Genomic DNA, 115,343 nt, shown 5'->3' with positions numbered 1-115,343 from the left:
ACGTCCATGCCACCACTGGTGTAGCTGCCCTCGGGCATGCCGCCGCAGCCCAGGCAGTCGGTGATGAGCACCGTATGCTGCCAGCCCTTTGCCTGCAGCAGCGCCTTGATGGCGGCAGGGTTCACGTGCTTTCCATCACAGATGATCTCGGCGTAGGTCTCGGGCGTGGACATGGCAGCACCCACGACACCGGGCTCACGGTGATGCAGACCGCGCTGGCCGTTATAGGTATGCGTAAAGCAGCTAGCACCGGCGTTGATGGCGGCGATGCACTCATCGTAGGTGGCGTCGGAGTGACCGATGCTGGTCACCACACCCTTGGCGTTCAAAGCAGCCGCATAAGCAGGGGCACCGTCGCGCTCGGCCGCCATGGCGCTCTTAACGATGCGGCCGCCCGCAGCCTCCTGCCACTGATCGAAGACCTCCTCGGAGGGGTCGATCAGATAAGCGGGGTTCTGCGCGCCCACGTGCTTCATGGTAAAGAAGGGGCCCTCCAGGTAGATGCCCTGAATGCGAGCACCGCAGAAGTCGGGGCCGCGGCCTTCGTCAGCCTGGGCGATGGCGGCGCAGGCGTCCTTAATCTGCTCGACGCCATCGGTGAACGTCGTGGGCAGCCAGCTGGTGGTACCACGACGGGCGAGCTCGGTCGAGCTGATATCGATGCCCTCGGGATCGTTATCGGTAGTTGAGTGGTTGTAGAAGCCATGAATGTGGGTGTCGACCATACCCGGTGCGATCCACGATCCCGTGTAGTCCTTAATCTCGCAAGAGGGCTCGTCGGCCTGCCAGGCGCCAAAGACGCCATCCTCGACCATAAGATAGCCGCCCAGTTGCGGACCTGCCGGCAAGAAAAACTTGTCAGCCTTAATTGCGTACGTGCTCATATGCACTCCTTGCTTCTAAAGCAGTTGACCGTGGTGATACTTATACCCGGTTCAAGTAAAAACAAAAAGCGCCCGCCCGCCGTTATGAGCGGACGGGCGCCCTTACAGGGGGACGCGATTAAGCGGTGAAGGGGTGAATCGTCACGCCCTTAACCACGCGGTTGACCGTGCCGGTGGGGCTCGGCGTATCGGGCGTGTTGCCCACGCGCACGGAGTTGAGCAGGCTGATTGCCTGGGCAAACATCACGAACGGCAGAGCAAGGTAACCCTCGGGAAGCGCCTCGTAGCCCTTAAAGGTGAAGGACTCGCCCTCGTAGACAGTAGCGCCATCCTGCTGAACGGCAACGGTGTGCTGAGCAATATCGTCGCCACCGATCTCGTTGAGGATGTCGATGTCGTACTGACGGGTGTAGGCGTCGTTGTTGACGAACACGAAGACGAGCGTCTTATCGTCGACGAAGGACTTAGGTCCGTGACGATAGCCCATGGAGGTGTCGTAGGAAGTAGCAACCAGACCGTGAGCGAGCTCGAGGATCTTGAGCTGGCTCTCCTGGGCAAGGCCACCGAAGGAGCCAGAACCCAAGTAGGTCACGCGGTTGAAGTCGCCAGCCAGGAAATCGGCGATCTCAGGCTCACGGGAGATGACCTCCTCGCCCATCTTGGCGATGGTCTCGACCCACTCGGCCTTCTGCTCGTCAGAGGCAGTGTCGAAAATGAGGGTAGAGAGCAGGGTCATGCAGGTGTAGGAACCGGTCATGGCGAAGCCCTTGTCATTGGCGCGCGGAATGAGCAGCGTCAGCGCGTTGGGATCATCGGCAGACTCGACGGCGAGCTTGCCCTCGGGAGCGCAGGTGATGTTGAGGAACTTGACGTTGTGGACGAGCTCCTTGGCAACGGCGACGGCGGCAAGGCTCTCGGGGCTGTTGCCAGAGCGGGCAAAGGAAACCACGAGCGTGGGATCCTCGGCGCGCAGGAAGTCGCGCGGGGCGCTCACGATGTCGGTCGTGGCGATGGGCTTAAAGTCGTAGAGATCAGTGTTGCCAGCGTGACGCAGGTACGGGGCGCAGGTATCGCCAACGTAGTCGGACGTACCGGCACCGGTGAAGACAACGGACAGACGGCCCTCGCCCATAGCGCGAGCCTCGGCCAGGAAGGCCTCGATGGCCTCCTTGTTCTCGCGATAGATGTTGAGCGTATCACGCCAAAGCTCGGGCTGCTGAGCAATCTCGGCCGTGGTGATCTGGGCGCCGAGCTCGGTGAGCTCCTCGACACTCTTCTCGAACATTTCTAATACCTCTCTCTAGAAGTAATCCTCTGACGTGCAATTATACACTTCGGTTGGTTATCTGGTAGTAACCAGTTAAATGCAAAGAATCATCATATAGAAACAATGCGGACATTAGTCGCTACGCTGGTGGTAAACCTTGTATTTAAACTGATCGGCACGAGCAACCGAGAGCGTATACTCCACAACCTCGTTTGACTCGTTATACGTAGTCCTGACCAAATCGAGCACAGGCGAGCCCTCGACAATTCCCAAAAGGTGGGCATCGGTGGGACGGGCTATGCTCGCATAGAACTCCTCTTCGGCCACGCGTATCTTTTGCTGAAAGTCTTGCTCAATCACATCGTAAAGCGGCTTACGCTCCAGCAGCGGTCGCTTTAGGGACAGAAATTGACGAACCGGTAGATAGCTGCGTTCGACCATCATGGGCATGTTGTCGGCAGAACGAAGGCGCTTGAGCTTAAAAATGCGATCACCGATACGTAATCCCATATGCTCGGCCAGATTCTTATCGGCCTCCATCTCGCAAAACTCGAGAATCGTGGTCTCGGGGTCGCGACCCATCGCGCGCATCTGCTCGGTAAAGCTGTAGGACTGCATAAGATTGGTTGCCTTTGCCGAACGGTCAGTCACAAAGGTACCGCGACCGTGCTGCCGAACTACCAGTCCTAAACGCTCCAGTTCCTGCAGAGCCAGGCGTACCGTAGTGCGCGAGAGACCATAGCGCTCCGAAAGTTCGCGCTCGGAAGGAATCATGTCACCGGCGCGATATTCATGGTCAATCTTTTCGGTCAGAATATCGACCAGCTGATCGTACAGCGGTTGCTTACGCGCTCCGATCGCCATCCTATCCTCCCTTTTGTTCGAACTTGGCTAACTACTTTGGGTGTTTAGCATTATCTGTCCGCAACACCCGAATCATCATTAAAACAAAAGCCGCGCGCTCTTTCGAGCACGCGGCTTTTAACATACACATGGCTTAAGGGGTCGGGGTGTGAGCCGCGTAGGGACACACCCCTCAAGCTAGAGCCTTACCAGATGCTCGGCCAGAGACCAAGCGGGCCAGCGCCCAGGATGCCAAGGACGAAGAGCAGGAGAATGCCCTTGGTCGGGGTCCAGCTGTGCTTAGCGAACATGTAGTAAAGCAGCAGCGTAAGCATAAGCGGGACGAGCTTCGGGACGATGGTGTTGAGGGTGTCGGCAACAGAGAAGTTGACCGGATCCTCGGTAACGGTGCCGTAGGTCACGGACTCCATGCCGTTGCCCAGATCGGTGACGCCGCACTCGACAGCGTTGCCGTCGGCATCGGAAGCGGTAAGGGCGTTGCCGTCCTTATCGGTCATGGCGATGGTACCGGCCTCAGCGGTCTCGGTATCGATGCCCTCCATACCGGTGAAGTTCTTGGCCTCCTTCTCGGAGACGATCACGGTATTGGCGGAGAGACCACGGGTGGTGCCATTGGGGATCTGGAGGTTGATCTGGGTGCCACCCATGGTGACGACCAGGCAACCGACGACGAAGACGCCCATGATGGAAGCAGCACGCGTGAAGGCCTGCATGTTGGCGGTCAGAGCGTCAATAGCGCTGGTGCCAAGCTTGTAGGACCAGTTCATGAGCCAGAAGCGCAGAGCGAACTGGACGACGTTGAAGATCACCAGGAAGATGATCGGCGCAGCGGCGTTGCCGTTGATGGCCATGTTGGAGGTGATGCCGGCCGTGATAGGCACGAGCGTCAGCCAGAACAGGGCGTCACCGATACCACCGAGCGGGCCCATTGCGGCGACGCGGACGGCGCGGATCGTGGGGATGTCAACCTTGTTCTGCTCGAGCGAAAGCACGATGCCCATAACAAAGGTGACAAGGAACGGGTGGGTGTTGAAGAACTCCAGGTTGTGGCTCATGGAAGCCGCGAGGTCGTTCTTGTTGGTGTGGATCTTCTCCAGACCGGGGATGATGGAGTAGAGCCAACCAGCGGCCTGCATACGCTCGTAGTTGAACGAGGCCTGCAGGAAGCAGGAACGCCAAGCCATCTTGTTGAGGGTCTTCTGGTCGAGCTGCGGAGCAGGAGTGAGATCCTCGTAGTGCTCCGGGATCACATACTCATTAGATGCCATCTTCGAAGTCACCTCCGTCAGAAACAGCTGCACCCTTCAGCTCGGTCTGCTGCTGGAAGTCCCAGAAGGCGATGCCGAAGCCGATGAGAGCGAGGATGAGCAGAGCAGGGGTTGCCAGAGAATCGTTGGCAACAGTGATGAGCGCGAGGCCAAAGCCCATGAGGAAGAAGCCCCACATATCGCGGTTCATCATAACCTTGAGCAGGACGGCGAAACCGACGAAGCGCATCATGCCGCCTGCAGCGGAGAGACCGGTCTGCAGCCAAGTCGGGATGGCGGAAGCGATGGTCTGACCGATGGTAGCGCCAGCGATGAAGAACAGGGTGACGACGACAGCGAAGATCAGGCCGAGCAGAGCCATGGCGAAGTAGTTCAGACGCTCGATACCCTTGGTGTCAGCGTTGTGAGCCATGTTGTCCGCGGAGGACATGAGCGGCGACATAAGCGTGAAGACCAGGGTAACGCCGAGCTGACCAAGCAGAGCGAACGGAATGGCAAGGCCGACTGCCGCGTTGGGCTCGAGGCCCGTAGCGATAGCGAGAATGGCTGCCATGATGCCGCCGATGACGGCGTTAGGCGGCTGAGCGCCTCCGATCGGCATGTTGCCGATCGTCATGAGCTGATAAGTACCACCCACGAGAAGACCGGTGTTGAGGTCGCCAAGGATAAGACCGATGACGGCGCCGGTGACGATGGGCTGATAGAGAGACTCGAGGAAGTTGAACTGGTCGATTGCCGCGACGAACGTGACGATGAAGACCAGAGCGACCTGGATGATCGAGTATTCCATCTTGCTCCTCCTTTCAAAATGTATGTACGCACTTTGGATTTCACGTACAGAATGTCAGGGTTTCATTCCTGACAACGTGGATCATGAGGATTACGAGAAGAGCTTGCTCGTGTCCTCAACAGGCGTGCTCGGAACGCGCCTGATCTCCAACTCCACCCCCAATTCCTGCAGCTCTTTAAACGCAGCGACATCCTCGTCGTTAACTGCGACGGAGGTGGCGACTTGGCGCTTTCCTTCCGACATGTGCATGTTGCCGATGTTTACCTTCTTTATAGGCACACCGCCCTTGACGAGCGTAAGCACGTCTTCCGGTGTTTCGGCCACGATGAAGATCTTCTGGCGCGGGCTCGCCTTACCAATGACGTCGATGGTCTTCTGCAGGGAGAAGAAACGCGTAGCAACGCCGGTGGGAGCGGCCATCTTCATGAGGTTCTGGCGCATGGTGTTGTTCGCCACGTCGTCGTTGGCGACGAGGATGAGGTTGGAGCCCAGGGTGGAGTTCCACTGGGTGGCAACCTGACCATGAACCAGTCGGTTATCGATGCGGGTAAGAAGAATGTTGGGTTCTGCCATGTTGATCAGCTTCCTTTCGTTATTTGCTGACGACAGCTACTTGATCTCCTGAATCGCGTAACGCGAAACATCTACGACGGCACCGGATCGGACTTTGATCTGGACCTTTTCGCCTTCGATGCCTTTGACGGTTCCGTAGATACCGCCGGCGAAAAGAACCTCCTGACCCGGCTTGAGCTCGGTGTGCAGCTCCTTGAAGTACTTCTGCTTCTTCTTCATGTTGATTTGCGACCAGATGGTGTAAATCAAGCCCATGATGACAAGCAAGCCTAAAAGGGCGACCGAGGAGCTCAGGACGTTGGCTCCGAAATCGGCCATTAGATGCCGTCCTCGTCGCCGAAGATATCCTCATCCTCGGAGCCGGCAACGGATGCCACCGTCTGGGCGGTGATGCCCGTCTGGCCAACGGTCACGGCCTGCTCGCCAAGCTCAGCGAGCGTGGCATTGCCGCGGAGGAACAGAAGCTCAATAACCATGGGGAGGTTAGTGCCGGTCAGAACCTCGACGTTGTCGACATCCTGGGCGATCATCATCGACTGGTTGAACGGGGTACCGCCAAGCAGGTCGGTAAAGACGAGCACGCCATCGCACTCCTCGCGCATGGCGGTAATAGCGGCGCGGAGATCCTCACCGTAGGAAGCAGCCTGGTCGCCCTCAAAAGGAACGACGGTAAAAGCGGGCTGGTCACCAGCGACCATAGCGATAGCGCTTGCAAGGCCGGGTGCGAACTGTCCATGACCGGTAAGAATAAAGCCAACCATTCAAATTTCCCTTCCGAAGGTGTGTACGATCTAAGTCCGATGATGTTCGGAAGCCAACGGGCAATCGCCCTTAAAGCTTCTTGGAAAGCGTTCTTTGAGAACCAGTGGTCTCTCAACTGGTAGTAACCACGTGACGTGTTGTTGTCACTATATCACCACAGAAGAGGTTGCTTTCGTTGATTCATACAGTAAAACGTTTTTGCACCGTTCACGGTAAAAAATCGACCGTTTACCGCTCGTTAACACTTCTACCTGCGGTTTTGAAACCATTTCGAAATGCTTTGACAAAAGATCGGAACTCTTTTCGTGTCAATACAACGCAGGGCGGCTAAAAATAGCGTAAAGAAAAATTGCAGGTCATTGTGAAGATTTGTGAATTGGTCTTTTTGACTTAATACCAGTTAGAACCAGTTTTGAGATTATCGGTGAACGGTAGTTTTCGACCGTTCACCGGTTATTTGCAATCGTTTACGGCCGTTTTCCCGGATGAATTGAGGAACCCGATGAAGCACTTGTGCGGTTGCAGGATATTTCAATACTCGTCCATCCCCCCGCGCGCCAAACTCCCACTCCCTGAATGTGCCATAAGCTCTCGCTATTCGTCTTATAAACATTACTTACTCTAATCTGTAATTGTTTATCGTTTATCGTTAAGTATGTTATATAATTTAAGTATCATCCAAGACATTGGTTGGAGGAGCTATGATCCGCTGGAACGTATCCAAATCGAATGAAGCCATCGACCGTGAACAGGCAATAGCCAATCTGAGGAAGCTCACTCGCTACTGCAAATGGGCCACAATCTGCACCGCCGTGGCGCTCGCTCTGGGACTCCTCGCAGTCATTGCAATCTACCTTCTACTCATATTGCCTAGCCTCTCCCAAGGGTTCTGTCTCCAATCCGTAGAGCTTAATGCCGGCGAAGGACCGTCTCTCGCTCTCGTCGGCGCCAATGAACAGACCCCTCTTATGCTTGTCGCGCACGACGGTCATACTGTCATAGGGAGCGCCATGATGACATGCCTTGCGCTTGCCATTGTGCTAAGCGCATACAGGTTTTTCTCCGCCATTGAAAAGGCGGGCAGGCCCTTTGACCTCGAATGCATCCGCATACTACGTCAAGTAGGACATTTGTTCCTTATTGGCGGCGTTGCTGTGAAGCTTCTTGGTGCCATAGTCACGGGGCTGATACTCTCAGGATTTGGCGGCAACTTTACGGATGCGCTTGACGGCCAGCACCTCGACCTCTCTATGGTCTTTGCAGGCCTGATTATTAGCCTGATTGCCAGCGTCTTCCAGTACGGGTGTATCCTGCAAAAACAAGATGACGAGTTGCTCTAGGGGGAATCCATGATTATTCTGCGGCTCGACCGCATGCTTGCCGAACGCAAGATTTCATCCAAAGAGCTCGCGGAACGCGTGGGTATCTCCCAGGTCAATATGTCGCGTATCAAGACGGGCAAGGTTTCTGCCGTGCGCTTTTCAACTCTTGACGCGATATGCCGGGCACTCGACTGCCAACCGGGCGATGTTCTGGAATACATACCTGACGATGAAGCCGATAGCCTCTTTGGGCTTAAAGATGAATAGCCATAATTAAGCCGCCAATCACGCCCTCAACGCAAAAAGCCCGCCAGAACGATGCGTTCTAGCGGGCTCAATCAGATATTTCGACTTCTCGCTCGAAAGCTCGGGCAACCTTTAAGCGAACAGGCCGTAGATGCTGATGTTGGCCTTGGCGTAGAGACCGTTAGCGTACTCGGTCCACTTGGAGCTGGCGCTCGAGGCCTGCGAGGAGTACTGCTGGTAGGCGGTGTAATAGGCGGTCATGGCCTGCTTATAGGTCGCGCTATCGGCCGTAAAGGCATCGTCGGCGAACGCCTTAGCGTAGGTGCCATCGGCGTCCTTCCAGGTGCCCTTCTCGCTATCCCACTCGTCGCCGGCAAGGTTGATGATGTAGTCGGCGTAATCCTTGCTCGCGGTCTCCTCGTTGCCGTCAGAAGGCTCGGTTGGGGCGGTCGGCATGCTTGCGGAGCTATCGCCCACCTTCTTCTTGTAGAGCTTCTGCAGCGTCGCGGACTGGCGGACGATCTGCTTGGCCTGGTCCTTGGACACGCCGTACTGCGTGGCCATGGTCTTGTAGTCCGAAGTGCCGATAGAGTCCTCGGCGTACTTCTTCATCTCCTTGGAAGAGACGGTGATGCCCTCGTCCTCGGCAGCGTCGAGCAGGATCTTGTTGCGCACGTAGGACAGGATGACGTCGGCAGAAGGAGCGGTGTAGTTGCCATCGCTATCCTTGACGGTGTCGAGGCTGTACTGACTCTCGATGGCCTCGCGCGCGGTGATGTCGCTCTTCTTACCGTTGTAGCTATAGCTTGCTACGGTCGAATCGAGCTGGTCCTCGGTGAGGGTAGCCGAGCCGACACCCTTGCCGCCAAAGCCGCCATTGCCAATAAAGAAGCCGACCACCGCAGCGATCACGACTGCAACCACGAAGGCGGCGATCATCGTCTTCTTGTGCTTGGACGCATGGTCGTCTTCGTCGGAGTCGTCGTCCTCGTCCTGCTCCTCGGGCATGAGGTTCTCGTCGGCGGCGTCGGCGGCGATCTTTACCTCCAGGCGAGCGTCTTCCTCCTCGGCGGTCGTGCCAGCGGCGATATGTTCGGCAGACGTGCCGGCGACCAGGTCGATCTTCTCGTCCTCATCACCGTCGGGGCCTTCGCCGCGCTCGATGATCTGGATGCCGTCGATCTCGTCCTTCTCGTCCTTCTTTTGAATCAGACCCATATCAGTTACTCCTTGTTAGGAAACATAGTCCTCAATAGAATACGCCCGACGAGGCGCCGGGCGTATTGATTCTTAGGTTATACGCAAACACTTAAGTACTATTTAGGCGTTTGCAGCGTGCATACCTTAGGCCAGGTGCGCGATAACGGCATCGGCAAAGGCCTGCGTGCCCACAGCGCCCTCAACGGAGCCGGTCTGAGCACGACGCACGTCACCGGTAACTTGCTCGCCCTCGTCGAGCGTAGCAGAGACGGCGGCACGAATGCGATTGGCAGCGTCGTTCTCGCCAAGGTGGTCGAGCATCATCGCAGCAGAGAGGATCTCGGCCGTGGGGTTGGCGATATCCTGGCCAGCGATATCGGGCGCGGAGCCGTGCGTTGCCTCGAAGATGGCGCAATCGGCACCGATGTTGGAGCCGGGGGCCATGCCTAAGCCGCCCACCAGGCCGGCGCACAGGTCGCTCACGATGTCGCCGTACAGGTTGGGCAGCACCAGGACATCGAAGTCGTTGGGGTTCTGGACCAGGCCCATGCAGGTGGCGTCGACAATCTTGTCGTTGAACTCGATATCGGGATAGTTGGCGGCCACCTCGCGCGCAACGCGCAGGAACAGGCCGTCGGTCGCTTTCATGATGTTGGCCTTGTGCACGGCCGTCACCTTTTTGCGCCCGCAGCGGCGGGCGTACTCAAAGGCATACTCCACAATGCGACGGCTCTTGGCGATGGAGATCGGCTTGATCGAGATCGCGGAATCGGCGGCGAAGGTCTTTTGGCCCGAACGCTCGACGAGCTGCGAGAGCTCCTCGACCTCGGCTGCGCCCTCGTCGAACTCGATGCCGGCATAAAGGTCCTCGGTGTTCTCGCGCACGATGACCAGGTCGACGTCGCGGAAACGCGAGCCGTCGCCCGGCTGCGACAGACAGGGACGCACGCAGGCATACAGGTCAAAGTGCTTGCGCAGGGCCACGTTAACGCTGCGGAAGCCCGTGCCGACCGGCGTGGTGATGGGGCCCTTGATGGCAACCTTGGTCTCGGCGACCGCGTCGAGCACGTGCTGGGGCAGCGGCGTGCCAAACTCGTCCATGACGCCGGCGCCGGCCTCCTGGACGTTCCAGTTGATCTGGACGCCGGTGGCCTCGACCACGCGGCGCATTGCCTGCGTAATCTCGGGACCGATACCGTCACCGGGAATCAGGACTACATCGTGCGCCATAATCTGTTACTCCTCGTCTTCGGCGTCGTCAGATTTTTTAACGCTAGCACGCTTCTTCTTTTTGGAGAGATCCAGGCCAAAACGTTTAACAAGCATTTCGCAAATCTCGCGCGAACGGGCCTTGAGATAGCTGCCCTTGCCGTTCTCGGCGTCGAACTTAAGGCGCAGCGCAAGCTTCTCGGCAACCTCGGCGTCGATCTCGCCCTGGCAAAACTCGTACAGGCAACCGAGCATATCGCGATACTCAAGGTCGCCGTGGTAGCACTGGATGGCCTCGTCCAGGATGGGCCAAGCCTTGCGCGAACGCTCGACACTCGTGGCGCCCCACATGCACAGCAGGCGGAAGGCGGCATAGCGCAGCGTGGAGGAGATCTCGTCGAACAGCGCGGTCTCGGCACCCTCAAAGGCGTCCTCCATCTGCTCGGGGCAGGTGGTGGCGAGCGCCGCCAGGGCATCGAGCGCCTCCCAGCGGGTCTGAGCCTCGGGGCGGTCGAGTGCCTCGATCAGCACGGGCACGCAGGGCACGACACGCTGCGGATCGCGCTCGGCAAGCAGGTGCAGCACGCGGGCGGCAAACTGGCGGATGCGGCGCGTGGGGCAGCCGAGCTCCTGGACCAGACGGTCGACGGCGTTCTCGTTCTCCTCCGCCAGCTGGAGCTGTGCCAGCTCCTCGTCGGTGAGCTGTTCGTCTTTGTTTTCTGCCATAGTTACCTCTTCTTTTTATTTCTTGGCGTGCTTGCCAGCACCCTTGCTGTCATCGGTGACCGAGATGAGCTGTCGGTCGGCAGCGCCATTGCGGCGTGCGCGACGGCGGTCCTCGGCGTCGCCCGCATCGGCGGCAGCGCGATGGGCCTTGTTGACATTAAAGACCTCGTCGTGCTTGCGCCACGGGCCGACGGACTCGCCAAAGCTCATCTTAAGGCCGGCGATAAAGCCGCCGAGCCAACCGATCGGCGCAAACTGCACCAGCGGGAACAGCGAAAACACCCAGGTCAGTAGGACAACTGCCGCCGCGCCTGCAAAATTGGCGATCCAGTAGTCGCGCTTGGTGATGACGCGCTTTTCGCACGCCCACTGGCCGCACAAAAAGCCGATGTAGATCGCAAAGAGAAAGAGTACCAACGCGAGCACCACGAACGTCCAGCTCATGGGCACTACTCCCCGTGATGGTGGCCGCAGCAGCACTCGTGGCCGTCGCCATGGCCGTGGCCGCCGCAGCACTCGTGGTCCTCACCGTGATGGTGGCCGCAACCGCACTCATGGTCGTCGCCGTGCTCGCCGCAACCGCAGCCGTCCTCGTGAGCACCGTGCTCTTCGGGACGATACTGCGACCAGTCCAGACCGGCGGCGATGGCGTCGGCCTCCTCCTTGTAGAGGACCGTGATGGCCTGGGTACCCAGCTTGGCGCCACCGATGGCGTCGAGCATGTCGTAGAGCGTAAAGGCGACGTCGGCGCCGGGCAGCGCGAGCTCGCGGTCATCGGCGTAGGCGAGCGCCAAGCGCAGGTCCTTAATGAAGTGCTCGACCATAAAGCCGGGCTTGTAGTCGCCGTCGAGCGCCTTGGGAGCCAGGCTCTCCATGGCGCCGGACTTGCCGGTACCGCCCAGGATCATCTGGCGGGTCTTCTCCAGGTCAAGGCCGCTCAGCTCGGCAAATGCCATGGCGTCTGCCATGCCGACCATGCAGGCGCCCAGCGACACCTGGTTGGCGAGCTTGGCAGCCTGGCCCTTGCCGGCACCGTCGAAGCAGCAGATGTTGGCCGCAAAGGTGGCAAGGATGTCGCGGACCGGCGCGATGTCGTTCTCGGTAGCGCCCACGATAGCCGTGAGCGTACCGGCGATAGCGCCCGACTCGCCGCCGGTGACGGGGCAGTCAAACGCCATGCGACCAGAAACCTGGGCGGCCTCGGCAATGTCACGGGCGAGCTCGGGCGAGCTCGTGGTGAGGTCGATCAAAACCGCGCCCGGCTTGGTGCACGCGAGCAGGCCGTCGCCCGCCAGGTAGAGCTCCTCGACCTCGGAGGGATAGCCCACCATGGTAAAGACGACATCGGCGTTAGCCACGGCATCGGCCGGCGTATCGGCCCAGACGGCGCCGCGCTCGATGAGCGCCGCAGCCTTGGACTTGGTGCGGTTGTTGACCGTGACGGGATAGCCGGCATCCAGGATGTGGCCGGCGATGGGGGCACCCATGATTCCGGTGCCGATAAATGCGACGGAGAGCTTGTTTGCCATGAAACCTTTCCTTTTGGGTTGGGTGTTGTTACCAGGTTGAATACTCAGCGCAAGCGCTTGAGCTGCGGGGCGTCTGCGGTCGTAGCGTCTGTCTACTCACCGCGCACACGGCGCGCGATGCGGTCGGAAAGCGAGGCTTTCTCGGCGCGGTTCTTGCCCCAAAACGCAAGTGCCACCATGCCGGGGCCCACGTGCGAGCCGATGGTAGGACCGACGGAGCTGCGAATGATCGTGACGTCGGCGCAACCCTCCTCCTTGCGGATGGCGGCTTCGAGCCAGTCGCCGTCCTTTTCGGCGTCGGCCGTCATAATGGCGATGGGCATGGTGCGATCGGGCACATAGTTCTCGCGGAACGACTTGAGAATGGACTTGAGCGCCTTCTTGCGACCGCGATTGACGCCGATCAGCGACAGCGAGCCGGCCAGGTCGTAGGACAGCTCGGGTTTGACGTCGAGCTTTGCCGTGAGCTGTGCCGCCGCGGGCGGAATGCGGCCGCCGGCAGCCAGCGCGTCAAAGCTCTCGAGCGTAAAGTAGCCGTGCACGTAGGTCTTGGCCTCGTTTGCCCAGTCGACCAGCTGCTTGGCGGTGAGTCCCGCCGAGCGTTGGCGGACGGCCTCGAGCGCCAAGAGCTCGCCGGTCGCACAGGGCAGAGCGTTGTCGACCACGTACAGCTCAAAATCGGGATACTCGGCGCGCACGGCGTCCGCCGCCTGGCACGCGGAGTTGTAGCTCGACGACAGCGCCGAGGTAAAGCACAGGTAGACCGTGGGCGTGCCCTCTTTGGCGCACTCGGTAAAGAACTCGATATAGCGACCGAGCGACACAGCCGAGGTGGACACGCGGGCACCGGCGCGCATGCGGTCGTAGAACTCCTTAGGGCTCATGCTCGACCAGATATCGTCCGTGCGCTCCTCGCCATCGATGATAAAGGGAAAGCCCAAGATATCGACATCGAGGTTCGCGGCGACCTCGGGGCTAAAGTCGCAGCAGGTATCGACGACGATGCGGCAGCGGTCAGAATGGCCGGTGGATGCAGCCTTGTCCATCAAAGCGACTCCTTACGTAAAAAAGGCGACCATCCGCATGGGATGGCCGCCAGCCGTTAACTCATGCAAGTTAACGTATTTTACTCGTCAAGTGTTTCGATACGGGGCTTGATGATGCCATATCCACCATTCTTACGGTGATACACCACATTGATGAGGCCAGTCGTCGCGTTCTCGAACACGTAGAAGTCGTGACCGAGCAGATCGGTCTGCACCAGCGCCTGCTCCTCAGTCATCGGGGTGACATCGATGACCTTCTCGCGGACGAGCAGGTCGTCCTCCTCCTCGGGCAGCAGCAGGTCGGCCAGATCCTCGACGCGCTCGACCGGTGCGACATCCGCGGCGCTGGCACCGCCCTGGCGGTTGTCCACGACCTTGGTCTTGAACTTGCGCAGCTGGCGGGTGACCTTATCGGCGGAGAGGTCGATGGCGGCATACATATCTGCGCCGTGCTCGGCAACGCGAATCACAGAGCCGCGGGCACGAACCGTAACCTCGACGATTGCCGGGTTGGGGTTCGAGGGGTTCTTCTCATAGCGAAGTACAACGTCGACCGTCATGGGCTCGATATCGAAAACCTTGAGCGCCTCGCCGATCTTCTCATCCACATGCGCACGCAGAGCATCGGTTACCGTCGTCTTGCGTCCAGAAACCTTGATATCCATACGTGGCTCCAATCTGCCTCGGGGACTTACTGTACTGGCTATGTACCCATTGCCGTGCATTTAATCACGCGGATTCCTAAAGACCCGAATAACGATTGCTTGATACCGCATACCGAAGTCTCGCACTTTTCTGTGGCAAAGTGCGCTATAGGAGGGCGACGGCGACTTTGGTTTTGCACCTAAAAATGTCTTTGACCTGCTGGTTTTATGAAAACGAAAAAGCCGGGCTCCCCTGTTGGGAAAGCCCGGCAATGCGTGTTGAAACCGTGAAGAGGCGTCTCTCCTAGCGCATGGGTGACGCCACCCCTAGCAATAACTAGCTATTGAGCTTGTTAATGTCGTCGTCGGTGATAGCGCCCTCCTGGCTGGACGGTTTGCTCTCGGAGGACAAGTCATCGCTGCTGGAATCATCACTGCTGGAATCGGAGGATTCATCGCCGGAGGACATGGCCTCACTAGACTCAGAGTCGCCCGACTGCACGTTGGCGCCCGAAACCGTCTTAGTGGTGAGGTCGTAGGGCATTGTGCCATACCAGACAGAGTGGACCGCCTCGAGCGTGCCATCGGCCGTAATACCGTCGAGGGCATTGCTCACGGCACGGCACAGCTCCTCGTTGGCGGCAAGGCCCGCAACGCCGAGTGTCGAGGGCGTCTCGAGAGCGCCAACGTAGGAAATCTGGCTCATCAGACGTGCAAGATAACCGCCGGCAGTGGAATCGCAGATCACATAGTCAACCTCGCCGGACTCGAGCGCTTCAAAGCACTCATTAATGTTGGAGAAGGTCTTTTGGTTGGCCGTGACGCTCTGCTTGGCGAGTGCCTCCTGCGATGCCGAGGAAGCCTGAACGCCCAGGTTGGCGGTGTTAAGCGTTTCGGTAGTGACGTTCAACGACTTGCCGTCGCTGGTCTTTCCGAACACGGCGGCAGCATCATAGAGGCAGGTACCAAGCGTGCTGACGTCGCCATTCGTGGAATTGATGTCGCCAATGAAGATGTCGGCCTTTTTATCGCCAAGCGCGGAATCGGCCGAGGACGCATCGACAAAAGCGACCTTGAGGCCCATGCGGCTTGCAAGAGCGCGAGCGGCGTCAACTGCGTAGCCCGTGAGGTTGCCATCGGCACCCTGCATGGCCTGCGGGGCATCGGAAGTGTCGAGGGCGACCGTAAGGGTACCGGGAGTGACCAGGGCATCGTCCGAGACCGTAGGGGTGACGGTCTCGCGCTCGATCTGGTCGATCGTAGGCGTCGTGAACGTGGACAGCGGGTTGAATGCGCATCCGCTCAGACCCAATACGGCGATGACCGCCGCGGTCCCAGCGCCCAACCGAGCCGCGTGCATCAAGCTGCCCCTCACCATGTCCACTACCCTGCCTTCTGTGTCGTATACAATCCGTGCATTGCGCGGAATATCGGGTTGTTCCTACCAGCTGACCTGGTATTTGACCCCACACTTGCGCACCGGGGTGTTTGCTCGGGAGGCCGTAGCCACCTTCACGACTGGCCCGCTCGCCCGCGAGGCGGTATTGCCCCAAAGAAAGTAGAACGGACGGTGCGGCTTACATCTAGGACGCGCCATGATCGCGCCGCGCGCACGCGGTCGCTTACGTGGATCCCTTTGACCGCGTCTGTCTTGGACTAGGGTGGGCATTTCACCCATCCGCAACCACAGCCTGGCAGGAACGTAGCGCATTATAGCTAAGTTCAAGCTAAAGTTTAAGGTTAGGGACGTTATTCGCATCGCGAGTACAGATTTCGCAGGTCGGAACGGGCCGCACGCACTCTGATTGAGCCCGTCGCTCCCCCATGGAGAGCCCCAACACACCCGTCTGGGGGCGCCGTGGCCAAAAAATAGCAAATATGAGTACTGTCACCAATTTAGTAACAGACAATTTTGGCCTCTCGGACAGATTTTGCGCTCAGTGTCGCCAATCTGATGCTTATTTATTCTACATATGTTTATTATCTTCTTAATTTATGCCGCCTCCGAGTCCTAAATTCCTTGATTTTGCTGTTACTGATTTAGTGACAGTACTCATATTTGCCATATTTTGGCCAGGACATATGATTACCCCCCCCCCCCCAATTTCGACGTGAATTAGACCGGCTTAAGCCCAAAACACGCCCGCAGCGTGTTCAGCAACGCCTCTTGCTTCTTCCTGCGGGCATCGACACGATTCCGATGCCGCTTTCGCATGCGCTGGTGGATGCGCCATGCGAGGGCTTCCATCGCCTCCATGTCGCAGAGCATCTCGTTGTTGACTGTCGCGACCTCGATTCCCATGGCAATAAAGCCTGTATTGCGCTTTTCGTCGTGGATACGCCCGCCCCGGGAGGAATGGCCCAGCTCGCCGTTGTATTCCAGGTCAAACCGGGCTGCTTCTTGATACGCATCACAAACTGCATGGGGCATCCCCGAGATTGCCTGCGCGCGGTCATCGAACTCGATCTTGTAGTCAGTCTTAAAGGGACCGCAGGCAAACCCGCCATAGGAAAACGGAAGCGAAAACAGGGCGAGCATGATGCACTCCATGGGTGAGCGCAGGTTTTCCGAAAGATAGGGACACAGACGCTGCAGTTGTTTGGCCGTGTTCCCCTTGCATACCGCGAGATAATCTGCCAGACGATCGGGCATCAGCACCGGCTCAACTTCAAAGTAGCCCACGTCTGCCGGTTGGTCCTTGTCCTTTGCAAGTTTATTCGTAACAGGCGAGGTATAGGGAGGCAGAAACTTTCCGCGATCGCTCAGGGAAATCTTAGAGCACAGCTCCTGGGCCAGGGCAAATGCCTGGATACAGCCGACCTCGCGGGCGATGGCAACACAAAGGGCCTCGGGAGATAGGCTGTATACCCCCGGTTCCACCTCTAGAATCGAGCCGGCAGGCAACCCGGAACACACGGACCAGCCCACGCCAGACATGCGGCGGCGCTGCGCCGCAGATCCCACCAGCAAGCACAGATCTTCTTGCACCTCGCCGCTTTTGGCTCCGATTCGCACCAGGTCGGGCAGATAGATGTCCTCGGCCGAAGGCGACGACATGTGCAGCACGCGGTGCTCTTCCTCGGGCTCAAGATCCTTCCAGCCAATAAAGCCCATTTGTCGGCGCTCGGCTCGCATCATGCGTAGCGCCGAGGCGCCTGTTAGAATCACGGAAGCCTTGAGTTGCTCTTGCGTCGGAGCCTTTGCTCCGTTGACAAAACGCGCCATGCCAAATCACCCCTACCAGACACGCGCGATCGCAAGGCCGTCGACGGCTGCAGCGCCGGCGCGCTTGAGCTCGGCAGAGGCGGCCGCCATGGTTGCACCCGTGGTTATAACGTCGTCGATAAGCAGCAGGCGTTTGCCCCGCACGTCCTCGACCGCTTCGTACATGCCCCGCGCATGCTCGCGGCGCTCGTCGCGACCGAGCTGGCGCTGATCACCATGACCGTATTTAACGAGGGCATCGAGCAGCGGCAACCCCGACAGCTCGCAAAACGGACGGGCGATGGCCTCCATGTGATCAAAACCGCGCCGCCGAAACGCTGCCGCCGTCGCAGGCACAAACACCACCGCATCCGCATCGGGCAGCACGTCTCCGTAGCGATCAGGCGCTACGACCTGGGCATGCAGGGCGGCGTCATAGAGCAGCTCCGCCAGATACGAAGCCAGGCGTCGCTCGCCCGCGTCCTTGTACGCCTTAATGATGCGCGGCAGCGGATGCGCGTAGACGGCGCACGCCAAGCAGCGATCGAGCGCCTCGGCCATCGCCGAGGACTCCCCCTCGACCGAGCACTCGGTGCACAGCAGGTCCCCATACGGAGCACCGCACCGAGTGCAGCTATGGCACGGGTCGATGAGCGCGAGCGAGGCCAGACAATCCTGGCAAATAAGCGCACCGGAGCGCTCGCAGCCGGCACAGCGCGTGGGTGACAACGCCTCGAGCGCTTCGTGTGCCGCCCGCTCGGCAAACGGTCGCAATTTGTCCGCAAACGGCAGGTCGGCACCGTCTTGTAAGCGGTTCAAAACATCCAAATGGTTCTTCATGACACAACCCTCCCTACGCACTGGGCGCGGGGAGGGCTGCCGATTCATGCATATGCTACCCCGGAGTACTCCGGACAAGGCAAACAAAACCGCGTGCGGGCGCTACTCGCCGGCAGGCGGCTGCGGTGCCGACGAAGACTGGGCCGAACCCTCGCCACCATCATGGCGCGGCTTACGGGAACGACGACGGCGACGGCGCTTTTGGCCCTGGTCGGCCGAGCCCTCGCCGCCACGGTCCTCACGCGAATCGCGCTCGTCACGAGCGGCGCCGCGCGAAGCCTTGGCAGCAGCTCCCCCGCCGTCTCCAGGACGACGGCGCGTGACCTTGACCTCGCCATCCGAAACCTGATCGGCCACGGAGGGCACCGAGGGCTTCTGCTGCGCACCCGACGAGTGGCGACGGCGCGGACGCGGGGTGCGCTCATCCTCGCCATGCGACTTGCCGCCCTTATCGGCAGGCGCATCTGAACCCGAGGCGCCCTTGGGAGCGACGCCGGCCTCGCGAGCGGCTGCGGCACGGAAGGCGTCCTCGCGCTCCTCGCTCGACAGATGACGGCGACGACGGCGCGTGGGATTCATGCCACCACCGCGGTTTTGCTGCTGGGGCTGCTGAGCCTCGCGCTCGCGAGCACCGTTCTTGCCGGCGGCTGCGGCCTCGCCGGCATCGGCAGAGCCCGCACGCTTGCGGCGGCGACGGCCGCCGGCGGCCTCCTCGACCTCGGGCGTCTCGGACTTGCCACGGCCCTTACCGCGACCGCGGCTCTCGCCCTGGCCCTGACCGGCACGGGCATCGGAATCAGCATCGCGGCGACGGCGCTTGGGCATCGATATACCCGCCAGGCGATCAGCGTTCGACAGGCCATCGCCCACGTCGACGCCGTTCTCGCGGTCGAGCTCCATGAGCGCCAGGCGCATCTCGGGCGACTCGATGCGCTCGAGCACGTCGCGCGTCACGCAGTCGGGACGGCAGTTGCAACCCTGCTCGGCTGCCTTCTTTTTGCAGCCCTCCGAGCAAGTCATATCGGCCAGGTTGACCTTAAAGACCTTGCCGTTCTCCAGGCGCAGCACCAGCTGCTCGCGCGGCGTGTCATATTCTTGGATACGCGCCTTGCCAAGCGGCGTATCGATAAGCGTCTTCTTTTTGGGCGCGCGGCTCTTAAAGTCCTTATACGCCTCGAACTCGTAGCGCAGGCAGCACATCAGGCGGCCGCATACACCGCTGATCTTGGACGAGTTAAGCGGTAGATCCTGCTCTTTTGCCATGCGAATCGAGACGGGCTCAAACTGTCCGCCAAAGCGCGTGCAGCAGAGTTCCTGTCCACATTGGGCATAGCCGCCCACCAGGCGAGTCTCGTCGCGCACGCCAATCTGACGCATATCGACGCGAATGTGCAGCGTCGAGGAAAGGTCCTTGACGAGCTGACGAAAATCGACGCGCTCCTCGGCCGCAAAGTAGAACACGGCCTTCTCGCCGCCAAACAGGTACTCGACGCCGACCGGCTTCATCTCGAGGTCGAGCTCCTTGACCAGGCGACGGAAATCGACCATGGCCTCGTCGCCTTGGATGGCCAGATCATCGGCAAGCTGCAGGTCGATGTCGCTCGCCACGCGCAGCACGGGCTTGAGCGGCTGGCCGATCTCGTCCTGCGGCACCTCGAAGGGGTCCGCCGTGACCAGGCCGATCTCGGTTCCGCGCTCGGTGGAGCAGATAGCATAATCGGCCTCGAGGATATCCAGATCCTGCGGGTCGAACCACAGGTCGCGCGAGGCGTAAGTAAACTTAACGGGTACGACTAACGGCATTTCAGTGCCTTCCTGATATCGAACAGCATGACCTCGATGGCCAGCTGGGGAGTAACGTTTCTGGCGATGTTGCGCTCGGCGGTTGCGACCGCTTCGAGCGCCTGGGTGGCACCCGCAACATTGGTCGCGGCGGCAAGCCGACCGATCGTGTCGCGCACATCCTCGTTCACGACGTCGGCCGCCTCATCCTGAAGCGTCAGCAGCACGTCGCGCATGAGCGTCCGCGCGCTCGCCAGCGCTTCCATGATACCCGAACGCTCGCGCGCGTTGAGTTCGCGCTTGTTGCGGTCCTCAAGCTGCTTCAATGCTCCACGCGACAGGTAGTCGGCATTTTGCTCGAGCACCTTTTCCTGCGTGGACTTGACCTCGGCCAACGGCGCCTTGACGGCGACGATGAGCGACTTGGCGCGACTGAGCACATCGGCCTCGTCGGCGGCGATGAGCGAGTCGATGGCACGGACCATCTGACGGCGGGCGTCCTGGCGCTCGGCACTCTTAAGGAACTCGATGCCGCGCGTGGGACTCCCCGCCACGGCGACCGCCATGCGACAACGTGTGAGATCCTGACCCGTCGCGCGGCTCACAGCCTGCGCGGCCACGGCGGGCGACACCAGCCGAAACGGCACACACTGGCAGCGGCTCACGATGGTGGGCAGCATCACGTCTGCCGAGGTGCCCAGCAGGATGAACATGACGCCCTCGGGCGGCTCCTCGAGCGTTTTGAGCAATGCGTTGGCGGTGTTGGCGCGCAGCTGCTCGGCACGGTCAATGATGTAGACCTTGGCCTTGGCGCGGATGGGCGCCAGGGGCACGTCGTCGAGCAGCTCGCGGGTCTGCGCGATGAGATAGCCCGTAGCGCTTTCGGGGGTGTAATAGTGCACGTCGGGGTGCGTATGGCGCGCGACGCGCACGCAGCTGTCGCACGATCCGCAGCCGTCTTGCTCGCACAGGAATGCCTGGGCAAGCGCCCATGCGGCATCGAGCTTGCCGGCGCCGGGAGCGCCCAAAAACAGGTAGGCGTGCGATGCGCGGCCGCTGGCGACGGCGTTGGTCAAAAAGTCGCGCACGCGCTCTTGGGTGTCGAGCTTGGCCAGCAGGCTTGCCTGAGCGGGGGCCATGTTACTCGGCCTCCTTGGCAAGCGCGGCGGCGACAGCATCCTGGGGGATATCGAGACCGTACGCGCGAACCTGCTCGACCGTCTTCTCGAAAACTTCCTCGACGGTCGTAGTGGCGTCGATGAGCTTTACGCGGTTTGGCTCCTCGGCAGCAATGGCGCAAAACCCCTTGTAGACACGCTCCTGGAATGCCATGCCCTTAGCCTCCATGCGATCTGCCGCGCCACGGGCGGCCATACGCAGCGCCGCCTGCTCGGGCGTGATGTGGTAGACGAGCGTGAGCGCCGGGTGCGTTCCCGCGACGGCCAGATTGTTGGCATCGCGCACCATCTGGCGATCGAGACCGTCGGCAAACGCCTGGTAGCAGGTCGTGGAATCGTAGAAGCGATCGCACAGGACCACCTTGCCGGCCGCGAGGGCGGGCGCTATGACCTCGTGCACCAACTGGGCACGAGCGGCCTCATACAGCAGCAGCTCGCAGGTGTCGCCCATCGCCGTATTGGCGGGGTCGAGCAGCAGGGCGCGAATCTTTTCGCTGATGGCGGTGCCGCCCGGCTCGCGCAGGCTCACAACCTGGTAGCCGGCAAGGTCGAGCGCGCGGGCAAGCAGACGCGCCTGCGTGGACTTGCCGGCACCGTCGACGCCCTCGAGCGTGATAAAGCTATGTTGAGCAGGCTCAAAAGCCATGGGCGCAGCCCCTTCCTACAAGGCGCGTAAATGCAGATATATCAACCAAGTCATGATACCCCAGTGCTCGGCACGTCCCAAATCCCACCTAGTCATTGGGGACGTTCTTGAATGACCAGTCGTTTAAGAACGTCCCCAATGACTAAAGGCGCCTTTCCAAAGTTGCGGTGAAATAGGGACTGATTGAAGCTCTGAGACCTCCAAACAGTCCCTATTTCACCGCAACGTATGATGGGGAATTTTGGATGCTGGGTATAATCGTCGTATTGCATTGAAATGTGGCGAAAGGAGTGGCAATGTCTCGGTATTGTGCCTCGTGCGGCAAGCTTCTTGCAGATGATGCCAAGTTCTGCACCTCGTGCGGTGCACCCGTTGAGCAAACAGCCGCGAGCGATAGCCAGCCCGCTTTTGAGCAGACCGGCTCCCTTGATACGCCGCAAGCCAAGGCGGACGACCCCCTCGCCTATAGCCCCGACCCCGCCGCAAGGACCGAGGCCGTCGAGACCACGCAGCGCATACCCGTCGCGAGCGGCTCGCCCCAACAGCAGCCGGCTCCCGCATGCGCGCCCGCTTCGCCACAGACCCCCGCTCCCAAAAAGAGCGGCACCGGGCCGCTTATCGCCGTTATCGTTGTGCTGGTGGCGATCATCATCGCCCTGGTCATCTTCTTTGCAATCAGACCGTTCGACAACGCCGCCACGCAGACGACTGCCGAGGTAGCCAAGCTGCACCATGACGTCGACGACGATGACCTAAAGCCTCTCGGCGATCCCAACAGCCTGTACGACGATGATGACGATGACGAGGATGGCGGCGAAGCAACGCTCTCCGAGCAGAACCTCTACCGTCGCTTGAGCGAATACTACGACCTGCTCGAAGATCTCGACAGCCAGGTCCGTGGCTGCGCGCAGAACTTCAACGGCAACTATCTGGAAGAGGATCGAACCACCCGTCAAAATCTCGCCGACGTCGCCGAGCGCACGGAGGACACCATCGAGCAGTATTACGACATCGTCGAGGACCTGGACGTCCCGACGAGCTCCAAGAACTACAGCTCCTGGAAGGACATCATCGCCCTGTACGACGACCTGGATCACCGCATTGACGCAATCTGTGATGCCTGGGAGATCAGCCTGAAATACGCCAAGCCTGCGGACCACAAGAATGAGATCGTGGCGCCGCTGGCACGCGACAACGTGGCGGGCACCAACGACAATAAGTACCGCCTGGACTTTGAAGACCGCTACCCCGGCGCCGCGCCCGTCGAGGTGAAGTAGCGCTTTGTCGTTCCCGAGCCGGCAGTTAGGAACGTTCCTAAACTGCCGGCAGAAAAGGAACGTCCCTAACTGCCGGATAAAAAACGAGCGAGGATCACGGGACCCTCGCTCGTTTTTGTTTTGGGCAATGTTTCGGCTGCGCCGCTACTTGTCGGCGGCCTTCTTAGCGGTCGTCTTTTTCGCGGCAGCCTTCTTGGCGGTCGACTTCTTAGCGGTCGAAGTCTTCTTTGCCGCCGTGGTCTTCTTCGCCGCGCTCGCCTTGGTCGTGGTCTTGCGCCCACGGGCGGGCTTCTTCTCCTTGGTCGGGCAGTCCATGTTGACGCAGATACGCCACGGACCGCGTGCCGTGTTGACCACCACGATGGGAGCGCCACACTCGGGGCAGGTCTCGCCCGTCGCCTCGAGCTTGCCACGTGCCGGCAGCGGATAGCTCACGCCGCAGTCATCGTAGTTGGTGCAGCGGATAAAGCGCTTGCCGCTCTTCTCGCTCTTGTGCGCGATCAGGTCGCCATGGCGTCCGGCCTCGGCGCACACCTTGCACTCGCCCACTTTAAGGTCGGGCTCGTAGTTGGTGGGGCACGTCGGGTTCACGCAGATCTCGAAAGCCTTCTGGCGGAACGGCTGACACTTAATGCGCGGCGCACCGCACTCGGGGCACACGGCGGCCTCGCCCTCGAGCGGGCTTACCTTGACGCCACTCGGCACCGGATAGGTCACGTCGCAGTCGGGCCATCCCATGCAGCCGATAAAGCTGCCGCGAGTCTTGGCGCTCGTCTTCATAACCAAATCCTTGCCGCACTTGGGGCAGGCGCCCACGCGCGCATCGGCCGTAACGGCGTCGCTGATGGCGTCGCCCAGCTCCTGCGTATGTTTGAGTAGCTCGTCGAGCACGCCGGCCAGCAGCGCGCGCGAGTGCGTCACGACATGCTCTTCGGTGTCCTCGCCGCGCTCCACGCGGGTCATGTCGCCGTCGAGCTCGCTGGTCATGTCGGGGCTCGTGATGCGCGGAGCGAACTGCGACAGCGCGTCGATGATGGCGATGCCCAGTTGGCTCGGCTCCACGGGATCATTTTTGAGGTAGCGCACGGCGTACAGGCGCTCGATGATGCTCGCGCGCGTAGACTTGGTGCCCAGGCCGCGCTTTTCCATCTCCTGCACGAGCTTGCCCTGGCTGTAGCGCGCGGGCGGCTCGGTCTGCTTGGCCTCGAGCTTGATGTCGAACACGTCGACCGTGTCACCCTGCTCCAGCGGCGGCATCTGCTCGTCACGCTTAAGGCCGTACGGATAGGCCTCGCGGAAACCCGGCGTCACCAGTACGTCGCCCGAGACCACGAACGGCTCGCCGTTGACGTCGAGCTCGAGCTTGGTGTTCTCGATGGTCGCGGGACCCATAAGCGTTGCCAGGAAGCGGCGGGCAATGAGGTCGTAGAGTTTGCGCTGGCCGCCGTCGAGCGTGGACGGGTCGCCTTCGCCCGTAGGATAGATCGGCGGGTGGTCGGTGGTCTCGACCTTGCCGCGCGTGGGCTTCATGGGACCGGCGAGCACCTTTTTGCACACAGGCGCCAGCGCCGGGTTGATCTTTGCCAGGTCGCTCACCACGGCACCCAAATCGAGCGTCGCGGGGTACACGGTGTTGTCGACACGCGGGTAGCTGATGAGGCCCGCCATGTAGAGGGACTCGGCGATGCGCATGGTGCGCGCGGGCGAGATGCCCTCAGCCGCAGCGGCAGCCTGTAGCGAGGTCGTAGCGAACGGCGTGGGCGGCTGCTGCTTGCGCGAGCGCTTGGTTACCGCGGCGACGGTCGCCGTCTTGGCGCCGTCGACGTGACCATACGCCGTCTCGGCAGCATCCTTGTCGGTAAAGCGCGCTGTCTTGTGCGCGATCTTAAAGCGATCGTCCTCGGCAGCGCCCTGCGCGGCACCCATGCCGCGAATCTGCCAATAGTCCTCGGGCACAAACGCCATGCGCTCGCGCTCGCGCTCGACCACCAGGGCAAGCGTCGGTGTCTGCACGCGGCCAGCGGAGCGTACGTTGCCAAAGCCGCCGAACTTGGCGAGCGTCAGATAGCGCGTGAGCACCGCACCCCAGATAAGGTCGATGTGCTGGCGGCTCTCGCCAGCGTCGGCCAGGTTCTGGTCGAGCGTGACGAGATTATCGAAGGCGTGCGTGATCTCGGCCTTGGTAAACGAAGAGTACTGGGCGCGGGCGACCGGCAAGTCGGGCGCAACCTCGCGCACCTTGTTGAGGGCGTCCGAACCAATCAGCTCGCCCTCGCGATCGAAGTCCGTGGCGATGATGACACTGTCGGACTTCTTAGCCAGGTTCTTGAGCGAGCGAATGAGTTCCTTCTCGGCCGGTAGTTTAATGACGGGCGCCCAGGTGAGGTAGGGCAGACTCTCGAGCTTCCAGCCCTTAATGGAGATACCGTCGGCAAGGAACGGCTTGCGCTTGGTGTCGTATGGCGGACGGGCCAGGCCGTCGGGCATGTCGGCCGGCAGCATCTCGCCGTCCTCGGTCACCGAATACCAACCCAGCTTTTTATCGAACAGCACGCTGTCGCAAAAATCGGGCGCCAGGATGTGACCGGCAAGGCCGATGGTCACGCACTCCTCGCCCTTCCACTCAAAACGGTAGATGGCGGTGTTGTACACCTTGTCCTTTTTGGGTTTGCCTGTGGACAGACGCTCGGCGATCTGACGCGCGGCGTCGTTTTTCTCGGCGATGATGAGCTTCAAAAGAGGCTCCTATCTCGTGTCTCTGCGGCTACGCCCACCTGTATGGCGGCCGATTTACGCCCTTGCTTGCTCAATCTGCCCGATGAGCCAATCGCACCAGGCATCCATGCCCTCGCCCTTGCGCGCGCTCACGGCAAACCGCGGCGCCTGCGGATTGAGGTCATCGAGTGTCTTAGTATACCTATCCATGTCAAAATCGAAAGCCGGGGCCACGTCGACCTTGTTGAGCAACTGTGCTCCGGAGTGCTGGAAGATACCCGGGTACTTAACGGGCTTGTCGTCACCCTCGGGCACCGAGAGGATCATGATGGACAGGTTCTCGCCCAGGTCAAAGTCGACCGGGCACACCAGGTTACCCACGTTTTCGATAAAGATGACGTCGATGTTTTCCAGACCGACGGCCTGATCGAACGCGTCGACAGCCTCCATGATCATGTTGCCCTCGAGATGGCACAGGCCACCCGTGTTGATCTGGATGGCGGGCATGCCGGCTTCCTTCATGGTGATAGCGTCGACATCCGAGGCGATATCGCCCTCGATAACGGCGCAGCGCAAGCCTGCCTTATCTCGCAGACGCTCGTTGGTGCCCAGGATCGTGGTGGTCTTGCCCGAGCCGGGGCTCGACAGCACGTTAATTACGTAGGTGTTCGTCTGTTCAAAACGCTTGCGCAGCTGATCTGCCAGGCGCTCGTTGCGCGACAGAATCGGCGACGCGATATCAATCGTTTTCTCGGCCATACTCAGCACTCCTTACTTCTGCCCCTTTATACCCCGTCCCCAGATGGCTGATGGGCTAATCGTCGGGGGTTTCGATTTCGATACTTGCAATGTCGAGCTCGCGGCCGTGCAGTAGGCGCACATTGGCGCCGCCGCACCGGGGGCAGCGGCAGTGGAAGCGATCATGATCGAAAACCTCACCGCAGTCCAGACACTCACTTTGCGGATGGACCTCCTCTACCGCAAGCTCGCAACCTTGCGTGAGCGGGTCCTCGTCACGAAACGTCTCCCACGCAAAGTCAAGCGCCTCGCGCACGACCTCGGTCATATCCCCGATACGCAGCGTTACCAAAACGGCGCGCGAGGCCCCCGCCCCACGCGCCGCGCGAATCACTGTATCGAGTATGCCGTTGACAATGCCAACCTCGTGCATACCGATTTACTCCTCATTGTCCTCGTCGTCATCGCTAAAAAAGCCAACGCGACTCGTCGTGAGGGCCTTTTTGCCGCCGCGAGCCACCACGACGATGCGTGTGACTGCGAGCGAGATCTCGTAGAGGGAAAGCATTGCCGCATACATGAGCATCAGCGTGACCGGCGAGGCATCCGGAGTAATGGACGCCGCGACCACAAGCATGCCGACATAGATGTAGCGCCAGGCGGCACGGAATTTGGCATAGGGAACAATCTGGAACACAGCAAGGTAGAACACCGCGATCGGCAGCTCAAAAGAAATGCCAAAGCCAATCATAAGAAGAATCTCGATATTGATGTAGTCCTCGAGATCAGGCAGTGCCGTGGCAATACCGGAGGTCTCGCCAATGAGCCACTCAAAGCCGGCGGGGATAATGATGAGATAGCAGAAAATGGCGCCGATAAAGAACAGAATGGTCGCGACAAGCACCGTGGGTACGACCCACTTGCGCTCGTTGGGACGCAGCGCTGGCAGGAAAAACGCCAAAATCTGCCAGATAATCATGGGCGTGCACATGACTACGGCAACTTTTATGGCAATGCCGAACTTAATGGCGAAACCACCAAGCGAACTCGTGATAAAGAACTTGCCGTCGGGCACGAACGGTGCAATCGGGGCCTTGAGGATATTGACGACCACGGGAGTGGCGAAATACATAACAATCGTCGCGGCCAACACGGATACGACGATGATCGTCAAACGACGACGGAGTTCTCCCAGGTGATCGAGAAGCGGCATTCGAGCAGGTCCGATAGGCATTACTCGTCGCCTCCCTTCGGAGCATCGGTGGTAGCAGTGGTGTCGTCCTCGGCCTCGAGCTCGCGGGCGAGCTGGTCGACGACGGCCTTGCGCTTGCGGGGACGACGGGCGTAGAGGTCAGCCGTCGTGGGCTCCGCCGGCTCGGGGTCGGGCTCTGCGGCGGAAGCGGGCTCGACGGCAGCAGGCTCGCCCTCGGGGGTCTCGGCACCCTCGGCCTCAGTCTCCTCGGCGGTGCCCTCACCCTCGGCGGCACCCTCGCTTGCGGCCTTCTCGGCAGCAAGGCGGGCACGGCGCTCAGCGAAGGTCTCCTTCTTGGCGGGCGACGCCGTCTCGACGGCATCCTCATCCGCATCGGAATCGTCGTCAGCAGCGGCGGCCTTCTTGGGCTTGACCGGGGCCGACGCGGCCTCGCTCACCGGATCGATAATCTCGGACTGAACAACGGCCGTCATTTTTTCCTGCGTCTCGCGGAACTGACGGATGGCACGGCCGATCGTACGGCCCATCTGTGGGAGCTTATCCGGGCCAAACAGCAAAAAGCCGAAGACCACGATGATCGCGAGCTCACCCTCTCCAATACCAAACACACATACCTCCAAGGCTCGATGTGAGTCGAGCCCGCACCGCGCCATTCGGCCGGAACTCGTCTATTCATTCGGTCAAGTATAGCGCCCGGACGCCAAAACGTCCGAGCGCATCACAAACATATGCCAAACGGCATGGCCCTTTTGGGGCAGGGCTTATGCCGCCGTGATCGAAATCTCCTGGTCGACGCCCAGCAGCTGTACCACGCGCATCACCGGAGGCTGCACGTTGACGCAGCTAAAGCGCTTGCCGTGGTCGTCCGCATGGTGCGCGGCACCCACGAGCACGCCAATACCCGTGGAGTCGATGTAGCTCACCTGGGCAAAGTCGAGCTCGACGGCCTCGGTGGGCTGCTCAAGCGCCAGATCGATGGCATTGCGCAGGCTGTCGGCATTAGAAATATCAATCTCGCCGGTCACCTTAATGGTGTAGAGCTCCGGCGTGGGGTTGGTGGAAATACCCAAATCCATGTAAACGCTCCTTTGCGTATCGAGGGTGCGGATAGTACTGGGCGCGGACTTGCGGGGCCCTACGCGTTAGGCGCGCTCGGCGCGCGCGAGCTCGGCAGCGACCAGCTTCACAGCCAGCACCAGGACATCGAGCGCGGCCTCCAGGTCCTCGACCGTGGGGTAGCTCGGCGCAATACGGATGTTGGTATCGCGCGGGTCTTTGCCGTAGGGCCAGGTAGCGCCGGCTGGCGTGAGCTTAACACCCAGCTCGGCGCAGAGCGCCGCAACCTTCTGGGCCGAGCCCTCGGGCCCATCGAAACTCACAAAGTAGCCGCCGCGAGGATGCGTCCAGGTAGCGCAGCCCGTCTCGCCCAGGCCCTCGGTGAGCTTGCGCTCAACCGCCTCAAAGCGCGGGCGCAAGAACTCGGCATGCTTTTTCATGTGCTCCTTGACCGCCTCGATGGTGGGAAGGAAGCGAACGTGGCGCAGCTGGTTGAGCTTGTCGGCGCTGATCAGACCGGCCTTCAGGCGCTTGGAGAACTCGGCAATTACCGCGGGGCTCGCGCCGATAAAGCCGATACCGGCGCCCGGGAAGGTGATCTTGGACGTCGAGGCAAAGGCCACCACGCGGTCCTCGGTGCCCGCCGCGCGGGCAAGGTCAAAGATGTTGGCGAGCTCGTCGGTCTCGTCGTACAGGTCGTGCACGCAGTAGGCGTTGTCCCAGAAGATGCGGAAATCGGGCGCGGCCGTGGGCATCTCGACCAGGCGGCGCACGGTGTCCTCGCTAAAGGTGATGCCCGTGGGGTTGGAATACTTGGGCACGCACCAGATACCCTTGATGGAATCATCGGCGGCAACGAGGCGCTCGATCTCGTCCATATCGGGGCCGTTGTCGGTCATCGCGACGGGAACGTTCTCGATGCCCAGGTCGGCGGTGATGCCAAAGTGACGGTCGTAGCCGGGGACGGGGCACAGGAACTTGACCTTCTTGCCGTCGTGCGCGGCCTCGTAGGCGTCCCAGGGCTCGCTGCCGCACGAACCGCAACGCCAGAACATGCCGGCGATGTCGTGCTCGATCAGGAGGCTCGACGAACCCAGCACGAGCGTCTGCTCGGCGGGGCAGCCCAGGAACTCCCCTGCCAGTTTGCGTGCCGAGGGAATGCCCTCAAAGCAGCCATAGTTGGAGCAGTCGACGTTGCCGTCGTGCAAATCGGCATCGGCATTGAGGATATCGAGCATAGGGCGAGAGATGTCCACCTGGGCGGGTGACGGCTTGCCGCGAGCCATGTCGAGCGCCAGGCCCTTGGCCTTGACCTCGGCAACCTCGGCTTTGAGCGCCTCGATGGCGGCATCGAGCTCGGTGGTTTCCATCTTCTGGTAGATCGTCTGCATGGGTGCGACCTTTCACGAAGCGGTACGTTGCAGTTCGTCTAAGTATAGACCGCCACCGCCGCAACGATATGAAGCCGTGATAGATTAAGTCCATCGCAATGAATTACGAATCGCCGCGCATGCCGGCGTGGGGCGCCCAAGGAGGCACTATGGAGTACGGATCGTTTAGGGCCGAGGAATTCGGCGACCTGCAGCGCCTGGTCGACGGACTGTTTTACGATCGCCGCGCCATCGACCGCCTGGATCTGATCGTACAGGCCGAAATCTTGGACCTGGCGCCCGACCTCATGGAGATCGTCAACCTGCTGCCGCCCGGCTATTACGACCGTCAGTCCCTTTGCGACCAGCTCAACTCGGCCCTAGCCGCCCACGGCTGGGGCGCCGTCTACGGCACCGTGGAATAAACCTCGAGGCCGACGATTTGGCCCGTTTCCCAACCCTGGCGAGGCTTGTTTTAGGGCTTGTGGCCAAAAAAGGGCAAATATGAGTACTGTTACCTTTTTAGTAGCAGCGATTAGGCCCCAAATCGGCGTTTTTGCGCCTGGATTTTCTTTCCGAGCAGTAGCTATCGCCAAATTGGAGTCAAGCGATTACTTGTTAACATACAGATAACATGATTGTGTTCATTATTTTCCACACCTAAAATGAAACGCCGTTTGTGACAGTACTCACAAACGGCGTTTTTTGACCACTGGCGTGTCTGGCAGGCGGCAATTACCGCCCGAATCCGCATTTTGAACGCGCCCGAATCGGTTCTGGAGCCGGCTTTCGCGCTCTTACTCGTCCTTGTGCGCGGGGTGTTTGCAGACCACGCTCATGTAGATCATGCCGAGCACGGCAGCGGTGACCGAACCGGCAAGAATAGCGGCCTTGGCAGCCAGGACCTCGAACTGGGCCGTCGGGAAGGCGAGGCCGCTGATGAGGATCGACATGGTAAAGCCGATGCCGCCCAGAATGCCCACGCCGGCGATCATGTGCCAGTTGACGTTGCGCGGCAACTGGCAAGCTTTGAGCTTAACCAGAGCAAACGTCATGCCAAAGATGCCGATCGGCTTGCCCAGCAGCATGCCAAAGTACACGCCGAGCGTCACCGGGTCGGTGAGCAGCGTGCTCATGTCCACGCCCACCAGGCGAACCTGTGCGTTGACAAACGCAAAGATCGGCAGGATCACAAAGTTGACCGGCGTGGAGATCAGGCGCTCCATACGGATGAGCGGCGGGGTGACGCGGTGCATGACGCGCTCGACCTTGGTGGTCGAGACGGTAAAGTCGTGCTGGCCCAGGATGTGTGCCTCGTCGTCGTAGCGGTCGTCGAGCAACGGCAGGCATTCGCCCAGCCAATCAGTGAGGCTATCGAGCTTGACGCCACACTTAGCCGGGATGGTAAAGGCCAAGATGACGCCGGCGAGCGTGGCATGCACGCCGCTCTTGAACATGCAGAACCACAGCAGCAGACCCAGTACCGAATACGGGGCAAGGCGGTAATGCTGCGTCTTGTTGAGCCACACGAGCGCGCAGGTCACAAGCGCGGCGGCACCCAACCAAAACGGGTTGGGGCTCTGACCGTAGAAGATGGCGATGGCGGCGATAGAGATCAGGTCGTCGGCGATGGCGAGCGTCGAGAAGAACACGCGCACGCCGTTGGGCACGCGGTTACCCAAAAGCGACAGCACACCCAGCGCAAAGGCAATATCGGTGGCCATGGGGATAGCCCAACCGTTGCGGGCGCCGGCATGGTTAAAGATGAGGTAGATGCACGCGGGAACGACGACGCCGCCCACGGCCGCCAGCATGGGAAGCATGGCCTGACGCGGATTCTTGAGCTCGCCGACCGTCATCTCGTACTTAAGCTCAATGCCCACCAACAAAAAGAAAATCGCCATGAGGAAGTCATTGACGAAAAGCTCAACGGTGAGACCGGCCGTAAGGTTGCCCAGACCCACATACAACGGGGTCTCCAAAAAGTGATGGATGGCCTCGTAGGCATCGGTATTGGCGCAGATGACGGCGGCGATGGCGGCGAAGACCATGACGGCGGCGGAAATCGTGCCGTTCTCGGCAATGCGCTCCCAAATGTCGTGACGCTCAAAACGTTTGCGTTCACGAACGTTAAACAGCTGCTCGGGTGCTGCCATGGGCGGCTCCTTTCACGGGAAGGCTCCCGTCTTAAAAAAGCACGGCCCGCCCAGATGGCGGCGCCGCGCTCTAACGTATTACGCTTGCATCTAGCCTACCCTGCGCGACAAGCACGCAGGCGTGGCCGAAAAGCGGAACCACAGGTTGAACATTATTTGCTCAACGGCACGAGCACGCCTGTCCAAGAGACGACGCGGCGCTGTGCACAAAAAACGACCGGAGCGCGGGGCTTCCGCGATCCGGTCGTCGGTGTTAGGTCAAAAACCTAGCAGGCAGCCATGATGGGGGCAGCGACCTGCTTCTTACGGGAAAGAACGCCCGGCATCCAGACGCCATCATGCTCGTCGGCGATGCCCAGGCCCTTCTGAGCGGCCTCGGTCTCGCCCTCGAGCAGGACCTGCGAGCCCTCCTCCATGATGTCGGTGATGCACAGGACGATGCCGTCGGCATCCTTCTCGGCGGCATAGGCGCGCATGGCCTCGCGAATCTCGTCGATCATGCCGAGCGCACGGCTCTTGTCGACGGTCTCGTACTGGCCGATGAGCAGCTTCTTGCCGGCGGGCTCGAACATCTTGATGTCGTTGCCGACCATCTCGGCTGCGGTGAAGGAGCCGGACGGACGGGTAAGGAAGACCTCCATGCCAAACTTGACCGGATCGACGCCCACCTGCTCGCCGAGCTTGGCGGCGACGGCGCGGTCGACATCGGTGGTGGTGGGGCTCTTGAGCATGAGCGTGTCGGTCATCATGGCCGAGAGCAGCAGCTTGGCCTGGACGTCGGAAAGCTCAACGCCGAGCACGCCGGCGAGCTTGGTGACGATGGTGCAGCTGGAGCCCCAGGGCAGGCAGATGTAGTGCAGCGGGCCGGCGGTCTCAAAGTCGCCGATGCGGTGATGGTCGACGACACCAAAGACCGTGGCGTCCTTAAGACCGGCGACGGACTGGGCGGACTCGTTGTGGTCGGTAAGGACGACGAGCTGACCGGCCTCGACGGACTCGATCACGCGGGGCTCGGCGATGCCGGCGTCGGCGAGCAGCTTGGCGGACTCGGCCGGAAGCTGGCCCAGGGCACAGGCCTCGTAGGTGTTGCCGGCATACTCAACCTGGTTGAGCAGCTGGGACAGGACGACGGCGCTCATGATGGCGTCGTTATCGGGGTTCTGGTGACCAAAGACAAGAACGTTTGCCATGGATATCCTCCACTTGATATGTGTACTTGGACGTAGCTATGGTATCACGCTGGCGCCGAGCCTTCTGAGACGGAAGGGCCGCGGCACAATTTGGGGCAAGTGTTGGGGCGAAGTCTGCCCCCTTTGCACCATGTTGGTGCAAACTAACCTGTCCCCCTTGCACCAGCTATTTGCCGGCAGCGCGCAGGGCTACGTAGGCGGCACCGATGATGCCGGCGTCGTTGCCGAGCGAGGCGACCTTAATGGGCGTCTCGCGCGAGGCAGAAAGCGCGTAGCGCTGGAAGTACTCGCGAGCCTTGTCGAGGTAGACATCGGCCGAAGCGGAGGCGCCGCCGCCGATGAGGAACATCTCGGGATCGACCACGTTGGCAATAAGCGCCAGTGCGCGACCGAGATAGTCGGCCATGGTATCGGCCGCGGCCAGCGCAAGCTTGTCGCCCTCGCGGCAGGCCTGGAACACGTCCTTGGAATCTGAGGGGCCGGTGAGCTCGATGGGCTCGACGCCCGCTTTCTTGCACTCGGCAAGGTAATTGCTCACCACGCCGGTGGCGCTGGAATACTGCTCCAGGTGGCCATGGCCGCCGCAGCCGCAGGTGCGCTCCTCTTCGGGGTTCAGGCACATGTGGCCAATCTCGCCGCCGGCGCCCACAACGCCCGACACCACGTCGCCGTTAACGATAACGCCGCCGCCCACGCCGGTACCGATGGTGACCATCACCACGTTCTGCACGCCCTTGGCAGAGCCGAGCCAGGCCTCGCCCATGGCAGCGGCGTTGGCATCGTTCTCGTACTTAACGACCGCGTCGGGGCAGTGCTCCTGAATGGCGATCCTAAGCTCGGGCAGGTTAATGGCAATGTTGGCCTTGACCTTGGCATCGCCCGAAGCCGGGATGGGACACGGAACAGCCAGGCCAATGCCCGCCACAAAGGCGCGCGGAATCTGTGCCTTGGCGACCACCTGGTCGATCGCCTCGGTCACCGCGGCAAAGCCCGCAGCATCAACGATGGGAGGCGTGGGCACGCTGGCCTTGGCAAGCAGGTTACCGTCCTCATCGAACAGGCCCTCCTTAACCGAAGTGCCGCCGACGTCAATGCCGATGTAGTACTGCTTAGGTTCCATGGGAGCCCACCTTTCTCGTTTAAACATTGCCTGTATGGTACCGCTCCCCAGGCAAAAACCTGCCAAAAAGGGACAGGTTTGTTTTGGCAGGTTTTATCTGGGGAAACGCAAGGCATGAGATTCGGTTCGCTGGGCGGCAAAACGGCCCAGCCCCGTCCTCGAGCCGATCAATTTGCTCAATACCACATTATTCGAGTGCATATTCATTTGGAGCGCTCTAGTTTTTAAAGAGAAGCGGCTTTAAATAATATCTTTCTCGAACTTTTCAAAAACGCAATAGGGATGCTTAGGTGTTGACTATACTTTCTTTTGTACTCAATCAAGCTGGAAAGGGGGTTCCATGATTCCCAAATACGAGGCGATAGCTGCGGATATTCGTCGAAGCATCGAGGACGGCGCTCTTAAGCCGGGCGATAAGCTGCCCACCGTCGTTGAGTTCTGCGAGCTCTATAGCGTTTCTAAAATTACCGTCAAACGAGCTATCGAGCGAATCACCGAGGAAGGCCTTATTACCAGCCGGCGCGGATCGGGCACCTACGTTAAGGACACGGCGGGGCTTCCCGGCAAGGCGTTTTTCCAGGGCAAGAGCGACCGTACCCAGGGCTTTTCGCATGAGTACCGCGGGGAGAAGGTGAGCTCGGTGGTCTATGATTTCTCGATTGTTAATCCACCAGCGGACGTTGCTGCCCAGCTGGGAATTGCCGAGGATGACTTTGCCTACCACATCGTGCGCGTACGCCAGGTTGACGAAAAGCCCATCGTTATCGAGTACACCTACATGCCCCTCGAGCTGATTCCGGGCCTTAAAAAGAAGGACCTGTACGGATCGGTCTACAGCTTCATCCGCGAGCAATGCGGGCTGAAGATTTCGAGCTTCCACCGCACCATCCGTGCCGTAGCGGCAACCGAGGAAGAGGCCGAGCGCCTGGACACCAAGCCCGGCTCTCCCCTGCTCGAGCTCAACCAGATTGGCTTTTTGGATAGCGGCACCGCCTTTGAGCATTCGATCTCGCGCAATGTTGGTGACCGCTTTGAGCTGCACAACGTAACGTTGGCATAGTTTATGTAGTCATGCGGGCGCTCGTTTTGGCTCATTTAGAGCGGGCGGCCGCGCAACACCATGGGGGTATGAACATGTCCGATTTGATTAAACTGACGCCGATCTTCCACGAGAAGATTTGGGGCGGCCGCCAACTCGAAACCGTATTTGGTTACGACATTCCCGAGGGTCCCATCGGTGAGTGCTGGGCCATCTCGGCCCATCCCAACGGCGACTGCCAGATTGCGGAGGGCCCGTATGCCGGCCACACGCTGTCGTGGCTGTGGGCCGAGCACCGCGAGCTCTTTGACAACTGCGAGGGCAAGGAGTTCCCGCTGCTCATTAAGATTCTGGACGCCAAGGACGACCTTTCGATCCAGATTCACCCCAACGACGAGTACGCTGCCGAGCACGAGAACGGCAGCCTGGGCAAGACCGAGTGCTGGTATGTGCTGGACTGCGAGCCCGGTGCCACGATCATCGTCGGCCAGCGCGCCAAGGACCGCGCCGAGGCAGCGCAGATGATCGAAGATGGCCGCTGGGACGACATGCTCAACGTGCTGCCGATTCACAAGGGCGACTTTTTCCAGATTGACTCCGGTACCGTGCACGCTATTAAGACCGGTACGCTCATTTTGGAGACGCAGCAGTCGAGCGATGTGACCTATCGCCTGTACGACTACGACCGCCCCGGCACCGACGGCAAGCTGCGCCCGCTGCATATTGAGCAGAGCCTCGACTGCATCGATTTTGATGTTCAGGCGCCGACCGACGGCACCGTGACCGCGCCCGAGGTCGACGGCGTGACCGAGCTCGAGTCCAACCCCTGCTACACCGTCGATCGCGTGCGCGTCGACGGCAGCAAGACCCTCGAGCAGCGCTGGCCCTTCATGTGCCTGTCGGTCATCGACGGCGAAGGCACCGTCTGCGGCGACCCCGTCCACAAGGGAAGCCACCTCCTGGCCCCCAGCACCGTGAAGTCCATTGACCTCGAGGGCAAAATGGAGCTGATCATCAGCCACCTGTAAGCCACCGGTCCCCAAGTGCTCGCCGGGACGGGCGCGGGGATTGGTCGCCTGCTCGGGCAGTCCTGCTCGCACGGAGAGCACATTAAGTGCTCTCCGGCTCGTGCGGAACTCGCGATCGACCAAACCCCGCGCCCGTCCCGGCGAGCCTCTGGCTAGCAACAACAACCCAAACGCAAGAAGGGGCTCCCCCGCCCATCAACGAGGGAGCCCCTACTCGTATCTATATATCAGCCCACCCGGCTCTCCAGACCAAAAAGCGAACGAGCAGAGCGACGTTCGTCCAGCAACGTTACCCAAGGACCTGGGCGGGCGTATGGGGCAACATCGATCGCGAGTTCCGCACGCAAAGGAGGCCACTTAATGTGGCCTCCGTCTTGCGCAGGACTGCCCGAGCAGGCGATGTTGCCCCATACGCCCGCCCAGGTCCGCTGGGATTACGACAGCTTGACGATCGGTGCGAAGCCCTTCATAAGCTTTTTGGTCTGGCCGGTCTTTTCGAACTGGACCTCGATCATGTCTCCAGCAACCGAGATCACGGTGCCCGTGCCAAAGGTCTTATGACTCACGGTATCGCCCGCGGCAAAGTCCTGCGACGCGCTGGCGCGATCGACCTTGCGCTCCACCGTCGGGGACACCTTAGATGATGGCTTTTTGGCTCGCGGCGCGCCCGAACCAAAGGTCGAGGCAACACGGCCGGCGTCGGGCGAAACCCCACGATGGCGCTCGGTGCCATAAGTGCTGCCGCCAAAGAAATCGTCGAAGCTCGATCCGCCGCGCGAAGCGGAACCGCCGGTCGAGCGCGTATGCGAACCGAACACCTTGCCGCCATACATATCCGAGCCCATGCCCGAGCCAAAGGTGCCGTGACGGTCGCCGCGCTTCTCCCAGCCCGTGCCCTCAAAACCGGCAGAACCGATACCGCTAAACTCGATATCCTCAAACGGAATCTCGTTGAGGAAGCGCGAGCGCGGGTTGGCAGAAGTCGAGCCGTAGGTGCGGCGCGTGGCCGCATAGGTCAAGAACAGACGCTTGCGAGCACGCGTAATGGCGACGTAGGCCAAGCGACGCTCCTCCTCGAGCTTGCCCGGATCGTCACTACCGCCAAAGTCGTGCACATGCGGGAAGATGCCTTCCTCCATGCCGGCCACGAACACCGCGGGGAACTCCAGGCCCTTGGCGGAGTGAATGGTCATCATGGTGATGGCATGCGTCTCGCCGGCCAGGGAATCCAAGTCGGAGCGCAGGGCCAGCCACTCCATGAGAGCGGGCAGCGCCTTGCAGGTGAGCGGGCCGTAGGTGCGCTCAATCTCGTCAGCATGCACGGCACCGGCGGGCAGCTCTGTCGGCGCGGCATACGCGTTACCCGCGATGGCGGCGGCCAAGGCATCCTGCGGAGACAACGCCGGAGCGGCCAAGCTATCGAGCGGATTGGAGCCCGCGGCATCGCGCGCGCCAACGAGCGCCTCAAACGAAGACACGGGCGCAGACGGGCCGGGCTCGGGCGCAGGTGCGCCCACCACAACGGGCTCGGGCTCAGCGTCGGCAGGCACATCGGCAACACCGGCCGCGCGCAGCTCTTCCAAGCTCTCGAGCGTACCTTCGATATCCTCGTGCGTCTCCTCAAATTCGGCAGCGACGCCCAGGAATTCCTGGATGTTCTCGGCGCGACTCTCGGACTCCATGGTGCCCTCGGCACGGAACGCCTGCAGCAGGCCCGTCTTGTCGACAATCATCTCGACGACGTCCTTGAGCTCGCCGTCCATGCGCCGGCCCTCGCGCACCAGCGCCACAAAGCTCGACAGGCCGTTGCGCACCTTGGCGCTAAACATGCCCGTCTCGGCCGTCGCAATCTCACAGGCTTGGAAGAACGAGCAGCGGTTGTCGCGTGCCAGCTGCTCAATCTTTTGAATCGAAGTGGAGCCGATGCCGCGGCGCGGCGTGTTGATGACACGCTTGACGCTCATCTCGTCGGCCGGGTTCACGATCATCTTGAGGTAGGCCATGACGTCGCGGATCTCGGCGCGGTCGAAGAATCGCGTGCCGCCGACGATCTTGTAGGGCACGCCCGCGCGCAGGAACATATCTTCGAGGATACGCGACTGGGCGTTGGTGCGATAGAACACAGCGATGTCGTCGTAGCTCGTGCCCTTGGAGTGCAACTTTTCGATCTCACCGGCAATCCAGCGGCCCTCGTCGCGCTCGTCGCTTGCCTGGAAGGCCTGGATCTTCTCGCCATCGCCCTCAGCCGTAAACAGACGCTTGTCCTTGCGTTGCGAGTTGTGGCGCACCACGGCATTGGCAGCGCTCAGGATGTGACCCGTGGAGCGATAGTTCTGCTCCAGCTTGACGGTCTTACAGTTTTTAAAGTCCTTCTCAAAGTCCAGGATGTTGGTGATGTCGGCGCCGCGCCAGCTATAAATGGACTGGTCATCGTCGCCTACGACCATGAGATTTTGGTATTTGGCGGCCAGCAGGTTGGCGATCTCGTACTGGACGTGGTTGGTGTCCTGATACTCGTCGACGCTAATGTAGCGGAAGCGCTCCTGGTACTTGTCGAGCACCTCAGGGCGGGTGCGCAACAGCTCAAGCGCGCGCACGAGCAGGTCGTCAAAGTCCATCGCGTTGGCGGCGCGCAGGCGGCGCTCCAGCTCCATATAGACCTGTGCGGCCTTTTTGTCGTTGGGGCTATCGGCACTCTTGAGCATGTCCTCGGGGCCGATCATGGCGTTTTTGGCCGAGCTGATCTTGCTGCGGATCATGTTGATGGGGAATTGCTTTTGCTCGATGCCGAGCGCCTGCATAATGTCACGCACCATGCGCTTGGAATCGTCGTCATCGTAGATGGTGAACTGACCGGTGTAGCCCAGCAAGTCGGCGTCCTCGCGCAGCATGCGCACGCACATGGCATGGAAGGTGCACACCCACATGCCGCGGGTACCGCTGGGGATAAGTACCGCCAGACGCTCGCGCATCTCGGCCGCGGCCTTGTTGGTAAACGTGATGGCAAGGATCTGCCAGGGCTTAACGCCCAGGTCGCCGAGCATATGGGCGATGCGGAAGGTCAGGACGCGGGTCTTGCCCGAGCCAGCACCGGCAAGGACCAGCAACGGACCCTCGGTCGTCAGGACGGCCTCGCGCTGGGCGGGGTTAAGACTGTCGATGTCGACAAGCGGCTTAGCGGACTTGGGTGCCGGCGCGGGAGTGTCGTAGATGTCGAGCGGGACGAGCTCGGGCTCCGGCACGGCGGGGGCGGTGTACGCATCGAGCGGCACGGGTTCCGGCGCGGGCGGCACGGGTACCGCGGCATTCTTTTCCCAGGGCAAAGGCTGGGTCATGGGCGACTCCTCATCTGACGGACGGCGCGCCTGCGGGCAGCGCCATAGCTTGAGCCGTACCAGTATACCGAGCCGCGCGGACACCGACGCAAATCACACCGCGACTCCGTGCGCCACCGTACGACCCGCCCCAACGGATTTGGCGCATTGGGGTCAGGTTAGTCTGCACCATGTTGCTGCGAAGTAACCTGACCCCAATGCACCAAAAAAGGCGGCATAGACCTTTTGGTCATGCCACCCTCTTTGAATAACAAGTTGCCGCTCTGGCCGCCGCGCAGCGTCAACCAAGTTACAGGCCGAGCATAGGCTCCAGAACGAAGAAGTACGCGAGCACCACGATACCCAAGACAATGCGGTAGACGCCGAAGCACTTGAAGTCGTGACGACGGACAAAGCCCATGAGCCACTTGATGGCGATGAGCGAAACCACAAAGGCGACGATGCAGCCCACGCCCAGGATGGCGACCTCGTTGGCACCAAACGTACCGCCCTTAACGAAGTACTTGACCAGCTTAAGCGCACTCGCACCAAACATGACAGGGATAGCCAGGAAGAACGTGAACTTGGACGCCACCGAGCGCGTGCAGCCCAGCAGCAGGCCTCCGATAATGGTGGAGCCGGAGCGCGATGTGCCCGGCACCAGCGACAGAACCTGGAAGCAGCCAATGCCCAGCGCGGTCTTCCAGCTTAGGTCCTCGAGTGTCGCAATGGAGCCAAAGTCGAGGTCTTCGCCATCGTTGCCCGAATCCTCGGCGGCAGCCGCAGCAGGCGCTGCAAAGTGCGCACCGGCGGGACGCCCGCCCGCCACCACGGCACGCGAACCAAACGAACCGGCAAGAGCGGCCTGGTCGCGCTTGTTCGCGCGCCAGTTCTCGATCACGATGAACAGCACACCGTAGACGATGAGTGCCAACGCCACGACGGGAGCGTTGTAGAAATGCTCCTCCATCCAGTCGTTGAGCGGCAGGCCAATCGCCGCAGCGGGAATACAGCCGAGCACAATCTTGCCCCACAGCACCCATGTGTCGCGACGACTCTCCTTGCCCTTGCTGGGCGAGAACGGGTTGAGGTCGTAGAAGAACAGCACACAGACGGCCAATATGGCACCAAGCTGAATCACGACCAGGAACATGTTCCAGAACGTCTCGCTCACGTTCATCTTGACGAACTCGTCTACCAAGATCATGTGGCCCGTCGACGAAACGGGCAGCCATTCGGTAATGCCCTCGACCAGGCCCATGAAGGCAGATTTTAGAAGCTCGATAATATCCAAAGGGACCCCCTCGTTTAACACCCGCCGGTAGATGTTCTGCGGACGATGCGGGCGATGTCCCATTATCAACCGTTGGCGGTGCGACCGCGCCTACCCTTACCAAAAATCTTGTCCGTTCACAGAATTGCAGGCGGTCAAACCGAAATCCTTGGGTATAACTGCAACAAGATAAAGTGTCCGGCGGTCCGCGCATCCGCGGCCGCCCGACGCACGAGCCCTGCGCCCGTGCGATAGACCAAGGAGGAAACCATGAACGAGGGCTACACCAAGGTATTTGTTTCACTCGACGGTACTGAGCAGCAGGATTTTGTGCTCGCACGCGCCATCAAGGTGGCCGCAAACAACGGCGCAAAGCTGATTATCGGTCATGTGATCGACTCCACGGCGCTCGAAAGCGCGGGGGCTTACCCAGTCGACTTAGTCAACGGCTTGGAGGAGGCCTTTAACAACTCCATCGCGAAGCAACTCGAGGAGGCCAAGGCTAATCCCGATATCCCCGAGGTCGAAGTCATGATTCGCGCCGGTCGTATTCGTGAGACGTTGAAGGACGAGATGCTCGACGTGGTCAAACCCGATCTGGTGCTCTGCGGCGCCCGTGGTCTGTCCTCGATTAAGTACGCGCTCCTGGGTTCGATTTCGACGTTCCTGCTGCGCAATACGGACTGCGACATTCTGGTCGTGAAGTAGCGTTGCTCCCACCGGCCGCGGGGCCTGCGGGGTTTCCGCGGGCACGTCCTCGCCGCGTTGCGGCTGCGGGATGTGCCCTTAGGAAACCCCTCCCGGCCCCGCGGCCTTCGCAGCCTTACTTCAGCGAGTTGGCTGATAGAAAAATGGCGTGCCGCCCCGGTTGGGGCGGCACGTTTTTCATGGGCGGCACGTTTTTGTTTGGGCGGACGTCTGCCGTGTGCGCTACTCGAAATATTGGAACTTGTTCGTCGAGAAGGCGAATGTTACGACGAAGCCTTCGCCCAGCTCCGATGCTGCGGTGACGTCGATGCCCATCTTGGAGCACAGGCGCGCCACCAGGTAGAGGCCGATGCCCGTTGCGCGCTTGGCGGCACGGCCGTTGTCACCGGTAAAACCCTTCTCGAACACGCGCGGCAGGTCGGCCGCGCTCACGCCGCAGCCGTTGTCCGCGACGGTAAGCTCGATGCGCTCGCTCGCCAGGCCCTCGTCCAACAACGCGCCCGAAAACACGATCTTCGCGCCATCCTCGCGCGCATATTTAATGCTGTTCTGAATGAGCTGGCCCAGAATAAACTCGAGCCACTTCTCGTCGGTAAAGACCTCAAAGTCGAGGTTCTCGCACACCGGAGCCACGTGCGCCGCGATGAGCTCGCGCGCGTTGGCTTTAATCGCACCCGTCACCAAGGTTTTGAGATCCCAGCGGCGAATCAGGTAGTCGCGCTCCACGACTTCCGAGCGCGCGTAGTACAGCGCCTGGTCGATATAGCGCTCCACGCGAGCCAGCTCGCGGCCCAAATCATCCACGCGCGACAGGTCGTCTTCACTGCCGTCCAGGTTTTCCAAAATCAGATGGGCCGCCGCCAGGGGCAACTTGGCCTCGTGGACCCAGCTCTCGATATAGTCGCGGTAGTCATCGGTCTGGCGTCGGCCTTCCGCCACCTCATCGCAGGCGGCTTTGCCCACGCGACGCAAGACCTCGTATTCGAGCTCGCCCTCGGCATAGGTCGGGCACTGGACCATCTCCTGTACCCATGCGGGGCTTTCCAGCTCCTCGGCCGCGCGCTCCAGCTGATGCAGAAAACGACGACGGCGCACATATTCGATCACGATACCCAGCATGCCAAAGATAAAGGACACACCGACCGCCACGACCACGATAGATGCCGGGGCCCCGGCAACCGTCAGCACAAAGCAGCTCAGCAGCACGCCGCACGTCCACACGGCAACGGGCAGCAGCGCATCTTTAAAGAACTTGCCAAACGACATAGCTGGCACCTAGACCGAATAGCCCTGGCCGCGATGCGTGGTCAGATACCCCTTGACGCCGATCTTGTCGAGCGTGGTGCGCAGGCGGTTGATGTTGACGGTGAGCGTGTTGTCGTCCACGAAGGCATCGGAATCCCACAGGTCCTGCATGATGGCCGAGCGCGAGACGATCTTGCCCGCGCGGCTCAGAAGCAGCGAGAGGATACGCAGCTCGTTTTTGGTGAGCTCAGTGCTAGTGCCGGTTTGCGTGTTGGTGGCCATGGAGCGGGCGAGGTCGAGCTCCAATCCCTTGTGGACGAGCGTGCTGCGCTCGCCTGCCGCCGCGGTGCGACGCAGCAGTGCGTTGATGCGCGCCACGAGCACGCGCGCGCTATAGGGCTTGGGAACAAAGTCGTCCGCGCCGAGCGTCATGGACATGACCTCGTCGATCTCGGTCGTGCGCGACGTGAGGACGATGATGGGGACCTCGGATTCGCGACGGACTTCGTGGCAGATGTGCTGGCCGTCTTTGACGGGAAGCGTCAGGTCGAGCAGCACCAGGTCGGGCGCGGCGGCGAGAATATCGCGCGAGACATGCTCGAACGACTCACAAGCCTCGACCTCAAAACCGGCACGGGCAAGGATGTCGGCAAGCTCGCGACGAATGGGCTCGTCGTCCTCAACGATATAGATCAGCGCCATGGATTCCGCTCCCCTCCTGGTTGTCTTATCCCATTATGACCGCGAAGCCGCAGGTACGCGCCCCACGCGGCACCAAGGTGACAGAACTGTTCGCGAACGAAAGCGTTCGAATCGCCCCCCCCCCCGCTCGCAGCGGGCGCGGGGATCAAATGATTAAATAATCCCCGTCCCAGAAACATCATTTAGCGGCGGGCTCGGAGCTTTTCGTAGCCGTCGGCAAAGAAGGCAACCGTCTCGGCATCGGACTCGGCGGCGACAGCGTCGGCGGCAGGCACCACGCCGTGCTCATCGCTTACCAGGAACAAGGCGCCCTTGAGCTGTGCGGGAATGTCTACGCGCGTGACCGGGATGTCCTTGGTCTGAGCCAGCTGCTCTATGAGCGTCGCCGTGCCACACAGGCACTCGTCCGCCGGCGCCACAAAGGCCAGCTCGCCGTTGTTGACGGCAGCGAGCAGCTCGGGCGCCACGCCGGTTTCGTCGGCCTCGGATCGGGCCTCGGCGGAGCGGGCACGCAGCGCCTTGGCCGAAGTATCGGCCAGCGGCTCGTACTCACCCACCGTCATGGCGGCATTGCCGTTAACGTCGATCACCAGCATGAGCACGCCGTCGTGCGCGGTGTAATCGCCCTCGGCAAGCGACCACTCAACGTGCTGCTTGGCCCAGCTGAGCATGTTATGGGTAAGCGGCTCGCCTTGCACCAAGCGCTCGGACAGCGCGCGAATGTGACGGTTGAGCATGGGCACCTTTTTGTTGGACATGCGCCAACGGCAGATAAGCGCGGGCTTGTCGAGCGTAAACTTCTCGACCGCCTCCTGATTGGCGCAAAAGTCCTCGTACGCACGCTGGTCCTCGGCATTGCCAAACAGCTCTGCATCATCAATCTGGGGCATGGTCATACCTTTCGTGTTAGTCATTCCGTCCTCTTATACCAAAAAGACGGCCCTCCAAACGGAGCGGCCGTCTTTTGCAGAGATTATTTTGTTCCGGGGCGAAACTTAGTGACGGAAGTGGCGGGCGCCCGTGAAGACCATAGCAATATTGTGCTCGTTGCAGGCCTGGATGCTCTCGTCGTCGCGCTTGGAGCCACCAGGCTGGATGATGCAGGTCACGCCGTGTGCGGCAAGCACGTCGACGTTGTCGCGGAACGGGAAGAACGCGTCGCTTGCACAGGCAAAGCCGCCCTTCTCCACGCCCTCGCGCTCGCAGAAGTCCTCAGCACGCTCGCAGGCCAGCAACGCGGAATCCACACGGTTGGGCTGGCCGGGGCCCATGCCAATGCCGGCCTTGCCCTTGGAGACCAGGATGGCATTGGACTTGACGCCTTTGCAGACCTTCCAGGCAAACTCGAGCTCGGCCATCTCGGCGTCGGTGGGCTTGCGGTCGGTGGGGAACGTAAAGGTCGCGGGATCCTCGGTCACGTGGTCGACTTCCTGCACCAGCATGCCGCCGTCGATGGAGCGCAGCTCCACTTGGGCGCCGTGGTCCACGCCGCCGGTAGCCAGCACGCGCAGGTTGGGGCGCTTGGCCATGCGCTCGAGCGCCTCATCGGTGTAGCCCGGGGCGATGATGACCTCGACAAACTGCTTGTTCTGGTCGGCGAAATGCTCAACCAGCTCAAAGGGAACCTCACGGTTGCAGGCGATGATGCCGCCGAAGGCGCTCTTGGGATCGCAGGCGAAAGCGCGGTCGTAGGCGGCCGTGATGTCCTCGGCAACGGCGGAACCGCAGGGGTTCTGGTGCTTGAGGATCACGCAAGCCGGCTCGTCGAACTCGCGGACCAGGTTCCAAGCGGCATCGGCGTCCAGATAGTTGTTGTAGCTGAGCGGCTTGCCCTGGATCTGCTCGGAGCCCACGAGCGGGAACTGAGAGCTCGCGGTGTTCTCGCAGCCCTCGGCAAAGCGATAGACCGTGGCCTTCTGCTGCGGGTTCTCGCCATAGCGCAGGTCGTCGACCTTTTCCAGCGAGATCTCGAGCTTGGCAGAGGTGTCCGCCACGTCGCTTGCCTGGGCGGCAAGCCAACGGGAGATAGCCGTGTCGTAGGCGGCGGTAGTCTGGTAGACCTTCACCTGCAGACGGCGACGGGTGGAAAGCGTGGTGCAGCCACCGGTCTCGCGCATCTCGACCAGGACGGCATCGTAGTCGGCCGGGTCGGAGATGACGGTAACGCTCGCGGCGTTCTTAGCAGCGGAGCGCAGCATGGAGGGGCCACCGATGTCGATGTGCTCGATGGCATCCGCAAAGGTGACCTCGGGGTTGGCAACGGTCTTCTCGAACTCGTACAGGTTGACGACGACCAGGTCAATCAGCTTAATGCCGTGCTGAGCGGCTTCCTGCATGTGCTGCTCGGAATCGCGACGGGCCAGCAGCGCGCCGTGAACCTTGGGATGCAGCGTCTTGACGCGGCCGTCCATCATCTCGGGATAGCCCGTAAACTCCTCGATGGGGGTTACGGGAACGCCCGCGTCCTCGATGGCACGAGCCGTGCCGCCCGTAGAGATGATCTCGACGCCAAAGTCGTCAACCAGCGTCCGTGCGAAATCGACGACGCCCGTCTTATCGGTAACCGAGATCAACGCGCGTGCGATCTTCACATCAGATCCCATGCAGTCCTCCTGTCTGGTACGCCGCCGTGCTCTGTGAGTCGGTGATACGTCGATCTGCAGCGCTCGCGCAGCGGCATTGAAAATACTGATTCAATGTAGCGCATCGAGCGCGACGTTGCACCCCGCAACGGGCGCATGTGCAGAAAAAGTTTGCGAGCAGAGGGGATGGGCACGACACCGGGCACGGTGAGTTGATGGAACACAGGGGCACCATAATTAGATGCCAATAGCGTGGTAGAACTGTGCTCGATATGCATCCGCAAAAGAAAGAGGCACCATGGTCTCGCGGGTTCTCTACCGACCGTTTGATACCGAAGACTTCGACGCCATCGCGCTGATTCTGCAGCAGCTTTGGCATAACAATTCGGATAACGATGAGTACAACCGCCTCGAGGCCGCGTGCGACCTCGCCCATTGCCTTTCGTCATCGACGTTTTCGCAGGTTGCCGTAATCGACGGTCAGGCGCGTGGCATTGCGCTCGCGCGCGCGGGACAGAGTTCCGGCGCCACCGTTAAGGAACACTGGATGGATACCGAACGCGCGCTGCTTTCGCAGATGCGCGAGCTGGAGCCCGATGTCTGCGCCGAGTATCTCTCGTTTGTGCGCGCAACCATCCGAACCAACAACCGCCTGCTCGAGAGCAGCCCGTTGCCGCACGACAACGAAGTCACGCTGCTCGCCGTCGATCCCGATGTCCACGGCCTGGGTGTAGGCTCAGTGTTGCTCGATGCCGCGGTCTCGTACCTGTCCTCGCGCGGGGCGACAAGGGCGCACCTGTACACCGACTCCAACTGCTCGTGGAAGTTCTACGAGCTGCACGGCTTTAAGCGCACGGCCACGCACCGCGCCAACCGCGAAGAGCGCCGTCACGACATGCCGCGCGAAAGCTTCCTCTACGAACTCGACCTAACAGCCTAGCCCCGGCAGCCGCACCTAGTCATCTAAGAACGTCCCCAACGACTGATCCCCAACGACTGGTCATTTAAGTCCGTCCCCAATGAGTAGCCTTGGTGATCTGCAAATAGCTGTGGTCAAAAAACATCAAATATGAGTACTGTTACCTTTTTAGTAGCAGCGATTTGGAGCATTTTTGATGCTTATAGGCATGACGACCAGCTGCACGAGCTGACATGACTCCCCAAATGTTCAATAAAATGGACTCCTAACGAGAAGTACTCTCATTAGGAGTCCATTATTATGTGCAAACATATGTGACCAACGCAGCAACAGTACTCATATTTGGTATTTTTTGTCCACTGCCCCTAGCGCGAAGGTCCTCAGCGGAAAGTTTGGCCCGTTTCGATGCACAAAAATGGGATGAATCTTCCCTGGCAACCGCCCAGAAAGATCCACCCCAAAGCAAGCGCTCGCTAGAACGTTCCGCCGCCGCCTCCGCCGACGCCGCCGCCTCCGCCGCCCGAGAAGCCACCGCCTCCGCCGCCACTCGAGCTATCGGAGCTCGAAGCCAACTCGCGGATGGTCTCGTGATACACATCGTTGAACGAATCGAGCGGAGACTCGTTGCCGTAGTGATGGTAATACCACCAGTAGCAGGGGTAGTTGTCGTAGAAATCGTCGCTGTTGCGCAGATCCGCAGGCACGGCCTCGGCCAGCTGTCGCAGCACTTCTTTCGAAACGCCCAGGGCAACGCCCATCACCAGCAGCCTGTTCCACAGCACCAGATCGCCCGGGACGGCTTCCTTTAGGCGTGTGAAATCCTCGAGCCAATGCTTGAGCGCCTTGCAGCGAGCCGCTACCTCGGCGCCCTCCGGCGTGTAGCGACGGAAGGTGCAGCTCAGGACAAAGCCCACGATCGTGACGGGGATCGAGATCATAGCGGCACCGACGTTGGCGTCCGCAAAGTCGGTATAGAACAGAGAGCCCAGAATGCCAAAGACAATGATGATGCCGAGAACCAGGCCGGCCACCATCGCGATAGCGCCATCCGATGCAATAAGCTCGCGCGCCTCCAGCTTGCCCTTAACTGTGCTCTGATAGTCCTCGAGCTTGTCGCCAACAGATGTGGTGCGCTCGCTAGCGTACTCCTCCAGCTCGCTAAACGTGCGCGAACGGACTCCGTCCTTATCGGGCTTAACGCCGGCGAAGAAGACCTTGAGCACATCGCGATCGATGCCGTCCTTCTTGGCAGCCTTCCAGGCCTCGTCGGTCACTGTGATGCGATACGTCTGCTCCTCTTTTTCGCGACGGAGCAGACCCTTCTTCTTGCTCTCGGTCGCTTCTTCCAGCTTGATCACGCGGTCGTCGGTGAGCTTCATAAGCGTGGCGATATATGCCTGATCGGGCACGTCGTTCCAGCTCATAAGAGCTGCAAGCACCGCGGGATGGTCGGCCGAGGGCACATCGCGGAAGTACTCGTCCTGAAAGAGCGGCTTGGGCTTGGGCCTGCGCAGCTTAAGCATCACGATCACACCGGTATAGGCAACCGCCACGACAACACACACCACGGCAATCGCGCCGGCAACCGCACGCGCATGCTCACGGCGAGCGTTGGCCTCGTCAGCCCATTCCTTCTCTTCGCTCAGAATCGTCGACATGCGCTCTTCGCTCGAGGCGGCGAGCTGCGGCACCCAGTCGTTGGGGAAGGCGATGCGTGCCTCGGCGAATTCGCCCTCATGCACGCAGGGAATGGTATAGGTGACCATGGGCTCGTCCGCATCGAGTGACACGTCGCCCGTCAGCGGGCCGTGGCCCCATGCGCGGAAGTTATCACCCTTGACGGCAGCCGTCCCGGCAGCGGCATTTGCGAAATACACTTCCATCTCGACGTCATCGGAGTCCGCAGACCAGCCGTCACCCACAAATTTCCAGTAGAGCTCGGCGGTATCGGCCCAATTCATAACCGCACCGGTCATGGAATACCTCACGTAGTAGATTGCGCTGTCGCCGCTCTCGTGGGGGCTGAACACCTTAATCTTTACGCCGTCGTCGGACTGTTCCACCGTGTAAACGCCGTCGTCGCCTTTGTTTGCGCTGTCGACCTTGTTAAACGCAGTGTCGTCTTCCTCGACGCCTAGCACATTGACGACCACCGAGCCGCCTTGCTGGTTAGAGCCTGTATTGATATCCCAATACACGCCGTTGATGTCGTCGTCGAAATCGAACTGGCGTCCCTCGACAACGGTCAGCGAGCCATCGGCCTCAACCGTGGCGCCGATGCAGGTTTGGCTCATGGAGTAGCCGTCGGCGTGCGCGGCGGCAGGCAGCAGCAACAACGCAAGCGCGACGAGTGCGCAGACGGAAGCGAATCGCGCAAACAGGCGGCGCTGCCGACAGGGCTGGGCAACGGGGGCGTTCATAGGCACATCCTTTGTCTGTGGTACCAGTAGCGTCATTGTCCCACGTTTGCGGGCTCATGTGACGAACATCTAGGCCAGCGGAGTATCAAACGGGACAAAAGTCACGCCCGCCGCCGGCACCTGGGGACGTTCCTTATCTGCCGGCAATCTGAGACACTCCTTGGCATAGCCCGCCCTGGCAATAGATACCACTTCACAGCTCCGTCACAGGTGTAGCGGCTTTGTGTGGGCACGGCGTGAGCCGATTAAGCCGGCGAGCGAGGGGCATAAAGCAGTTGAGCGAGAACGGTTTGCCCCTTTGCCGTTCGCTTGAGGATCATGTCCCCCTTTTCCGCGGAAACCCCGGCAGTTGCGAAGAGCTGCCGGGGTTTCTGTCGTTTGTGAGGCTAAGTCGGTGCGCAGTGATCGAGACCTTGAGCCGCAAACCCACCGTGCGCAATGCGCACCGCCGCCAACTTGTGAGCGCGGCAACGCCTTCCCCACCGCGCCCCGCGCTATACTCGTCCGCATGGATATCAAAACACGCAACATAGCAACGCCTGCCGCGGACGCGCCAGCGACGCCACCCGCCTCCGCCCCCGCGCCCGTCGTGGGCCGTTTCGCCCCGTCGCCCTCGGGCCGCATGCACCTGGGAAACGTGTTCAGCTGCCTGTGCGCGTGGCTTTCGGCCCGCAGCCAGGGCGGCAGCATCGTGTTGCGCATCGAAGACCTGGACGATCGCTGCAAGCGCCCGGAGCTCGCCGCCCAGCTGATCGACGACCTGGCCTGGCTGGGACTCGAGTGGGACGAAGGCCCCTACTACCAGCACGATCGCCTGGATCTGTACGAGGACGCCCTGCACCAGCTGCAAGACGCCGGCCTCACCTATCCTTGCTTTTGCACGCGTGCCGAGCTCCACGCCGCGAGCGCGCCTCATGCCAGTGACGGCACGCCCATCTACCGCGGCGCCTGCCGAGGCCTTTCGGCCGAAGAGGTCGCCCGCCGCAGTGCCCTGCGCGCCCCGGCCACGCGTCTGCGCGTGCCCGCCGTCGACGACCTCGCAGACGATGTGGTCGAATTCGTAGACCGCACGTACGGAGCCCAATGCGAAGCACTCGCCACCGAGTGCGGTGACTTTTTGGTGCGCCGCAGCGACGGCGTTTTTGCCTACCAGCTAGCCGTGGTGGTCGACGACGCCGCCATGGGCGTCACCGAGGTCGTGCGCGGATGCGACCTGCTGGGGTCCACGCCGCGCCAGATCTACCTGCAGCATCTACTGGGACTGGCCACGCCGCGCTACGCGCACATTCCACTGCTCATGTCGCCGGACGGTCGCCGCCTTTCCAAACGAGACCGCGATCTGGACCTAGGCGAGCTCCGCGCACGCTTTGGCACGCCCGAGGCACTGCTGGGCTGGCTCGCCGGGCAAACAGGCATCGCGCCGGACACCACACCACGTACCGCCGAGCAGCTGGCCGAGCATTTTAGCTGGGATGTTATCCGCAAGCACAGGGAGAATATCACCGTAACGGCTGAGTAATCATGCGCCTCGCCCCTACGCAACGTCCCAGGGCTGGAGTTCGTCGCCCAGGCGAACGATGCAGTCGTAGAGCACGGTGTGGCGCTCGGCCGGGTTGGCATCCCGATGAAAATGCCCGTAGTACCAGCGCTTGTAGTCCAGGCGGCCTTCTAGCTCGTCGAAAAATGCCGTAAGCCGATCGACATCGGGGTAATTCCAGCCAGGTGCCGGATAGAGCGTGGGCGAGAGCATGCGCGTGGAACAGGTGTGGGTGATTACGTAGTCGACCTTCCAGCCCACGCTATCGAGCTTTGTCCGCGCTTCCTCAAAGTTGCGCTCACCCGGCAGCTCCTGCGGCCACCAGCTGGAATACGGCACGCGGTATTCCTTGTCCACGCTCGTGGCGCCGCCCATGGTAAAGATCGTTGAGCTGCCGAGCTCAAAAACCTCGCCGCGCGTCAGGCGCCGTATGGGCGAGGTGTCCGACAGGCGCTGCGTCAGCCCGCCGTGCCACAACTCCATGGGACGCTCCGCTCAATGGTCGAAACGCTCGTGGTTGCCGTCGACGAACAGCACGGTATAGGGGCGCGACTCCAGCCAAGCGATGTCGGCACATTCCTCGGCAGAGAAATCCCACGGAAAGCCAAAGTCGCCGGCGACGATGAGATAGTCGTCGCTCGTCAGGCTATCCCCAAGCTCCCAGTCGCGCAGCTTTTGCATGTCAACCCCACCGTGAATGTCGCCCGTCACATAGACCGTCATCGGATCACCACTTCCCTGTAAATCGCTAGCCCGCATTCTGCACGATCGCCAAGCAAACCGTTCCAGCCCTTCCGTCCCTTAGGGCTTACCCTTCGTTCTTCCATCCAAACGGGTCAAGTACCCAAAAACCAGATCGAGCACGCCGCCGGTCATCATAGCGGCGGCAAGGGCGATGATGACGTGCAGAGAGCTAGCACTTCGGAGCACATCAATCGGCCCCAGAACAGCCAGCAGCGCGACCGCTGCGCCGGCAAGGCACAGCGCGAGGCACGGCCCCGCGCCCTTGACGCACTTCTTTGCAAGGTGCTTGGTGTCGTCACTCATCGATATCGAACTCCTTAGAGGGTCGCTGTTCAGGTACATGCCGCCGCGACGGAGCATGGAGGCAGGGTAAGTGTCAGATGTCGTGCGGGCACGTTTGAGTTACCCTACAAATTATTGAATTTGATAGAATGTAGGGTAACTACTCAGGGGAGGTGCCATGTCCGTCTTAGAAGATGTCCTAGAAGAGGAATATGTACGCTCGAGCCGCCTCTTGGGCCTCATGGAGCAGGAAATCAGTCTCCTTCCAAAGGGCAGCGTCCGTATGCGAAACATAAAGGGCCACGAATACTTCTATCTCAACTATCGAGTCGGCGACAAGGTCAAAAGTGACTATGTACCCGCTACAGAGGTTGATGAGCTGCAAGCCAAAATCGAACGTCGAAGGACTCTTGCGGCCGCCATCAGAGAACAAAAGCAGTCTCAAAAGCTAATCATACGTGCGTTGGGAAGGGTGCCGAATGCTGACTGAACAGCAGAGATTTTCCTCTAAAACAATTTGAAAACCTTGCCGCATACATGCCGTTCGCATCCGCTGGGTCCGAGCCGCTGCCCAAGTCACCATGTGCCCGCACACAAATAGTTACACGCGGAACTATTCCAAAACCGAAAGAACCACTGCAGTTAGTACCCGATAACCATAATACCTTTTAACGGAACAGGCATGCGCCCGCTTGCATACAATGTTTTGAAAAAAGTTACGACCTTTTCGTAGTCTCTGCTTGAGTTGTCACCACTCTTGTACACATTACGAACGGCTACACAAAGATATGCTGCATCCTGTATCATGCACGCTTCAAAAAAATCCTTCAGAAACTGGTTGTTCGCGACAGCGCGCCCGGCCTCAATCTCCACTATCGTGTTAGTGTCCCTATGGACGGCATCGACCTCAAAAGCTTTATCAATTAAGCCTTTCTCCCCATACAACACTGGCATCGATAGTTTCTCGTTTTTCTTTTTCCCCACCTCAACATTGAAACCAAATTGCTCCAAATCGAACGCCAAAATTCGGAGCACGCTATCGCTGTGCTCACTGTTTTTATCAGAACGAATCTGCTCAATATTTTTATTTACAGCTTTTACAACGTCCATTAACGGCTGCGGCGGACGACCGTTTAATGGGAAGTAAATCCAGTTGCACTCCATTGATAGTCCTTTCTCTATATTCATTCAGCCACTGCAGCTATTTTAAATTAATGTTATAAAACACCGACGACTAACGATGCCATAAACAGTCAATCGGTCAACCTTTTAGCAGTTAGCGAACCATGCAAGCAAACAGAAACCTTAATCAACATGACGGATTGGTGCTTTCGGTCATTAGCAAACAGAATCACTTGCCCATGGAGCCATTTACCCTTGGCCTTTCAATTAGGACTGGCGTCAAATGCCGCATGCCTAAGTAATATTAAGGTCCTTCCATGGCTGCCGTGCGGTGGCCCACGCACCCAATAACATCCATATGTGAAACTCATACTTTTGCAACGCGATTTTGATCCATATGATCCGTTCGCCTTGCTTATCCCATTTCTGCCGCCGGCTTGTCATCGGCTCACCATCCCCCGTTATCGAGGTCTAATACTTTTCCCACCGCCGCGCAAAAACTCATCCAACATTAATCTTGGCTCAAGAATCGCTTAATCTATAACCTGCACTATAGAGTTCGACCAAGGGCGGGGCGGCGCCGCGCGACGCAGGCCGCCGAACGCAACGCTCGCGCCCGGGCAAATCGCCCGGCGTCGCGCCCATCGAACGAAAGGAAAGGTCATGGACGACCTCGAAAAAGTTGAAACCATCCGCACCAAGTGCAACGTGAGCTACACCGATGCCAAAGCTGCGCTCGACGCCGCCGACGGCAACGTCCTGGATGCCATCATTTGGCTCGAGTCGCAGGGCAAGACCCAGACCACGTCGGCGCATGCCGCCACCGAGTCCGCGCCAGTCGATGAGCCCTCTGCCGAGATGGTCGCCGCGCAGGCCGCCTACGAAAAGTCGAGCGAAAAGACCGACTTTTCCAAGAAGATGGACAGCGTGTGGGAGTACCTCAAAAAACTCTTCCGCCTGAGCCTGGACACCAAGTTTATCGCCACGCGCCGCGATGCGATCATCCTCAACATCCCCATCCTGATTCCCATCATCGCTCTGTTTGCCTGGGGCGCCACGATCTGGCTGATGCTTATTGGCCTGTTCTTTGGCATGCGTTACCGCATCGATAGCGACGGCGACGTGCCCGGCAGCATCAACAACCTGATGGACCACGCCGCCGACGCCGCGGACGGCATCAAGCAAAATCTGAACGACGACAAGTAATCGCAGACGGGGGGCACGCATGGCACGAATCCTGATCGTAGAGGACGAGGAGAAAATCGCCCGCTTTGTGACACTCGAGCTAGAGCACGAGGGCTACCAGGTGGAGCACGCCGCCGACGGACGCACCGCCGTTGACCTGGCGTTGGAGCGCGACTACGATCTGATTCTGCTCGATGTACTGTTACCGCAGCTCAACGGCATGGAGGTGCTGCGGCGCATACGCAAGCACAAGGATGTGCCAGTGATCATGGTCACCGCGCGCGATGCCGTGATGGACAAGGTTGCCGGGCTCGACGCCGGCGCCGACGATTACCTGACCAAGCCGTTTGCGATCGAGGAGCTGTTCGCACGGATCCGCGTGGCGCTGAAGCGCTCGGAGGCCGTGCGGGCGGCTTCGGGCGTTGGGGCCGGGGAGGGCGTAGCGAGCGGCACGGCCGCCGGTATCGCCACAATGTCCCCGGCAACCGACACGGCCCAGACCGCTGCCTCGCCCTCCCCCGCCACGCTCACCGTGGGCTCGGTCGCGCTCGATCCCAACCGCCGCGAAGTCACCGTCGGCAGCGTGCCCATCATGCTCACGGCCCGCGAGTTCGATGTGCTCGCCTTGCTTATGGCGCACGCCGGCACCGTGCTCACACGCGAGCGCATCGCGCACGAGGCGCTGGGCTACGAATACGTGGGCGACACCAACAACGTCGACGTGCACATCGCGCACCTGCGCGCCAAGATCGAGGACGCCGGCGGCGCCCGCATCATCCAGACCGTGCGCGGGGTGGGCTATGTCTGCCGCGCGTAACGACGAGACCAAGCGCGTCACCTCCATCGCCCGCGCCATCAACTGGAGCTATATGTGGCGCCGCTTGATGAGCCACATCTGGCTCGATCTGTTACTGTTGGTTATTGCGGCGGCGATCCTCGTCTATGGATACAACCAGACGCTGCCCGATGGCGCGTTTACCGCGGGATGGATCCCCGGCGCCGCCGTTCGCAGCATGTCGCTGACGCCCGCGCGCGGCTGGGACCTGACAACGCTCACCTATACCGTCGAGCTTGCGCGTACCACCAAGACTTTCCCCCTCGCGCAGGACCTCGTCGCGCTATGGCCTCTCTACCTTGTCGTTGTGAGTTGGCAGGTCATCAGCGTGCTCAACATGCTCGGCGGCGCCCGCCGCGTGCGCCGCACCATGGCGCCGCTCAACGATCTGGCCCTGCGCGTGGACGAACTCGGCCGCATGCAGCTCTCCGGCGGCAAGATGGAAACACTGGAGCAGGCCATCGAGCGCGCAAGCGTCGACTCGCCGAGCGTTACTACCGGCGACGCCGACCTGGCAAGCATCGAGGTTGCACTCAACCGCCTACTGCGCCAGATGCAAGAGGCCAAGCTGCAGCAGATGCGCTTTGTCAACGATGCGAGCCACGAGCTGCGCACGCCCATCGCGGTGATTCAGGGCTACGTGAACATGCTCGACCGCTGGGGCAAAGACGACCCGGACGTGCTGGCAGAGTCCATTGCCTCGCTCAAGGCCGAAAGCGAGCACATGCAGGAGCTCGTGGAGCAGCTGCTGTTTTTGGCGCGCGGCGATGCCGGCCGTACCGTACTGAGGCGCGCGAATACCAACCTGGCCGCTCTGGTCGGCGAAGTGTGCGAGGAATCGCAGATGATCGATGCCGAGCACACGTATCGGCTGGCGTACGACGCCGCGCTTGCCAGCGACCCGTGCTGTGACGCGCCTGTCGACGTGGCGCTCGTGAAGCAGGCTCTGCGCGTGATCGTGCAAAACGCCGCCAAGTACTCGGATGCGGGCACGAGCATCACATTTAGCGTAGCGCCGGATACGGGCGCGGGCGCGATCGACATAAGTGTTGAGGACGAGGGCATCGGCATGAATCAGGAATCCGCAGCTCATGCGTTTGAACGGTTCTACCGCGCTGACAACGCACGCGATGCCGGCGCGCAGGGCTCGGGCCTGGGGCTTGCCATTGCCAAGTGGATCGTCGACAGCCATGGCGGCGTCATCGGCGTGACCTCGGTCGAGGGCGTCGGCAGCCGCTTTACGATTCGCCTGCCGCGGTAGGGATGCCCCTCGGCATAAATAAAGGGATAAGGCCATGCGGCCCTATCCCTTTTTGCTAGCTATGGCAGCTTGTGCGCTACTCGCGGCACAGGTGCACGGCGAAACCGGCGAACTCGCGCTTAAAGTACACGAGCTTGGTGCCGCCGTCGGGCAGCAGCACGCGCGACTCCTCGTTGACCTCGAGCCCGCGCTCGGCAAACCACTTCTCAGCCGCATCGATGTCGTTGACGGCAAAGCCGATGTGGCCCTTGGCGCCACGACCGTTCTGCTTCATGATCTCGACCAGCGAATCGTTAAAGTACGAAACGGGGGTCTCGATGACGGGCAGGCCCATCATCGTCGAGAACAGCTCCGCGATCTCCAGGGCGTCTGCCGGATCGGCAGCGTTAATGCCCACATGGGCAACGCGAATGCCAAAGAGCTCAACCGGATTGGCGTTCTGCTCACTCATACAGTCAGCGCCTACTGAGCCATAACGTCGAGGACGGCCTTCTCGGCAGCGACGCGGTTCATGCCGGTCATGAAGGGCACGCCACTCACGTACGGGCAGGTGAGGCCCTCGGGGGCAACGGTGGTGGCGATCAGCAGGTCGGCGCCCTCGTCGCAGTAGTCCTTGGCCTCGGAGATGGCGCACTGCACGATCTCGTACTTGTCGGCGTAACCGTTGGCGTCGAGCAAGGTGGCGACCTTCTGGGCAACGAGCGTGGAAGTAGCAGCGCCAGCACCGCAAGCCAAAACGATTTTCTTCATAGGTAATGTCTCCCTTCATGGTTTACTTTAGGTAAGTGTACCGCAGCGAGCGATAGCACTCGGCCTCGATGAGCTTTTATGCCAGTTTGCTTGCGCGCTGCGTATAATACATCCAGTACGTGTTGTCATACCGCTCGCTTTATGAGTGACTAAGGACCCTAATATGCCCGATTCCCGCACACTCTGGACCGCCGTCGTTATCATCTGCATCGCCGTGTCGGTGTTCTTTAGCGTCAAAAAACGCACCACGTTTAAGCGCCTGCAGCAGTTGATGGCCGCCAAACAGTGGGACGAGTTCGATCGTTTGCTCGACGGCAAGCTCACCAGCATGCTGTACCCGCGCTACAACCGCGACTACCTGCGCCTGAACTCTTATCTGCTGCGCGAGGACCACGAGCGCGCCGATGAGATGTTCGATTTGCTGCTGGGGCTCAATCTGCCCAAGATGCAGCGCGTCGACCTGGTGATCAAAGCCTTTAACTACTACGTTGGCCAGGAGGACCGCAAAAAGTCCAAGGAGCTTCTGCACGAGATCAAGGGCTTTGAGGGGGGTCAGGCCGAGGCGGTCGCACACGAGTGTCAGCTGATGTACGACACGATGATCCTCAAACGCCACAACGACATCCCCGAGCTGGAGCGCATGCTCAAGGATGCCGGTGACGACCCGGTCAAGCGCTGCCGCCTGGAGTACCTGTTGGCCCTGCAGTACCAGAACAAGGGCGACGAGGCCAAGTTCCAGGAGTTCCTGGAGAAGTCGGGCCAACACTCGATGGCCGTCAACGCGTAACGGACGGCTTGTGCTAGACTTCTAGTCTTACGGGGGCGTGGCGGAATTGGCATACGCAGGAGACTTAAAATCTCTCGCCGCAAGGATTGTGGGTTCGAGTCCCACCGCCCCTACCATATGGATTTTTCGAGCCCGTGTCCCCCAGGGATGCGGGCTCGTTTCTTTCGGACGCCGGTGGGGCTCGAACCCGCGAGGGGGCAAGCGTCAAGCGGACGCGCAGCGTCCGCAGCGAGCCGGCGAGGGCGCCGGCAGGCGGCCGAAGCCGGTGCGGATTTGCGCAGCAAATACGCAGACGTCCCACCGCCCCTACCATTTGGCTTTTACGAGCCCGTGTCTCTTTGGGATGCGGGCTCGTTTCTTTTGGATGCCGATACAGATGGTGAGTTGCGGTGGAATAGTTCTTGTTTATGCTGTTTACCAGCCTATTTAAGAACTATTTCACCGCAGCTTAGGTTGATACTCCCACATTTTTCGATGGAAGAACGTGGTTGTCTCGCACATTTTTCGATGGAAAAACGTGGTTGTCTCGCACATTTTCCAAGGGAAACGCGCATACGGCCTTATACTAGCCGAGAGGGTTGGGAGGCAATATGCAACGACAGCTTATGAGTGAACTTATCGCTTGGAAATCAAGGGCGAATCGCAAACCTCTCTTGCTTAAGGGAGCCCGCCAGACAGGAAAGACGTGGCTTCTTAACAAATTCGCAAGCCAGCAGTATCGAAACGCCATTCGTTTTGACTTTATGCTCGAGCCGAGCGCACGTTCGCTGTTCGATGGGGACCTCGACCCCAAGCGCATCATCTCCCAGATAGAACTCCTAAGTGGCCAAAACATAACGCCGGCAGACACGCTCATCATTTTCGACGAGATCCAAGAGGCGCCGCGCGGCATCACCTCGCTCAAGTACTTCAACGAGCTTGCACCCGAATACCACATCATGGCAGCCGGTTCCTATATGGGCCTCGCACTCCGGCGCGAAAACGAGTCATTTCCCGTCGGCAAAATTGACCAGCTCACCATGCGTCCCATGGGGTTTGCCGAGTTCGTTCGTGCCGTCGACGGCAACCCGCTCGCCGACGCCATCCTTGCCGCAGACATGAACCTTCTAGCAAACGTTACCGAAAAGCTCGAGCACTTGCTCAAGGAATACCTTGTTGTCGGCGGTATGCCCGAAGTTGTCTCCGCTTTCGCCGAGACACGCGACTTCATCGAAGCCCGAAGGCTTCAGCAGCAAATCATCGAGGCTTACGAATCCGATTTTGGCAAACATGCACCCGCCCGCATCGTCGAGCGCATGAGGTTGGTCTGGAAATCCCTTCCCGGCCAGCTTGCAAAGGAAAACAAGAAGTTCGTCTACGGAGCCCTTCGCCCCGGGGCGCGCGCACGCGATTTTGAGGAAAGCCTCCAGTGGCTCGCGGACTACGGAATCGTTCATAAGGTTCCGCGCGTTTCTGCCCTCAGAGCACCGCTCTCGAGCTATGAGGATCTCTCGGGCTTCAAGCTGTTTTGCATTGACACCGGCATCCTTGGAGCGCTCTCCAGCCTCCCCCCGACCATCGTCCTAAACGGATCCGCTGTTTTCACTGAGTTTAAGGGCTCGCTCACCGAGCAATATGTCGCACAGGAACTCTTGCTGCAAGGCAAAAGTCCTGCGTACTGGTCCTCTACCTCCGGCAATGCCGAAACCGACTTTGCCATCGACCATGCGGGAACCGTGTTTCCGCTTGAGGTCAAGGCGGCGGAGAATCTCAAAGCAAAGAGCCTGAAAATAGCCTGCGAAAAATTCAAGCTCATGCGTTGTGTGAGGACCTCCCTGGCGGCATATAGAGATGAGGGCATGCTCGTCAATATTCCGCTTTGGGAGATTGGGCAAATCGACAAGCTGGCATAGGCGCTGTGGGGACGCCCCGCAAGGACTGTCCCCAGAGGTGCCGGCAGAAAAGGAACGTCCCTAAGTGCCGGCTGTTGAGTTGCGGTGGGATAGGGACTGTTTGGGGCCCGAAAGGGCGATTATAGTCCGTATTTCACCGCAACTTATTGGAGGGTGCTCAGGCTCGGAGTCCAGGTGATGGTGGGTAGCTCGCCGTCGAGAACCTCGTTAATGGTGGCGGCCATACCGGCGAGCAGGCTGTTCTCGCTTACGGTGAGCGTGTCGTAGCCGCCGGCTCGCATAAGCTCGCGAATCACCACGGCACCAGCCAAGATCACGCCCGCGCGCTTGGGCTGTACGCCCGGCAACGCGGCAATGCCCGCAACATCCAGCGCGGACATACGCTCGATGGCAGCCGAAACCTGCTCCATCGAAAGCTCGCGCAGGTGCACAAAGCTCGAATCATACGGCTCCAGCTCGTGAACGAGTGCCACGAGCGTGGTGACGGTGCCGCCCACCGCAACGAGGCGTTCGGCGCGCTCAAAGTCGCTGGGCAGGCCTTCAAAATAGGCGGCAAACTGCTCGCCTGCCCACGCGGCAGCGGCAGCAAGCTCGCCATCCGCGGGCGGCAACGCGGAGAAAAAGCGCTCCGTCACGCGGCGACAGCCGATGTCCAGCGAGCGCGTTCCCTCCAGCGCAAAGACGCCGCGCTCCGGCGCGTACACGCCAGTCGCGAGCTCCGTGGATCCGCCGCCCGAATCGGCAACAATGATGCGCTCGCCGGCAAAGTCGTGCGCCACGCCGAAAAACGTCAGGCGCGCCTCGACCTCGCCCGGAATCACCTGTGGCTCAAGCCCCAGATCGCGCAGGCCGTCCAGCAGCAGCGCGGCATTGGACGCATCGCGCGCGGCACTCGTGCAGGTGGTGCAGACGCACACGGCCCCAAAGGCACGGGCCTCGTCCACAAACATGTGACACGCAGCGAGCACACGCTCGACAGCCGCCTCGCAAAAGCGGCCCGTCGCGTCGACGCCCTCGCCCAGATCGGTAATCTCGGTATGCTTGGACGATTCCACAATCGCTCCGCCCTCGACCTGGGCCAACACCAGTCGCGACGACACCGTTCCCAGGTCGATCGCGGCCACCTTATAGCGTTTGCAATTTGTCATTGCGGGCTCCCCTCCGGGCGCTATTTGCCGTTGGACACGACCGTTTGACCCTCGACGCCGTTAAACCCAAACAGCATGTCGAGCGCCTGGATGTACCACGGCGCGTCCTTGCCGACTTCTTCGATTTCCTTGGCCACTTCGCTGGCCTTCTTGGCGTTTGAGGACTTTTTGCTCGACGACGAGTCCGAATCGTCGTCCAAGCCTAGCACGTCAATCTTCTTCTCGCCGGGCATCACCAGGCCCAGGTCCTCGGACGCCGCGTCCTTGATACCCTCCTCCGAGAGCAGCTTGTCGACGCTTTTTTGCAGCTCATCATTGTATTGCTGGCGAATCTCGACCTGCTTGGCCAAGATATCGCTCGAACGCTTTGCCACGTACAGATCGCGCACGGGGAAATACAGGCTCACGAGCACCAGCGCCACCACGATACCGATAAACAGCGGACGCAGAGGGCCATGCGTAAAGTCATAGATCGCCTTGACCACCGCGTTGTCGTTGGCGTAATGCATAAAGTCCGAGCCCGAAAGACGGTTCGAGGGCCTACTCGATTTGTCGTGTGCTTGAGTCGAGGGACGCGACGCATGCGACGAACGTGCCGGGCGCACCGGTCCATCTGCCAAGGTATTTGATTGAGCATTGGGGCGCGAGGTACTTGTCGGGCGCTGCGTGGAGCGGTCGGCGCCGGCATAGGCGGACCCACCGAGCTGCACCGTGCGCGCACGGCGAGGCGACGGCTCGCGCGAACCGGCGGAATAGTACCTGTTGTCGTAAATCTGATCCATGTGCGCCTTGTGCGGTTGAGGTTTGTTTGCGCTAAGTCCTTTAGTTATAGCACGAGCGCCCGCACCGCCTTCGCCAGCCTTTGCTCGACATAAAAAAGGCGCTGAGCCATATGGCCCAGCGCCCGACAGAACTCTGTAGCGTCTAGCTGGAGCGGGGCGAAGCCGAGTCCATCCCCTCCCCACCAGGCTCGTCTATCTAGCGAATGTTGTAGAACGCGGCCTTGCCGGCGTAGCGCGCGCTGCCCTCGAGCTCGTCCTCGATGCGGATGAGCTGGTTGTACTTGGCGATACGGTCGCTGCGGCACGGAGCGCCCGACTTGATCTGGCCGGCGTTGATGCCCACGACCAGATCGGCGATCGTGGAATCCTCGGTCTCGCCGGAGCGGTGGCTCACGATGCAAGCGTAACCGGCCTCCTTGGCGGTCTCGATGGCCTCGAGCGACTCGGTGAGCGTACCGATCTGGTTAACCTTGACCAGGATCGCGTTGGCGGCACCCAGCTCGATGCCCTTCTTGAGGCGTTCGGTGTTGGTGACGAACAGGTCGTCGCCCACCAGCTGCACCTTGTTGCCAATGCGACGGGTCAGCTCGACCCAACCGTCCCAGTCCTCCTCGGCCATACCGTCCTCGATGGAGATGATGGGATAGGTGTCGACGAGCTTCTCCCAGTAATCGACCATCTGGGCACTCGTGTACTCCACGCCCTCGCCCTTGAGCTCGTACATGCCGGTCTCGGCGTTGTAGAACTCGGTCGATGCCGGATCCATGGCGTACATGAAGTCGACGCCGGGCTTAAAGCCAGCCTTCTCGACGGCCTTGGTAATGTACTCGAACGGCTCGGCGTTGGTCTTGAGGTTGGGCGCAAAGCCGCCCTCGTCGCCCACGCCGCCGCCCAGGCCGGCCTCGTGCAGCACGCCCTTGAGGGTGTGGTAAACCTCGGCGCACCAACGCAGGCCCTCGGCAAAGCTCGGGGCGCCCACCGGCATGATCATGAACTCCTGGAAGTCGACGTTATTGTCGGCATGCACGCCGCCGTTGAGGATGTTCATCATGGGCGTGGGCAGCAGGTGGGCGTTGACGCCGCCCAGGTACTGATACAGCGACAGGCCCGCCGACTCGGCAGCGGCGCGGGCAACTGCCAGCGACACACCCAGAATGGCGTTGGCGCCGAGATTGGTCTTGTTGGGGGTACCGTCCGCGGCAATCAGCGCGGCATCGACGGCGCGCTGGTCGAAGGCGTCGAGGCCCACGACGGCGTTAGCGCACTCGTTATTGACGTGCTCGACGGCCTGCGAAACGCCCTTGCCCAGGTAGCGGCCCTTGTCGCCGTCGCGCAGCTCGCATGCCTCAAAGGCGCCGGTCGAAGCGCCCGAAGGCACCATTGCGCGGCCGAAGCTGCCGTCCTCGAGCACGACCTCGACCTCGACAGTGGGATTGCCGCGGCTGTCGAGCACCTCGCGACCGTAGACGTCCAAAATATCACTCATGCTGTCTCCCTCTCACTTGGAAACGTAGTGGATGCAAGCGACCGGCTGACCGTGCACCGTCGGTGTGCCTCCGTAAGTTAGCCATGTCGCACTTTTTGCATTATGCCCTAAGTTAGCCGAGGGATACACTTGTTTTTCGAAATAAATAGCGGGAACGATGAGGCGTGTCAGCCCGTCGTTCCCGCAGTCTTACTCCTCCGCCTTTGCGGCATCCCACAGGTCGTTAAGGCCGTGGGTCGAAAGCTCGGCAAGATCCACGTGGGCGTTGGCCGCCATCTGCTCCATCGCAGCCCAGCGGCGGCGGAACTTGGCCGTGCTCGCGCGCAGGGCACTCTCGGCGTCAATCCCCTCTTTGCGCGCAACGTTGACTAGGGCAAAGAGCAGGTCGCCAAACTCCATCTCGCGCTCGGACGAGCCGGGCTCCTCGGCCTCAAACTCGGCACGCTCCTCGGCAACCTCGTCCCACACGTCTTGGACCGTCTCCCACTCAAAGCCCACGGCAGCCGCCTTGCGCGACACCTTCTGAGCCTGCATCAGCGCCGGCAGATGCGTGGGCACGCCGTCGAGCAGACCCTCGGGCGCAGCCTCGCCTGCCGCCACGGCCTTGTCCTTGGCAGCCTTCTCGGCAAGCTTAACCTCGTCCCAGATCTTGAGCACCTCGTCGGAGCTCTCGGCATCCGCATCGCCAAACACGTGCGGATGACGACGGATGAGCTTGGCGTCGATATCGCGTGCCACATCGGCAAGTGTAAACTCGCCGGCGTCCGCCGCAATTTGCGCATGCAGTACCACCCGCATGAGCACGTCGCCCAGCTCCTCGCGCAGATGCGCCACGTCGTCCGCCTCGATGCAATCGAGCGCCTCGTAGGCCTCCTCGATCATGTTCTTGCCAATGCTGCAGTGCGTCTGCTCGCGGTCCCACGGGCAGCCATCGGGCTGACGCAGACGCCAGATGGTCTGCACCAGATGCTGCAGCTCGGCCGACGCGTCGACCAGCGTGGACAGGTCGCGCGAACCCTCGGCATTTTGCTGAGCCATATGCTCGGCCATGGTTAGTCCTCCTCCATGATCACGTGACGGAACGCACCGTCCTCGTAGATACCGTAGCCGTGCGTGCCGTCTTTGGGAATGCTCACGCTGCCGGGATTGAAGAGCCACAGGCCCGGGTGCGTCTCGCTCGCTTCGTTGACCTTGATGTGCGTATGGCCGTAGACGAGCGCGGAGCCCTCGGGCAGCGCGGGCGCGTGGTCGACGCTGTTGTGCATGCCGGCGCCAAAGACGTGGCCGTGCGTCAAGAACAGCTCGCGGCCGGTCTCGTCAAACAGGGTGGCGTAGTCGGCCATGACAGGGAAGTCGAGCACCATCTGGTCGACCTCGGCGTCGCAGTTGCCGCGCACCGCGATGATGCGGTCGGCCAGGGCGTTGAGCAGAGGAATCACGCGCTTGGGGGCGTAATCGCGCGGCAGGTCGTTGCGCGGGCCGTGGTAGAGCAGGTCGCCCAGCAGCACGATGCGGTCGGGCTGCTCGGACTCGATGGCGGCGACCAGGCGCTCGGTCCAGTATGCCGAGCCGTGAATGTCGGAAGCGATGAGGTATTTCATGGGAAGTCCTTTCGGGATGGGGCAAATAGGGTTGGCGCGCCACTCGGCCGTGTTACTCAAATCGCAGTACCGCGCTCTGGGCAGCCTGCATCACGCGCTGGAGCGGCACGTTGTGCACGCGGGCGAGACGGGCGCAGTCCTCGTACTCGGGCGCCGCACGCTCACTGCCGTCGGGCAGGGTGGCCACCTTGACGGCTACCTCGCCCCAAGGCGTCGCCACCTGCTCAAAGCGGCGCGGCAGGCAGACGCGCTCCATAATCTGGCGCCGGATACCGTTGGTCGTGGTTTCCAAAAAGATAATCGTCTGCAGGCGTTCGATATCCTCATGCGAGCAGATCACCTGCAGCTGCCAGCCGGGGCGGCCTTTTTTGCAGTAGAGGGGCAGCCAGTGCACCTCGCGGGCGCCCGCCTCGCGCAGGCGGTCGGCGGTATAGGCGAGTACCTCGGGCGACGCATCGTCGATGTCGCACTCCAGCTTGACGATGGTCTCGGGCGCATCGGTCTCGCGGGACAGCGGAGATGTACTTCCACGTTGCATACGGTCCGGATCCTTTCCGCACGGGCTCGTTTTATTCACCCAAACGCTAGCACATCGGACGTGGCACAGGCGTGACTTTCGTCCGTCGCCGCCCTTGCCCCTATCCAAACATGTACGTCAGCCTCCAAACATGTCATTTTTTGTCGGTTTTGAAGGCTGACGTACACGTTTTGGAGCGGGGTCGCACACGATCAGAATTGCGCCCGCACTCCGTTCACCACAAAGTTCGCCGCACTCAACAATTTTGAACTTTCTACGCAGTTCATCGGCTAAAAATTACCATCGGCATACTTACTCGCTGCACGATGTTACTCTAGTTGCATTTGGCTAACTAAGCGGCTGCCGAGGGCCCCGCCCGGCACCGTTACGGCATAGGAGGTTTCATGTTCGAGAAGCGGCTCTTCTCCCTGGTTCCGCAGGCAACGCCCTACATTATGGCAAGCGTCCTGTTTAAGTGGATCGCGCTCATGGCAAACATCACGGTGATGTGGGTGCTTGCGCGCATCTTGGGCGGCATCGTCACGGACGGCCTTTCCGCCGCGCTCGCCGTCGATGCCCTCGCACAGGCGGCCTTACCGCTCGCCGCCGCCATCATCGTGCGCGCCGCCTCCATCTACCTGGCCCAACGCGCCGGCGACAAGGCCGCATTCGAGGCCGTCCGCCGCGTGCGCTCGCTCGTCTACGATAAGCTCACCGCACTCGGCCCCTCCTACACCGAGACCGTCCCCACCGCCGAGGCCGTCCAGACCAGCGTCGAGGGCGCCACGCAACTCCAGGTGTACTTTGGCGGTTACCTGCCGCAGCTCTTCTTTGCCGGCTTGGCACCCATCACGCTGTTTGTAATGCTCACGGGCCAGGCGGGTCTTCCCGCCGCGCTGCTGCTCGCCTGCGTTCCGGTCATTCCCGTCTCCATCATGATGGTCATGCGCAACGCCAAAAAGATTGGTTCCGAGTACTGGGGCAGCTACGTCGACCTGGGCGGCATGTTCCTGGAGGCCGTGCAGGGTCTCACCACCCTTAAGGTCTACCAGGCCGATCGCAGCTGGCACGAGCGCATCAACGCCGAGTCCGAGCGTTTCCGCACAGCGACCATGCGCCTGCTGGTGATGCAACTGCGCTCCATTTGCGTTATGGACCTGGTCGTCTATATGGGCGCCGCGCTCGGCATTATCGTAGCCGCGCTGCAGCTCGCCACGGGCAAGATCGGCTTTGAGGCTGCCTTCCTCATCGTCTTTCTGTCGCAGGAGTTCTTTTTGCCCATGCGCCGCCTGGGATCGCTGTTCCACACGGCCATGAACGGCATGGCCGCCTCGCGCCGCATGTTTGGCATTTTGGATACGCCCGAGCCCGAGCGCGGCGATGTTGAGCTTGACGGTCGCGGCGATATCGAGCTCGCGGGCGTGAGCTATGCATACGGCGACCGCACGGTGCTGGACAGCGCCAGCGCGACCATTGCGCACGGCTCGCTCGTGGCACTCGTGGGCGAAAGCGGCGGCGGCAAGTCCACGCTCGCGGGGATTATCGCGGGCCGCAAGGGTGCCTACCGTGGCAGCGTTCGCATCGACGGCGTCGAGCTGCGCGATGCCACGGCCGCCTCACTCATGCGCACCGTCACCCTGGTGCCCACCAACGGCTACCTGTTTGCCGGCACCCTGCGCGACAACCTGCTGCTCGCCCAGCCCAACGCCACCGATACCGAGCTCATGGATGCGCTCGACCGCACGCGCGTGGCGGCCTTTGTGCAGGCCAACGGCGGGCTCGACATGATGATTAACGAGGGCGGCACCAACCTTTCGGGCGGCCAGCGCCAGCGCGTGTGCATGGCCCGCGCCCTGCTGCACGACTCGCCGATCTATGTGTTTGACGAGGCTACGAGTAACGTCGATGCCGCAAGCGAGGCCGCGATCGGCGAGGTCATTGCGTCGCTTGCCGGCGAGCACACCGTAATCGTGGTGGCGCATCGCCTGTCGACGATCGTGGACGCCGACCAGATTCTGGTGCTGGAGCGTGGCCGTATTGCCGAGCACGGGACTCACGGCGAGCTCTTGGCCACCGCGGGCGCCTATGCGCGCATGTGGAATAGCCAGGAGCAGCTCTCGGCATATGCGTATGCGGAGGATGATGCCGAGGATGCCGACGCGGCTGAGGCTGTTGACGACAGCGCCGCCTGCACCGATAGCTTCAACGGTGCCGGCTCGTCTTCCGCTGCCGCGGCGCCTGACTCCGGCCGCGCTCGTCGCTCGGCGCCGTCCATCATGTGGCGCATGATGGGGCTCGTCCGACCGCTTGCCGGCTGGCTTATGCTAGCTGTCGTGCTGGGCAGCATTGGTATGTTCACCGCCGCGTTTGTTCCGGCCTTTGGCGCCTTTGGCCTTATGGCCGCGCTGGGCCGTAACGCCTTGGGGCTTGGTCTTATCGCAGCATGCGCGGCCTGCGCCGCCTGCGGCATCGCACGCGGGCCGCTCCACTACGGCGAGCAGCTCTGCAACCATTACATCGCATTCCGTCTGCTCGCACACATTCGCGACCTGGTGTTTGGCGCCCTGCGCCAGCTCGCCCCCGCCAAGCTCGAGGGCCGCGGCAAGGGCGAGCTCGTGAGCCTGGTCACCTCGGATATCGAGCTGCTCGAAGTCTTCTACGCGCACACCATCTCGCCCATTGCCATCGCTCTGGTCTGCACCGTTGTGTTTGAGGGCTTTTTGCTGGCTGTAAGCCCCGAGCTCGCGGGCATCGCGCTCGTGGCCTACGCGGTCCTGGGCGTGCTGCTGCCCCTGACCTCGGCCAAGGCATGCGGCACCACCGGCCGCCAGAGCCGCGAGGGCGCCGGTAAGCTGGGTGCCTTTGTGCTCGACAGTCTGCGCGGCGCATCCGAGACTATCCAGTTTGCCGGTGGCGCCGATCGCAGCCGTGCCCTGGGCAAGCTGACCGAGCAAGTCGGCGCCGTGGACGCGCGCCTCAAGCGCCGCCAAGCGGCCAGTGAGGCCGTAGCCGATGCGCTTATTCTTGCGGCCAATCTGGTGATGCTCGGACGTGCGCTGCAGCTGGTGGCTGCGGGAACGATTGACTTTGCCGCAGCGTTTGTCGCCGTCTTTACCTTTGTGTCGTCGTTTGGCTCGGTGATGGCCGTGAGCCGCCTGGGCGCCTCACTGCAGGAGACGCTCGCCTCGGGCGCACGCGTGCTCGATTTGCTCGACGAGCAGCCCCAGTGCGCCGAGGTCGCCGACGGACAGGACGTTGAGTTTGCCGGCGCCGCAGCCGAGCATGTGAGCTTTAGCTATGCGGGCGGCGTGGACGCGGTCGGTGCCGACGCCACAGAGCAGGCCGCGAACGACCCCGCTTCGAGTCTCATCCTCGACGACGTGACCTGCGCCTTTGCGCCCGGTACCATGACCTGTATCATGGGGCGCTCGGGCTCGGGCAAGTCGACGCTGCTTAAGCTGCTCATGCGCTTTTGGGACCCCGCAGCCGGCACCATCACGGTGAGCGGCGTCGATGCCCGCCACATCAACACGGCGAGCCTGCGCAGTCACGAGGCCTATATGACCCAGGACACACATCTGTTCTGCGGCACCGTACGCGAGAACCTGCTGGTCGCGCGTTCCGATGCATCCGATGCCGAGCTGCTCGATGCCTGCCGTTCCGCTTCGCTTACCGCCCTCATCGACCGCCTGCCGCAGGGTCTCGACACCCCGGTTGCCGAGCTGGGCGACTCGCTCTCGGGCGGCGAGCGCCAGCGCATCGGCCTTGCGCGCATTTTCCTCAACGACGCGCCTTTCATCTTGCTCGACGAGCCCACCAGCGCACTCGACGCTCTCAACGAGGCAGCCGTAATGCAGGCCGTTGACGAGCTCAAGCGCCGCGGCAAGACCATCGTGCTCGTAAGCCACCGTGCCAGCACCTGCGCCTTTGCCGATTGCTCGCTTTCGGTCGAGCACGGGAGGCTGAGCTAATGGCACGCCCGATCGACACACCGGAGCTGGCACGCAAACGTGGGCGCGAGGTCCAAATGGTGTCGCAGATGATTGCGCTGTGGTGTCGTGGGCATCATGGCGGCGGGCATGCGATCGAGCAGGCTGGCGACGATGAGCCCGTGCGCGTGAAGCTCGGCCTTCGGACCATTACGCTCTGCCCCGAATGCGCCGAGCTGCAGAAATACGCCATCACGCGCATTGAGCACTGCCCGCACATGGGCACCAAGACATTTTGCTCGGCCTGTCCTTCGCATTGTTACCGGCCTGCCATGCGCGAGAAGATCCGCGAGGTCATGCGCTGGTCGGGACCGCGTATGATCCGCTATCGCCCCATCACCGCCGTGAGACACGCGATGGTAACAGTGCAGGCCAAACGCGCGGCGGCACGAAACAAGTAGTCGCCGGCGCCGGCACGCGCCGCGCAGCCTTTCCAATCGATTTCGAGCTCCGGCGTGCACGGCGTGTTGAGAGCTGCACCATTACAATGGAGCGAATTCGCCAAATGCAAAGGAGTCGCCATGCCCGCATGCCCGCTGGTCGATTGCCACACCCATACCTCGTTTTCGGACGGCCATGCCTCGTTTGAGGACAACGTCCGCGCTGCTGCCGCCGCCGGCTGCCGCGTCATGGTCTCGACCGATCACCTCACCCTGCCCGCCAGCATGGACGCCAACTGCGAGGTGCAGGTTGTCGAGAGCGACCTGCCGACGCATCGTCTGGCCTTTGAGGACGCCCGCAGGCTTGCCGCGCAAATCGCGCCGGAGCTCGAGCTTATCTATGGCTTTGAATGCGATTGGTACGAGGGCTGCGAACCCTTGGTAGAGCGCTGGTCCCAGAGCGCCGTGGTGCGCTTGGGCAGCGTGCACTGGATTGGCAACCCGGGAGATATTGCGGCAGGCGCCGCGGGCATGGCGGGAACGGAAAACGTCGCTCGCCCCGATACACCCGATTCGCCCTGCGGCTGGATCGACGACGACACCAACCTGCACGTCTGGGAAAACTTAGGCGTGCGCGGCGTGTGGGAGCGCTACGTCGACGACTGGTGCCGTGCTTGCGAAAGCTCACTCAACTTTGACGTGATGGCCCATCCCGACCTGGTCATGCGCTTTTCGAAGGACGGCTTTGCACCCGACTTTGATCCCGCGCCGTTTTGGGAGCAGATGGCCGAATGCGCCCACGATACGGGTCGCCGCGTTGAGGTCTCGACGGCTGCACCGCGCAAGGGCCTTGACGACTACTATCCCGCAACCGGCCTTTTGCGCTGTTTTGCCCATGCCGAGGTGCCCATTACCTTTGGCTCAGACGCGCACCGCGCCTGCGATATTTGTTGGAACATCCGCGAGGCCCAGGCCCACGCCTACGACTGCGGCTACCGGGCCTTCGATATCCCCCACCCCACCGGCGAATGGGAATCCACGCCCCTCGCCTAACTGGTCGTTTTAGAACGTCCCCAATGACTAGTGGCGGCGGGCGTTGAGTTCGCCGGCCAGTTCGTCGAGGGTGATGCCATAACGCTCAAGGGTTACGAGCAGGTGGTAGACCAGGTCGCCGGCCTCGTAGCGGATGTGGTCGTGATCGTTATCCTTGCAGGCCATGATGACCTCGCTCGCCTCCTCGGCAAGCTTCTTGAGCAGCTCGTCCTCGACGTCGGTCAGCAGACGGGCGGTATAGCTCTCCTCCGGCGACGCATCGCGACGACCGTGAATCACCTCGGCCAGTCCCGTCAGCGTCTCACCGATGTTTCCCGGCTGCACGTTAGCTGTTCTGACTCCCATGGTTATTTCCTCTCGTTACTGCAGCGTAAAGTAAGTACCGGTCTCATCGAACCGAGGCTTTGCGCCCTTTTTCTCAAAGAACTCAACGATGACGGCATGAGCCTCATCGAGCCTTTCCTTCTCGGCCTCGAGCCAAAGCGACTGCGCCCCGCAGGCATCAGTCAGGTGCACGCGGCATGGCACGCCCGCGCGGAGCAGCTCGGTGTTGCAGTCGGCGACCTCGAACGGCGTCACGACTTTCATCGCACTCCCCCTTCCACGCGCTTAAAGAAGCAGGTACGGTTGCCGGTATGGCAGGCCGGACCCGGAGAATCGACCTTGACCAGTAGCGTATCGCTATCGCAGTCGGCCCAGAGCTCCTTGACCTCCTGCATGTTGCCACTCGTCGCGCCCTTGTTCCAGAGCTCCTGACGGCTGCGACTCCAAAACCACGTGGTCCCGGTCTTGAGCGTCAGCCCCACCGATTCCTCGTTCATCCAAGCAACCATAAGCACCTCACCGGTGTCATGCTGCTGAACCACGCAAGGAATCAGCCCGCGGGCGTCGTATTTAAGCTCGGTAGCATTTATTACCTCAGTCATCATTTCTCCCAAGTAACAAACGAAATCCCACAGGTCGGCGAGGGTTGTCCAGGTGCCGCAGGTTGCCGCGAAAGAGGAGCGACGCGTACTTTGGTACGCGAGCGACGGTTTGAGCGGCAAGATGCGGTGCCTGGGCAAGCCGCAGCACTAGAAGTCCAGCCTCACAGGGATGCCTTGGCTGGCCATATACTCCTTCACCTGGCGAATGCTGAAAGTTCCAAAGTGAAAGACGCTGGCCGCCAGCACGGCATCGGCCTCGCCCTCGATCACGCCCTCGGCAAAATGCTCGAGCGTGCCCACGCCGCCGCTTGCGATCACCGGGATCGGCACCGCGCGCGCCACGGCGCGGGTGAGTGCCAGGTCGAAGCCAGCCTTGGTGCCGTCGCGATCCATGCTGGTGAGCAAGATCTCACCGGCGCCGCGACGAGCCGCTTCCTCGGCCCACGCCACCGCATCGATACCCGTGGCGTTGCGACCGCCCGCCGTGAAGACCTCCCACTTGTCGGCATCCGGCTGACCGGGCAGGCCCACGCGCTTGGCATCAATCGCCACGACCACGGCCTGGCTGCCAAACGCCGCGGCGGCCTGGCTGATCAACGACGGATCGCGCACGGCGGCAGAGTTAAGCGACACCTTGTCGGCACCGGCGGCAACCATGGTTCGCATGCCCGCCAAGTCGCGGAAACCGCCGCCCACGGTATAGGGAATAGCGAGCTCCTCGGCCGCGTGCGCCGCCATCTCGATGGTCGTCGCGCGGTTGTCGCTCGTCGCGGTAATGTCCAGGAAGACGACCTCGTCTGCACCCTCGCGGTCGTAGGCGCGCGCCAGCTCCACCGGGTCGCCAGCATCGCGCAGGCTCACAAAGTTGACGCCCTTGACCACGCGGCCGTCCTTAACATCCAGACAGGGAATCACGCGTTTGGCAAGCATGGGCTACTCCTTCCCTCGGGCGGCGGCCAACGCCTGGGCCAGCGTAAAGTTGCCCTCGTAGAGCGCACGACCGGTAATGGCACCCTCGATGGCATCCTCGCCCACCGCGGCCAGTGCGCGGATATCGTCGAGCGTCGAGATGCCGCCCGAAGCCACGACGGGAAAGCCCGCGACCTCGGCCACATGGCGATACGCCGCCACGTCGATGCCCGTCTGCATGCCATCGCGCGCGATGTCGGTATACACCAGATGCTTAAAGCCCAGCTCGGTGAGCTGCGCCACGGCGTCGTCGAGCGCCACACCCGCGCCGTCGCGCCAACCATTCACCTTGACCTGGCCGTCACGGGCGGCAATGTCTGCCACCAGTAACTCGCCAAAGCCTTGCGCCGCCACCTCGGCAAATCCCGGCTCGGTCACGAGCACCGTGCCTAGCGCGATGCGACGCGCGCCGTAGCCGGCCAGCTCGTCGATGCGCGCGAGCGAACGAACGCCGCCGCCCACGTCCGCGGACAGACCGTCGACGCCGCAGATGGCCTTAATCGCTGCCAAGTTGGCAGCGCACGCGTCCTCGTCCTCGCCAAAGGCAGCGGACAGGTCGACGACGTGCACCCAGCTCGCGCCCTGCTCGGCAAAGGAGCGGGCAACGGCCACGGGGTCGTCAGAATACACCTTACAGCGGCTCCGGTCGCCGCGCTCCAGGCGCACGACCTTGCCGCCGATCAAATCGATTGCGGGAAACAGAATCATCGGCCGGCCCCCTCGACGATGCTCACGAAGTTCTTAAGGATGCGCTGACCCAGCGCAGAGGATTTCTCGGGATGGAACTGGCAGCCCCACACGTTGCCGTGGCGCACGATGCACGGGAAGCTCCGTGTATAGTGCGTGCGCGCCAACACATCGGCGGCATCGACGTCGTCGGCCACCGCGTAGCTGTGAGTGAAATACATGTTGGCGCCCTCGGCAAAACCGGCAAGCAACGGATCGGCCGCACCGGCGGGCGTCATGCGCACCTGGTCCCAGCCCACGTGCGGGACCTTCAGACGGCTCGACTCCAGGTGCGTGCACGAGCCACGCATGATGCCCAGGCCATCGACCCAGGGACCACCGGCCTGCTCGGAGGCATCGTCGTCCGCGTCCGCGTCCTCGTTCGCAGGCACGCCCTCGTTGCCGCGCTCAAAAAACAGCTGAAGGCCCAGGCAGATGCCGAGCAGCGGAGTTCCGGCGGCAACGGCATCGAGCACGGCCACCTCCTCGCCGCTCTGACGCATAAAGGCGATCGCGTCATAGAACGCACCCACGCCCGGGATGACCAGGCCGTCGGCGTTGCGGATCTGCTCCGGATCGTCCGACGTGCAGGCGGCAGCACCGGCGCGCGCAAGCCCGCGCACGACGCTCGACAAGTTGCCCTTGTGGTAGTCGACCACCACGATCTTCGGTTCGCCCACGCGACCCCTCCACTTCTCATCATCCAAAACCACCACAAAGAGGACAGGCATCTTCGTGGTGGTTTTACCCTTGTGACGGTTACAGCGAGCCCTTGGTGCTGGGGATACCCTGCACGCGGGGATCGAGTTCGCAGGCGCGGCGCATCGTGCGGCCCACGGCCTTAAAGGCGGCCTCGATAATGTGGTGCGAATTGCCGCCCGCCAGCTCGCGCACGTGCAGCGTGAGCTTGGCATCGCGCGCAAAGGCATAGAAGAACTCGACGGCCAGCTCGGTATCAAAGCTGCCCACGCGCTCAGTCGGCACGGGCAGCTCGCAATAGGCCTGCCCGCGACCCGAGATATCCACGGCGGCCATCACGAGTGTCTCGTCCATGGCGATCGCCGCGTCGGCAAAGCGCGTAATACCCGCCTTGTCGCCCAGCGCCTGGCAAAACGCCTCGCCCAGCACAATGCCCGTGTCCTCAACGGTGTGGTGCGCGTCGACCTCGACGTCGCCCACCGCATGCACCGTCAGATCGAACAGGCCATGGCGGCCAAAAGCGTTGAGCATGTGGTCGAAAAACGGCACGCCGGTCGAGATATCGCACACGCCAGATCCGTCCAGGTCGAGCTTTACGACAATGTCGGTCTCGCCCGTCTTGCGGGTTACCTCGGCATAGCGGTCCATCTACATCTCCTCCTTCACCAGCGCGGCAAACGCGGCCAGCACCTCGTCGTTTTCCTGCGGCGTACCCACAGTGATGCGCAGACAGTCCGCAAGCCCCGGCGCGTAGCTAAAGTCGCGCACCAAAATCGAATACTCGTCGCGCAGACGCTCGCGCACGCGCGTGGCATGCGGCGTGCGCACGAGCACAAAGTTCGCCGCGCTCGGCCATGCCTCCACGGGCATGCCATCGGCAGCCATTGCGCGCAGGGCGCACAGCTCGCGCTCGCGCTCGGATGCGATCTGTGCCACCACGGGCGTGTAGGCATCACGGGCACGCACGCAGGCAAGTGCTGCCGCCTGGCTCAGCACGTTAACTGAATAGATCTGGCGAATCGCCGCGAACACGTCGACGACCTCGGGTGCCGCAATCACATAGCCCAGACGCGTGCCGGCGGCGCCAAACGCCTTGGACAGCGTATGTAGAATCACCAGGTTGGGATGCTCGGCGATAAGGCCTTGCGCCGTGGTGGCCGCGCCAAACGAATCGTCGGCAAACTCCACGTAGGCCTCGTCAACCATTACCATGCCGGGGCACGCATCGCACAGCGCCGCGACAAAGTCGAGCGGTGCCACGTCACCCGTGGGGTTGTTGGGCGAGGTCACGATTGCCAGGTTACACTCGGGTGCCGCCGCAAGCACGGCGGCCTGGTCGAGCTCAAAGGTCGCGGGGTCGCGCCACACGTCGCGCACCTCGGTCTGGCAGAGCGACGCAAAGAACGCATACTCGCTAAAGCACGGCGGGCAGTTGAGCAGGGTCCGTCCCGCGCCGCCAAACGCCAACAGGTAGTTATAGAGCAGCTCGTCGCCGCCGTTGCCCACGCAGACATTCTCGCGCGCCACACCATGCCAAGCGGCAAGCTCGTCGCGCAGATCGTTGGACATGGGATCGGGATAGCGGTTGAGCGGCGTGGCAGCCAGGGCGGCGTCGACCGCCTCGCGCACGCCAGCCGGCACGGGATAGGTGTTCTCGTTGGCCGAAAGGTTGATGCGCGTGGGCGTAAAGCTGGGATCGTAGGGCTCAATACCGGCCAGGTAAGGCTGGACGAGCTCCTTCATGCGAGGCGTGAGTTCGGCCATATTAGGCCTCCCCGCCGGTTACGCCAGCGCCATCTGCGCCTGCAGCCGCCAGGTCCACGCCCTCGGCAACCGTCGCCACGGCGTCGCCCGGCCAGGCAACCTTGGTCAGGTCGGCCGCGGCGAGCGACTCGGCGCTCACGGCGGCCTCGCCCTGCTCCAACACGCGGCGACGCAGTGCGGCCGAAAGCGCGTGCGCCCACAGGCCCTCGGCCTCGGCCAGACGCTGCGTAGCGGGAGCGTCGGAGAGCAGGCCCTCGGGCGTATAGCATATAACGCTCGAGCGCTTAACGAACTCTTCGACCGAAAGCGGGTTGGAGAACATGGCCGTGCCGCCGGTCGGCAACGTGTGGTTGGGACCGGCAACGTAATCGCCGAGCGGCTCGGAGCTCCAAGCGCCCACAAAGATGGCGCCGGCGTTGCGAATGCCGCCGAGCAGGCCCATCGCATCCTTGCAGTGCAGCTCAAGGTGCTCGGGCGCCACGGTGTTCACGGCCTCGACGGCGGCCGCCATGTCGGCGGCCACCACGATGGCGCCTTCGTTATCGAGCGAAGCGCACGTAATCTCGGCACGCGGGGACTGCGCTACCAGAATGTCGATACCCGCCTCGACCTCACGCGCAAACTGCTCGTCGCAGGTCACCAGATAGCAGGCCGCCAGCGGATCGTGCTCGGCCTGAGCCATCAGGTCGGCCGCGACCACCATAGGCTTGGCCGTGGCATCGGCCAGCACGCAGACCTCGGAGGGACCGGCGACCATGTCGATACCCACGTCACCCGAGACAATCTGCTTGGCAGCAGCAACAAAGGCGTTGCCCGGGCCGGTGATTTTGTCGACGCGCGGAATGGTCTCGGTACCGTACGCCAGCGCGGCCACGGCCTGGGCGCCGCCCACCATATAGATTTCGTCCACGCCGCCGAGCTTGGCCGCCGCGAGCGTATACGGGCTAATCAGTCCATCCTTTTGCGGCGGGGTCACCATGACCACGCGCTCAACGCCGGCAACCTTGGCGGGAATGGCGTTCATAAGCACGGTGGAAGGGTACTGCGCGCGACCGCCCGGCACGTAGATGCCGGCCGCAGCAAGCGGGGTCACCTTAACGCCGAGCATCGTGCCGTCCGGGCGCGTGGTAAACCAGCTCTGCTCGACCTCGCGCTGGTGGAACTCGCGAATCTGGCGCGCAGCCTTTTCGAGCGCGGCGACAAAGGCCGGATCGAGGCCTTCGAGCGCGGCATCGATCTGCTCCTGCGGAAGACGGAAGCTCTGCAGCTCAACACCGTCAAAACGCTGGCAGTAATCGCGCACCGCAGCATCGCCGTTGGCACGCACGTTGGCCACGATATCGCGAGCGGCGTCGACGATGTTTTGCGGCAGCACGCCCTTACGGTTGAGCTGGTTGGTAACGAGGCGCTCACCGGGAGCAAGCTTGATGGTCTTCATTTCGGTATCCCCTATCGGTCGAGGTTGTGTTCGAAAAACGAGAGACCGGGCGGCGGCGCCAGTCGGCCCGCCGCCCGGACGTTGGGGCGCCCGTGCGTGCTCGCGCTATTGTGCCGAGCCCGCAACGGGCTCAAAATGCTTGTCCTTCACGGCTGCCGCCAAGCGATCTGCCAGATTGCGTACGCGCGGATCCAGACGTGCGGCACCCGGATTGACAAAGAAGCGGGCCGTGCAGTCCATAATGCGACCAGTAATAACGAGGTCGTTATCGCGCAGCGTGGCGCCCGTGGCGGTAATATCCACGATGCGATCGGTCATGCCGACGATGGGACCCAGCTCAATGTTACCGTGCAGCGAGACGATATCGGCGTTCACACCGCGCTCGGCATACCAGGCGCTCGCGATGCGCGGATACTTGGTGGCCACGCGAAGCGACCCGCGGCGGGCATAGTTGCGCTCGGCCTGGCCGGCGCGCCACGCGGGCTCCGCCTCAATGAAAGTGCACAGGCCGTAGCCCAGATCGACCAGCTGCAGCAGGTTGAGGTCGGCCTCGATAAGCGAGTCCCAACCGCAGATGCCGCAATCGGCACCGCCGCAGCCCACAAAGGCGGGCGCATCGCTGGGGCGCACGATGACAAACTCGATATCTCCGACCGCGCCCTCACCGGCACGCGTGTCGCGGCCGCGCACGATTAGGTGACGGCCCGGATCGCGCAACTCAGAGACGTCCAGGCCCGCGGCTTCGAGCACGTCGAGCGTATCGGCCTTGAGCGAGCCCTTGGGCACGGCGATGCGCAGCGGGCCCTCGGCGCCACGGCCCGCGGCGTGATCGCCATCGGAAGCAGCGTCCTCGGCCGAGGTGTGCGCAGCCTCCAGACGCTCGAGCGAAAAGGCGAAACCCGCCGCCGGTACCTCGATGCCGTCGCCAAATGCGCCGGTAAAGATGGAGTCGTAGCGTCCACCCGAACCGACCGGATCGGGCAAGCCACCGGCATAGGCCTTAAAGACCAGACCCGTGTAGTAATCGAACGAGTTCATGATGGAGAAGTCGAACGACAGCACCTGGGCGTCCTCGGGAGCCAGGCCCTCGACCAGGGCGCGCAGCTCGCGCGTGAGCGGCGCGACAATGCCCGCCGCCGCCAGAAGCACATCGACGCGGTCGAGTACCTCGGCGCCGCCGTGCAAGCGCGGCAGCTCGCTAATGGCAACCTTGACGGCATCGGACTCGGCGCTTGCCGCCACGCGGGCATCGAGGCCCACAAAGTCGTTGGCGTGCACGCAGCGCAGGGCCTCGGCAGCCAGCTCGCGATCCTCGCACGCCGCGAGCAGCTCCTTAAACGGACGCACGCTACCTGCGATAATGCGCGCAGCGGGCAGCGCCAGCTTGCGCACCGCCTCGGCCACGAGCGAGACAATCTCGACATCGCCCGCGGTGTCGCCCGCACCGATAAGCTCAAAGCCCAGCTGCGTAAACTGGCGCGAGCCACCGGCATTGCGCTGGCACTCGCGAACCACCGGCGCCTCGTAACGCAGGCGCAAGGGCAGGTCGGCCGCGCGCATGCGGGTCGAGACCAGACGCACGATCGGCAATGTGTTGTCGGGACGGACCACCAGCAGACGGCCATCATCGTCAAAAAGCTTAAACGGCGTGTCCGCGATGCGGCCGCCTTCCTCGAGTGAACCCTTGTCCTCGAGCAGCGGCGTTTCGACCGGAAGGTAATGATGCTCCCTGAAGCAGCCCTTCACCGTATATGCGATCTCCTCGCGCGCCTGAGCCTCCTCGGGCAATATGTCCCGGAACCCCCACGGTGTGGCCGTCATCTGGTGAGCCTCCTCATGCTGTGTTTCATATAGAGCAGAAGACCGGCATAGCTCCGCCGGTCTTCTGGGTACTTTAGCATACTAGAGTGCTTGCGGGGAAAATCGTCTCTCTCGGCTCACGGCGTATTCATTTGGAAACATTGGAGCAGATTGCCCGCAGCCCGCTTCTACAGCGAAGGGCATCGACAGTCCATCCGAAAAAACGTCCGAGCTCCCGCTCGCTCAGCGGAAGAGTTTACAGACGAGGGCCGGGGAGGCGTGCTTTGTTTTGAGAAGTGGGCTCCGCGAACTTCTCAAAACAAAGCACGCCTCCCCGGCCCCGGCAATGTAATTTTGGCTGACCAAAGGAAAATGCGCAGCCCCAAGGCCGCAACGGCAAAGTCCCCATTACATTAAAAAAATATCAGCCCCCGCATATCGAAACGGTCGAGAGGGCCTTGCCCGGCGGGGTGGCTTTGTCTGGGGAAGTTCGCGAAGCCCACTTCCCCGGACAAAGTCTCCCCGCCCGGAGGCGGCCCCAGCGCGAGATCGTCCCGGATGCCTACCTACTCGTTGTCGCCTGCGGTCATTTGCGTTGCGGAGAGCGCGCCGTCGGCAGCGGTTGCGGCTGCGGCGTCGGGCCAGACCCAGTCGGTGAAGGCCGGGTGATCGTAGCCCTCATCGCACGCGAACTCGAAGGCCTCGGTGCGGAATGCCTCCCACTTATCAATCTGCTCGGCAAACTTATCGGCGTCGACCATGCGCAGCACGTCGGCGGCCAGTGCCCAGCGGTCCATGTTGTTCAGGCGCAGCATGTCGAACGGCGTTGTCGTGGAGCCTTTCTCCTCGTAGCCGTGGACGCGGAAGGCATCGTGGCCGGGGCGGTTCCAGATCAGGCGGCGAATCGTGCCGGCATAGGCGTGGAACGCGAAGAAGACGGGCTTCTCGCCGCAGCCGAACAGCTCAGCCCAGCGCTCGTCGCTGAGAGCCTGGTCGTTCTCGCAGACGTTCTGGATCTTGAGCAGGTCGACCACGTTGACGAACCATACCTTGATGCCCAGCTCGCGCAGCATGTCGGTTGCAGCCAGAGCCTCAAGCGTCGGCACGTCACCGCAGGTGGCGACCACGACGTCGGCCTCGGCGAGCGAATCGGCGGTCGATGCCCACTCCCAGGTCGCAACGCCCTCGGCGAGCTCCGCCTTGGCCTCGTCGACCGTCTGGAAGGTCGGAGCAGGCTGCTTGCCGCAGAAGATGGCGTTGACGCAGTCAGTGGACTGGTAGACGCGCTCGGCCACGGCGAGAGCCATGTTGGCGTCGGCCGGATAGTAGGCGTTTACGATGTGCGTGTCGTTGGCCTTGTTGAGCAGCAGGTCGATAAAGCCGGGGTCCTGATGCGAGAAGCCGTTGTGGTCCTGACGCCAGACGTGGCTCGACAGCAAAATGTTAAGGCCGCTGATGGGGGCACGCCACGGAATCTCGCGCTTGGTAGCCTCGAGCCACTTGCAGTGCTGGTTGACCATGGAGTCGACCACATGGACAAAGCTCTCGTAGGAGCTCCACACGCCGGAACGGCCAGTGAGCACGTAGGCCTCGAGGAAGCCCTCGCATTGGTGCTCGGACAGCTGCTCGACGACCTTACCGGAGCCTGCCAGCAGCTCGTCGTTGGCCTCGTCCTCGTAGAAGCCGGCGTCCCACTGCTTCTTGGTCACCTTGTAGGCAGCCTGCAGGCGGTTGGACGCGGTCTCGTCGGGACCGAAGATGCGGAAGTCATCCATGTTCTTGGCCAGAACGTCGGCAGTGTACTCACCAAAGACGCGGGCGGCCTCGGTGGAGCCCCAGCCATGACCCTTAGTTGCGACGGGGACCTCGTGGGCATGAATATCGGGCAGCTCGAGCTCGCGACGCACCTTACCGCCGTTCGCGTTGGGGTTGGCGCCGATGCGCAGCTCGCCGGTCGGCATAAAGGCCGTCACCTCGGGGCGCACCTGGCCCTCGGGCGTAAAGAGCTCCTCGGGCTTGTAGGAACGCAGCCACTCGCGCAGCACGCGGAAGTGCTCGTGGGTGTCCTTGGCACTCGCCAGCGGCACCTGATGCGCGCGCCAGGAGTCCTCGGTCTTCTTGCCGTCGATCTGCTTGGGGCAGGTCCAGCCCTTGGGCGTGCGGAACACAATCATGGGGTAGGCCGGGCGGACCACGGTCTCGCCTGCGGCGGCCTGGGCCTGCGCGGTTGCCTTGATGTCACAGATCTCATCGAAGACCTGCTCAAACAGGGCAGCGAAACGCGCATGAATGCTTGCGTGGCTCTCGTCGTCAAAGCCGGCGACAAAGAAGTGCGGCTTATAGCCCATGCCCTCAAAGAACTTGGTAAGCTCTTCGTCGGACACGCGGGCGAGGATGGTGGGGTTGGCGATCTTGTAGCCGTTGAGGTGCAGGATCGGCAAAACGATACCGTCGGTTGCCGGGTTCACGAGCTTGTTGGATTGCCAAGAGGTCGCGAGCGGGCCGGTCTCGGACTCGCCGTCGCCCACCACGGCCACGGCCAACAGGCTCGGGTTGTCCATGACGGCACCGTAAGCGTGGCTGAGCGTGTAGCCGAGCTCGCCGCCCTCGTGGATGGAACCGGGCGTCTCGGGCGCAAAGTGGCTCGGGATGCCGCCGGGATAAGAGAACTGGCGGAAGAACTTCTGCAGGCCTGCCTCGTCATTGGTGATGTCGGGGCGAATCTCGCGGTAGGTGCCGTCGAGCAGCGACTGAGCAGTACCGGCGGGGCCACCGTGACCAGGGCCCATCAAGAAGATAGCATTCTGGTTGTGGTCGGCGATCAGTCGATTGACGTGACCGAACAGGAAGTTGATGCCGGGCGTGGTGCCCCAGTGGCCAACCAGGCGGTGCTTAACGTCCGGACGACCGAAGTCGCGCACCTCACCGGTTTTCTCGTCGACAAAGTCGGAGCGCATTAGCGGGTTAGAGCGAAGGTAGATCTGACCGACGGACAGATAGTTCGATGCGCGCCAATACAGGTCGACGCCCTCGAGCTCGGAAGCCGGCACCTCGTGGCCCAGCTTTTGCCACGGCGTCCCCAGTGTTTTAGCCATTGTTTATGTCCCTTCGCTGTGCGGTCACCCTCCAATACGGCAACCTTTCGTTGGGACCAGTATATTTGCTAAAACGTTTTATCATGGTGAAAAAACGTTTTATCACCCTTATCAATCCCATCGATTAGCAAAACGCGACATTCACCTGCGGCGTTGATTGTCACAGGTGCTCCACATTCGGTCTCTGCAAATTGGTAAACGTGTTTAGTTGTGTTTAGTAAGCTCGAGCACGCTGTCCTTAACGATAAGCTCCGGCTCCAGAACGACCTCTTCGGCACGCCTGCCGCCCCTACCGGCAAGACGCTTGGACATGCAGCCAAAAGCATGCTCCGCAAGGACACCAGGGTCCTGCTCAATCGCGGTCAGCGCCGGCTCAAAGAGAACGTCGGCCGCCGAGTTGTCATAGCTCACCACCGAGATATCGCCCGGGATGCTCTTCCCCATCTCGTGTAAGCGCTTGAGCAAACCGAGGGCAATGTTATCTGAGCTTGCGAACACGGCAGTGGCGTCAGTTGCGAGCACTGCCTCCGAGGCCTCGTATGCGCTCGGAATGTAGTACTCGCTCTCAAACTCCAAACGCGCGTCGATCGGCAGGCCAACCTCGCGCAGCGCGCGCTCATAGCCGGCAAGTCGCTTGCGACCCGTATTGGAACGGCGGGCATTAACCAGGCAGGCAATACGGCGGTGGCCTTGCTCGATCAGATAGCGGGTGGCCATATAGCCGCCCATCTCGTGGTCGAACATCACCTTGTCGCACTCGAGCCCCTCAATGGCACGGTCGACCATTACGGCCGGGATGGGCAGGTGGCTGACTTCTTCGCGCAGGGCGCGATCATCGGAGAACTCGTCACCCACCACCAGGAAGACGCCATCAACGCCGCGCGTCACCAGCTGGCGCAGCAGCTCCAGATCGTCATCGGCGCTTCCGCCCGAGCTGGTAATGAAGAGCGCATAGCCGTCCTCGCGGCAGCGCTTTTCCAGGCTACCGGCGAGCGAGGCAAAAAAGCGGCTCTCGATGTTAGGGACGATAAGGCCCAGCGTGCGCGACTCGCGCATGACCAGGCTGCGCGCAATCTGGTTGGGAACATAGTGGTTGCGCGCCGCGACCTCTTTGATGAGCTTGCGGTTTTCTTCCGAGATGCGACAGGGCCGATTATTGAGAACAAGCGAGACCGACGAGGGGGAAAGCCCCACCTCCTGGGCGATCTGCTTGAGGGTGACTTTGTTGGCCATCTCGCTCCTTCCGGGTTTACGCGCAATCTCTTGAAAGTATAGCGACTACCCCTCTACCTCGGTGATAAACACTTTACCAATCCGGTGGACGGCTGTTTTATCGCCGCCAGCGCACCAAATCCGTCCGGGTGGGGTATATTGCAATCGATTGATGACAACGACCACCAAAAGGCGGATATTCGTATGCACGAGAACGATTTTTTTAACGAGGACCTGCTGTGCGCGCTCGCTGGCGTTGCCGGCGAGGACAACGTGCTGATGAGCGAGCCCATGCGCGAGCACACCACGTTTAAGATCGGCGGTCCGGCCGACGTCTTTGTCACGCCCGATACTGAGCAAGGCCTCGTCGCCACGCTCGATACCTGCTATCGCTGCAATCTACCACTCACCATCGTGGGCAACGGCTCCGACTTGCTCGTCGGCGACAAGGGCATCCGCGGCGTCGTCGTAGCGCTGGGCGAGGGCCTCTCCGACATTACGGTCGACGGCACGCACGTCACGGCGGCAGCCGGCGCCTTGCTTTCCGATGTCGCAGCCGCGGCAGCCGAGGCCGGCCTTACCGGCATGGAGCCCATCTCGGGCATTCCCGGATCGGTCGGCGGTGCCTGCTACATGAACGCCGGAGCATACGGCGCCTGCATGGCCGATGTGCTGGAGTCCGTGCGCGTCTACAAGCCCGCCCGCATGCTCGACGACGGCACCCGCGGTAGCGGCAGCATTATCGAGTTCGATGTCGATGAGCTCAACCTGGGCTATCGCAAGAGCCGCATTGCCGACGACGGTTTCATCGTGCTTTCGGCCACTTTCAATCTCGCCCCGGGCAACGCCGCGATGATCAAGGCCGACATGGACGACTACCGCCAGCGCCGCGAGGACAAGCAGCCACTCGACATGCCGAGTGCCGGCTCCACCTTCAAGCGCCCCGAGGGCCACTTTGCCGGCAAGCTCATCATGGACGCCGGCCTGCGAGGACACGCCATTGGCGGCGCGCAGGTGAGCGAAAAGCACTGTGGCTTCATCGTCAACGCCGACCACGCCACCGCCGCCGATGTCGACGAACTCATCCGCCACATCCAAACAACCGTCAAAGACCAATTCAACGTAGACCTAGAACCCGAAGTCCACCGAGTAGGCGAATTTTTATAAAAAGAAGGCCCCGAAAGGGGCCTTCACTTTCTTTAATTCAGATAAACCAGTCCGGTGTGTGACGTATTGGACCCGAGAGGTCCGTGGCTGCCCGAAAGGCATTAGGTTGATCGCGAGTTCCGCACGAGCCGGAGAGCACTTAATGTGCTCTCCGTGCGAGCAGGACTGTCCGAGCAGGCAACCTAATGCCTTTCGGGCAGCCACGGACCAACTTACTTCAAACCGCAGCTACGACAGCGCAATACCGCCAAGCCAGCCCCAACGCACGCCAGAGCCAGTACCATAGAAGCTAATAAACGAATCAAGCGACTTAGACGTAATGGCACCCTCGTTGCTCATAACGATGCCGCCGCCAACGTAGATACCCACATGACCGTAGATAAGGCCCGGAGCACCCGTGCCGCTGTGCGAGGAATCGGCCACGATCATGCCCACCTGCAGCGCCGAGCGGTCGGAGCTATAGCACCAGGCGTTGAACATGTCACACGCGTTGCCGCCAAAATAGCCCACGCCGGCATTGCGGAAGACGTTGGTAACCCAGGCAGCACACCAGCCCTGGCCGGGAGAAGGCGTCGAGTAGCACGCATTGACGACGGCCTGCTGCTTGCCCGAACCGCCCGTCTGTTGCGGGGTGCCGCCGGCATACGAGCCGCCACCCGAGCTCGAGCCACCCGAAGAAGAGCCCGTGTTCGCAGAGGCCGCGGCTGCCGCAGCCGCCTTCCTAGCGGCCTCCTCAGCCTGGGCGGCAGCGAGGATCTCGGAATCGCGCTGAGCCATGAGTTCCTTGACGTCGTCGGAAAGACCGTTCAGCACGGTCTGGACTTCTTGCTGCTTGGCCTGCATATCCTGCATCTGAGCCGTCTGCTGGTCCTTGAGTTTCTCCAGGTCGGCCTTTTGTGATTCGAGCTCGGTCTTCTGTGCGTCGAGCTCAGCCTGAATCGTCTGGATATCCTCGATGGCATCGCGGTCGCTCTTGTTGATCTTCTCAACGTAATGCGCGTTGGCGACGAGTTCCTCAAACGAGCCAGAGGCCAGCAGCAGCGACAGGATGTTCGTGCCGCCGGACTTGTAGCTGGCGGCCACGCGATCGGAAAGGTCGTTGCGCTTCTTCTTGAGCTCGGCCTTCTTTTCATCGATCTGGGCCTGCGTGTCGTCAATCTTGCCCTGGACATTCTCGATGTCATTGAGGGTCTGGGCATTCTTGTTGGCCAGCGCCGCATACTCATTTGCGATGCTGTCGAGCTGGGCCTGAACCTCGTCGAGCTGGGCCTGGGCGGCATTCAATTTATCGGTGGTTTCTTTGGAAGCCTCCGCCGCATGGGCGCGAGTGGGCAGGCCAAAAAGAACTGCCGCAGAAGCGGCGCCGAACAGGGCCTTAAGGGCAGTGCGGCGCGAGAGCTCCTGGGAAAGGATGGAATCGCTGTTTGGTGACATATGTACTCCGTTACATGCTTATTTATATGTCGCTCAACTCATACATATTAGCGTACATATGGCGCGTCCCAACGATTTCCACGAACGGCAGGAAACTACAAGGTCGGCGGCTCGTAAGCAATTGTCAAATTTGAGGTAACAATTGAGCAAGCTCTTATATGAGTACGTTAACATAATCCTCTGCTTTTCCTACAGTGCACCATTTGGGCGTCCCCGCCTGCGCTATACTCCCCTCTAGAAGTGTTCCTGATTCGATAGGAGACTACATGTCCAAAGCACTCGACCCCAAAGACACCTGCGTCCTCGTTACCGGTGGCGCCGGCTTTATCGGCTCGCACACCGTCGTTCAGCTGCTCGAGGGTGGCTACCAGGTCGTCATCGTCGATGATCTCTCCAACTCCAGCGCCGTCGCCGTCGACCGCGTCAAGACCATCGTGGGCGACGAGGCCGCCAAGAACCTCACCTTCTACGAGGCCAACGTGCTCGACCGCGATGCGATGAACAAGATCTTCGATACCCATCAGATCGACCGTGTCATCCACTTTGCCGGCTTTAAGGCCGTCGGCGAGTCGGTGAGCAAGCCCGTCGAGTACTACCACAACAACATCGAGAACACCCTGGTGCTCATCGACGTCATGCGCAACCATGGCTGCAAGTCCATCATCTTCTCGAGCTCCTCGACCGTCTACGGCGACCCGGACAACCCGCCCGTCACCGAGGAAGATCCCAAGAAGCCCGCAACCAACCCCTATGGCTGGACCAAGTGGATGATCGAGCAGATCCTTATGGACGTCCACACCGCCGACCCCGAGTGGGACGTCGTGCTGCTCCGTTACTTCAACCCCATCGGCGCTCATCCGTCGGGCCTGATCGGCGAGGACCCCAAGGGCATCCCCAACAACCTGGTGCCCTATGTCGCCCAGGTCGCCGTGGGCAAGCTCGAGGCCGTTCAGGTCTTTGGCAACGACTACCCCACCCCCGACGGCACCGGCGTGCGCGACTACATCCACGTGTGCGATCTGGCCTCTGGTCACGTTGCCGCCCTTAACTGGATGAACGGCAAGACCGGCGTCGAGATCTTTAACCTGGGCACCGGCACCGGCACCTCGGTACTCGAGGTCGTCGCCGCCTTCTCCAAGGCTTGTGGCAAGGAGCTGCCCTACGTGATCCGCGAGCGCCGCGCCGGCGACATCGCTGCCAACTGGTGCGATGCCTCCAAGGCCGAGCGCATGATGGGCTGGAAGGCCCAGTACGACATCGCGGACATGTGCCGCGATAGCTGGAACTGGCAGAGCCACAACCCCAACGGCTTCGCCGACGCCGAGTAGCAAAAACCTACATACCGTTCTTGCCCCGATCTCACGTTGTGAGGTCGGGGCTTTTTCATGGCATGTAGCCATTCGCCGAAAATCGACCAACTTTTTTATCTTGCCTGTACATGTTTAAACAACATGTTTTACAATAGGCGTATCGAATCAGAACATCGGAGGCGGACTGCACACCCATCGGCAGGCCGACCCCACAACAAGAAGGTTGGTGAGCGCATTCATGGAGCGTGCAAGCGGCGTCCTCATGCCCGTCTCATCTCTGCCCGGACCATACGGAATCGGCGGCTTTGGCTGGAATGCCTACGACTTCGTCGATTTTCTCGCCTCGTGCAAACAACATTACTGGCAGATTCTGCCCCTTACGACGACCAGCTATGGCGATTCGCCTTATCAGTCGTTCTCGGCCCGCGCAGGCAACCCCAACTTTATCGACTTTGCCGAGCTTATCGAGGCAGGGTATCTGGAGCAGCGCGATATCGATGGCGTGTATCTGGGATCCGACCCCAGCAATGTCGACTACGGTGCTATCTTTGGCGGCCGCCGTCAGATTCTCGACCGCGCCGCCGAGCGCTTTGCTGCCGACAAGCCGGCCGATTTCGATGACTTTATCCAGGCCAACGAGGACTGGCTCATCCCCTACTGTGAGTTCATGACCGTCAAAGAGGAGTGCGGTCTCAAGGCGTTTTGGGAGTGGCCCGCGGAGCTCCGCACCCGCGGCGAGGCTTCCGCCAAGGTCTGCGCCGACCATCCGGCGCGTATGCTCTACCACCAGATGACGCAGTACTTCTTCGATCGCCAGTGGAGCCGCCTCAAGGCCTATGCCAACGAGCGCGACATTCTCATCATCGGCGACCTGCCCATCTATGTCTCGCGTGACTCCGTCGAGATGTGGGCGACACCTGAGCTCTTTAAGATCGACGCCGCCGGCAATCCCGTGAGCGTCGCCGGCACGCCGCCCGACCAGTTCTCGGCCACCGGCCAGTACTGGGGCAACCCCATCTACGACTGGGACGCCATGGAGGCCGACGGCTTCTCCTGGTGGGAGGGCCGCATTCGCGCCGCCCTCGACATGTACGACGTCATCCGCCTGGATCACTTCCGCGGCTTCGAGGCCTATTGGGAGGTGCCGTTCTCCTCGCCTGATTCGTCCTACGGTTCGTGGACGCAGGGTCCCGGCCTCAAGCTCTTCAAGACACTCGAGGAAAAGCTCGGCACGCTGCCCATCATCGCCGAGGACCTGGGCTTCCTCACCCCCGGCGTCATCGATATGCGCGACAACTCGGGCTTCCCCGGCATGAAGATCCTGCAGTTTGCCTTTGAGGGCACCAACTCGTACTACCTGCCGCATAACTACATCGCCAACACCGTCGCCTATGTGGGCACCCACGACAACGAGACGGCGCGCGGCTGGTTTGAGGGAACGGCCACCCCGCGTCAGCGCGAGCAGGCAGCCCTGTACACCCATCAGCAGGCCGGCGAACCCATGGCAGATGCACTCAATCGCACCATCGCCGCCAGCGTGAGCGACACGTGCATCTACACCATGCAGGACCTGCTTAACCTGGGCAATGAGGCGCGCATCAACACCCCTGCCACCCTGGGAGGCAACTGGACCTGGCGCATGCTCGACGGCGCCATCACCCGCGAGCTCGAGCACAAACTCACCGACTGGACCGAGACCTACTTCCGCATCCCGTCGGAAGCCGAAATCGAGCTTCCCCAATAGGAGCTACCGCGCCCGACCCCTCCCCACCGTGCGGACGCGCTTGCTTACCCGCGCGAGGCCACCCCAATCCCCTCGCGCGGGATTCTTATGAATTGCAGACATGTAATCAACCCATTACTGGAGGAAACATGCCCCAAATTAACCTCATGGAACTCGCCGAGCAGTCTTTTGGCACCTCTCTCGAGCAGCTCGACAACCGTCGCATTTACAAGCTGCTGGTCAAACTCGTGCAGGAGCGCTCCGCCGCCTGCCCGCTCAACAACGGCAAGAAAAAGCTCTATTACATTTCTGCCGAATTTTTGATCGGCAAGCTGCTCATCAACAACATGATCGACCTCGGCATCTACGACGAGGTTAAGGACCAGCTCACCGCCGCAGGCCACGACCTCAACAAGATCGAGGAGTTCGAGGTCGAGCCGTCGCTCGGCAACGGCGGCCTGGGCCGCCTGGCCGCGTGCTTCCTGGATTCCATTGCCACGCTGGGCTTGACCGGCGATGGCGTGGGCCTCAACTATCACTACGGCCTGTTCCGTCAGCGCTTTGTCGACAACCAGCAGAAGGCCGTCCCCGACGAGTGGCTTGGTGAGCAGGACATCCTAGTCGACGATAACCGCTCCTACACCGTCGAGTTCGGCGATTTTGCCGTTACCTCCAAGCTCGTCAACATCGACGTGCCCGGTTACGGCCAGCCCACCAAGAACCGTCTGCGCCTGTTCGACCTGGCGAGCGTCGACGACGGCCTGGTCCCCGGCAGCTCCATCGACTTCGACAAGACCGAGATCGCCAAGAACCTCACCTTGTTCCTCTACCCCGACGATTCCGACGAGCAGGGCCGCCTGCTTCGCATCTACCAGGAATACTTCATGGTGAGCAACGCCGCCCAGCTCCTGATCGACGAGGCCATCGAGCGCGGCAGCAACCTGCACGATCTGGCCGACTACGCCGTGGTCCAAATTAACGACACACACCCCACCATGGTCATCCCCGAGCTCATTCGCTTGCTCACCACCGAGCATGGCATCGAGTTTGGTGAGGCCGTGACCATCGTACGCTCCATGGTCGCCTACACTAACCACACGATTCTTGCCGAGGCGCTCGAGAAGTGGCCGCTCGCCAGCCTGCAGAAGGTCTCCCCTGCCATCGCCGACATTATCGTCAAGCTCGATGAGATCGCGAAGGCCGAGCACGATGACCCGCGCGTCGCCATCATCGACGAATACGACACCGTCCACATGGCCCACATGGACATCCACTTTGGCTTCTCCATCAACGGTGTAGCCGCCCTCCACACCAAGATCCTGGAGGACACCGAGCTTCATCCGTTCTACGAGATCTATCCCGAGAAGTTCTCCAACAAGACCAACGGCATCACCTTCCGCCGCTGGATCCATGGGGCCAACCCCGCGCTCGCCAGCCTGCTCGACGATGTGATCGGCACCGACTGGCGCAGCACCGGCGACCTGAGCAAGCTTGCCGAATTCGCCGACGACAAGGATGTTCTTGAGCGCCTGGCCGCCACCAAGTCCGAGGCCAAGGCCATCATGCGCCAGTTCATGGCGCTCGAGCAAGGCGTGACTATCCCGTCCAACGCCATCATCGATGTTCAGGTCAAGCGTATCCACGAGTACAAGCGCCAGCAGATGCTCGCGCTCTACATCATCTGGAAGTACTTCGATATCAAGAACGGCAACAGGCCTAAGCACCCTGTCACCATCATCTTTGGCGGCAAGGCGGCGCCTGCCTACACTATCGCGCAGGACATCATTCATCTGATCCTGACGCTGTCGCAGTGGATTGCAAACGACCCCGACGTGGCTCCCTACCTGCAGGTTGTCATGATCGAGAACTACAACGTCACCGCCGCCGAGCGCGTGATCCCTGCCGCTGACATCTCCGAGCAGATCAGCCTGGCCTCCAAGGAGGCGAGCGGCACCTCCAACATGAAGTTCATGCTCAACGGTGCCCTGACCCTGTGCACACTCGACGGTGCCAACGTGGAGATTGCCGAGCTCGTGGGCGACGAGAACATCTATACCTTTGGTGCCTCGTCCAAACAGGTCGAGCAGCTCTACGCCGACGGCACCTACAACGCCGGTGCGCTCTACCGCAAGCCCGGAATTAAACTGCTGGTGGACTTCATCACCAACCCGGCCTTTATGGCAACCGGCAACGCCGAGCGCCTGCAGCGCCTGCACGACGACATTAAGGGCAAGGACTGGTTTATGGCCCTGCTCGACATTGAGGAGTACATCCAGACCAAGGAGCGCGTGCTGGCCGACTACGAGGACCAGGACGCCTGGATGCGCAAGGCGCTCATCAATATCGCCAACGCCGGCACCTTCTCGTCCGACCGCACCATCTCCCAGTACAACGACGAGATCTGGCACCTGAACTAATTTCGCTTCCCTTACCCATCCTCTTGAGAAACGGAGTCGTGGCAACACGGCTCCGTTTTTTGTGCCCGCACGTTACTCTGTGACCCGACTCGACCAAACAATCTCGATCTATAACAGGTGGCCGGCAAATTTGAGCCTACCTGTTACAGATCGAGACAGACAGAAACGCCCTGCCGAAGTATCTCAATCTGTAACATCTAGACCCGATTTGGCCCTTTACCTGTTACAGATTTAGACAAACCGTCAGACGAACAGCCCCAACACCACAAAGAAAGGCTCCCCTCTCGCCCAGTGGACGGGAGGGGAGCCTTATATGTGACCGCGGCAAAAGGATGGCAATACCGCAGTCGCCCAAAGGAAGGGCCTGGTTGCACCGGGCCTAGATAAGGTTCTTGCCAGAGACCTTATCGAAGAGGTGGGTCGCGTTCTTCTCAAACTTGAACCAGATGGGATCGCCCGCCTTGAGCGCACCCTTGGCCTCGAGGTCGACGACGGGGATAATTAGGACAAACTGGCCGTCGGGAGCGGTCACGTGGACATGCTCGGTCGAACCCATGAGCTCGGTCACCTCGACGGTACCCTGGAGCGCACCCTCCTCGTCCTTGTCGGCAAGCAGAATCTGCTCGGGGCGCACGCCGGCCGTGATCTCCTTCACGTCGCCGCCGTCCCAGTTGAGAGCAAGCTGAGCGCAGGTCTCGGGGGCGAGCGCCACGTTCATATCCTCGGTCTTGACGGTAAAGCCGTTGCCCGAGCGCACCAGCTGGGCATCGAAGAAGTTCATCTGCGGCACGCCGATAAAGCCGGCGACGAAGATGTTCGCGGGATGGTTGAAGACCTCCTGCGGGGTGGCGATCTGCTGGACGACGCCGTCCTTCATGACCACGATGCGGTCGCCAAGGGTCATGGCCTCGGTCTGGTCGTGAGTAACGTAAATGAAGGTGCCCTTGATCTCGTGACGCAGCTTAATGAGCTCGGCACGCATCTGGTTACGAAGCTTGGCATCCAGGTTGGACAGTGGCTCGTCCATCAAGAAGACCTTGGGGTCACGCACGATGGCGCGGCCGATGGCGACGCGCTGACGCTGGCCGCCGGAGAGCGCCTTGGGCTTACGGTCAAGGTACTCGGTAATACCCAGGATCTCGGCAGCGGAGCGAACCTTGCGGTCGATCTCGTCTTTGGGGACCTTCTTGAGCTCGAGCGTAAACGCCATGTTCTCGTACACCGTCATATTGGGGTACAGAGCATAGCTCTGGAACACCATGGCGATGTCGCGGTCCTTGGGAGCGACGTCGTTGACGCGCTTGCCATCGATGAGCACATCGCCCGAGGTGATATCCTCCAGGCCGGCGACCATGCGCATCGTCGTGGACTTACCGCAGCCAGAAGGGCCAACGAGGACGATGAACTCCTGGTCGTGAACGGTGAGGTTGAAGTCCTCTACAGCGAGCACACCGTCCTCGGTAACCTTAAGGTTGTGTTTCTTCTCCTCGGTCTTCTTCTTTTTGCCAAAGAAGCCCTTCTTTTTTGACTCGTTGTTGGGATACACCTTCTGAACATGTTTGAGAACGATCTCGGCCATGTCTTTACCTTTCGATACGCGGCGCCGCGCTGAGGGGCGCCGCCAAAACTTGCAAAACAGTTACGGCATCAGCCCTTGACGGCACCTGCCACAACGCCGTCAATGATGTACTTCTGGCAGAAGATGTACATGATGACGATGGGGATGACGACCATCATGATGCATGCCATCATGGGGCCGAGCTCGACGTGGCCATAGCCGCCGCGGAAGTACTGGATCAAGATAGGAATGGTCTTGTACTTGGTGGAGTCGAGCGTAAGGTAGGGCAGCAGGTAGTCGTTCCAGACCCACATGGTCTCGAGAATGCCGACCGAAAGATAGGTGGGCTTCATGATGGGAAGGACGATCTTAAAGAACACCTGGACCGGGTTGCAGCCGTCAATCATGGCCGCCTCCTCGATCTCGAGCGGGATGTTCTTTACAAAGCCGGCGAACATAAAGACCGCCAGGCCCGCTCCAAAGCCCAGATAGATAAAGCAGATGTTGAACGGCGTATTAAAGCCGATGCGGTCCGCCAAATTGGACAGCGTGAACATGAGCATCTGGAACGGTACGACCATCGAGAACACGAACAGGTAATAGAAGAAGTTCGAGATCTTGTTGTTGACACGAACCACGTACCAAGCGCACATGGAGCAGCACACCAAGATCAGCACGACCGACGTGACCGTGATGATGAGCGAATACATAAACGCCGAGGCAAAACCCTGCTCGTTTAAGGCATGCACGTAGTTTGCAAAGCCGTTGAACGTCTCGGGCGTGAGCAGATCGAACGCCGTGGTGGTGCTGATTGCGGTCCCCTTCTTAAAGGAATTGAGCGCAATCATGAACACGGGGTAGATCCACGCGAGCGACAGAATCGTAAAGAAAATCGAGAGCGCGCGGTTGATAGCCTTATCGCGTTTCATTACTGCTGCACCTCCTTGGACCTCGTGGCCTTAAGCTGGATCATGGAAATAGCGACAACCAGGATGCAGAAGATAACTGCCTTGGCCTGACCGATGCCCTGCCATGCGATGCCAGCACGCGAATAGAACGTGTTGTAGATGTTCAGGGCGAGCATCTCGGTGGAGTGCGCCGGGGCGCCACCGGTAAGGGCGAGGTTCTGGTCGAACAGCTTAAAGCCGTTGGTGATGGACAGGAACAGGCAGATGGTGATGGTCGGCATCAGGTTGGGGATCTTAACCTTCCAAAACGTCTGCCATGCCGTAGCGCCATCGACCTTGGCGGCCTCGATGTAGTCAGACGGAATGGACTGCAGACCGGCGATGTAGATGATCATCATGTAGCCGACCTGTTGCCACAGGGTCAGGATGATAAGGCCCCAGAAGCCAGCGGCGGAGTTGAGGGCGATAAGCTGGGCACCCACGTTGGAGAGCAGGCAGTTGATCAGAATCTGCCAAATGTAACCCAGCACAATGCCGCCGATCAGGTTAGGCATAAAGAAGATCGTACGGAAGATGTTGGTGCCCTTGAGCGCCTTGCGGGTGAGCGCCTGCGCAATGGCCAGCGCGATCACGTTGATGAGCACCGTCGACAGGAAGGCAAACGCCACGGTAAAGAAGAACGACGTGGAGAACTGCGGATCCGTCAAGGCACGCACATAGTTCTCGATACCGACAAAATGCGCGTTGTTAATGGTAATAAACTGGCAGAACGAGAGATAGAAGCCCTGGATAAAGGGGATCACGAACCCGATCATAAACGCCAGGCACGTGGGCAGCATAAAGAGCGGCCACCAGCGCTTGAGTGCTTTGCCCATAGAAGGGTCCTTTCAATATGCAGGGGGCGGGCAAACCTACGTCTGCCCGCCCCCTGTCGCTAATCAGATAGCTTGGGCAGCAACTGCTTACTCGGAAGCAGCCTTCTCGGTCTTCCAGCCATCGACGAAGGCGTTCTTGACGCCGTCCCACTTGGTGTTGTCGGCAGCATAGGCGATCAGAGCCTGCTTGAGGTTCTTCTTCCACTCCTCGGAGGGGATGTAAACGAAGTCCCAAGCGACAGTCTTCTTGCCGTCCTTGGCCATAGCAACGGCCTGCTGAGAGAAGACGTTGGTGGTCTCCTTAGCGCTCTTGAACGGGGCGGTCAGACCCATCTTGTCAGCGATGATGCTGGTGGCGGTGTCAGAAGTGACGCACCAATACATGAAGTCCTCGGTGGCCTTCTGGGCATCCTCGGAAGCCTGGGAGCTGACGCACCAGTAGTTCTCGCCGCCGGAGCACAGGCCCTGGTTCTCCTCGCCGTCGACGCCGATGTAGATCGGCAGCATGCCGAGCTGGTCGTCGGTCATACCGGCCTTGGTGAGGTCGGCGTAGGCCCAAGAGCCGTTCTGGTAGAAGACGGCCTTGCCGGTTGCGAACTCGTTGGTGGCGTCGTCACCGGTCTTGGAGGCGAGCTGCGAAGGATCGCAGGTGGAGTCGGTGATGTACAGGTCGAAGATCTGCTTAAAGTTGTCGAGATACTCGCCCTTGATCTCGTCGTCCTCCTGGTTGTGCTCCTTCTCGAACTCGTAGTAGAGCGGGAGGTTGGCGAGGTGGGTGGTGTAGCGCCAGCTGGAGGAGTCATCCATGCCGGCGGAAGTGAAGGCACCGTCAACGCCGAGCTCGTCCTTGCGGGCCTGGATGTCATCGGCGCAAGCCTTCAGCTTGTCGAAGGAGTTGATGTCCTCGGCCTTGTAGCCGGCCTTCTCGAGGAGCTCCTTGTTGTAGATGATGCCGTAGCTCTCCTGAACCCAGTCGATACCCAGATCCTTGCCGTCGGACTGCAGCGCCAGGGAGTCGTCGATGAGCTCGCCGCGGAGCTTGGTGTCGGAAAGATCGGCGCAGTAGTCCTTCCAGTTCTTAAGGCCGGTGGGGCCGTTGACCTGGAACAGCGTCGGAGCGGAGCTCTTGGACATCTCGGACTTGAGCTTCTCCTCGTAGGTGTTGGAGGCGGCGGTCACGATCTTGACCTCGACGCCCTTCTCCTTCTTGTACGCCTTGGCGATCTCCTTCCACTCCTTGTCGACCTCGGGCTTGAACTGGAGGAAGTAAACCTCGGCAGCGTCACCAGAAGCAGAGGAGCCAGAGCCGGCAGAACCACCGCAGCCCACGAGGCCCAGACCAAGAACCGCAGCCGCGGAACCAGCAAAGCCCAGGAACTGCCTTCTGCTCATTTCGTTCTTCATTACAATCCACCCTTTCACACCGTGGCGGCACCCTTTGCCGCCGCCTTCGGAGATTGGCTCGGGGACTTTGCCCCTTTTGCTGACTTGTACAATACGCTATTTGGCTAGTTGTTTGAACAAGTATTACTAGAGCGGTAGAAAAACTTCGGTGAACGGTAATTTCAACTTGATACTTGACAAGTTTTGTATAAACAATTATTTGTTATCGAATGCAGAGAAAACGCCCGATCAAGCCGATGCATCGTCGGTTTGACCGGGCGTTTTCGCTTTGAGGGCATGAGTCTCGTCAGGCTGCGAGCTAGCCGGCTATCGCTTGGAATTGACGCGGTAATGGAAGATCTCGGGGTGTGTGCGGGCATGCGTGACCTCGAACAAGATGCCGTCCGAGGTGTACGACTGGCTCTCCATAACGGCGACGCAGTTGTACTTGCCAAGGTCCAGATAGCTGCAGTCTTCATCGTTGGCGAGCTCGACACTCACCGTACGACGGCTCGCCATCACTTTGACGCCGCGCTTGTGCTCCAGATAGCCGTAGATAGAATCCGCCGCGATCTCGGGGGTCAGGCCCTTGGCGACCGACGCCAAAAAGTAGCCATGGTCCACTTGGCGCGCGCTGCCGTTGAGGCTTCGGACACGCACTACGCGAATCAGCTCCTCGCCCACCTTAAAGCCCAGGCGGCGAGAGAGTTGCTCAGTGCAAATCAAATGTTCAAAAGACTTGACCTCGGTCGATGCGACGGCATTGTTGCGTTTTGCGAACTCGCCAAACGACTCAACCTCTTCGAGTGCGCCCAGCATGTCGGTTTCGCCCTTAAGCCAAATAACGCGCACGCCCTTACCGTGTATAGGCTGCACAAACATCTGGTCGGCCAGCATGCTCAAGGCGCGTCGAACGGTATTGCGCGTGCAGCCAAACTCCGCGGTCAGCTCGGCTTCGGTTGGCAGCATCTCCTGAAACGCATAGGTCCCGTTGATGATGCGCGAACGGATCTCGCGGTAGATTCCTTCGTAAATCGCTTTTGGCATGATTTCACCTCTAATGAATATGTATGGCTAGGCACGATAGCATTTCTTAAAGTTGTTTAAACCGATTATCGGTAAAGCACGGATTATTTACCGTCGACGGTTCCCCCGAAACCCAAATCGGACCGAATCAAAACCGTCAATGCGGCAAGCAGCCAGTCCTCTACAATGAGTTCATTGTTTAAACGTTCTTGCTCGCACAGCATGTTGCATCCGGAAGGCATATTATGCTGCAGAAAATCCAACGTTTTGGCGGAGCCATGTTCGCGCCCGCCATGCTGTTTTCTATATCAGGCCTCATGGTCGGCATCTCCGCCCTCGCCACGACCGTAGACATCGTCGGCGATCTCGCCGTATACGGAACCCCTTGGTACGTTTTCTGGACCATCATCCAGCGCGGCTCGTGGACGGTCTTTAAACGTCTCCCGCTCCTTTTTGCCGTAGCGCTGCCTATCGGTCTTGCCCAAAAGCAACCGGCACGCTGCTGCCTCGAGGCACTCGTGGCCTATTTTGCCTATTGCTTCTTTTTGAGCGAGATCATTAAGCTGAGCGGAGACAACCTTGGACTTAAGTACCCATCATCTTTGACCCCCGCCAGCGGCATCACCGTCATCGACGGCATCAAGACGCTCGACACCGGCATTATCGGCCCGCTGGCGGTGTCGGCAACCGTCGTTGCCATCCATGACCGCTTCTACGATGCCAAGGTTCCCGATTGGCTCGGCACCTTCTCGGGTTCCTCGCTGGTCTACCTCATCAGCTTTTTTGCCGTGTTTGCCCTTGCCGCCATCTCGGCCGCCATCGTGCCCTTCGCATACGCTGTGACCGAAACGCTGCGCCACGCACTTGCGGGCGTCGGCCCCTTCGGCGTGGGCATCTTTGTGTTTTTGGAGCGAGCGCTCGAGCCCATGGGGCTGCACCATCTGCTCTATATGCCCATCTATTACGACAATCTGGTCATTCACGACGGTATTTACGCCACGTGGACCAACCTGCTCCCCATTCTCTCCCATAGCACGCGCCCTTTAAATGAACTTGCGCCCTGGGCAGGTTTTACCGCCACCGGCTGGGGCAAGCTCTTTGGCCTTCCCGCCATCGCGGCAGCATTCTATTTCACCGCCAAACCCGAACGCCGCGCCGGCCTTAAAGTCATCCTTTTGCCCGCCATCGTCGCCTCGGTGGTCTGCGGCGTCACCGAGCCGCTCGAGTTTCTCTTTATGTTCACCTATCCCGGACTCTTTTTGCTCTACGCCGTCCTGTCCTCCTGCCTTGCCATGACCATGAACTTCTTTGGCATCGTCGGCATCTTCTCGGGCGGTCTCATGGAAATGACGGCCTTCAACTTCATCCCACTCATGCGAATGCATGCCGGCTCCTACCTTTTGGCGCTCGGTATCGGTCTTGCCTTTAGCCTCATCTTTTTTGTTAGTTTTCGAGCACTCATCTTGGTCTATGACCTTAAGACGCCGGGCCGCGAGGATCATGCCTCCAATCGCGCGGCAATCGATCGTTTAACGGGAAGCGGCTTTGCCAAAGAGCAAACTCCCAATGGCGAGGTCAGTATTCAATCCGATCAAGATCACGTCCTCGCTGAGCGGGTAATTCAGCTTTTAGGTGGCGTTGGCAATATCGTGGGCGCAACCAACTGCGCCACGCGCCTGCGCGTCGAGGTCGCAGACCCTTCCATCGTTGCAGATAATGCGTCGTTTGTCGCGGTGGGCGCCAAGGGCCTCATCATTACGGGCAAGACCGCCCAGGTGATTATTGGCATCTCCGTTCCCCGCGTTAAAGAGCATTTTGACCAGATCATGGGCCTCGAGCCGGGATTTGTGCCCACCACCTCGGCCTCCCCTGCCGCCAGCGCAGCCCATAAGCGCGGCGATATCTGCTTCTTCGATATCGACGGAACACTCGCCTGGCAAGACCCTCGAGTGGCACAAGAGCTTCCCGAGAGCGAGCGAGACCTCTCCCCCTATCCCAATGAAGCGGTCTCGCAAGCCATCCGTGATTTTGTCGCCAAGGGCAATATGGCGTTTATCTGCACAGGGCGCACGCTGAGCTGCATCCATCCAAAGCTGCTCGAGCTGCCCTGGACCGGCATCGTCTGCCTCGCGGGTGGCTATGTCGAACTTGAGGGACACGTGATTCGCGATTTGGCGATGACGCCCGGCATGCTGCAGCGCCTTGCTCCCATTCTTGAGCAATCGGACGAAGTGATTCGTTTTGAGGGACTCAATGGCGTCGTTCGCATGAGTGCCGATGCGCCCGACGCTCCGGGATACGCCCGCACCGTGGGCGATGCAATTACGCAGCTGCAACATTACAGCGCCTACAAGATCTTAATGTCCACGTCGCTTGCCAACCGCATCGCTCAGGATCAAGCGTTTGAGCCGCTGCTCTGCTTTAACGAGCTCGAGCTCGAAGTGACCGAGATTTCGCCTCGCGAATGCACCAAGCGCGAGGGTATCCAGTCCGTACTCGACGCCCTCGATCCCCACCACGGAACCGTATACGGCATCGGCGACGCCAGCAATGACGTCTCGCTGATGAACGCCGTCGATGTCGGTATCGCCATGGGCAATGCGCCGGACTTCCTCAAGGAAAAGGCCGACTATGTCACCGACAGCATCGACCACGACGGCGTCGTCACCGCGCTCGAACACTTTGGGCTTATCTAGCCAAGCCCCTACCGCACTTGCGGCCGCATGGACCAATCGTCTTCAACCGCCGCGCTCGACGCCCTAATGTGGCAATATGTTGTCTGCATAATGCAACGATGCAACCTATCAAAGAATGCGAGAACCCGTGTCCAGTCCGTTTACCAGCTTTTTAGCCCAGCACTTTGACCAGATTAACGACTATCTGGCCACGTTCTTTGACGGACAGGCGACTTCCGCCGATATCGAGCGCTACCTGTATACCCCGCTCTCGGCATTTACGGCAAACGCTGGCAAGCGCCACCGCCCGCTCATCTGCATGCTCGCTGCCACTGCGGTAGGCGGCAGCTTTGAGAGCGCCCGCAGCGCAGCGGCGGCCATCGAGCACTTTCAGTCGGGCGCACTCATCCACGACGACATCGCCGACAACGGGCAGATTCGTCGCGGCAAGCCCTGCATGCACCTTACCGAGGGCACCGGTCTTGCCATCAACTGCGGTGACCTGGCGCTCACCATGGTCACCAAGACGGTTCTCGACGACCCCACACTCAACGCAGACGTGAAGCTTCACGTGCTCCACGAGCTTACCGAGATGATCGTCCGTACCATCGAGGGCCAAGCGCTCGACCTGGGCTGGGTCCGCGACGAGCGCTTTGACATTTCGGTCGACGATTATCTGGACATGGCGACGCACAAGACCGCGTACTACAGCGGAGCGACGCCGCTTGCCGCCGGAGCCATTATCGGCGGCGGCAGCGAAGAGCAGATTGAGGCACTGCGTGCCTTTGGGCTGCACACGGGCCTTGCCTTCCAGATTCAAGACGACCTGCTCAACTTGATCGGCACCAAGGAGGCCGCCAACAAGGACTTCCGCACCGATATCACCGAGGGCAAGCGCACCCTCGTTGCCGTGCATGCCCTGTCAGACGAGCGCTATCACGACGAGATCGAGGCAATCCTTTCCTCGGGCACCGAGGACCCTGCGCAGCTCGCACGCGCCGTGGAGATCTTCCAGGAGACCGGCTCCATCGATTACGCCCACACCTATGCGCTCGACCTGACCGCTAAGGCCAAGGCCGCTATCGAAGGCGTCGAGCTCGACCCGCATGCGCGCGAGCTCTTCCTCTCAATGGCAGATTTCTTTGTGGAGCGTCTTAACTAGCGGGGGTCATAAAACCTGTGGGCAGCGAGTTTGGGTACAAGTTGCTACACTATTGAGTGCATGTTTATAAATTGTCTCGCGTTGTCTATCCGACACACGCTCAAAATAGTACGAATGGTACGCCGAAAGGGGTTCGTTCATGGAACCTATTACCACGGGCATGCAGGGAGCAGCCGTCGAGGACGTCCAGTCCCGCCTTCTGCAGCTCGGCTATACAATCGATGACGCCGAGGTTGTCGACAAGCGCTTTGGCACCACCACCGAGCAGGCCGTCAGCACCTTCAGGCTCGACAGCGGCCTTGCTGCCGGTCATGCCGTCGATATCCCCTGTTGGAGCGCCCTGGTCGACGCCTCGTATAAGCTGGGCGACCGCACCCTGTATCTGCGCATGCCCAATTTCCATGGCGCCGATGTGCAGGCCCTGCAGCGCGCTCTCAACGTTTTGGGCTTTGCCTGTGGCGAAGACGACGGCTACTTTGGTCCGCATACCGAGGCCGCCCTGCAGCAGTTCCAGGAAAATGTCGGCCTGTTTGCCGACGGCATGGCCTTCCAGGACACCTACGCCTACATCAACCGCCTGCACCATGTGTGGGAGGGCAAGCCCTCGGTCACCGAAGCCGAGTCCCGCATCGGTTTTGCTCGCGCCGCCAACGTGCTCGAGCGCTTCCAGATCGCCGTTATCGGTGAGGACCCCATCGCACGCAGCGTTGCTTCGCGCATGTGGAACATCGCCACGGCAACGACCGACAACAGCGGCATGACGCTCTGCGACTCCGAGGTCCCAACCGACGTTGACCTGGTGCTCGAGATCGCAAGCGACGAGCTGCCCGCCGACGCCGCGCCACGCGCCACGATTGCCCTCGCCGAGTGCCACAACCTGGCCCAGCGCATCCGCACCGCCAATGTCGCCGCGCAGCAGAAGCCGGCTCGCATTCGCATTGAGCTCACGGACATGACGCGCTACAACGGCACCTTCACGGCCAGCGACGCGCAGACGCTCGCCGTACGCCTACTCGACGGCGTTTGCGATGCCCTCGCAGATTAGGTAAACTAGACGAGTTGCTTTTGGGCAACACCACACATTGGGACGTAGTTCAACGGTAGAACTCCGGTTTTTGGTGCCGGCTGTTGGGGGTTCGAATCCCTCCGTCCCAGCCATTAAAACTGAGCGCCCTAAGCCCATAACGGCCCAGGGCGCTTTCTTGTGGGCAAGCGGAGGAATTCGAACCCGCAAGGGTGCGGAGCTGAGGAAACGCGAAGCGTTTTCCAGCGCAGCACGCAAGGAGCGAAGCGACGCAGCGGGGCGCGGCCGCCGACCAGGCGGACGCGGAATCCCTCCGTCCCATATCAGTAACGGGCTCCCCGCATCTCGACTTTCCAGCCAAGCCGAAACTTCTCGTGCAGGACGAGAAGTTGCAAAAGGTAGATTTTCAGGCATGTCCCAAAAATCCACCCTCAAAAGACAGGCGCCCCAAGCCCATTAGAACCAAGAGCGCCTTACATCTAGAAAATATCAGCCCAGTTCCGAAAAGCGAGCCGTCTGCGACAACCAAGTAGCCGCCGGCCCCGGGAGAGCGGGGACACCGACTTAGGTTTATCGCGAGTTCCGCACGAACAGGAGGCCACTTAATGTGGCCTCCGTCGTGAGCAGGACTGTAGAGCAGGAAACCTAAGTCGGTGTCCCCGCTCTCCCGGGGCCGGCGGAATTTAGTTGTTCAGCATGCGGTCGAAGCTTCCCGAGTCGCCATCCCGATAGTCGGCGGTCATCAGAATCTCCTGCGGAATGCGCCCGCCCTCGCGCAGCACATTGCGGAACTGCACGCGCGTGACCATGGGCAGATCCTTGATCGTCGCCGCCAAGTTCTGCGGCACGCCCTGGTTGGCAGCCGCGGGCTCGCACTCGCCGCCGGCCTTCACGCGACGCTTATGCTCGGCGAGCATGGCGCGGTACATGCCGGCATGCAGGCGAATCTCAACCACATTGGCATTGCGAGCCTGCTCGACGATGCGCGCGCCCTCGCGGTCGATATCGCCCACGTAGTAGACGTAGTTAAAGCGATAGCCGATCTCAGCCAGATAATCGTCCAGGGCATGCGAGACGCTCGCCTTGCATCCGCCGCCAAAAATCACGCCGCCCACCTTGATGCCAAAGAGCTTAGCGTGCTTGCGGCCGCGCAGGAGCTTGACGATCTCGTCATAGGTGTCCAGGTTCTCGACCATAATGAACGGCTTATCGGCGCCCAGCGTAAAGAAACCCGTAAAGTGCACGGGGCGGTTGGGGGCGACCTTAATCGCCTGCATGCTGATGCCCTTTTCGGTCATACGCCGAATTAGACGCTCGCCGTGCTTGCCGTCAAAAGCCTTCTCGTCGTTAAAAATCTGGTAGGCACGCTGGCGGCGCGAGGCAACCGGCGTATCGGCACCTCGGTTTTGCTCGATCCAAGCCTGGATGATTGCGATTTCCTCGGCAATCTTGCGGTTGGACATCTCGTTGTGCTGAGTGCGCTGCGGAGCCTTTTTGCCGTCCTTGCCCTCGACCTTTACGATCTGTGTCTGCTGCTCCTTGATCTTAGAGAGCGCCGTAGGCGTAGGGACAACTTTGAGCAGCTGCCTGCCCAAAACGCGGGCAAGGGCAAACGCCGATACCTCGCCGTGGACGGCCGACTCGGGCTGCTGGGCAGCAGCATCTGCTGCGGCAGACTCCGGCTTCTTCTGAGACCTGCGCTTAGAATCGCCTTGGGAATTGCGCTCGCGCTTCGGCATAGACGCCTGCTTCTGCGGACGATCGGACTTGCTCTCCTTCGCCGGCTGGCGCTTAGGCTGCCCCGAAGAAACCTCGGCCTTCGCATCCTCGTCCTGCGGCGTGGTCTTCTCGGCTGCAGTCTCGGCATGGGAACTGCGACCCCCGCGATGGCGACGGCGGCGAGGCCTGCTCGACGCGCCCTGCTCCGTCTGCCCATCAGTAGGCTGCTCGCCCTTGGCCTCGGCAGCAACCTCAAGCTGCGGCTCAACAGGCTTCTGCTCGCGAGCCGCCGGCTCAACGGTTTTCTCGGTTTGTTCGGCCTTCTCGGCCTGAGCGGTCGGAGCCGGCTCGCCCTTCTCCTGACGCCTTACGGGATACGCGCGCCTCGCAAAACCACGCCCGGGACGGCATGAACCCGGAGCCTTCTTGGCAGACTCCTCAACATCGTCTGCAGCCTCGGAAGGCTCTTCAACCTCATGCGCGACATCCTGCTGCGCAGCCTTAAAGTGGGCACCACGGCGACGCTGGGGCTCCTGGGCCTCCACGGGCTTTTGCTCCTTCGCGGGCCTCTGCGACTCGGCAGCAACCTCGTTCTCAACAGCCTCGGCATCCGTCTCACCCTTTTGAGCAACGGCACGACGGAAGCGCTCCTGCTGGGCGCGGCGCTGCGCATCGCGCTTGCCACCCCCGCCAAAACCGCCGCGTCCTGCCTTGGCCGTAAAGGCACGCACGACGTTCTCATCGAGCAACTCATCGGTATCGACATGCTCACGCGGAGCAGCTTCTTCCACAGCAGGCACGTCAGCGGAATCCTCGACGACAAAATCTTCGACGGACTCGGCAGGCTGCTCCTGGGTATCGCGGATCTCGACATTGATGGTATAGAACGCCGGGCGCCCGTTAATGCCGCTGCCCTCGATCTTGGTCACGATATTTGCCGCGATAAGCTCATCGCGCATCGCCTTGGTGTCGCATTCCTTATCGACGGAGCGGAAAATCTGCGCCAGCGCGCTCGACTTAATCTTGAGTGCCTTGCGGCAGAGCAGGTCGTAGGCAACCAGCTTGGCGCGCTCGGCAGAAAGCGATGTCTGGCTGCTCAGACGCTCAGCCAGAGCATCGACATTGTTTTGATTATCGGAATATACCGTCTTGGCCACGGGGCCCCTTTCATATGCACACATATTCGTCCATATGGTACAACGCACGAGCCTATCCACGCAAAACATCTGCGAGAACGCCCTTGCACCACCTGTTCTCACAAGAAAAAAGACCGGGTCCGCTTGATTGCGGACCCGGTCTTTCCGAGTCAAATAGATGGGAGATTCAACCCGTCCGACCGACTAGGCCTTGGCGGCCTCGGCGTCGGCAGGAACTTCAGCGGCAGCGGCGCGACCGTACTCGGCCTTGCCCATCTCGGACCACTCGGGCTCCTCGTCGGGCATGGAGCCGGCCTCCTTGCCGAAGAACTCCTTGAGGCAGTTGACGGCGACGATGAGGCCCAGGACCATCAGCAGGACGGCGAAAACGAGCTGCAAGCCCTTGGTGGCGGCGACGGAGACGGCGGCCGTGGTGGCGGTAGCCGGGATGGTGCCGAAGAAGCCGTAAGCCTGGACAGCGGTCATGCAGCCCATGGCGCTCTGGACCAGCGAGGTGAAGGTGCAGCAGAGCAGGAAGGCGACGGGCACGTAGAGCATCCAGCCCTTGCGGCCGGTGCACTTGCAGAACACGGCGAGGGTGATCATGGTCATGCCGCCGAGCAGCTGGTTGGAAGCACCAAAGAGCGGCCAGATGTTGGCATAGCCGCCAAAGGCGAGGGCGAGACCGGGAAGCAGGGTGACGACCGTGGCGAACCAGGGGTTGCCGAGAACCTTCATGTAGCCGGCCTTGGACTCGATGGCCAGGGCGTCATTGGTCTGGGCAAAGAACTCGGAGAACGAGGTGCGGGCGATGCGGGCGACGGCATCGAGCGAGGTCAGGGCCAGAGCGGAAACGTTCATGGTCATGAAGACGGTAGCGAGCGTGCCGTCAACACCGAAGGCCTGCATACCGCGGGAGATGCCAGCGGCGAAGATCTGGAACGGGGTGGAAGCGACGCCGGCGTTGAGGGCGCCGGTACCGGCGGTGTTCATGTCGGAGAACATGATGCCGGCGACGATGATGGCAAGGATGCCGACGAAGGACTCGACGATCATGGCGCCATAACCGACCTTGACGGCGTCCTGCTCCTTCTCGACCTGCTTGGAGGAGGTACCAGAAGAAACGAGGCTGTGGAAGCCGGAGAGGGCACCGCAGGCAACGGAAACAAACAGGACCGGGAACATCATGCCAGAAGCGCTGGAGAAGCCGGTGAAGACCGGAGCGGTGATGGTGGCCTGGCCGTTGACGCCCAGGACGACGATGCCGAGGACAGCGCAAACGATCATGACGATCATCATGATGGAAGTGAGGTAGTCACGCGGGGTCTTGAGCATCTGGATGGGCATAGCGCCAGCGAAGACCAGGTAGACCATGACGACGGCGAACCACTGGAACTTATCCAGGTAGACCGGGAACTGCATACCGACGGCAAACATGAGAACCATGAGGACCACGCCGGTGACGAACTCGGTAGCACCGGTGAGGTTGAACTTCTTCTGGGCCCAACCAAAGGCGATAGCGACGAAGGTGAACAGGATGGAGATGGTACCAGCGCAGCCGGCGGCATAGGACTTGGTGAAGTCGATGGCACCGGTAGCAGCACCAGAAGCGTCAACGGCCGGGGTGAACATGAACGTCTTGCAGACCATGTCGGTGAAGGCGGCGATGACGATGATGCAGAACAGCCAGCAGAACAGCAGGAACAGGCGACGGCCGGTCTTGCCGATGTACTTCTCGATGAGCTGAGCGAGCGACTTGCCGTTGTTCTTCATCGAAGCGTACAGAGCACCAAAGTCGTGGACGGCGCCAAAGAAGATGCCGCCGACGAGGACCCAGAGCACGACGGGCAGCCAGCCAAAGGCCATGGCGACGATCGTACCCGTGACAGGGCCAGCACCGCAGATCGAGCTGAACTGGTGCGAGAACGCGGTAAAGGCGGAGACGGGCGAGAAGCTCTTGCCGTCCTTCATGCGCTTGGCCGGCGTGAGGGCCTCTTTGTCAACGCCCCACTTGTTGGCCAGCCAGCGGCCGTAGCCCAGATAGCCGCAGGCGAGCACCGCCGCGGCCACAACCATGAGCAAAACTCCGTTCATTACATTTCCTCCTCTAAAAAGAACTTCCTAGACATAAAAAATGAGGGCCGTCGGTTGCGCTCGACGGCCCTCATCTTCATCAGCCGCCCGTTATCGTACGGGCTAGCTGTATGTGCTAACCCGCATCAGATAATTACTACGCTGATAATGTTTAGCTGATGCGTGAACATGTCTAAGAAATCCTCTTCAATCATGATGCGAACGATCCGTGCGTGTTCACATCCCCCAGTGGTTGAAAAGGAGTATGAAACTTTAGTTACCTAAAGTCAACGCAAATATGTAATGAATTTTCAACTTTTTTGAATTTCTCGGTATAAAACGCCACTGACCTCGGACTTTACCGAACGACAGTTTTTGCTTGAGAGATGCCCCTCGGGGGCGGAGCAAAGCTCCGCACACCAACTTTTTCTTTCAGCTAAAGAACGCCGGAAATTCGACACTGGCTTGTTAACCTTGCTGGACGTTGTCGACGCCAAACCAGCTCAGAAGCTATATCAATACAGAAAGGTCCCCGGCCGGAGGGGCCGGATATAAGGTTTATCGCGAGTTCCGCACGCAAAGAAGGCCACTTAATGTGGCCTTCGTCTTGCGCAGGACTGTAGAGCAGGAAACCTTATATCCGGCCCCTCCGTCCGGGGACCGCGCCGTACCAGCTACAGCGTCATGTTTGGATCGGCGTCGGCGTCGAACGGCGAGATTTCTCCTCGGTCGAATTTACGGCGGGCGACCTCTGCGATCATGGCTGCGTTATCGGTGCACGCCGAAAGCGGTGGCACCGTTACGCGGATCCCCTGACGCCCAAGCTTCTTGATCATCATCTCGCGCAGATGCGGATTAGCCGAGACGCCGCCGCCGATGCAGTATTCCTTGCATCCGGTGGCATGCAGGGCGTTTTTGGCCTTCTTGTACTGAACGTCAAAGACGGCTGCCTCAAACGAAGCCGCCAGATCGGGCAGGTGAATCGTGCGCCCGGCCTTGGTCTCCTGCTCGATGTAGAGCGTCACGGCCGTTTTAAGACCCGAAAGCGAGAAACGATAGTCTCCCCTGCTGTTAAGCGCGCGAGGAAAATCGATCGCGCGGGGGTTGCCCGTCTCGGCCAGCTTGGAGATGATGGGGCCACCGGGATAGCCCAGACCCAACGCCTTGGCTACCTTGTCGAAGGCCTCGCCCACAGCATCGTCGAGTGTCTCACCAAGTACCTCGTAGTCGCCCCATGCCTTCACGTGCACGAGCATGGTATGACCGCCCGAGACGAGCGTGAAGATAAACGGCGGCCTGAGATCGGGCTGCGCCAGCAGGTTGGCGAACAGATGGCCCTCCAGATGGTTGACGCACACGAGCGGCTTGCCGGCGGCATAGGCAAAGCCCTTGGCGAAGGCGACGCCCACTACCAGAGCACCCACCAGGCCCGGACCCTGTGTCACGCCAACAGCGGCGAGTTCGCTCGGCGCGATGGCTCCGCCCTCAAGACCAAGCGATGCCGCGGCATCCTCGAGCGCCGCATCCACGACACTCACAATCACCTCAACGTGTTTGCGCGAGGCGATCTCGGGCACCACGCCGCCAAAGCGGGCGTGAAAATCAATCTGTGTCGACACCTGGTTGGCCAGCATATTGCCATCCGCATCGATAATCGCCACGGCCGTCTCGTCGCAGGAACTCTCGATAGCGAGCACTAGGCGGCGGCGCTCAATTTCGGCGCGCTCCCCCTCGGAGCGCCCAGGCGCAGGCAGCGGCCATACACGCTGCTCTGCCGCCGTCGGCTCGGGCGAAGCATTGTCGACCGGAAGCACTAGGGGCAGCGGAGCCGTCATGACGATGGCGTCCTTGCCGGCACCATAGTAGCCGCGGCGACGGCCAGCCTCGGTAAAGCCCAGAGCGTTATAAAGCGCGGTCGCTCCCTCGTTACCGTCCTCGACCTCGAGCGAAGCCGTAGTGCAGCCGAGCATCTGGGCATCATAGCTCACGTGCGACAGCAGCTTGCGGGCAATGCCCTCACGGCGATGTGCCGGGTCGACGGCGACATCCAGAATCTGCACATCACCGTCCACGACCATACCGCCGGCAAGGCCCAGCAGCTTGCCGTCGTCGTGTGCCACCCACCAACTACGCGGCGCAGCGACGTCCTCGCCCAGTTCGGACAGGAACATGCCCGGCGTCCACGCCTCGTGTCCGGCACCTTCAAAGCAAGTAGCCTCCAGTGCGCTCGCGCCCTCGGCATCCGCCGCGCCCATGGGACGGAACTGCAGATGACGACCGGCGAGCTCATCGGCAACGCCCGTAATTTCGCTGTGCGCACTCTCGGCAAGACCAAGACGCTTGCGCTCGTTTTCCTCGGCATCCGAAAGGCGCGTGTAAATCGGCAGGACGCGGGCCGGATCGCCGTCACCCGCAGCGTGCGCGAGCAGCAAGCCCTCGCCCGAAGGCCACCACAGGTCGCGCTCCACGCAGCGGGCGGTCTCGTCCTCACCCAGCAGCTTGCCATAGCGCACGAGACCGTCACCGGTCAGCTGAACCTGGTCCCAGTCCGCTGCTCGGCGCCACTCATCGAGCGCCACGGCGGCCTTGACCACGTGTTCGCGCTCAAATTGACGCTCGGGACCCTCATCGACCAGCATATACAGCGCCGGATATACCTCACCGCGCATAGCATCGGCCATGATACCAAGCTTGCCGCGCACGCCAGCCTTCCACGCCGTCCAAGCGCAAGCGTCGAGCGTCGACACGCCCAGCAGCGGAACATTGGCACCACGCGCGAGGCCCTTGGCAGTGGAGATGCCGATGCGCACACCCGTAAAGGACCCCGGGCCGCGGCCGACCACATAGCAACCAACATCGCTGCGATCCAGACCGGCTTGAGCCAGCACGCCATCAACGGTATTCACGAGCTCAACGTTGGCGTGACGGCGACACATGTGGTCGCCACTCACGAGCTTCGTCTCGCCCGTCTGCCCATCAATCCAGCTTGCCGCGCAGGCAAGCATGTCGGTCGAGGTATCGAGCGCCACCACCAGCGCGTTGTCGTTATGCAAGCTCATCTTGTACAGCCTTATCAATCAAATGGGAAAGCTCCATTGCGCGGTCACCGTGCGCCTCAAGCGTTATCGTTCGCACATCGCTGTCGCCCTCATCGCGCTTGAGCGTCACCGAAAGATACTCATCCGTCAGCTCGTCCTGGAATTGTTCGCCCCATTCCAGCAGGCAAGCACCCTCATAGCCCAGCACATCGAAAATGCCCGTATCCTCGAGCTCGTAGGCATGCTCCAGGCGGTATAGATCAAAGTGAAACAGCGGAATACGACCTTGATCGTGAACGGCCATGAGCGCGAACGTAGGGCTCGTAACCATATGCCCATCGCCCAGCCCGCGCGAGACGCCCTTGGTAAAGTGAGTTTTGCCCACTCCCAGGCCACCGGTCAGGATGAGCACATCGCCGTCCTCAAGGCACGGTGCAATTAGCTCGCCAAAGTACTCCGTATCGGCAGCGCAAGTCGTTTTGTAAGTACCTACCCCCAGGCGCTCCAGGGACATATATGCTCCTTATTATTCCGAGGCGTCCTCTGGCGCGGGATGTCGCTCCAGATAGTCGCCCAGCATCTTAAAGTCTTCCTCCAGCAGCTCCTGCCACGCCGGATTGCGCAGCGCTGCTGCCGGATGGAACGTGGGCATTACCACAAAATGCCCCATCTGGTGGAACCTGCCGCGCAGCTTAGTAATGCCAATCTCGGTCTTTAGCACAAAGTGCGTCGCGGGGTTGCCGAGCGTCACAATAATATCGGGCCAGATGCTTCGAATCTGCTCGCGCAAAAACGGTGAGCAAGCCAGCACTTCCTCGGGGCGCGGATTGCGGTTTCCCGGCGGGCGGCACTTAAGCACGTTGGCAATGTAGACGTCTTCGCGTTTGAGCCCCGCCAGCGACAAAATGCCGTTGAGGTCCTCGCCTGCCGCCCCCACAAAGGGCTCGCCCTGCAAATCCTCATTACGGCCCGGCGCCTCGCCAATAAACATCACGCGAGCGCGGGGGTTTCCCACGCCAAACACGATGTTGTGGCGCGACTGGTAAAGCTGGCAAAGGTGACAATCGCCCAGAACGGCCTCGATCTCCTCGAGTGCGACCTCACGCGGCGCCTGATGGCTATGGCCGGGAATGTGCATGACGCCCACAGCGACTCCTACACGTAGACCTTGTCGAGACGCATACCAAAGCCGCAAGCGACCTCGTAGTTAATCGTGCCGCGTAGGCGCGCCATCTCGTCCATGGTAATCTCGGCATCTCCATCGCGGCCGACAATGATCATCTCGTCACCATACTCGGCCTCGGGAATCTCATGCGCCGGGTTGGACTGAATGGCGACCATAAACTGGTCCATGCAGATATTGCCCACCTGACGCACACGCTCGCCGCGATACAGCACGTCCATACGATTGGAAAGCGTACGCGAAAGGCCATCGGCATAACCGATCGGAAGGGTGCAGATCTGAACGCGCGTGCGCGGTACGCGGTAGGTAAAGCCGTAGCCCACGCCCTCGCCCATCGCAGGATGCGCCACGCGCGTCACACGCGCGTGGACGCTCATGACGGGATCAAGCTGCATCACGCGACCACTCAGCTCACATGGCTGCAGACCATACAAACCGATGCCGGCACGAATCATGTCAAAGTGCATTGAAGAATCGAGCATCGAGGATGGCGTATTGGCACAATGCACGATACCGCATTCAAAACCTGCGTCCTTAATGGCCTGAACGGCCTCGGTAAAGCGCTGACACTGCAGCTTGTAGTCCCAGCCCGAAGGTTCATCGGCCGTGGCGAAGTGCGTAAATACGCCGTCGCACTGAATACCGCGATGGAAGCTGATGCCGCGGACAAAGTCGAGCACCTGTGTGTAGTGAACGCCGATACGATTCATGCCCGTCTCGATGGCAAGATGGTACTTGCCCACCTTGCCCGCCGCGACGGCGCATTCGCCATACGCGAGAGCAAAATCGGACGTATAGACCGAGGGCATGATATCGAACTCGAGCAATGCAGGAATAGCCTCGATAGGCGGCTCGCTTAGAATCAGGATGGGTTTCGTAATCCCGCCCTGTCGGAGCTCAACGCCCTCGTTAACCGTCGCCACGGCAAACATGTCGGCACCGGCCGAATACATGATCTTGGCGCACTCAACAGCTCCATGACCATAAGCATCGGCCTTGACCACGCAGCACAGGCGCTGACGTGGATTCAGCAAGTTCTTATAGGCCCTCGTGTTGCGACGGAGCGCCCCGCGGTCGATCTCGACCCAGGACCAGCGCGTCAAATCGGCTTTATTCACGATTAGTCATCCGACCCTTCGTCCATGATTCCCAGATCTTCGAGCGCATCCTTTGCCGCCAGCTCCATGGCAGGACCGATCAAGTCGATAAGATCGGTCGCGATAACGCTCTTCTCACCATACTCCGTCGCCGCAGCAAAACCGGCGTAGCTGTGAAGTGCGACGGCGTACGAATACAGCAGCTCCCAACGATCCATCTCGTCGCGCATGGTGGCAAGCGTGCCGGCCAAAATACCCGCGAGAACATCACCAGAACCGGCAGTTGCCAGAGAAGCCGGACCCGAGAGTGGCAGCAGCACGCGCTCAACGCCACAGATAGCCGTCGTCGGCCCCTTGGCTATGACCACCAGATTGTCGGAGCCTGCAGCCCAGACAACCTTCTGCGCGGCCGCAATCGCGGTACCAAGGTCGTTCACCTCGTCACCGGCAACTAGGCGCGAAAGCTCACGATAGTGCGGCGTCATAACCAACGGCTGCTCGCGGCGATACATCTCGGGGTTACTATCAATACCGTCAATGGCAATCTTAGCAAGGCAGTTGAGTGCATCGGCGTCCAAAATTAGCGGTACATCAAGCTCGAGCAAGCCCGAAACCACCTGCATAGCGCCGGCAGACGTCGTCATACCGGGACCGCACAGCACGCAGCTGTACTTCTTTGCGATCTCGCACACCGTCATGCGCGCAGCGGCGCCAAAGGAGCCGCGGGAATCAGACGGAATAGCAAAGACCGGAATCGAAGGAAGTGCCATGCGAATGAGATTGGCGCAGGCGTCAGGAGCCGCGACTGCCACGTAACCAGCACCCGCGCGAGCTGCAGACTTGGCCGCCATAATGGCAGCACCAGGATATTGCGCAGATCCGGCGACAATAAGCACGGAGCCACGGGAATACTTATCGATATTCGATGGTAGCGGAGCAAAGTAATCAACTAAGTCACCGGGCTCGACAATCTCGGCGGCGTGGTCGACATCATCGATGACCTCGTCAAGACGGTCGTAAAGATTGCCGCAGATCAAATCGCCAGCATACTCAGGACCATCAGCGCTATACAGACCAATCTTGGGCGCAATCATCGTCACCGTGCGCTCGGCACGAATGCAGTCGTCATCAACAACGCCCGTCTCGGCATTCAGGCCCGAGGGGACATCAATGGATACGACACAATCGGCGCATTCATTGACCGTAGGAATCCAAATGGAAAACGGCGCACGCAGATTCCCGTGGAAACCGGTACCAAAAATGGCATCGACAACAACATCGGCCTTATCGATCAAAACCTCGAGTTCGTCACGCGAGGGACCGACGCAAACGTGCACATCGCGGCCGGCAGTTCGACGAGCAACATGACGTGCCAGAGCAGCAGGAATCTCATCCGGCTCAACCGGAGAAACGATATCCACGTCCACACCCTTGTGGCTCAGGATATCGGCGGCAACCCAACCGTCGCCGCCATTATTACCAAAACCGACCAGAACGAGAACCCGATCGGGATTGAGCTTCAAGACCTCGTTGGCGGCAAACTCACCCGCTAGCTCCATAAGCTCGGCCTTCGAAGTCCCTTCGCGTTCGATGATATCCTCGAGACGAACGACTTCTTCGGTACTCAAAACCGGTTTCATCTATGCTCCTAGCGTATCTTGCGAAGCATCGCCAAGGTGCTCCGTCAATGCTGAATTCTGCAGCTGCTCAAGCTCATCTAAAACAGAGCGAGCCTCTTTAAATGTCTGCGCTACGCGTTTCTTGGTACTCACCTTTTCCTCTTTTGGCTTAGGCCGAGCATCTTCGGTAATCGCGATGGCATTCGCAACGGCTAAGTCTCCTGTAAGCGTAATGGAAAGAGCAACCTCAACAACACCCAGTTCTTGAGCGATCTCGAGAGCACGGCCCGAAAGCAGCGCCTTCGGTTTGCCGAGTTTATCACGCGTTACCGAAACATCCTTGCGACCCACGCCTTGACTAAAACCCGTGCCAAGAGCTTTAAGCACCGCCTCACGCGAAGCAAAGCGGCTCGCATAGTGAGCAGCGGGACGCGATGATGCATCGCAATACGCACGCTCTTCTTCGGTAAACACACGCCGAGCAAACGACGGCGTCTTTTCAAGAATTGATTTCATGCGGGAAATCTCGACGATATCAACGCCGATACCAGCTTCAGCCATGTTCACCTCCATATCGCACAGACTAAGTTATTGTAGCCCGTTCACAGAAGATGCGACAAACGAGGGTTATAAAACACAGCTACTATGTGAGACAAAACCCGTAAACGCAAAAAAGGGGAGGCCGCGTGGCCTCCCCCTTCTGCAGTTTCGATGACGGCTCGGTGCCGTCCACCGGTCAGCGGCGCCCTGGCCTCCCACGGGCTGGCCCCGCAGTACTCTCGGCGCGATG

Annotated in this window: 101 protein-coding genes and 2 tRNA genes (1 of these 103 running past the window's edge); 27 read left to right on the top strand and 76 right to left on the bottom strand. The window is 60.8% G+C overall.

Annotated features, from left to right (window positions below; all coding sequences use genetic code 11):
* The 8 genes from nagA to AAAV21_RS03080 form a co-directional block, all read right to left on the bottom strand.
* Positions 1-884, bottom strand: the 5' portion of a protein-coding gene (nagA, locus tag AAAV21_RS03115) for an N-acetylglucosamine-6-phosphate deacetylase (protein ID WP_349107399.1). 286 nt of this gene lie to the left of the window's left edge; the window shows 884 of its 1,170 coding nt (coding positions 1-884); it begins with the start codon at positions 882-884; the stop codon falls past the left edge of the window.
* A 118-nt stretch (positions 885-1,002) separates the two neighbouring features.
* Positions 1,003-2,169 carry a tagatose-6-phosphate ketose isomerase gene (gene agaS, locus AAAV21_RS03110; RefSeq protein ID WP_349107397.1) on the bottom strand — a complete coding sequence of 389 codons (1,167 nt, stop codon included), beginning with the start codon at positions 2,167-2,169 and terminating at the stop codon, positions 1,003-1,005.
* A 114-nt stretch (positions 2,170-2,283) separates the two neighbouring features.
* Entirely contained in the window at positions 2,284-3,015 is a 732-nt protein-coding gene (locus AAAV21_RS03105; protein WP_055310430.1) for a GntR family transcriptional regulator, read from the bottom strand.
* A gap of 185 nt (positions 3,016-3,200) precedes the next feature.
* A complete protein-coding gene (locus AAAV21_RS03100) occupies positions 3,201-4,283 on the bottom strand; it encodes a PTS system mannose/fructose/sorbose family transporter subunit IID (RefSeq protein WP_349107395.1) in 1,083 nt (360 codons plus the stop codon).
* Positions 4,273-5,073 carry a PTS sugar transporter subunit IIC gene (locus tag AAAV21_RS03095; RefSeq protein ID WP_089572403.1) on the bottom strand — a complete coding sequence of 267 codons (801 nt, stop codon included), beginning with the start codon at positions 5,071-5,073 and terminating at the stop codon, positions 4,273-4,275. Before AAAV21_RS03095 ends, AAAV21_RS03100 begins: the two co-directional genes overlap by 11 nt.
* 90 nt (positions 5,074-5,163) lie before the next feature.
* Positions 5,164-5,646, bottom strand: a complete 483-nt coding sequence (agaV, locus tag AAAV21_RS03090; RefSeq protein WP_349107393.1) for a PTS N-acetylgalactosamine transporter subunit IIB — start codon at positions 5,644-5,646, stop codon at positions 5,164-5,166.
* Positions 5,647-5,682: 36 nt separating this feature from the next.
* Entirely contained in the window at positions 5,683-5,964 is a 282-nt protein-coding gene (gene yajC, locus AAAV21_RS03085) for a preprotein translocase subunit YajC (protein WP_022094612.1), read from the bottom strand.
* Entirely contained in the window at positions 5,964-6,407 is a 444-nt protein-coding gene (locus AAAV21_RS03080; protein ID WP_148332011.1) for a PTS fructose transporter subunit IIA, read from the bottom strand. Before AAAV21_RS03080 ends, yajC begins: the two co-directional genes overlap by 1 nt.
* Before the next feature lie 702 nt (positions 6,408-7,109).
* Between AAAV21_RS03080 and AAAV21_RS03075 the strand changes: the two genes are divergently transcribed.
* Positions 7,110-7,748, top strand: coding sequence for a hypothetical protein (locus AAAV21_RS03075; RefSeq protein WP_349107390.1), 639 nt, complete (start codon positions 7,110-7,112; stop codon positions 7,746-7,748).
* A gap of 33 nt (positions 7,749-7,781) precedes the next feature.
* A complete protein-coding gene (locus AAAV21_RS03070) occupies positions 7,782-7,997 on the top strand; it encodes a helix-turn-helix transcriptional regulator (RefSeq protein WP_254881801.1) in 216 nt (71 codons plus the stop codon).
* A 111-nt stretch (positions 7,998-8,108) separates the two neighbouring features.
* On the opposite strand, the gene AAAV21_RS03065 is transcribed toward AAAV21_RS03070, so the two are convergent.
* From AAAV21_RS03065 to tmk, 13 genes are all read right to left on the bottom strand, one after another.
* Entirely contained in the window at positions 8,109-9,194 is a 1,086-nt protein-coding gene (locus AAAV21_RS03065; protein WP_349107388.1) for a hypothetical protein, read from the bottom strand.
* Between the two features lie 126 nt (positions 9,195-9,320).
* Positions 9,321-10,406 carry an isocitrate/isopropylmalate family dehydrogenase gene (locus AAAV21_RS03060; RefSeq protein ID WP_022094615.1) on the bottom strand — a complete coding sequence of 362 codons (1,086 nt, stop codon included), beginning with the start codon at positions 10,404-10,406 and terminating at the stop codon, positions 9,321-9,323.
* Positions 10,407-10,412: 6 nt separating this feature from the next.
* Entirely contained in the window at positions 10,413-11,111 is a 699-nt protein-coding gene (locus AAAV21_RS03055; protein ID WP_349107386.1) for a hypothetical protein, read from the bottom strand.
* Positions 11,112-11,126: 15 nt separating this feature from the next.
* Positions 11,127-11,555 (bottom strand): hypothetical protein, encoded by a 429-nt coding sequence (locus tag AAAV21_RS03050; protein WP_349074316.1) that lies wholly within the window; start codon positions 11,553-11,555, stop codon positions 11,127-11,129.
* Between the two features lie 5 nt (positions 11,556-11,560).
* Complete coding sequence (locus tag AAAV21_RS03045) at positions 11,561-12,640, bottom strand: NAD(P)-dependent oxidoreductase (protein WP_349107384.1); 1,080 nt, start codon at positions 12,638-12,640, stop codon at positions 11,561-11,563.
* A gap of 92 nt (positions 12,641-12,732) precedes the next feature.
* The gene (locus AAAV21_RS03040; RefSeq protein ID WP_349107382.1) at positions 12,733-13,686 is read right to left on the bottom strand and encodes a DegV family protein; all 954 of its coding nucleotides are present in this window, start codon (positions 13,684-13,686) and stop codon (positions 12,733-12,735) included.
* Positions 13,687-13,766: 80 nt separating this feature from the next.
* On the bottom strand, positions 13,767-14,351 hold the full coding sequence (gene raiA / locus AAAV21_RS03035; RefSeq protein WP_035137685.1) for a ribosome-associated translation inhibitor RaiA: 585 nt from the start codon (positions 14,349-14,351) through the stop codon (positions 13,767-13,769).
* Between the two features lie 316 nt (positions 14,352-14,667).
* Positions 14,668-15,690 (bottom strand): transporter substrate-binding domain-containing protein, encoded by a 1,023-nt coding sequence (locus AAAV21_RS03030; protein WP_349107380.1) that lies wholly within the window; start codon positions 15,688-15,690, stop codon positions 14,668-14,670.
* 756 nt (positions 15,691-16,446) lie between these two features.
* Entirely contained in the window at positions 16,447-17,556 is a 1,110-nt protein-coding gene (locus AAAV21_RS03025) for a hypothetical protein (RefSeq protein ID WP_349107378.1), read from the bottom strand.
* Between the two features lie 12 nt (positions 17,557-17,568).
* Entirely contained in the window at positions 17,569-18,375 is an 807-nt protein-coding gene (locus AAAV21_RS03020; RefSeq protein ID WP_349107376.1) for a phosphoribosyltransferase family protein, read from the bottom strand.
* Positions 18,376-18,477: 102 nt separating this feature from the next.
* A complete protein-coding gene (gene ricT / locus AAAV21_RS03015; RefSeq protein WP_349107374.1) occupies positions 18,478-20,178 on the bottom strand; it encodes a regulatory iron-sulfur-containing complex subunit RicT in 1,701 nt (566 codons plus the stop codon).
* The gene (locus AAAV21_RS03010) at positions 20,169-21,296 is read right to left on the bottom strand and encodes a DNA polymerase III subunit (RefSeq protein ID WP_349107373.1); all 1,128 of its coding nucleotides are present in this window, start codon (positions 21,294-21,296) and stop codon (positions 20,169-20,171) included. The genes ricT and AAAV21_RS03010 overlap by 10 nt, the downstream gene beginning before the upstream one ends.
* A 1-nt stretch (position 21,297) precedes the next feature.
* A complete protein-coding gene (gene tmk, locus AAAV21_RS03005; RefSeq protein ID WP_349107371.1) occupies positions 21,298-21,981 on the bottom strand; it encodes a dTMP kinase in 684 nt (227 codons plus the stop codon).
* 296 nt (positions 21,982-22,277) lie between these two features.
* Here tmk and AAAV21_RS03000 point away from each other — a divergent pair, with 296 nt between their 5' ends.
* Entirely contained in the window at positions 22,278-23,258 is a 981-nt protein-coding gene (locus AAAV21_RS03000) for a zinc ribbon domain-containing protein (protein ID WP_349107368.1), read from the top strand.
* 144 nt (positions 23,259-23,402) lie between these two features.
* On the opposite strand, the gene AAAV21_RS02995 is transcribed toward AAAV21_RS03000, so the two are convergent.
* From AAAV21_RS02995 to AAAV21_RS02965, 7 genes are all read right to left on the bottom strand, one after another.
* Positions 23,403-25,994 (bottom strand): DNA topoisomerase I, encoded by a 2,592-nt coding sequence (locus AAAV21_RS02995; protein WP_349107367.1) that lies wholly within the window; start codon positions 25,992-25,994, stop codon positions 23,403-23,405.
* 54 nt (positions 25,995-26,048) lie between these two features.
* Entirely contained in the window at positions 26,049-26,732 is a 684-nt protein-coding gene (gene hypB / locus AAAV21_RS02990; protein WP_349107366.1) for a hydrogenase nickel incorporation protein HypB, read from the bottom strand.
* Positions 26,733-26,787: 55 nt separating this feature from the next.
* Complete coding sequence (hypA, locus tag AAAV21_RS02985) at positions 26,788-27,144, bottom strand: hydrogenase maturation nickel metallochaperone HypA (protein ID WP_349107364.1); 357 nt, start codon at positions 27,142-27,144, stop codon at positions 26,788-26,790.
* A gap of 6 nt (positions 27,145-27,150) precedes the next feature.
* Complete coding sequence (tatC, locus tag AAAV21_RS02980) at positions 27,151-27,945, bottom strand: twin-arginine translocase subunit TatC (protein ID WP_349107362.1); 795 nt, start codon at positions 27,943-27,945, stop codon at positions 27,151-27,153.
* Positions 27,945-28,532: a twin-arginine translocase TatA/TatE family subunit gene (locus AAAV21_RS02975; RefSeq protein WP_349107361.1), complete on the bottom strand. Its 588-nt coding sequence runs from the start codon at positions 28,530-28,532 to the stop codon at positions 27,945-27,947. The genes tatC and AAAV21_RS02975 overlap by 1 nt, the downstream gene beginning before the upstream one ends.
* 153 nt (positions 28,533-28,685) lie before the next feature.
* The gene (locus AAAV21_RS02970) at positions 28,686-29,000 is read right to left on the bottom strand and encodes an STAS domain-containing protein (RefSeq protein ID WP_349107359.1); all 315 of its coding nucleotides are present in this window, start codon (positions 28,998-29,000) and stop codon (positions 28,686-28,688) included.
* Positions 29,001-29,066: 66 nt separating this feature from the next.
* Complete coding sequence (locus AAAV21_RS02965; protein WP_349107358.1) at positions 29,067-30,371, bottom strand: aminotransferase class I/II-fold pyridoxal phosphate-dependent enzyme; 1,305 nt, start codon at positions 30,369-30,371, stop codon at positions 29,067-29,069.
* A 149-nt stretch (positions 30,372-30,520) separates the two neighbouring features.
* Here AAAV21_RS02965 and AAAV21_RS02960 point away from each other — a divergent pair, with 149 nt between their 5' ends.
* Positions 30,521-30,775: a hypothetical protein gene (locus AAAV21_RS02960; RefSeq protein WP_349107356.1), complete on the top strand. Its 255-nt coding sequence runs from the start codon at positions 30,521-30,523 to the stop codon at positions 30,773-30,775.
* 372 nt (positions 30,776-31,147) lie between these two features.
* Here AAAV21_RS02960 and nhaA read toward each other — a convergent pair whose 3' ends face one another.
* From nhaA to AAAV21_RS02945, 3 genes are all read right to left on the bottom strand, one after another.
* Positions 31,148-32,506 (bottom strand): Na+/H+ antiporter NhaA, encoded by a 1,359-nt coding sequence (gene nhaA, locus AAAV21_RS02955; protein WP_349107354.1) that lies wholly within the window; start codon positions 32,504-32,506, stop codon positions 31,148-31,150.
* A gap of 266 nt (positions 32,507-32,772) precedes the next feature.
* Positions 32,773-33,696 carry a manganese-dependent inorganic pyrophosphatase gene (locus tag AAAV21_RS02950; RefSeq protein ID WP_349107351.1) on the bottom strand — a complete coding sequence of 308 codons (924 nt, stop codon included), beginning with the start codon at positions 33,694-33,696 and terminating at the stop codon, positions 32,773-32,775.
* Between the two features lie 166 nt (positions 33,697-33,862).
* Positions 33,863-34,816, bottom strand: coding sequence for an ROK family protein (locus AAAV21_RS02945; protein WP_349107349.1), 954 nt, complete (start codon positions 34,814-34,816; stop codon positions 33,863-33,865).
* A 340-nt stretch (positions 34,817-35,156) separates the two neighbouring features.
* Between AAAV21_RS02945 and AAAV21_RS02940 the strand changes: the two genes are divergently transcribed.
* Both AAAV21_RS02940 and AAAV21_RS02935 read left to right on the top strand, forming a co-directional pair.
* On the top strand, positions 35,157-35,876 hold the full coding sequence (locus AAAV21_RS02940) for a GntR family transcriptional regulator (RefSeq protein ID WP_349107347.1): 720 nt from the start codon (positions 35,157-35,159) through the stop codon (positions 35,874-35,876).
* Positions 35,877-35,944: 68 nt separating this feature from the next.
* The gene (locus AAAV21_RS02935; protein ID WP_349107345.1) at positions 35,945-36,883 is read left to right on the top strand and encodes a type I phosphomannose isomerase catalytic subunit; all 939 of its coding nucleotides are present in this window, start codon (positions 35,945-35,947) and stop codon (positions 36,881-36,883) included.
* Between the two features lie 434 nt (positions 36,884-37,317).
* On the opposite strand, the gene AAAV21_RS02930 is transcribed toward AAAV21_RS02935, so the two are convergent.
* Both AAAV21_RS02930 and AAAV21_RS02925 read right to left on the bottom strand, forming a co-directional pair.
* Positions 37,318-40,218, bottom strand: coding sequence for a UvrD-helicase domain-containing protein (locus AAAV21_RS02930; protein ID WP_349107343.1), 2,901 nt, complete (start codon positions 40,216-40,218; stop codon positions 37,318-37,320).
* 289 nt (positions 40,219-40,507) lie between these two features.
* Positions 40,508-41,491, bottom strand: a complete 984-nt coding sequence (locus AAAV21_RS02925) for an undecaprenyl-diphosphate phosphatase (RefSeq protein WP_349107341.1) — start codon at positions 41,489-41,491, stop codon at positions 40,508-40,510.
* A 249-nt stretch (positions 41,492-41,740) separates the two neighbouring features.
* Here AAAV21_RS02925 and AAAV21_RS02920 point away from each other — a divergent pair, with 249 nt between their 5' ends.
* A complete protein-coding gene (locus AAAV21_RS02920; RefSeq protein WP_099432243.1) occupies positions 41,741-42,178 on the top strand; it encodes a universal stress protein in 438 nt (145 codons plus the stop codon).
* Between the two features lie 222 nt (positions 42,179-42,400).
* Here AAAV21_RS02920 and AAAV21_RS02915 read toward each other — a convergent pair whose 3' ends face one another.
* From AAAV21_RS02915 to purH, 4 genes are all read right to left on the bottom strand, one after another.
* Positions 42,401-43,444, bottom strand: coding sequence for a sensor histidine kinase (locus AAAV21_RS02915; RefSeq protein ID WP_349107338.1), 1,044 nt, complete (start codon positions 43,442-43,444; stop codon positions 42,401-42,403).
* A 9-nt stretch (positions 43,445-43,453) separates the two neighbouring features.
* Entirely contained in the window at positions 43,454-44,125 is a 672-nt protein-coding gene (locus AAAV21_RS02910) for a response regulator transcription factor (RefSeq protein ID WP_349107336.1), read from the bottom strand.
* Positions 44,126-44,307: 182 nt separating this feature from the next.
* Positions 44,308-45,039, bottom strand: coding sequence for a hypothetical protein (locus tag AAAV21_RS02905; protein ID WP_349107335.1), 732 nt, complete (start codon positions 45,037-45,039; stop codon positions 44,308-44,310).
* An 81-nt stretch (positions 45,040-45,120) separates the two neighbouring features.
* Complete coding sequence (gene purH / locus AAAV21_RS02900; protein WP_349107332.1) at positions 45,121-46,728, bottom strand: bifunctional phosphoribosylaminoimidazolecarboxamide formyltransferase/IMP cyclohydrolase; 1,608 nt, start codon at positions 46,726-46,728, stop codon at positions 45,121-45,123.
* A 277-nt stretch (positions 46,729-47,005) separates the two neighbouring features.
* Between purH and AAAV21_RS02895 the strand changes: the two genes are divergently transcribed.
* Positions 47,006-47,647 carry a GNAT family N-acetyltransferase gene (locus AAAV21_RS02895; RefSeq protein WP_117769936.1) on the top strand — a complete coding sequence of 214 codons (642 nt, stop codon included), beginning with the start codon at positions 47,006-47,008 and terminating at the stop codon, positions 47,645-47,647.
* Between the two features lie 452 nt (positions 47,648-48,099).
* On the opposite strand, the gene AAAV21_RS02890 is transcribed toward AAAV21_RS02895, so the two are convergent.
* Positions 48,100-50,046, bottom strand: a complete 1,947-nt coding sequence (locus AAAV21_RS02890; RefSeq protein WP_349107330.1) for a DUF2207 domain-containing protein — start codon at positions 50,044-50,046, stop codon at positions 48,100-48,102.
* Between the two features lie 508 nt (positions 50,047-50,554).
* Here AAAV21_RS02890 and gluQRS point away from each other — a divergent pair.
* Positions 50,555-51,565 carry a tRNA glutamyl-Q(34) synthetase GluQRS gene (gene gluQRS / locus AAAV21_RS02885; protein ID WP_349107328.1) on the top strand — a complete coding sequence of 337 codons (1,011 nt, stop codon included), beginning with the start codon at positions 50,555-50,557 and terminating at the stop codon, positions 51,563-51,565.
* Between the two features lie 15 nt (positions 51,566-51,580).
* Here gluQRS and AAAV21_RS02880 read toward each other — a convergent pair whose 3' ends face one another.
* The 3 genes from AAAV21_RS02880 to AAAV21_RS02870 all read right to left on the bottom strand — a co-directional run bounded on the left by AAAV21_RS02880 (position 51,581) and on the right by AAAV21_RS02870 (position 52,630).
* Complete coding sequence (locus tag AAAV21_RS02880) at positions 51,581-52,066, bottom strand: hypothetical protein (protein WP_349107326.1); 486 nt, start codon at positions 52,064-52,066, stop codon at positions 51,581-51,583.
* Positions 52,067-52,078: 12 nt separating this feature from the next.
* Positions 52,079-52,306 (bottom strand): metallophosphoesterase family protein, encoded by a 228-nt coding sequence (locus tag AAAV21_RS02875; RefSeq protein ID WP_349107324.1) that lies wholly within the window; start codon positions 52,304-52,306, stop codon positions 52,079-52,081.
* Positions 52,307-52,384: 78 nt separating this feature from the next.
* Complete coding sequence (locus AAAV21_RS02870; RefSeq protein ID WP_349107322.1) at positions 52,385-52,630, bottom strand: hypothetical protein; 246 nt, start codon at positions 52,628-52,630, stop codon at positions 52,385-52,387.
* 157 nt (positions 52,631-52,787) lie between these two features.
* Here AAAV21_RS02870 and AAAV21_RS02865 point away from each other — a divergent pair, with 157 nt between their 5' ends.
* The gene (locus AAAV21_RS02865) at positions 52,788-53,099 is read left to right on the top strand and encodes a hypothetical protein (protein ID WP_349107320.1); all 312 of its coding nucleotides are present in this window, start codon (positions 52,788-52,790) and stop codon (positions 53,097-53,099) included.
* Positions 53,100-53,251: 152 nt separating this feature from the next.
* Here AAAV21_RS02865 and AAAV21_RS02860 read toward each other — a convergent pair whose 3' ends face one another.
* Positions 53,252-53,773 carry a hypothetical protein gene (locus AAAV21_RS02860; RefSeq protein ID WP_349107318.1) on the bottom strand — a complete coding sequence of 174 codons (522 nt, stop codon included), beginning with the start codon at positions 53,771-53,773 and terminating at the stop codon, positions 53,252-53,254.
* A 621-nt stretch (positions 53,774-54,394) separates the two neighbouring features.
* Between AAAV21_RS02860 and AAAV21_RS02855 the strand changes: the two genes are divergently transcribed.
* The 3 genes from AAAV21_RS02855 to AAAV21_RS02845 are packed head-to-tail and all read left to right on the top strand — an operon-like array spanning position 54,395 to position 57,012.
* Positions 54,395-54,937 (top strand): DUF4342 domain-containing protein, encoded by a 543-nt coding sequence (locus AAAV21_RS02855; RefSeq protein WP_349107317.1) that lies wholly within the window; start codon positions 54,395-54,397, stop codon positions 54,935-54,937.
* 19 nt (positions 54,938-54,956) lie between these two features.
* The gene (locus tag AAAV21_RS02850) at positions 54,957-55,733 is read left to right on the top strand and encodes a response regulator transcription factor (protein WP_349107314.1); all 777 of its coding nucleotides are present in this window, start codon (positions 54,957-54,959) and stop codon (positions 55,731-55,733) included.
* Positions 55,717-57,012: a HAMP domain-containing sensor histidine kinase gene (locus AAAV21_RS02845; protein ID WP_349107313.1), complete on the top strand. Its 1,296-nt coding sequence runs from the start codon at positions 55,717-55,719 to the stop codon at positions 57,010-57,012. Before AAAV21_RS02850 ends, AAAV21_RS02845 begins: the two co-directional genes overlap by 17 nt.
* Before the next feature lie 76 nt (positions 57,013-57,088).
* Here the strand turns inward: AAAV21_RS02845 and AAAV21_RS02840 are convergent, their stop codons facing one another.
* Positions 57,089-57,463 (bottom strand): VOC family protein, encoded by a 375-nt coding sequence (locus tag AAAV21_RS02840; protein WP_349107311.1) that lies wholly within the window; start codon positions 57,461-57,463, stop codon positions 57,089-57,091.
* A gap of 11 nt (positions 57,464-57,474) precedes the next feature.
* The gene (locus AAAV21_RS02835; protein ID WP_006235903.1) at positions 57,475-57,762 is read right to left on the bottom strand and encodes a PTS sugar transporter subunit IIB; all 288 of its coding nucleotides are present in this window, start codon (positions 57,760-57,762) and stop codon (positions 57,475-57,477) included.
* Positions 57,763-57,925: 163 nt separating this feature from the next.
* Between AAAV21_RS02835 and AAAV21_RS02830 the strand changes: the two genes are divergently transcribed.
* The 3 genes from AAAV21_RS02830 to AAAV21_RS02820 all read left to right on the top strand — a co-directional run bounded on the left by AAAV21_RS02830 (position 57,926) and on the right by AAAV21_RS02820 (position 60,441).
* Positions 57,926-58,549 (top strand): hypothetical protein, encoded by a 624-nt coding sequence (locus AAAV21_RS02830; protein WP_349107309.1) that lies wholly within the window; start codon positions 57,926-57,928, stop codon positions 58,547-58,549.
* A 31-nt stretch (positions 58,550-58,580) separates the two neighbouring features.
* Positions 58,581-58,665: transfer RNA gene (locus AAAV21_RS02825), tRNA-Leu, on the top strand.
* A 489-nt stretch (positions 58,666-59,154) separates the two neighbouring features.
* A complete protein-coding gene (locus tag AAAV21_RS02820) occupies positions 59,155-60,441 on the top strand; it encodes an AAA family ATPase (RefSeq protein ID WP_349107308.1) in 1,287 nt (428 codons plus the stop codon).
* Between the two features lie 143 nt (positions 60,442-60,584).
* On the opposite strand, the gene AAAV21_RS02815 is transcribed toward AAAV21_RS02820, so the two are convergent.
* The 6 genes from AAAV21_RS02815 to larC all read right to left on the bottom strand — a co-directional run bounded on the left by AAAV21_RS02815 (position 60,585) and on the right by larC (position 65,996).
* Positions 60,585-61,589: a hypothetical protein gene (locus tag AAAV21_RS02815; protein ID WP_349107306.1), complete on the bottom strand. Its 1,005-nt coding sequence runs from the start codon at positions 61,587-61,589 to the stop codon at positions 60,585-60,587.
* 20 nt (positions 61,590-61,609) lie between these two features.
* The gene (locus AAAV21_RS02810) at positions 61,610-62,371 is read right to left on the bottom strand and encodes a hypothetical protein (protein ID WP_349107304.1); all 762 of its coding nucleotides are present in this window, start codon (positions 62,369-62,371) and stop codon (positions 61,610-61,612) included.
* A gap of 196 nt (positions 62,372-62,567) precedes the next feature.
* Positions 62,568-63,857 (bottom strand): phosphopyruvate hydratase, encoded by a 1,290-nt coding sequence (eno, locus tag AAAV21_RS02805; RefSeq protein ID WP_349107302.1) that lies wholly within the window; start codon positions 63,855-63,857, stop codon positions 62,568-62,570.
* 189 nt (positions 63,858-64,046) lie between these two features.
* Entirely contained in the window at positions 64,047-64,907 is an 861-nt protein-coding gene (gene mazG / locus AAAV21_RS02800; protein WP_349107300.1) for a nucleoside triphosphate pyrophosphohydrolase, read from the bottom strand.
* A 2-nt stretch (positions 64,908-64,909) separates the two neighbouring features.
* Entirely contained in the window at positions 64,910-65,458 is a 549-nt protein-coding gene (yfcE, locus tag AAAV21_RS02795; RefSeq protein WP_349107299.1) for a phosphodiesterase, read from the bottom strand.
* Positions 65,459-65,510: 52 nt separating this feature from the next.
* Positions 65,511-65,996: a nickel insertion protein gene (gene larC, locus AAAV21_RS02790; RefSeq protein ID WP_349107297.1), complete on the bottom strand. Its 486-nt coding sequence runs from the start codon at positions 65,994-65,996 to the stop codon at positions 65,511-65,513.
* 383 nt (positions 65,997-66,379) lie between these two features.
* Here larC and AAAV21_RS02785 point away from each other — a divergent pair, with 383 nt between their 5' ends.
* The 3 genes from AAAV21_RS02785 to AAAV21_RS02775 all read left to right on the top strand — a co-directional run bounded on the left by AAAV21_RS02785 (position 66,380) and on the right by AAAV21_RS02775 (position 71,397).
* Positions 66,380-69,946, top strand: coding sequence for an ATP-binding cassette domain-containing protein (locus AAAV21_RS02785; RefSeq protein WP_349107295.1), 3,567 nt, complete (start codon positions 66,380-66,382; stop codon positions 69,944-69,946).
* A complete protein-coding gene (locus AAAV21_RS02780) occupies positions 69,946-70,365 on the top strand; it encodes a nitrous oxide-stimulated promoter family protein (RefSeq protein WP_349107293.1) in 420 nt (139 codons plus the stop codon). Before AAAV21_RS02785 ends, AAAV21_RS02780 begins: the two co-directional genes overlap by 1 nt.
* Before the next feature lie 120 nt (positions 70,366-70,485).
* Complete coding sequence (locus tag AAAV21_RS02775) at positions 70,486-71,397, top strand: PHP domain-containing protein (RefSeq protein WP_349107291.1); 912 nt, start codon at positions 70,486-70,488, stop codon at positions 71,395-71,397.
* Positions 71,398-71,424: 27 nt separating this feature from the next.
* On the opposite strand, the gene hisE is transcribed toward AAAV21_RS02775, so the two are convergent.
* The 12 genes from hisE to AAAV21_RS02715 form a co-directional block, all read right to left on the bottom strand.
* Entirely contained in the window at positions 71,425-71,742 is a 318-nt protein-coding gene (gene hisE, locus AAAV21_RS02770; RefSeq protein WP_117757622.1) for a phosphoribosyl-ATP diphosphatase, read from the bottom strand.
* A 15-nt stretch (positions 71,743-71,757) separates the two neighbouring features.
* Positions 71,758-71,985: a hypothetical protein gene (locus AAAV21_RS02765; protein WP_099432266.1), complete on the bottom strand. Its 228-nt coding sequence runs from the start codon at positions 71,983-71,985 to the stop codon at positions 71,758-71,760.
* A complete protein-coding gene (gene hisI / locus AAAV21_RS02760) occupies positions 71,982-72,323 on the bottom strand; it encodes a phosphoribosyl-AMP cyclohydrolase (protein ID WP_089573591.1) in 342 nt (113 codons plus the stop codon). The genes AAAV21_RS02765 and hisI overlap by 4 nt, the downstream gene beginning before the upstream one ends.
* A gap of 147 nt (positions 72,324-72,470) precedes the next feature.
* Positions 72,471-73,253 carry an imidazole glycerol phosphate synthase subunit HisF gene (gene hisF, locus AAAV21_RS02755; protein WP_117799852.1) on the bottom strand — a complete coding sequence of 261 codons (783 nt, stop codon included), beginning with the start codon at positions 73,251-73,253 and terminating at the stop codon, positions 72,471-72,473.
* Between the two features lie 3 nt (positions 73,254-73,256).
* Positions 73,257-74,000 (bottom strand): HisA/HisF-related TIM barrel protein, encoded by a 744-nt coding sequence (locus tag AAAV21_RS02750; RefSeq protein ID WP_117648476.1) that lies wholly within the window; start codon positions 73,998-74,000, stop codon positions 73,257-73,259.
* The gene (locus tag AAAV21_RS02745) at positions 73,997-74,698 is read right to left on the bottom strand and encodes an imidazole glycerol phosphate synthase subunit HisH (RefSeq protein ID WP_118334194.1); all 702 of its coding nucleotides are present in this window, start codon (positions 74,696-74,698) and stop codon (positions 73,997-73,999) included. Before AAAV21_RS02745 ends, AAAV21_RS02750 begins: the two co-directional genes overlap by 4 nt.
* A 79-nt stretch (positions 74,699-74,777) precedes the next feature.
* Positions 74,778-75,365: an imidazoleglycerol-phosphate dehydratase HisB gene (gene hisB, locus AAAV21_RS02740; protein WP_117757617.1), complete on the bottom strand. Its 588-nt coding sequence runs from the start codon at positions 75,363-75,365 to the stop codon at positions 74,778-74,780.
* Complete coding sequence (gene hisC / locus AAAV21_RS02735; RefSeq protein WP_349107287.1) at positions 75,366-76,481, bottom strand: histidinol-phosphate transaminase; 1,116 nt, start codon at positions 76,479-76,481, stop codon at positions 75,366-75,368.
* A 1-nt stretch (position 76,482) separates the two neighbouring features.
* Positions 76,483-77,919: a histidinol dehydrogenase gene (gene hisD, locus AAAV21_RS02730; protein ID WP_349107285.1), complete on the bottom strand. Its 1,437-nt coding sequence runs from the start codon at positions 77,917-77,919 to the stop codon at positions 76,483-76,485.
* Between the two features lie 105 nt (positions 77,920-78,024).
* Positions 78,025-79,740 carry an ATP phosphoribosyltransferase gene (hisG, locus tag AAAV21_RS02725; protein WP_349107283.1) on the bottom strand — a complete coding sequence of 572 codons (1,716 nt, stop codon included), beginning with the start codon at positions 79,738-79,740 and terminating at the stop codon, positions 78,025-78,027.
* A gap of 545 nt (positions 79,741-80,285) precedes the next feature.
* Positions 80,286-82,814: a phosphoketolase family protein gene (locus tag AAAV21_RS02720; RefSeq protein WP_349107280.1), complete on the bottom strand. Its 2,529-nt coding sequence runs from the start codon at positions 82,812-82,814 to the stop codon at positions 80,286-80,288.
* 204 nt (positions 82,815-83,018) lie between these two features.
* On the bottom strand, positions 83,019-84,047 hold the full coding sequence (locus AAAV21_RS02715) for a LacI family DNA-binding transcriptional regulator (RefSeq protein WP_089573627.1): 1,029 nt from the start codon (positions 84,045-84,047) through the stop codon (positions 83,019-83,021).
* 183 nt (positions 84,048-84,230) lie between these two features.
* Between AAAV21_RS02715 and murB the strand changes: the two genes are divergently transcribed.
* A complete protein-coding gene (murB, locus tag AAAV21_RS02710) occupies positions 84,231-85,193 on the top strand; it encodes a UDP-N-acetylmuramate dehydrogenase (RefSeq protein ID WP_349107277.1) in 963 nt (320 codons plus the stop codon).
* Between the two features lie 228 nt (positions 85,194-85,421).
* Here the strand turns inward: murB and AAAV21_RS02705 are convergent, their stop codons facing one another.
* Positions 85,422-86,627 (bottom strand): CHAP domain-containing protein, encoded by a 1,206-nt coding sequence (locus AAAV21_RS02705; RefSeq protein ID WP_117790814.1) that lies wholly within the window; start codon positions 86,625-86,627, stop codon positions 85,422-85,424.
* 266 nt (positions 86,628-86,893) lie between these two features.
* Between AAAV21_RS02705 and galE the strand changes: the two genes are divergently transcribed.
* The 3 genes from galE (at position 86,894) to AAAV21_RS02690 (ending at position 92,077) form a co-directional block, all read left to right on the top strand.
* Entirely contained in the window at positions 86,894-87,955 is a 1,062-nt protein-coding gene (gene galE / locus AAAV21_RS02700; RefSeq protein WP_006235870.1) for a UDP-glucose 4-epimerase GalE, read from the top strand.
* A gap of 208 nt (positions 87,956-88,163) precedes the next feature.
* Positions 88,164-89,681: a 4-alpha-glucanotransferase gene (gene malQ, locus AAAV21_RS02695; RefSeq protein ID WP_349107275.1), complete on the top strand. Its 1,518-nt coding sequence runs from the start codon at positions 88,164-88,166 to the stop codon at positions 89,679-89,681.
* Between the two features lie 128 nt (positions 89,682-89,809).
* The gene (locus AAAV21_RS02690) at positions 89,810-92,077 is read left to right on the top strand and encodes a glycogen/starch/alpha-glucan phosphorylase (RefSeq protein ID WP_349107274.1); all 2,268 of its coding nucleotides are present in this window, start codon (positions 89,810-89,812) and stop codon (positions 92,075-92,077) included.
* A 379-nt stretch (positions 92,078-92,456) separates the two neighbouring features.
* On the opposite strand, the gene ugpC is transcribed toward AAAV21_RS02690, so the two are convergent.
* The 5 genes from ugpC to AAAV21_RS02665 all read right to left on the bottom strand — a co-directional run bounded on the left by ugpC (position 92,457) and on the right by AAAV21_RS02665 (position 97,848).
* Entirely contained in the window at positions 92,457-93,656 is a 1,200-nt protein-coding gene (gene ugpC, locus AAAV21_RS02685; protein ID WP_055252176.1) for a sn-glycerol-3-phosphate ABC transporter ATP-binding protein UgpC, read from the bottom strand.
* A gap of 68 nt (positions 93,657-93,724) precedes the next feature.
* Positions 93,725-94,564 carry a carbohydrate ABC transporter permease gene (locus AAAV21_RS02680; protein ID WP_117564839.1) on the bottom strand — a complete coding sequence of 280 codons (840 nt, stop codon included), beginning with the start codon at positions 94,562-94,564 and terminating at the stop codon, positions 93,725-93,727.
* Positions 94,564-95,418, bottom strand: coding sequence for a sugar ABC transporter permease (locus tag AAAV21_RS02675; RefSeq protein WP_099432301.1), 855 nt, complete (start codon positions 95,416-95,418; stop codon positions 94,564-94,566). Before AAAV21_RS02675 ends, AAAV21_RS02680 begins: the two co-directional genes overlap by 1 nt.
* An 87-nt stretch (positions 95,419-95,505) precedes the next feature.
* Positions 95,506-96,822: an ABC transporter substrate-binding protein gene (locus AAAV21_RS02670; RefSeq protein ID WP_055252173.1), complete on the bottom strand. Its 1,317-nt coding sequence runs from the start codon at positions 96,820-96,822 to the stop codon at positions 95,506-95,508.
* 306 nt (positions 96,823-97,128) lie between these two features.
* Positions 97,129-97,848 carry a GntR family transcriptional regulator gene (locus AAAV21_RS02665; RefSeq protein WP_089573620.1) on the bottom strand — a complete coding sequence of 240 codons (720 nt, stop codon included), beginning with the start codon at positions 97,846-97,848 and terminating at the stop codon, positions 97,129-97,131.
* Between the two features lie 224 nt (positions 97,849-98,072).
* Between AAAV21_RS02665 and AAAV21_RS02660 the strand changes: the two genes are divergently transcribed.
* From AAAV21_RS02660 to AAAV21_RS02645, 4 genes are all read left to right on the top strand, one after another.
* On the top strand, positions 98,073-100,523 hold the full coding sequence (locus AAAV21_RS02660) for a PTS transporter subunit EIIC (RefSeq protein WP_349107271.1): 2,451 nt from the start codon (positions 98,073-98,075) through the stop codon (positions 100,521-100,523).
* Between the two features lie 127 nt (positions 100,524-100,650).
* Complete coding sequence (locus tag AAAV21_RS02655; protein WP_117638175.1) at positions 100,651-101,664, top strand: polyprenyl synthetase family protein; 1,014 nt, start codon at positions 100,651-100,653, stop codon at positions 101,662-101,664.
* Between the two features lie 139 nt (positions 101,665-101,803).
* Positions 101,804-102,709 carry a peptidoglycan-binding protein gene (locus AAAV21_RS02650; RefSeq protein ID WP_349107269.1) on the top strand — a complete coding sequence of 302 codons (906 nt, stop codon included), beginning with the start codon at positions 101,804-101,806 and terminating at the stop codon, positions 102,707-102,709.
* A 38-nt stretch (positions 102,710-102,747) separates the two neighbouring features.
* A tRNA-Gln gene (locus tag AAAV21_RS02645) sits at positions 102,748-102,822 on the top strand.
* Between the two features lie 549 nt (positions 102,823-103,371).
* Here AAAV21_RS02645 and AAAV21_RS02640 read toward each other — a convergent pair.
* The 8 genes from AAAV21_RS02640 to acpS form a co-directional block, all read right to left on the bottom strand.
* Entirely contained in the window at positions 103,372-105,564 is a 2,193-nt protein-coding gene (locus tag AAAV21_RS02640; protein ID WP_349107267.1) for a hypothetical protein, read from the bottom strand.
* A gap of 183 nt (positions 105,565-105,747) precedes the next feature.
* A complete protein-coding gene (locus tag AAAV21_RS02635; RefSeq protein ID WP_349107265.1) occupies positions 105,748-107,637 on the bottom strand; it encodes a carbon starvation CstA family protein in 1,890 nt (629 codons plus the stop codon).
* A gap of 653 nt (positions 107,638-108,290) precedes the next feature.
* Complete coding sequence (gene tsaD, locus AAAV21_RS02630) at positions 108,291-110,675, bottom strand: tRNA (adenosine(37)-N6)-threonylcarbamoyltransferase complex transferase subunit TsaD (protein ID WP_349107263.1); 2,385 nt, start codon at positions 110,673-110,675, stop codon at positions 108,291-108,293.
* Positions 110,662-111,168 (bottom strand): tRNA (adenosine(37)-N6)-threonylcarbamoyltransferase complex ATPase subunit type 1 TsaE, encoded by a 507-nt coding sequence (gene tsaE / locus AAAV21_RS02625; RefSeq protein WP_006235849.1) that lies wholly within the window; start codon positions 111,166-111,168, stop codon positions 110,662-110,664. Before tsaE ends, tsaD begins: the two co-directional genes overlap by 14 nt.
* Before the next feature lie 12 nt (positions 111,169-111,180).
* Positions 111,181-111,801 carry a uracil-DNA glycosylase gene (locus AAAV21_RS02620; RefSeq protein WP_117776930.1) on the bottom strand — a complete coding sequence of 207 codons (621 nt, stop codon included), beginning with the start codon at positions 111,799-111,801 and terminating at the stop codon, positions 111,181-111,183.
* An 8-nt stretch (positions 111,802-111,809) separates the two neighbouring features.
* A complete protein-coding gene (gene alr, locus AAAV21_RS02615; protein WP_349107261.1) occupies positions 111,810-112,955 on the bottom strand; it encodes an alanine racemase in 1,146 nt (381 codons plus the stop codon).
* 2 nt (positions 112,956-112,957) lie between these two features.
* A complete protein-coding gene (locus tag AAAV21_RS02610) occupies positions 112,958-114,574 on the bottom strand; it encodes an NAD(P)H-hydrate dehydratase (protein ID WP_082435564.1) in 1,617 nt (538 codons plus the stop codon).
* The gene (acpS, locus tag AAAV21_RS02605; RefSeq protein ID WP_006235843.1) at positions 114,575-115,114 is read right to left on the bottom strand and encodes a holo-ACP synthase; all 540 of its coding nucleotides are present in this window, start codon (positions 115,112-115,114) and stop codon (positions 114,575-114,577) included.
* Between the last annotated feature and the right edge of the window lie 229 nt (positions 115,115-115,343).

It is taken from the genome of Collinsella sp. CLA-AA-H302, from assembly GCF_040093305.1.
Taxonomy (GTDB): Bacteria; Actinomycetota; Coriobacteriia; order Coriobacteriales; family Coriobacteriaceae; genus Collinsella.
This window is presented reverse-complemented; position numbering and strand designations above follow the sequence as displayed.

Coding starts and splice junctions, on each gene's coding strand:
- AAAV21_RS02880 (WP_349107326.1), bottom strand. CDS start 52,066: ATGGAGTTGTGGCACGGCGGGCTGACGCAGCGCCTGTCGGACACCTCG.
- AAAV21_RS02895 (WP_117769936.1), top strand. CDS start 47,006: ATGGTCTCGCGGGTTCTCTACCGACCGTTTGATACCGAAGACTTCGAC.
- AAAV21_RS02915 (WP_349107338.1), bottom strand. CDS start 43,444: ATGTCGTTTGGCAAGTTCTTTAAAGATGCGCTGCTGCCCGTTGCCGTG.
- hisF (WP_117799852.1), bottom strand. CDS start 73,253: ATGCTTGCCAAACGCGTGATTCCCTGTCTGGATGTTAAGGACGGCCGC.
- acpS (WP_006235843.1), bottom strand. CDS start 115,114: ATGGCTGAAGCTGGTATCGGCGTTGATATCGTCGAGATTTCCCGCATG.
- AAAV21_RS02890 (WP_349107330.1), bottom strand. CDS start 50,046: ATGAACGCCCCCGTTGCCCAGCCCTGTCGGCAGCGCCGCCTGTTTGCG.
- AAAV21_RS02840 (WP_349107311.1), bottom strand. CDS start 57,463: ATGAGTGAGCAGAACGCCAATCCGGTTGAGCTCTTTGGCATTCGCGTT.
- AAAV21_RS03025 (WP_349107378.1), bottom strand. CDS start 17,556: ATGGCGCGTTTTGTCAACGGAGCAAAGGCTCCGACGCAAGAGCAACTC.
- hypB (WP_349107366.1), bottom strand. CDS start 26,732: ATGGCCGAGAAAACGATTGATATCGCGTCGCCGATTCTGTCGCGCAAC.
- agaV (WP_349107393.1), bottom strand. CDS start 5,646: ATGGCAGAACCCAACATTCTTCTTACCCGCATCGATAACCGACTGGTT.
- AAAV21_RS02845 (WP_349107313.1), top strand. CDS start 55,717: ATGTCTGCCGCGCGTAACGACGAGACCAAGCGCGTCACCTCCATCGCC.
- AAAV21_RS02665 (WP_089573620.1), bottom strand. CDS start 97,848: ATGCCAAAAGCGATTTACGAAGGAATCTACCGCGAGATCCGTTCGCGC.
- AAAV21_RS02660 (WP_349107271.1), top strand. CDS start 98,073: ATGCTGCAGAAAATCCAACGTTTTGGCGGAGCCATGTTCGCGCCCGCC.
- hisG (WP_349107283.1), bottom strand. CDS start 79,740: ATGACGGCCACACCGTGGGGGTTCCGGGACATATTGCCCGAGGAGGCT.
- AAAV21_RS02690 (WP_349107274.1), top strand. CDS start 89,810: ATGCCCCAAATTAACCTCATGGAACTCGCCGAGCAGTCTTTTGGCACC.
- AAAV21_RS02720 (WP_349107280.1), bottom strand. CDS start 82,814: ATGGCTAAAACACTGGGGACGCCGTGGCAAAAGCTGGGCCACGAGGTG.
- AAAV21_RS03030 (WP_349107380.1), bottom strand. CDS start 15,690: ATGCACGCGGCTCGGTTGGGCGCTGGGACCGCGGCGGTCATCGCCGTA.
- AAAV21_RS02855 (WP_349107317.1), top strand. CDS start 54,395: ATGGACGACCTCGAAAAAGTTGAAACCATCCGCACCAAGTGCAACGTG.
- AAAV21_RS02945 (WP_349107349.1), bottom strand. CDS start 34,816: ATGGAACCTAAGCAGTACTACATCGGCATTGACGTCGGCGGCACTTCG.
- tmk (WP_349107371.1), bottom strand. CDS start 21,981: ATGGCTTTTGAGCCTGCTCAACATAGCTTTATCACGCTCGAGGGCGTC.
- AAAV21_RS02835 (WP_006235903.1), bottom strand. CDS start 57,762: ATGAAGAAAATCGTTTTGGCTTGCGGTGCTGGCGCTGCTACTTCCACG.
- AAAV21_RS03040 (WP_349107382.1), bottom strand. CDS start 13,686: ATGGACAAGGCTGCATCCACCGGCCATTCTGACCGCTGCCGCATCGTC.
- AAAV21_RS03065 (WP_349107388.1), bottom strand. CDS start 9,194: ATGGGTCTGATTCAAAAGAAGGACGAGAAGGACGAGATCGACGGCATC.
- AAAV21_RS03060 (WP_022094615.1), bottom strand. CDS start 10,406: ATGGCGCACGATGTAGTCCTGATTCCCGGTGACGGTATCGGTCCCGAG.
- AAAV21_RS02650 (WP_349107269.1), top strand. CDS start 101,804: ATGGAACCTATTACCACGGGCATGCAGGGAGCAGCCGTCGAGGACGTC.
- AAAV21_RS02950 (WP_349107351.1), bottom strand. CDS start 33,696: ATGGCAAACGTTCTTGTCTTTGGTCACCAGAACCCCGATAACGACGCC.
- AAAV21_RS02865 (WP_349107320.1), top strand. CDS start 52,788: ATGTCCGTCTTAGAAGATGTCCTAGAAGAGGAATATGTACGCTCGAGC.
- AAAV21_RS03050 (WP_349074316.1), bottom strand. CDS start 11,555: ATGAGCTGGACGTTCGTGGTGCTCGCGTTGGTACTCTTTCTCTTTGCG.
- AAAV21_RS02875 (WP_349107324.1), bottom strand. CDS start 52,306: ATGACGGTCTATGTGACGGGCGACATTCACGGTGGGGTTGACATGCAA.
- purH (WP_349107332.1), bottom strand. CDS start 46,728: ATGGGATCTGATGTGAAGATCGCACGCGCGTTGATCTCGGTTACCGAT.
- agaS (WP_349107397.1), bottom strand. CDS start 2,169: ATGTTCGAGAAGAGTGTCGAGGAGCTCACCGAGCTCGGCGCCCAGATC.
- AAAV21_RS02815 (WP_349107306.1), bottom strand. CDS start 61,589: ATGACAAATTGCAAACGCTATAAGGTGGCCGCGATCGACCTGGGAACG.
- hisE (WP_117757622.1), bottom strand. CDS start 71,742: ATGGGAGTCAGAACAGCTAACGTGCAGCCGGGAAACATCGGTGAGACG.
- AAAV21_RS02850 (WP_349107314.1), top strand. CDS start 54,957: ATGGCACGAATCCTGATCGTAGAGGACGAGGAGAAAATCGCCCGCTTT.
- ricT (WP_349107374.1), bottom strand. CDS start 20,178: ATGCCGTTAGTCGTACCCGTTAAGTTTACTTACGCCTCGCGCGACCTG.
- AAAV21_RS02935 (WP_349107345.1), top strand. CDS start 35,945: ATGAACATGTCCGATTTGATTAAACTGACGCCGATCTTCCACGAGAAG.
- AAAV21_RS02780 (WP_349107293.1), top strand. CDS start 69,946: ATGGCACGCCCGATCGACACACCGGAGCTGGCACGCAAACGTGGGCGC.
- AAAV21_RS02680 (WP_117564839.1), bottom strand. CDS start 94,564: ATGAAACGCGATAAGGCTATCAACCGCGCGCTCTCGATTTTCTTTACG.
- hypA (WP_349107364.1), bottom strand. CDS start 27,144: ATGCACGAGGTTGGCATTGTCAACGGCATACTCGATACAGTGATTCGC.
- yajC (WP_022094612.1), bottom strand. CDS start 5,964: ATGGCCGATTTCGGAGCCAACGTCCTGAGCTCCTCGGTCGCCCTTTTA.
- hisC (WP_349107287.1), bottom strand. CDS start 76,481: ATGGCCGAACTCACGCCTCGCATGAAGGAGCTCGTCCAGCCTTACCTG.
- AAAV21_RS02610 (WP_082435564.1), bottom strand. CDS start 114,574: ATGAAACCGGTTTTGAGTACCGAAGAAGTCGTTCGTCTCGAGGATATC.
- AAAV21_RS02715 (WP_089573627.1), bottom strand. CDS start 84,047: ATGGCCAACAAAGTCACCCTCAAGCAGATCGCCCAGGAGGTGGGGCTT.
- AAAV21_RS03100 (WP_349107395.1), bottom strand. CDS start 4,283: ATGGCATCTAATGAGTATGTGATCCCGGAGCACTACGAGGATCTCACT.
- AAAV21_RS02910 (WP_349107336.1), bottom strand. CDS start 44,125: ATGGCGCTGATCTATATCGTTGAGGACGACGAGCCCATTCGTCGCGAG.
- AAAV21_RS03080 (WP_148332011.1), bottom strand. CDS start 6,407: ATGGTTGGCTTTATTCTTACCGGTCATGGACAGTTCGCACCCGGCCTT.
- AAAV21_RS02920 (WP_099432243.1), top strand. CDS start 41,741: ATGAACGAGGGCTACACCAAGGTATTTGTTTCACTCGACGGTACTGAG.
- AAAV21_RS03010 (WP_349107373.1), bottom strand. CDS start 21,296: ATGGCCCCCGCTCAGGCAAGCCTGCTGGCCAAGCTCGACACCCAAGAG.
- AAAV21_RS03000 (WP_349107368.1), top strand. CDS start 22,278: ATGTCTCGGTATTGTGCCTCGTGCGGCAAGCTTCTTGCAGATGATGCC.
- AAAV21_RS02810 (WP_349107304.1), bottom strand. CDS start 62,371: ATGGATCAGATTTACGACAACAGGTACTATTCCGCCGGTTCGCGCGAG.
- galE (WP_006235870.1), top strand. CDS start 86,894: ATGTCCAAAGCACTCGACCCCAAAGACACCTGCGTCCTCGTTACCGGT.
- hisB (WP_117757617.1), bottom strand. CDS start 75,365: ATGGACCGCTATGCCGAGGTAACCCGCAAGACGGGCGAGACCGACATT.
- AAAV21_RS02970 (WP_349107359.1), bottom strand. CDS start 29,000: ATGGATTTGGGTATTTCCACCAACCCCACGCCGGAGCTCTACACCATT.
- AAAV21_RS03095 (WP_089572403.1), bottom strand. CDS start 5,073: ATGGAATACTCGATCATCCAGGTCGCTCTGGTCTTCATCGTCACGTTC.
- AAAV21_RS02670 (WP_055252173.1), bottom strand. CDS start 96,822: ATGAAGAACGAAATGAGCAGAAGGCAGTTCCTGGGCTTTGCTGGTTCC.
- AAAV21_RS03045 (WP_349107384.1), bottom strand. CDS start 12,640: ATGGCAAACAAGCTCTCCGTCGCATTTATCGGCACCGGAATCATGGGT.
- hisD (WP_349107285.1), bottom strand. CDS start 77,919: ATGAAGACCATCAAGCTTGCTCCCGGTGAGCGCCTCGTTACCAACCAG.
- AAAV21_RS02775 (WP_349107291.1), top strand. CDS start 70,486: ATGCCCGCATGCCCGCTGGTCGATTGCCACACCCATACCTCGTTTTCG.
- AAAV21_RS03020 (WP_349107376.1), bottom strand. CDS start 18,375: ATGAAGAACCATTTGGATGTTTTGAACCGCTTACAAGACGGTGCCGAC.
- larC (WP_349107297.1), bottom strand. CDS start 65,996: ATGCAACGTGGAAGTACATCTCCGCTGTCCCGCGAGACCGATGCGCCC.
- AAAV21_RS02635 (WP_349107265.1), bottom strand. CDS start 107,637: ATGAACGGAGTTTTGCTCATGGTTGTGGCCGCGGCGGTGCTCGCCTGC.
- AAAV21_RS02820 (WP_349107308.1), top strand. CDS start 59,155: ATGAGTGAACTTATCGCTTGGAAATCAAGGGCGAATCGCAAACCTCTC.
- AAAV21_RS02750 (WP_117648476.1), bottom strand. CDS start 74,000: ATGATTCTGTTTCCCGCAATCGATTTGATCGGCGGCAAGGTCGTGCGC.
- AAAV21_RS02675 (WP_099432301.1), bottom strand. CDS start 95,418: ATGGGCAAAGCACTCAAGCGCTGGTGGCCGCTCTTTATGCTGCCCACG.
- AAAV21_RS02765 (WP_099432266.1), bottom strand. CDS start 71,985: ATGAAAGTCGTGACGCCGTTCGAGGTCGCCGACTGCAACACCGAGCTG.
- mazG (WP_349107300.1), bottom strand. CDS start 64,907: ATGGCCGAGCATATGGCTCAGCAAAATGCCGAGGGTTCGCGCGACCTG.
- AAAV21_RS02860 (WP_349107318.1), bottom strand. CDS start 53,773: ATGGAGTGCAACTGGATTTACTTCCCATTAAACGGTCGTCCGCCGCAG.
- tsaD (WP_349107263.1), bottom strand. CDS start 110,675: ATGAGCTTGCATAACGACAACGCGCTGGTGGTGGCGCTCGATACCTCG.
- nhaA (WP_349107354.1), bottom strand. CDS start 32,506: ATGGCAGCACCCGAGCAGCTGTTTAACGTTCGTGAACGCAAACGTTTT.
- AAAV21_RS02870 (WP_349107322.1), bottom strand. CDS start 52,630: ATGAGTGACGACACCAAGCACCTTGCAAAGAAGTGCGTCAAGGGCGCG.
- ugpC (WP_055252176.1), bottom strand. CDS start 93,656: ATGGCCGAGATCGTTCTCAAACATGTTCAGAAGGTGTATCCCAACAAC.
- hisI (WP_089573591.1), bottom strand. CDS start 72,323: ATGACTGAGGTAATAAATGCTACCGAGCTTAAATACGACGCCCGCGGG.
- murB (WP_349107277.1), top strand. CDS start 84,231: ATGCACGAGAACGATTTTTTTAACGAGGACCTGCTGTGCGCGCTCGCT.
- AAAV21_RS03075 (WP_349107390.1), top strand. CDS start 7,110: ATGATCCGCTGGAACGTATCCAAATCGAATGAAGCCATCGACCGTGAA.
- yfcE (WP_349107299.1), bottom strand. CDS start 65,458: ATGAAATACCTCATCGCTTCCGACATTCACGGCTCGGCATACTGGACC.
- AAAV21_RS02705 (WP_117790814.1), bottom strand. CDS start 86,627: ATGTCACCAAACAGCGATTCCATCCTTTCCCAGGAGCTCTCGCGCCGC.
- AAAV21_RS02960 (WP_349107356.1), top strand. CDS start 30,521: ATGGAGTACGGATCGTTTAGGGCCGAGGAATTCGGCGACCTGCAGCGC.
- AAAV21_RS02830 (WP_349107309.1), top strand. CDS start 57,926: ATGCCCGATTCCCGCACACTCTGGACCGCCGTCGTTATCATCTGCATC.
- raiA (WP_035137685.1), bottom strand. CDS start 14,351: ATGGATATCAAGGTTTCTGGACGCAAGACGACGGTAACCGATGCTCTG.
- gluQRS (WP_349107328.1), top strand. CDS start 50,555: ATGGATATCAAAACACGCAACATAGCAACGCCTGCCGCGGACGCGCCA.
- AAAV21_RS03070 (WP_254881801.1), top strand. CDS start 7,782: ATGCTTGCCGAACGCAAGATTTCATCCAAAGAGCTCGCGGAACGCGTG.
- AAAV21_RS02940 (WP_349107347.1), top strand. CDS start 35,157: ATGATTCCCAAATACGAGGCGATAGCTGCGGATATTCGTCGAAGCATC.
- eno (WP_349107302.1), bottom strand. CDS start 63,857: ATGAGTGATATTTTGGACGTCTACGGTCGCGAGGTGCTCGACAGCCGC.
- tsaE (WP_006235849.1), bottom strand. CDS start 111,168: ATGTCCCTGGAGCGCCTGGGGGTAGGTACTTACAAAACGACTTGCGCT.
- AAAV21_RS02785 (WP_349107295.1), top strand. CDS start 66,380: ATGTTCGAGAAGCGGCTCTTCTCCCTGGTTCCGCAGGCAACGCCCTAC.
- AAAV21_RS02905 (WP_349107335.1), bottom strand. CDS start 45,039: ATGACTAACACGAAAGGTATGACCATGCCCCAGATTGATGATGCAGAG.
- AAAV21_RS03105 (WP_055310430.1), bottom strand. CDS start 3,015: ATGGCGATCGGAGCGCGTAAGCAACCGCTGTACGATCAGCTGGTCGAT.
- AAAV21_RS02965 (WP_349107358.1), bottom strand. CDS start 30,371: ATGCAGACGATCTACCAGAAGATGGAAACCACCGAGCTCGATGCCGCC.
- AAAV21_RS03055 (WP_349107386.1), bottom strand. CDS start 11,111: ATGGCAGAAAACAAAGACGAACAGCTCACCGACGAGGAGCTGGCACAG.
- tatC (WP_349107362.1), bottom strand. CDS start 27,945: ATGCCTATCGGACCTGCTCGAATGCCGCTTCTCGATCACCTGGGAGAA.
- AAAV21_RS02930 (WP_349107343.1), bottom strand. CDS start 40,218: ATGACCCAGCCTTTGCCCTGGGAAAAGAATGCCGCGGTACCCGTGCCG.